The organism is Campylobacter sp. US25a (genome assembly GCF_004379075.1).
Lineage (GTDB): Bacteria > Campylobacterota > Campylobacteria > Campylobacterales > Campylobacteraceae > Campylobacter_D > Campylobacter_D jejuni.
The window spans coordinates 1-82,559 of the sequence record NZ_RYYM01000008.1; the positions used below are offsets into that span (position 1 = coordinate 1).

Sequence of the window (82,559 nt, forward strand, 5' to 3'; positions counted from 1 at the left end):
TTCCACTTAATGCCACTCCAAAAAATGAAATCAAACAATCAATCCCTTTAGGTAAGATGATTAAAACAGGAGCTTGAATAGGTTCATCATTTCCTAAAGTTTTTAAAATTTCACTGGCTAGTTTTTTAGAAAAAAGATCAAAGTTTTTATAAGTGATTTCTTTTCTTTCTTTAGCAAAAGGTTCTACAAAAGCAGTTTTTTCGCTAAATTTGATTAAACTTTTTTCTAAAAAATCGTAGATATGGGTTGTCATGATTTACCTTTTTAAAATTTAATAGTATTTATTCTAATAATTTAAAATATATAAATTGTAAATGAATGATTAAAAAATTAAAATTTATACTTCTTGAAGCATAAAACCACCACCTAAAATTATGAGGTTTTGGACATATTCCATACATTTTTTCTCCATAGTAATAAATAATCTTATGCTGAAAATTACCTTTTAATCTTTTTAATAAAATTATATCGTCTTCTGATACATTATAAGAATAATCAAGATAATTTATATTTTGATTAAATATTATATTAATAAAATCTTGATCATAATACTTAAAATTATTAGCATTTTTACAAATATAACTATATATCTTTAAAAATTTAATTCACTATTTCTAATATTATCCAAATTAAATAATAAAATTCCAGCATTAATATAAATTTTGGATTTAGTTTAATAGATTGGACGTAATCATACAATTTCTTAAAATCCTCATTCATTTCTTTATATTCTAACAACGATAATCTAACATGCTTACATCCAGCAATCATATAATTTACCATATTTGTCCTAAAAAACAATTCGCATAAATCAACTTCAACTATAGTATCCACATCTAATCAAATTATTTTCGTTTTATTTGTAAAAACAAATGTAAGAAATCTAATAAGAGAGCCTAAAGGAAAACGTATGGAATTTACAGTAGGCAATTTAATTTACAAAGAGTTGAATATTACATGATAATTACATATATATGTATTATTATCAATCATTTTAAACTCTTCGTTAAACTTTACTTTTGTATGATCAAGTTTACCATCTAGTAGAATATAAACTCTATATTTACTTTTAATATATTTATTTTTTATCAGTGATTGCAAGAATACAAAAGTCATCGGTAAATAATTATGATCAGCACAACAAACAATATCAATAAAATCAGCGTTTACGGTGTTAATTCTTTTAATATTATTTGAAAAATAAATATTTTTAAATTTTAATTCCATTGCATTACATTAAAAACCTTTCTTAAAATTATACAATCTTCAAATTTTGTCAAATCCTCTGTCGTGGCTTTTAATCTCATCTGACTTCTCCAGCCACTAGTTATAGCAATAAAATGTCTTGTTTCAAAATTATCATCTAACTCTAAATTTATAATTTTATTATCAACAAAATTATAAATATCGTGCACTCTCCACTGAATATTTTCTATTTGTCTTGGGATTGTACACCATTTTATCACGGCACGATCTTTGGAACCTAACTTATATAAATAGTGCATATCTTTATATGAATATTTATCTGACTTTAAATTATTAACAACCCATCTACCATCAAAAAAGACAGTTTTATTTAATTTTTCCGTATATTCAAATATTGATAAATTTTTATTACTTACAACGAGCTCATCAATGTCAACATGTAAAACAGATTTTGAATATGTTAAAAATCTATATCTTGCATGTTCATACATTAAATATAATGAATAATCACTATCCCAAGCAGAACCATCAATGGCAGTTGGACCAAATGGAACTGGCCATCTTACGATAATAATAGAAATGTCAACCTTATCTTTTAAATAGTTTAATAAAGATTTGGAAGCATATAGTTCACTACTATCATAAATTAAAATAGCATCAGCTTTATGAATTTTTTTATAATAATCACAAAAATCTTTAATCCAATGCATCTGATTATCTTTATTTTTAAGCAAAACAACACGCTTATTTCTCAAAATTTCACTCTCATTTTGGTTTATAATATTAAAATTTAAATTACCGTAATTATTAAACTGCAAAATCTTGGGTTTTAACATCATTTTATAATTTAATAAATAATGATTTGTTCTATCCATATATCTAATACTAATTTTTGGATAATCATAAGCAATATGCCTCAAAATGCAATTTTGATGAACATTTACGCTTCTTTTTAATAAAATATTGTTAAATTCTAAAATATCAGTCGTATTATACAATGGTGCACCTATACAATGAACAATGCTATCAATTGAATCAAAAAAAATATCAACAAAAATAATTCCAAAATCATAATTATCATTAAAATCACACTGTCTTAAATGCAATGGTCTAGGTGGATTTCTCCTATCTGTTAAATATGAATTAAAACAAACAGATGATACATCAAACAGCTTAAATTGCTTACTCATATAATTTTATCCTTTCAAAAAATTAAAATCTCTTCATTAGTTCCGAAGCAGTATCAATAGCTCTTTCTAAAGCTTGATCCATATTATAATATTTAAAATCAGCTAATCGTCCAACAGGGAACAAATTTTTAACTGCATAAGACTTTATTTTATATAATTCATATTTTGCTTTACTATCATTAGTTAATAATGGATAATAAGGTTCAAAACCTTCTTCTTTTTTATACTCTAAAGCATACTCTAAAGCATAAGTAGTTCCGGATATTTTTTGTGAAGTTATTTTTTTATATTCAGTAATTCTGGTAAAATTATCAAATGGATATGCAACAACTGGAAATATTTGTTTGCTATCAATATTCTCATATTTCCATTCAAATTTTAATGTTCTATAGGGTAATTTTCCAAAACAATAATTAAACAGTTCATCTAAAGCACCAGTATATACAATCGGAATAGTAGTTTTTACTCTATTTAGATAGATAGTATTATTTTTAATTTTAATTTCATCTAAAGCTTCCTTATTTAAAACTATCTCTATGTTTGTATGATTTAAAATATTTTTAAAAAAATCAAAATAACTAATTTTTGGAACTACTTGAAACTCATCATCAAAATAACCGATATTATATGATAATCTCAATGGTACACGTTGTAAAATACTTAAATCTATATCTTTTGGCTCACAACCCCATTGCTTTGAAGTATATGGTCTATAATCCTTTTCAAACAAAAACTTCGCATAACTGCTGATTATTGAAGTATTTGAATTTAAAGCATCTAGCACAGATATCGACTCTTTTCCATAAAATTCATTTAATAATGCTTTTTTTAAATTACAAGCTTCTTTAGAATTATACAATTTATCAATTGCACTAAAATTAAATGGAACTTCAAAAATATCTTTATCAATCAAAACTCCACATTGAATTTTATATTTATTCCATTGTGCATATTGAGAAATAAAATCAAATAAATACTTTTTACTAGTATGAAAAACATGAGGTCCATATTTATGTACTAATATTCCATAATTATCTATATAATCATACATATTTCCACCAATATGTTGACGTCTTTCCCATATAACAACTTTTTTGCCTATATCAGCTAAACTTCTAGCTATAACAGCGCCGGTAATACCACAACCTATTATCAGAACATCCATTTTACTCACCCTGGCTAAAAACTTCTCTTAAACCATCTTTTAAAGTTATACATGGATTCCATCCAGGCAATACATCCCCGCCTTCCCAAGGATATATAATTTCCAACTCTCTATTTAATCTCGCACCCCAATTAATATTAATTTTTTTATTTACTATAGTTTCAAACATACTAATTAAATCCTTTAAACTTTGCCTTTCATTTCCTTTAAGAGAAAATATTTTATCTCTATAAAATAAAGGATTCTTACTTAAATTTTTAATAATTAAATCAAAACCTGATACAACATCATAAACATGAATATAATCCACAATCTGCCTTCCATCACTCATATCTAATGATTTATTATTTTTTAAAGCATCAAGTAAAAGAGTAAATAATCTCGGTTTTTTATCATTGGGCCCATAAACATTAAAAATTAAAATATTAGTATAAACACATTTGCTTGTTAATGAATAATAATACATTATATCTTCGAAAGATTTTTTCATTGCAGCATATAAAGACGAAGGTCTATATTTTAGTGAATTACAATAACTACCAAATGTGCTAGCATTAATAAAAAACTTCATATCTATTTGTTTAGATAATTCTAACATATATGTTCCAAATAATATATTAGAATCCACTAAATTATCTATATCATTAAAAGAATGCTGAGATATCCAATTTGTAGCTAAATGCACTATACCATCTATTTTCTCTTGTTTTGAAAAAACAAGCAAATCTTTAATATTGCTATATACATAATATTGACAATAATTCTTTATTTTCTCAATATTACTATCATTTCTCACTAAAGCTACAATATCATACTTTTTATGTAATCTCAAAATAAAATTAGTTCCTATAAAACCTGTTGCTCCTGTGAGTAAAATCTTCATAATTTAATTCCTTTAAAAAGTAAATCTATTTTTGACAAATTTTGATCTTTAATTGAAATGCAACCGATTGGCATGTGCCATTTAATATTAATCTTTTCATCAAACGGATTTATACCGTTATCAGCACTCGAATTAAACTCTTTAGTTACAAGATATAAAATCTCAACCTCATCACTCAATGTCTGAAAACCATGGGCAAACCCTTGTGGTATATAAAGATATTTTGCATTTTCTTCATTTAATTCAACCCCTACATACTGTAAAAAAGTGGGAGAGTTTTCTCTTAAATCAACTGCCACATCAAAAATAGCACCTTTAAGGCATCTTACAATCTTTGTTTCACAAAATGGTGGAGTTTGATAATGCAACCCTCTAATAGATCCTTTACCTATAGTTTTTGAGTGATTAATTTGAACTATGGGCTTGTTTAAACCTATTTTTTTAAATTCTTCAACGCAAAAATATCTTTCAAAATAACCTCTTTCATCATAAATTGGTTTTGCTTCCACTATAAAGACACCATCTATATGTGTTTTAATAAAATTAAATCTACTCATAATTTCTCCATATAATCTTCTAATTGTTTATAAGTTAAAATATTTTTTCTTTCATAAAATTCTTTATACCATTTTATAGTCCATTCTACAGCCTGTGATGAATTTAATATAGGCTTCCAATCTAGCATTTTTCTAGCTTTTGATATGTCAAGCATAAGCAAATTTGCCTCATGGGGAGCATTTAGATCTACTTGGATTTGATAAGAAATCTTATTCCAAAATAATACAGCAAGATTTAAAACCTCTTTAACGCTTAAATCATCTTCATTATTAGGCCCAAAATTAAAACTAGTAGCAAATTCTTTTTTACCTTCTAAAAGTTTTTCTCCTAATATTAAATATCCACATAAAGGTTCTAATACATGTTGCCAAGGTCTTATAGCATTTGGATTGCGTATAATAGCCATTTTTTCTATCCCTTTAATGATATCAGGAATAAGTCTATCTTCACTCCAATCTCCTCCGCCTATAACATTCCCTGCTCTAACTGATGAAATTAAAACTTGATGAGTTTGTTCAAATTGCTCCACATTAAAAAAACTTCGTCTCATCGAGTTTGTAATAATTTCGGCGCAAGCCTTACTTGCACTATAAGGATCATATCCACCAAGCGGCTCATTTTCTCTATATCCCCATAGCCATTCTTTATTTTCATAAACTTTATCTGTAGTGATTACTACTATAGCTTTTAAATTTTTAAGTTTTCTAGCACAACTTAAAATATTAAGTGTTCCTATTGCATTAGTTTGAAAAGTTTCTAATGGATTATTATAGCTATATCTAACCAGTGGTTGTGCTGCAAGATGAAAAATGATATCTGGATTGCTTTCTATTAAAGATTTTTCAAGTGTATTATAATCATTAATATCAGCAAAATAACTTTTTGCAAAAAGATTGTTTAAAGATAAAATATCAAAATGATTAAGAATAGTATTTGGTTTAAGCGAATAACCATATATTTTTGCTCCTATGCGACTTAACCATAAGGATAACCAAGAACCTTTAAAACCAGTATGTCCAGTTATAAAAACTTTTTTGTTTTTATAAATATCAAATAACACATTTTTTCCTTATTTATTATTTTAATTAAGCCACAAAGCCCAAGGAGCTTTATTATTTATCCACATTTGAGTTAAATCGCTCTTATCTTTTAAAGTATCCATACATTTCCAAAAGCCATGATGTTTATAGCTATAAAGCTTACCATTTTGAGCTAAATTTCTCAACGGAGCTTGTTCAAAAATAGTTTCATCGCCTTCTTTTATGTACTCAAATATCTTAGGTTCACACACAAAAAAACCTCCATTAATCCAACCTGCATTATTCAAACTAGCATCGCCTTTAGGTTTTTCTGTAAAACTTTTTATACAATTTGTATCATTATCTATATCCAAGGCTCCAAATTTTCCTTCAGGCAAAACAGAAGTCATTGTAATATACCCACTATGACTTCTATGAAAATTTATCAACTCTTTGATATTCACATCGCTTACCCCATCACCATAAGTAAGCATAAAAGTTTCATTGCCCACATAAGGTTTTGCATGTAAAATTCTACCTCCTGTCATAGAGTCTTGTCCAGTATAAAGCATGGTAACCTTCCAAGGCTCATGTCTGGTGTTATGAATTTGAATAGAATTATTTGACATATCTACTGTTATATCGCTGTATTGTGTATAATAATTCATAAAATAGTCTTTTATAACATGACCTTTATACCCTGTTAATATAATAAAATCATTAAAACCATAGTAACTATAAATTTTCATTATATGCCAAAGAATAGGCTTTCCACCTATTTCAACCATAGGTTTTGGTTTTGAATCAGTTTCCTCTGAAAGCCTAGTACCAAGCCCGCCTGCTAAAATTAAAACTTTCATATCAATTTTTCCTTTCTTCATTGCTTTATTTTTTTATAATAATATCTTCAAAAAAATCAATTAATTTAATAGCAGTGTTTCCATTGCAATATTGCATATAAAAATTCCAATAATTCTCCATTTTATTCTCATTATATATACAATTAATATCTTTAAGAATATCATGCAATTGTTTCTCATTATATGCTATAATACCTGGTGCATACTCATTATACTCTAAATACATATTCCTTTGTCCCATGTAAATTGGATAATCATATGCATATAAAATAATTGGTCTTTTAAAATACAAAAAATTAAACATAATAGATGAATAGTCTGTAATTAAAATGCTTGTAGCGCTCAATACTAATGCTTCATCTTCATTGCTTAAATTAATCACATTTTCTGAGAGTTTAACATCTTTATAATTTGAATGCACCCTACAAGCAAAGATATATTCATCGCCAAATTGACTTGCCAATTTATCAAAATGAATCTTTGGAATAAATAAAGCATCGGCAACACCCATATTACTTTCACGAAAAGTCGGTGCATATACAACAAGTTTTTTATTTTTATTTAATCCCAACATTTCTAAAGCTTGCTTTTGATCCATAGCACTATTAATTATTCTATCAGAAATTATATTTCCAAATTTTAAAATCTGTTCTTCTTTTAAATTGAAAGCACTCATATAAGCTTTTGCAGCAATATCACTTGATGCCAAAGCATAAGTGTAAGAACTATGATGTTTTAACTGTTCAAAATATTCTTTACTATCTTTTTCGAACATATCTAAGCCAAATTTTTTTCCTAATCCAGCCGCATGCCAAACCTGAACAACTTCTTGGCATTTCCTTGGTTTTACACCTCTTAAATACCAATAATGCCCATCCAAAATAATTATTTTTGATCTTACCAAATGATAAACTATTCTAAAATCTTCAAATAAACCTATTTTTTTAGCAAGCAATGTTTTTACAGCAAATATATTTCTTTCAAGCGCTTCTTCTTTAATTTCCTTTATAAATTTTAATTTATCTTTTGGTCTTATTGCAAAAGTTATTTTGTTCTTTTTTATGGGCACAATAAAAGAAAGGAAATTGTATAAAAAAACTATAAAATGAATTCTATGTCCTTTTAGAATTTTTTTATATATTAAATCAAAAGAATAAATAAAAAATTTATTAAAACCACGATACAATATCCTAAATTGATTAACAATATTTTTTATAATTCTTTTTGAATTTATTTTTTTTAATGCAGTATATACTTCTTGTTGAGTCTTTGCTTTGGCTAATGATTTTAAAATATATTTATTTTTATATTTTTGCGGAATAGTATTTAAAATAGCTAAAATCTTAGAAGAATAATTATACATATTTTTAACGTTTAATTTAATTATGGGTTCAATTATAAACTTTTTAAATTCATAATTAAAAAATCTTTTATAATAATCATCTTGATTGTTTATATCAATAATGCTACAAAGTCTAGATTGAACCTTATAAATATCATCCAAATAAGAATCCTTCCAAGTATTTGTTGACTGATTAACATTATCTCTTCTGTATAAAAAAGTATATTTATTTAATAATAAAACCTTAGGTTTTTTGCTATAAACTAAACTTGTAAAATAATGATCCTCTGTCATCATACAACCTTCTAAAAAATGAATCTTATATTTTTTAATAAAACTCATTTTAAAAGCCTTTCCTGCTGGATTAATACATTTGCTTAAAACTTCACTTGCTTCAGAATCATTATAATTTAATATATGAGTATTTTGTATTATTTTTTCATAAGAATCTGTTTTCCATCGCTTTGTAGAAGAAAAATTTAACATTTTACCTTGTATCATATCGACATCATAATCTTGAAAATAATCATAATAAGTTTTTAATGTATCTAAAGGTAATAAATCATCACTATCTAGAAATAAAACTATATCTCCATTGACATATTTTAAGCCCTCGTTTCTGGCACTACACAAGCCACCATTTTCTTTATTTATAATTAAAACTTTATATTCAGAATAAATTTCCTTAAATTTTTCACATATTCTCAAAGTTAAATTATCCGTAGAACCATCATTAACAATGATGATTTCAAAATTATTATAAGTCTGAGTAATAATAGAATCTAATGTATAACCTATTGTAGCGGCAGAATTATACGCTGGAATAATAACAGAAAACAACATATCCATTCCTTTTTATCTTATACTATCCAATTCATCTAACTTCTTTTTATCCAATGAATAATTAGGAAAAATACTAGAAGTTCCCAAAACAAAATGGTTAGCTCCATAACCTGAAAATATTTTAATATTTTCAAAACTCATATTCCCATCAACCTCGAAAATAAAATCTTCCTTATTTAAAGTACCAATTATATTACCTATACTTTCTGCTTGTTTTTCTGCAATACCAACTTGCATTTGAGAAGCATAACCTGGAATCACCGTTAAATAATTAATACCATCAATTAAATCAAACACAAGCTCTATGCATTTGATTGGACTAAAAGGACTAATAGCCAATAAAACTTTTGCATCTATTTTTTTAATTTCTTTAACAACATCGGCAAAATCGAAAACAGATTCTATATGTATAGAAACCATATCTCCTGGTAATACAACATTTTTGGCAATGGTTTTATATGGATTATCAGTCATCAAATGAAAATCAAAAGGCAGCTTAGCAAATTTTCTAATTTCAATAATTTGATCATAGGATAAACCCAAATTTTGAACAAAATGATCGTCCATTATATCAATATGAAAGAAATCAACGCTATTATTAAGATTCTGTATACTCTCTCGTAATTCCACAAAAGAACTACATGCCATTGAAGCAGAAAATTTTTTATTCATTATTTACCCACATTATCTTTAATTTTAAGTTTTTTTTCTGATACTTTTGATCTATTGTTGATAACAACTCATTAAAATCTTGAACTATTTGTATCATCTCTCTCAAACAACTATAATTTAATAATTTCATTATTTTAACCACCTCTTGCCATTCACAAGGGAAATATGAATTCCATATACCAATAATATTAAGTTCCATTCTTAAAATTTTCCAATATACATCACGTTTTATTAGCATATCACTTTCTGGATTTCCCACTAAAACCAATGTTGATTTTGTTTTTAAAAATTTAATCGAATTTTCTAAAGATTCGTTTGATCCGACACATTCAAAAACAATATTAAAATCATTATTTTTATAAGAATAATCAATACTTTGAAAATTAAACAATCTCAAGATTTCATTTTTATTATGATTTCTAACCACATAATAAAAATTATTTATACCCATTTCTCTTAACAATAATCCTGTAAGGATACCAATTATACCTGAACCTAAAATTAAAATTTTATCATGATTTTCAATATTAACCTTTTTAATAGCATGCAATGCAACAGAAGCAGGTTCAATCAATGCCGCAATATCATAAGGAATATTGTCAATCGAAATAATATTCCATTCTGGTACAGCCAAAAATTCTTGCAATCCACCATCTTCCCTTGATCCATAATAACCATAACTAGAACATTGGGCATATAATTTTTGATGACAGTTATCACATTTAAAACAAGGTTTTAACGGAAAAACAGCAACTCTATCACCCTTTTTAATATTTTTAATATTTCTATAAATATCTTTAACTACCCCAGAAAATTCATGACCTAAAATCAATGGATATTTATAAGCTCCTTTTTCATAAATTCTAGAATAATCACTGCTACATATTCCACATGCTTTGATGTTAATCAAAACATTATTTACATCATCCAACTTTGGGATTTCACCAATTTGAATAGAAATTTTTTTTACATCTTCTAAAACTAACTTTTTCATTCTTGCCATTCTCTTTCAATAATTTTTGCAACAGCATAATCTGTTTTTGTAGTTATTTTTATATTGCGCTCATCTCCATCAAATACATATACGCTATAACCCTTTAAAAAACATATCTGCGCAGTTCCAGTAACAATACTCTTTTCCGCTTCACTTAATTCTTGAATAGACCTTTTTAAAATATTGAATTTGCAAGCATCTGGCGCTTGACCACTAATTAGAAAATCTCTTCTTGGTATACAATCAATCTCTTGATTATTTTTCGATTGATATACAGTATCTTTAATTGGAATTCCAGCAACAGCAACACCAAATTTTTTAGCAGATTCCAAAGCATCAAACATTAACTTTTTGGTTATAAAAGGTCTTACAGCATCAAAAACAACTATAGTAGAATCATTGCAAATATAATTTTTATCTAAAAAAGAAATTGCATTTTCAATACTATGAATCCTTTCTTTGCTACCAAAAATAATATCAATATTACTCATGTTAAAACTATAATTATTTAAAATTTGCAATACATATTCATGCCAATCAGAGTTTATAACCAAAATTATCTTGTCAAATAAATTAGCTCTTGAAATTCTTTCCATAGTTATTAACAAAATTGGTTTCATTGATAATGACAAAAATTGTTTTGGTAAAGTTGTATTTCCCATTCTTTTACCAAATCCAGCACCTAAAACTATAGCTATTGAGTTTAATTTCATCACAAATATTCCTAATTATATTTTATTCACAAAAATAATTAAAAATTTTTTCACATACTCTACCATCACATTCTTTCATAAATTTCGACCATAAATCCACATTATAATTTGCATTAGCTATGCAGGTTATTAGCTCTGTAATATTATTTGCAACCATATCTTTCCCTACAAGTTCATATGGACTATAATACAATTTTCTATCATTATTAACATAACTCTCTATATCTGGAATATAGAGAATAATTGGTTTTTTAAAAAAAGAATAATCAAAAATTATCGATGAATAATCAGTAATTAAAATATCAGTTATTAAAAATAACTCATATATATTATCATATGTTGAAACATCAATAACACCTCTTTCTAAACTTTTGTTATTTCTTGTAATACTTGGATGATCTCTATATAAAACAACTCCATTAATAAAAATCGATTTAAATGCTTCTCTAACATCATTAAGATATTCTAAATTGACATCTCTTAAACCTTCATTTATTCTAAAAGTTGGACAATATAATACTATCTTGGCACAATCATTTAAATGCATCTTTCTTTTAATATTATCTTTTATTTCTTGAAAATTTTCTTTTTCTTTAAAAAAAATATCTGTTCTTGCCAAACCAAATGATAAAATCTTATCTGGATTCACCATATATGCATTAGCCATAATAGTCTCTAATTTTTTATCAGAAATCACAATATAAGAATATTGTCCATGAATTCTTTTAATTCTATCCAATTCTTGCTTTTCTTCTACATTATTTCTTTTAGCATCAAAACCAAACATCTTATATGCACCACCAGCATGCCATAACTGCACAAGCTTAGTATCACTCGACAAGGAAATACGAGAAATGATATAATCAGCCTGATCAACAAAAATAACTTGAGATTTTGCAATTTTCCAAATTTTTATCAAAAAGTTAGCATTACTTTCAATCTTAATAACTTTTTTTTTCTTTTTAGAAATATAACTATATAAAACATTCAAATTTAAATAACTATAACTCGTCTTATTAAATATTAATGTTATAGAATTTTTAACAGCAAATAAGCAAAATAAATAATATAAACAATTAAAGCACAGGCTCAAAAAAAACAATCGATATTTCACTTACACACTCCCTATAGCATAAAGCTGGATAATCCCTACAACTTTTTCTTCTTTCCCTACTATAATTTCTTTGATTTTATGTTTTAACATGATCTCCTCTGCTTCACTTGCCATAGCATCAGCATCGACTACTTTAGGATTTGTACTCATGATTTCTTTAGCTTTAAAATCAAATCTTGGCTTATCACTTGCTTTTAAAGCACGACGCAAATCCCCATCAGTGATAATACCCACTAATTTTTCATTTTCAAGCACCACACAAAGCCCTAGCTTTCCACTAGTCATCACATCAACAAGATCGTTAAATTCGGTATCAGAATGCACTATAGGAAGGTTACTTGAAACCATAAGATCTTTTACCTTGGTTAAAAGCTTACGCCCCAAACTCCCCCCTGGATGAAAAAGAGCAAAATCATCAGGTTTAAAATTTCTTGCTTTCATCAAAGCAGCAGCTAAAGCATCCCCCATAACCAAAGTTGCTGTTGTCGAAGACATAGGAGCAAGCTGTAAAGGACAAGCTTCCTTTTCGACAGCTATATTTAAAAATATATCACCTTGCTTTACAAGGGTGGAATTTTTTTTACCACACATTACTATAAGTGGAATTTTGCGTTTTTTTATAGCAGGAATAATTTTTAAAATTTCTTCAGTTTCTCCTGAATTTGAAATAGCAATTAAAACATCTTCGGAAGTTAACATTCCAAGATCTCCATGCAAAGCCTCTCCTGGATGGATGAAAAAGCTTGGTGTTCCTGTGCTTGCTAAAGTAGCTGCTATCTTAGCACCTATATGACCTGATTTACCCATGCCACTGACTATACAGCGCCCTTTGGTATTTAGCATTAAATTTACAGCTTGGTTAAAATTTTCATCTAAATTTTTAGCCAAATCCAAAATAGCTTGCGCTTCTTTTTCAAAAACTTCTTTAGCTATTTGAAGAGTATTCATATTTAAACCTTAAAGATTAAGCACAACATTGGTTGCGATAGCAATCTGATAAAGAATTTGAGTTAACATTGAAAAAATTTGCAAATTCTCACTATCTACTTTTGGCAATACCAACACAGAATCGCCTGGTTTCATATATATACCACTATGATATTTTTCAGCTTTTCCATTGCTTCGTATCACCAAAACTTTTGAAGTATCCGCTCTTTCTCCATAACCTCCTGCAAGATTGATATAATATCTTAAATCTTTTCCCTTATCATACACAAAAGCCCCAGGTAAAGAAACCTCGCCTTGAACTATGATGAGATTATTCTTACTTGGTACATTAATAGTATCACCATCTTCTAAAATAACCGAATTATAAGACTTTGGATTATCGATGACAATTTGACCCTTAGGCTCTACTTGCTTAGCTCTTTGGATAAATTCTAAAATCGTTTTTGCTTGTTGAGCTCTTATAGCTGCACCTTGAGCTGTAACAGAACTGCTAGTTAAAGCTAGAGTTTCAAGCTCTTTAAGCTGAGCATTGATAAGTTCTTTTTGAGTTCTAGCTACACTTTTTCTAAATACTTGCAAAGCTTGCATGTTTGATTGCGGATTAGCCTTGATTAGTTTAGAAATATCTTCTAAAGTCGTTCCTTTACCCACAACTAAAGTTTTTAAACCATTATGCTCACCATTTACACTTATAGTTATATTTTCAGAAACATACTCAGGGTGAAATTCTACCTCATCTCCCGTTCTAAGTAAAACTTTTGAAAATTGCATTTTATTATAAGCACTGACATCAAGTTTATGATCTTCACCATAACTTTTTACGATAGCATTAGTTACGATAGGTTTAGCACCTGATACTCTAGCCAAGTCAGCTAAAGTTTTAATATCATTTGAAAGTTCAAAACGAAAAGGTCTTTGCACATCACCGTTAACAAAAGCGTAATTTTGAACATTTCCTACTAAAATAACATCTCCACCTCTAAAAGGAAAAAGATCCATTTGCCCCTTTAGTAAAAAATCATATAAATCGATATTTTTTATCACGCTGTTATTACGCAAAATTTGAATATCTCTAAAACTTCCATATTCTAAATTTATACCCCCTGCTTTATCAAGATACTGTATTACTGAATCCGAACTAAGTCCTTGATAAAGTCCTGGAGCATTAACGCTTCCTGTTACAAAAACACTGACATTTTGATAAGCATTCATATCTGCATAAACAAAAACATTGCTTTTATAGATTTTATTAACGCGCGCTTTTATAACACTTACAAGGGCACTATTTTTCACACCTAGTAAATTTACAGCTCCTACTTTAGGGATAAAAATATTTCCTTGAGAATCCACCACTAAAATTTGTGAAAACTCAACAGCTCCCCAAATTTTAAGACTGATTTGATCACCGACTGCGATCTTATAATCTGGGTTATAAACTCTTTGATTGTAATTTTTAAAATTTCCATTAAAAAGATGAGCACCAAATACTAAAATTTGATGAATTTTTGTAAGATTATTTTCTTTATTTGCTATATCATAATTTGAGCTTAAATTTTGATCTATACTAGTTGTAGTAGAACCTTGATCTTCCGCTGAAATGATTTGTGAAACATCCACGGCTCCAAAACATAAAATACAACTAAAAAATAAAATTAATATTTTTTTCATTTTAATACTTATGCTCCTCTATTATCATTTTAATAAATTTAACAATCCCAAAAATCAAAGATAATACAATAAATGCTGTTAAAATATCATAAATTCTTTCAGGATATTTTGCGCTTTCTGGAATATCTGGACTTTGGATGATGACAAGTTGTTTTATTTTTCTTAAAGCTTCTATTCTAGCGCTTTCATAAGCTTTTAAAGCTGCTTCATAAGCTTTTTGCGCAAAAGTAGCTTCTATAGTTAAATCCTGAAATTTAGCAGCCAAATCATTAAGCTTTTGAGAAGAATTGTTAGCTGAAATTTTAGATTTTTCCCTTAAAAGTTGTTTTTTGATTGCTTCAATTTCTGCTTTAAGTGCTACTACTTCAGGTGCTGCATCATTCATATAGCTTTGTAAAGTTAAAAGTTTAGCTTCTTTTTGAGCTAGATTAGCCTCAATTTGTGCAACCAAACTTGCTTTAGTTTCAGCTTGCTTTAAAGGATCGAAAACTCCGTATTTATTTTGAAAAGCAATCAGATCATTTTGTGCTTTTTGATAACGTTCTTTGTATTTTTGCACTTCATTCTCAGCGAAAGCCATTTGCTCTCTAGCTGCTTTATGAGAGATTTCATTGATAAATTTTTCGCTTTCTTGCATAATAGTTTGAGCAATCAAATGAGCTGATTTAGGTGTAAAACCTTCTACTTCTACCTGCAAAAGCTTAGTGGTTTCATCTACATAAAGTTTTACACGATTTTGATAATATTTCAAATAAGACTCTTTGGAACTTGAATCCCAAATTTTAAAAGGCAAATCTATATGTTGTTCTTGATAAAGACTTTTAAGTTTAATTTTCTCATCCAAAATTTTTAACATATCACTTGATTCTATATAACCTTTTAGATAATTTAAATCTTCGTTTGCTGTAGAAGTGCTACTAAGCAAAGACAAAATTCCGCTTGTTTGAGCACTTTCTCCACTTGTTGATCTAACATCTAAAATCATCGTGCTTACATATCTTGGTGCTGCAATCAATGTATAATAAATCACAACAAAAATCATTATAAACCAAACAATTTTAAAAGAATCAAATATGCTTAAATCTTTGATTTTTTCTAATAAAGTTTTATTTTCTTCCATTAAGCTTTTCCTTGATATACAGCTATTCCTTCATCTACATCATCATAAACCGCAATTTGTCCATTTTTCATATAAATTATTTTATCACACCATTCTTTAATTTCAGCTACATCATGAGATACCATAATCACTTTTGATTTGCTTAATCTTTCCCTATATAATTTTACGCTTTTTTCCCTAAAAGCAGGATCTCCAACAGCCCCTGCTTCATCAATTAAATAATAATCAAAATCAAAAGCCATGCTAAGTCCAAAAGCTATCCTAGCACTCATTCCCGAAGAATAAGTCTTCATAGGCTCATCAAAAAATTTCCCAAGCTCTGCAAAATCTTCTACGAATTTTACTTTTTCTTGAAGTTCTTTACCCTTATATCCATACACTCTAGCTACAAATTTAGCATTATCTCTAGCAGTTAAAGAACCTTGAAAAGCTCCGTTTAAACCCAAAGGCCAGGATAATTTTTTATTAGTAATTATCTTACCACTATCAGGAAGCTCTGCCCCGCTTAAAAGTCTCATGAGAGTGGACTTACCTGCTCCATTACCCCCCATCAATCCTATACTACAATTTTCAGGAAATTCAAAAGTAAAATTTTTAAAAACATAATGTCTTCCACCGCTAAATAAAGGATAGGATTTTGTTAGATTGATTAACTTTATCATTCTTTTTTTACCGCCGTTAAAGCTTGTCTGTTATAGTAATAAAGAAAAAGTCCTATAAATAAAACAAGTAAAATCCAAAATATAGCATAAAAATAACTATATTCATCTTGCAAAGGATAATTCTCAAAAAAATTAAATCTTAAAAGCTCCATTATGTGAAGCAAAGGATTATAATAAAATATATCAAGTAAAGGTCTTGGCATAAGCCAAGTAGGAAATATAATCCCAGAACTCCAATAAAACACTATGCTAAAATAAGCTAATAAAGTTCTTAAAGGTTCTACAAAGTGCCAAACAATAGCAAAACAAATCCCCAAAGCAAAAGCTGAGCACATAAGTAAAAAAATACAAAATAAAACTCCGAGTAAATGAACGGGGAATACATCAAATCTAAAAAACCATCCTGCAAAAAAAAGCACAGTGATAAAAATCACAAAATAAATGCAAAATTCAAGTAAAGTTCTAGCAATAAATACATGTATAGGCTTTACAGGTTTATAAGCAAAAAGAGCCAAATTTGCCTGAGTACCATTCATAAGCTGAGTTACTATACTTCTAAACATAAAATAAGGCATAATACCTGAAATTAAAAACATAAAAATAGAAATTCCTTCAGGCATAACTTGATGATGATATTCTCTTATAATGGTAACAATTACTGTAATAGCAAGTGTTATTGACATTGGTTCTCCAACTACCCAAAGATAACCCAAATGCCTATTAGCACCAAATCTAGTTTTTAACTCTCTAAAAAATAAAGCGTGAATTACATTTAACATTTATTTTCTATACCTAACAATTTACATAAACTATAATCATAACTCATTTTTTTAAACAAAATCATAAAAATTTATTTTTTACAAAACTCAAGTTTTTTACTAAGTCCTAAAGCATTGTTAGTAAATTTAAGCCAAAAAAGCTCTAAGGCATAAATTTTTGCACTTTTATCAAGTTTAGCAAAGGGGAATTTAGAAAAATAAATTTTCATTTGCTCCTTGTTTGCCATTTTAAACTCGGCCTTAGCTTGCACACCTTTTAAAAAGGCTATTTTGCTTTCTTTGGCTATATTAAGTGCTATACTTGAATTTTCACTGGCCAATCTTATATGTTTAGTGTCTTCATGAGAAGCAATAATAAAAGCTAAATTCTTTTCATCAAAAGCATAAAAAGCACTAGCCGTATAAACACCTTTTTCATCAATCATAGCCCAAGATAAAAGCTGCTCATTTTTTATAAATTCTAAAATTCTTTCATCCATATTATAAAAATTATACTAAAATATTTTTAAAAATAACCGATTTTTGATTTAAACTATAAATATAAGGGGAAGAAATGCAAATTGATGCTAGTAAAAACCAGAGTTTTTCGATGGATTATACAACAAAAAGTGGCAAACACTTAGCCTTATCTATGTATGACAATCAAAGCATAAGTTATGCAAATAATGAAGAAGGTAAAACTCTTAATCTTAAGCGTCAGTATGGTTTTAGCTTTACTTTTGAAGGCTCTAAACTCACACAAAATGATCTTGATGAGATTAAAAATGCTATGAAAGAAGTTGAACCTATGATCAAAGATTTTTTAGCAAATTCTAAAGTTGGAGAGTTAAAGCCAAAGGAAATTATCGAATCAGCTATGCAAATGGCAAATGTTCTACCAACTCCAAATGATGAAAACCATCAAAATGCTATTATAAATAATTTTACAAATAAACTCAGTGATTTACTAAAACAAAATCAAACAGATGATAAAGATATCAATGCTTCTATGCTTGAAGATAGCAAAAAACTTCTCGATGAAGTTTTAGAACAAATGAAAAAACAACTTGAAAAACAACAAGAAAAAGCTAAGGAAAATCAAGATAAGACAGATGATAGTTTAAATCTTTACGCTTAAATCATATAATATTAAAAATTATCAAGGAGTTTTTAAATGACAAATATCGAAATTTTAGAAAATATGCTCAAACTCCAACAAAAACTCAACGATGAAACCAATGGCTTAAATTGGGAAAATGGCTATACCAAAGAAGGAAAACTGATCAGTTGGAGACGCTGTATTTATATGGAATGTGCAGAACTTATAGACTCTTTTACATGGAAACATTGGAAAAACATTTCAAGTCCAACAAATTGGGAAAATGTACGCATAGAGATTGTCGATATTTGGCATTTTATCTTAAGCCTTTTACTTGAAGAATATCGCAATAAAAATGGAAATTATTTTAAAATTATAGCCAATGAAGTGATTTCAGTAAGTGTATTTCAGGATTTTTGCAAAGAAGAAGAGCATCCTAATGAGAGTGATATTTATGGTATTTTAAATGATATAGAGCTTATTATCCATAAATGCAGTGGCTTTGGATTTAATCTTGGAGAATTACTTTCAACCTATTTTACTCTAGCTATTAAATGTGGGCTAAATCTTGAAATTCTTTATAAAACCTACATAGGTAAAAATGTTTTAAATATCTTTAGACAAAACAATGGCTACAAAGATGGTAGCTATAAAAAAACTTGGAATGGCAAAGAAGACAATGAAGTTTTAGTTCAAATTTTAGAACAAGAGCTTGATTTTGATACTATTTATAAAAAACTAGAAGAATGCTATAAAAAGGCATAATTTGGATATTTTAAAACTTGCAATCAAAGATTTTTTAAGTCTTAAATTTTTAAAATTTGCTTTAATTCCTTTGATTTTTAGCCTTATATTTATGCTTTTTTTAGGAGTACTTGGCTTTTCGGCTTTGCTGGATTATTTCAATTCTTTATTTAGTGTTGGAGAAGATTCGTTTTGGGCGTGGTTTTATGCTATTCATTTTGTACAAATTTTAATCACCATTATAAGCTTTTTATTTTCAGGTTTTATTGTTGTTTTTGCTTCGGTTTTTTTAGCCCTTTTTATCACTTCTTTTCTTACTCCTTTTATCGCTAAAGAAATCAACCAAAAATATTACTGTTATGATAATATAAACGAAATTTCAACCCTAAAAACTATCTTTAAAATTTTTAAAATTTTTATAAAATTTATAGGGATTTTTTTACTTTGTACCTTGGCTTTATTTTTACCTTTTATCAATATTTTTGTATATTATCTTGCCTTTTATTATCTCTTTCACAAACTTTTAATGATTGATGTTACAAGCACGATTTTAGACAAAGAAAGTTTTAAAAATTTTCATTCTGATTTTTCGCCTTTAGAGTTTAAATTTAGCACTCTTTGTTTTTATCTGCTCTCATCAGTACCACTTTTAGGACTTTTTTTACAAGTATTTTTTGTGATTTTTCTCACACATCTAAGCTATCAAAAAATTTTAAAACTAAAAGCTAAGACTTGAAATATCGATTTTGTGATTATATAAATAAGCTCTTAAAAGCTTTGGAATTTTAGCTATTCTGCACTCTTCTTTAAAATTTTTAGGTAATTTTTGACAAGTTTCATACTCAAAAACAATGGCTTGTTCGTTTTTATATACAAGTGCTATTTTACCACTTAAGACACAATCACCCTTTAAATGCTGCTTTCTTTGCGCTGCACTTAAAAGCAAGCCTTTCATTTTTACCGCTCTAGCAATCAAACTTTCATTTTTAGGACAAATAAGAAGTCCTTGAACTTCTTTGATATTTTCAAAATCATAAAGTTTTTTCCTATCTTCATCAAGATAAGAAAAACTTCTTTTTAAACCCTGATAAAATTCACTCACAAAGGCATTAGAGAAATTTTTTCTTATATAATTTCTAAAATATTTTTCATTTTCATTACTTTCATCATGGAAATAAAAAATATCTTTTTCTTTTAAAAAAGATGAAATTTCATCTTTACTTATAAAGAGTAAAGGGCGTAAAAGTGTATAATTTGAGCGTTTTTCACACTCTTGCATACCTAAAATTTCAGCCAAACCTGCACCTCGTGAAAGTTGCATCAAAAACCATTCAAACTGATCGTTTAAATGATGGGCTAAGATAAGATGATCATAATCTTGCTCAAGACAAATTTTTTCAAAAAAATCATAGCGAAAATCTCTAGCTTTTTTTTCAAAATTACTTTGAAATTTAGGAGCGTGTTTTATGAAAATTTTTTTATGAAATTTCAAAGCAAGCTCTTTGGCTTTTAACTCTTCTAAATTACTATTTTTTCTAGTTTTGTAATTAATCATCACAAGATCAAAGTCGATCTTTTCTTGTATTAGAAGATAAAAAAGCGCACTAGAATCACTTCCATAAGAAAAAGCGAGTAAATTTTTACCTTTTTTTAAAAGGGCTAAAATTTCATCTTTAATTTGCATCTACTTTTCTTAAAGCCTTAGCAAGGATCTTTTTATCAAGGTTTTGTAAAATTTCACATTCATAAATTTGCCCCATTTCTAAATTTCCACATTCGCTTTCATTGATAAGAATTTCCCCATCAATCTCTCTATCCCATCTTAGATCTTTAGCTGCGATGAAAAACTCTCCCTCGCTACTTTCTCCTGTGCAAACTACCAAACGCTTTTGCCCTACTTCTTTTTCAAAACTTTTTTCTATGACTTCATCAACAATTTTTTCTATGATTTTAAGCCTTTTATTAATCACTTTAAAAGGCACTTGCTCCATATCAAAAGCAGCCGTATCTTCTTCCTTAGAATACGCAAAAACGCTTATCCTATCAAAACCAAAGTCTTTAACAAACTCACAAAGCTCTTCAAAATCCACCTCACTTTCACCTGGATGCCCTACGATAAAACCTGTGCGTAAAAAGCTATTTGGCGCACTTTTCATTAAATTTAGCATTTCTTTAAGTCTTGTACTATTTACCCCACGCTTCATGATTTTAAGCATATTATCACTTATGTGCTGCAAAGGCATATCAAAATAATTTACAAAAATTTCAGAAGCTATAATGCGTTTGATCAAATCTTCACTCGCACTCGTAGGATAAAGATATAAAATTCTAGCCGCTCTTATACCTTTGATTTTTTCCACCTCATCGATTAAGCGTATAAGCCCATCTTTTTCACCCTTATCGAACAAATAAGAACTCGTATCTTGTGCGATAAAAGAAAAGTCCTTATAACCTCTAGCTACCAAATCTTTAAGCTCAGTTATAATGCTATTTATTTCGCGAGATTTTAACTTGCCTTTAAAACTTGGGATGGCACAAAAAGAGCATTTTTGATTACAACCTTCGGCGATTTTTATAAAAGCATGGGAATTTGAACCTGTGATAATACGTTTGGAATTTTCACTCTGCAAATAAGTCGAATTTGAAAATAAATTTGTTTTTTTAAGTATCATTTCATCGACTCTTTCATAATCACCCACACCTGTGAAAAGATCAACCTCAGGAAGTTCTTTCATAAGTTCTTCGCGATAACGCTGCATCAAACAACCCGTAACCACCAAAAGAGAATCTTTTTTTCTTTGTTCGTGCAAATCCAAAATCGCATTAATGCTTTCTTTTTTTGCACTATCGATAAAACCACAGGTATTTACGATTAAAACATCAGCCTTACTTGGTTCATTACAAAGCTCATAAGCACTAAGGCGTCCTAGCATGATCTCACTATCGACTAAATTTTTATTACAACCTAAAGACATAAGATAAAGTTTTGACATTTTTTTCCTATATTAAAGTTTTCTTTTGATATAATTTTTGATTTTAAAAATATAATTATAGCAAAGAAATTTTATGGATAATTACGAATTTAGCGAACTTTTAAAAACTTTAAAAAACAAAGTCGGCAACATAGCCTCCATCATCAAGCCTGAAAATATCAAAACAAGGCTTAAAGAAATCGAAGAGCTTGAAAATTCTCCTTCTTTTTGGAGCGATGTAAAACAAGCAGGGATCATAGGCAAAGAAAAAACCAAAATCACCAATCTACTTAAAAACTATGAAAATGCTTTTAACGCCCTAAATGACGCAAGCGAACTTTTCGATCTAGCCAATAGCGAAAACGATACAGAAACACTTGAAGCTTTATTTAATGACGCGCCAAAACTTGAAGATACCATCACAAGTCTTGAAATTTCCATGCTTTTAAGTGGGGAAAATGATGGTAAAAATGCCATTGTTTCCATTCATCCAGGTGCGGGCGGAACAGAAAGTAATGACTGGGCAAGCATACTTTATAGAATGTATTTAAGATTTTGCGAAAGAGAAGGTTTTAAAGTCGAAACTCTAGACTTTCAAGAAGGCGAAGAAGCAGGGCTTAAAGATGTAAGTTTTTTAGTTAAGGGTGATAACGCTTATGGCTATTTAAAGGCTGAAAATGGTATCCATCGTTTGGTAAGAACTTCTCCTTTTGATAGTGCAGGACGCCGCCATACAAGCTTTTCAAGTGTTATGGTAAGCCCTGAACTTGACGATGATATAGAAATTGAAATCGAAGAAAAAGACATAAGAATAGATTATTACAGAGCAAGTGGTGCAGGCGGACAACATGTCAACAAAACAGAATCAGCTGTAAGAATCACACATTTTCCAACTGGTATAGTTGTACAATGCCAAAATGACAGAAGTCAGCACAAAAACAAAGCCACTGCTTTTAAAATGCTAAAATCTCGCCTTTATGAACTTGAACTCATGAAACAACAAGATAGTGCTAATGCTGGAGAAAAAAGCGAGATAGGCTGGGGGCATCAAATCCGCTCTTATGTGCTTTTCCCTTATCAGCAAGTCAAAGACAATCGCAGTGGAGAAGCTTTTTCTCAAGTGGATAATATCCTTGATGGAGATATCAAAAAAATGATAGAAGGCGTTTTGATTGCTTTAAAAGCGGAATGATAAAAGGATTAAAATGACTTTCAATCTTACCCATTTAAGACAACTTGAAAGTGAGTCTATTTTCATAATGCGTGAAGTAATATCTGAATTTGAAAAGCCAGCTATGCTTTATAGCATAGGTAAAGATAGTTCAGTGATGCTTCATCTTTTACAAAAAGCTTTTTATCCAGCTACTCCTCCTTTGCCTTTAGTGCATGTAGATACGACTTGGAAATTTAAAGAAATGATAGAATTTCGTAATAAAAGAGCTAAAGAACTCGGTATGGAACTTATCGTTTATACCAATCCAAAAGGCAAAGAAATAAATATATCCCCTTTTACACATGGCTCAAATATGCATACAGATATCATGAAAACTCAAGCTTTAAAGCAAATGCTTGATTTATACCAATTTGATGCTGTTTTTGGAGGAGCTAGACGCGATGAGGAAAAATCTCGAGCAAAAGAGAGAATTTATTCCTTCCGTGATGAAAATCATGCTTGGGATCCTAAAAACCAACGCCCAGAACTTTGGAATTTATATAATGGACGCCATAAAAAAGGAGAATCCATAAGAGTTTTTCCGCTGAGCAATTGGACTGAACTTGATATTTGGCAGTATATATACCTTGAAAATATTCCTATACCAAGTCTTTATCTTGCCAAAAAAAGACCTATAGTTGAATACATGGGAACAAAAATTTTAGTTGATGATGATAGAATGCCAAAAGATTTAGCAAAAAATACTAAAGAAGAAATGGTAAGATTTAGAACTTTGGGTTGCTATCCTCTAACTGGAGCCATAAATTCAAATGCCACAAGTGTTTTAGATATCATAGAAGAACTACTTCTAGCTACAACCAGTGAAAGACAGGGAAGACTTATAGATAGTGATGAAGAAGCTAGCATGGAAAAGAAAAAACAACAAGGATATTTTTAATGCAAAGTGTAGAAAATTATCTAAAAGAACATGAAAATAAAGAACTTTGTCGTTTTATCACTTGTGGTAGCGTTGATGATGGAAAATCCACTCTTATAGGAAGATTACTTTATGATACTAAAGCTCTTTTTAGTGATCAATTAAGCACCTTAGAAAAAGATAGTAAAAAAATGGGGAATGCCGGAGATAAACTTGATTTTGCACTTTTAGTAGATGGGCTTGCAAGCGAAAGAGAACAAGGCATTACCATAGATGTGGCTTATAGATTTTTTACCAGTAATAAACGCAAATTTATTATAGCTGATACCCCAGGGCATGAACAATACACTAGAAACATGGCAACAGGAGCAAGTACAGCAGATATTGCTATTATTTTAATTGATGCAAGAAAAGGGGTTTTAAAGCAGACTAAAAGGCATTCTTATATAGTGAGCTTACTTGGTATTAAAAATTTTATCATTGCCATTAACAAAATGGATCTAGTTTCTTACGAAGAAAAAATCTTTAATAATATTTGTAAAGATTATGAAAAAATCATCCCTTATTTGCAAGAAGATATCCAAACACACTTTATTCCCATTTGTGCTTTAAATGGTGAAAATATCACTCAAAAAAGTAGAAATTTATCTTGGTATAAAGGTGAAACTCTACTTGCACTTTTAGATGAAATTAAAATAAATAAAATCATTCAAAATGATTTTATCATGCCTGTGCAGTATGTTAATCGTCCGCATTTAAATTTTCGTAGTTTTTGTGGAAATATAGCAAGTGGTTATATAAAATTACAAGATGAAGTTATAGTCTTGCCTTCTATGCAAAAATCTAAAATTAAAAGTATCATTACAAGTGATATTAAAGATTTAAGAGCTTTAGATGAAAATGAAATCATTCCAAGTCAAAATGAAGCTTGTGTTAATATGGCCGTAAGTTTATGTTTAGAAGATGAAATCGATATTTCTAGAGGCGATATTTTGACATCTATCAACCATGATCTTAAAATGAGCAATGTTTTTGAAGCTATGATTATATGGATGAGTCAAAAACAATTAGATCTTAATGAAAATTATCTTATAAAAAGAGCTCATAATCTTTGCAATATTAAATTTGAAAATATTAACTATAAAAAAGATATCAATACTTTTAAAGAAGAAAATACCTCAAATTTAATACTTAATGATATCGCAAATTGTACTTTAAAACTAGATAAAAATTTAGCACTTAAAGAGTATAAAGATAATAAAACCTTAGGATCATTTATTATCATCGATAAATATAGCAATGAAACCTTGGCCGCAGGTATGATAATAAAAATTTTAAATTCACAGCAAAGCCAAAGAATTTACACTCAAGCTGAAATAGAATTTAACGCTTTTATAAGAAAAAACTATCCAGAATGGGGGTGTAGAAAAATATGAAAATCATAGTAGGTATTACGCTTTTAATTCTACTTATATTGCTCATACACAACAAAATAAAGCCTGCTGTTTTATTTGGAAGTTTGGCAGGATTTTACTATGCTTTAGGTTATCTTGATTTTAAAACTTGGATAAGTTCTTATACAAATGATTCTTTAATTTCACTCATGTTGCTACTTTTAGTTTCTATCGCTGTTGAAAAAACTATCATTATAGAATGGGCAAGTAAATTTATCATAGGAAAAAACTATAATCTTTCTCTTTTGAGATTAGGTGTAATTACTTGTGCGGTTTCAGCCTTTTTAAACAATACCGCAGTGGTAGCAAGCTTTATGGGTATAGTAAAAAACAATAAATTTCAAGCTCCTTCAAAGCTTTTAATCCCTCTTTCTTATTTTGCCATAGTAGGTGGTGTTATCACTCTTGTGGGAACTTCTACAAATTTAATCATCAATTCCTTTGTGGTACAAAATGGACTACCAAGTCTTAAAATGTTTGATTTTTTTTATATAGGTATAGCTTTAAGCATAGGAATGATTTTGGTTTTGATGATTTTTAGTAAATTATTGCCTCATTATGAAAATAAAGATAAAAATATAAAAGAACATTTAATCGCTTTAAAAGTTTTAGAAAATAGCTCTTTAATAGGTAAAAGCATAGAAGAGAACAAACTTAGAAATTTAGAGTTTTTATTTTTAGTAGAAATTCAAAGAAACAATCAAAGCATCACTCCCGTTTCACATAATGAAATCATAAATGCAAAAGATACACTTATATTTAGTGGAGATATTTCACAACTTGAAACTCTAAATAAATTTGATGGCTTAAAACTTGCAGATGGTTACGAGTTAAAAGAAAGTAAATTTATCGATGCAATCATTTCTCCAACTTCTAATTTAATTGGAAAAAGTGTAAAAGAAGCTAATTTTAGATCTAAAATTGACGCAGCTATTATTTCTTTACAAAGAGGAGATGTGCATATCAAAAAAATTGGCGAAAGTGTTTTGCAAGCTGGAGATAGAATGATTTTATCTGTGGGTAAAGATTTTATCCTAAGGGATAATTTGGCTAAAAATTTTTATTTACTTTCAAATATCAAACAAAACGAAAAACTTGATGCTAAAAAAAGCTTATTGACCATAATGGCTTTTTTAAGTGTTATTGTTTTTTCGGCTTTAAATTTTATCTCTTTTACCAAGGCCTTGCTTATTTGTTTAGGCTTTTTACTACTTTGCAAATTTATCAAGCTTGATGAAATAAAAAGGCGTTTTCCTTTTGATATTTTTATCATAGTAGGCTCTTCTTTAGCAATTACTAAAGTACTTGTAGATAGCGGACTTGCCAAAGATTTAGCCCAACTTATCACAGGTTTTTTTGGACATTATGGAGTTTATGGAAGTTTTATAGGGGTTTATCTTTTAACCCTACTTTTAACCGAATTTATTACCAATAACGCTGCTGCGGCCTTAGCTTTCCCTATAGGTTTTGCCACAGCTCAAGCCTTGGGAGCAAATCCTTTACCTTTCATCTTTGCTGTAGCTTATGGGGCTAGTGCTGGGTTTATGATACCACATGGATACCAAACTCATTTAATGGTTAGCTCGCTTTGTGATTACAAAATGACAGATTTTATAAAAATAGGTGCCATTGTTTCTATCGTGTATAGTGTTATAGTTCTTATAGGCATACCTTTAATCTTTAATTTTTAGGATATTTATGGATAAAAATCTTACCTGGCATAATACAAATATCACCAAAGAACAAAGATCAAAACTTAAAAATCAAAAACCTTGCGTACTTTGGCTAACAGGACTTAGCGCAAGTGGAAAATCAACCATTGCTAATGCCTTAGAACAGAAATTATACGAGCTTGGTTTTCATACGTATTTGCTTGATGGAGATAATATTCGCATGGGTTTAAATAAAGACTTAGGCTTTGATGAAAACTCAAGAGTGGAAAACATAAGACGCATAGCAGAACTTTGCAAACTTTTTGTTGACAGTGGTTTGATTATACTAAGCGCTTTTATCTCACCCTTTAAAAGTGATAGAGCTTTAGCAAGATCTTTGGTAAAAAAAGATGAATTTATAGAAATTTTTGTAGATACACCTTTAGAACTCTGTGAAAAAAGAGATCCTAAAGGACTTTACAAAAAGGCAAGAAATGGAGAAATAAAAAATTTCACAGGCATAGACAGTCCTTATGAAAAACCTCAAAATCCTGAAATTCATTTGCAAAATTCCAAAGCCAAACTTAATGAAAATGTAGATATAATCTTAGACTATCTTAAAGAAAATGGATATATTGATGCTTGAAAAAATTTATGTAGAAAATAAAAATATTTGAGTAAAAAATTTTTACATAATAAAATTTTAAAAATTCTTGTTTGATGGAGTTAAATATTGTTTAAAGATTATCACGATAAATATGGTTGTATCTTTATCCATGTGCCAAAAGTTGCTGGAACAAGTATAGAACGAGTTGTTTTTGAAACAGACAAATGGCTTGTTGGACATGTAAGAGCATTAGACTATATCAATCAAGATAAAAACAAATTTGAAAGTTATTTTTCCTTTGCTTTTGTAAGAAATCCTTTTGACAGAATGGTTTCTGCATTCCATTATCTTAAAAAAGGTGGTGGAAATGATTATGATAAAAATTGGGCAGATGAAAATTTAAAAAACTTTGATACTTTTGAACAATTTGTTTTGGCTTTAAAAAATAAAAATATCAAAGATAAAATTCTATCTTGGCAACATTTTACTCCGCAATATAAATTTATCTGTGATGAAAATAAAAATATTTTAGTTAATTTTATAGGTAAATTAGAAAATATAAATAATGATTTTAAAATAGTTAAAAACGAATTAAATTTTGATAGAAATTTAATTCATTCAAATTCCAGTAAACATGAAATTTTCTCAAATTATTATAATGAAAAAACATACAATATAATAGCAGAGCTTTATAAGGAAGATTTTGCATTATTTGATTATGATTTGGAGTATAAAGAATCTATTTATAAGAATTTGGATGCGCAATTCTTATTAAGTATGTACAAAGAAAAATTATTTTTAAAAAATAAAGAGATAGAAAAACTTAGACTATTGCAATTTAAAAAAAATAAAGAAATAAATTTCCAAAATAATATAATCTTACAACAAACTAATCAAATTTACAACTTGAATAAAACCTTAAAAAATAAAGAAAACCTATTAACTATAAAGGAAAATCAAATTCATAATTTAAATGAAATACTAAACTTCCAAAATCACTATGGAAAAGCCAAAGCTCGTATTCAAAACCAACTTTCTTATAAACTAGGACAAACTTTGATTTTAAATTCTAAAAGTGTATTAGGCTACTTATCTTTACCTTTTATAATATTAAGTATTGTTATTTCACATAAACAAGAACAAAAGGCTTATAAATTTAAAGTAAAGAAAAATCCAAATTTAGCCTTACCTCCTTTAGAAACTTATCCAGATTATAATGAAGCTTTAAAAGAAAAAGAATGTTTTACTTATAAATTAGGAGAAGCTTTTATTAAAGCTAGTAAGAATTGGTATAAGGGTGGGTATATTAAATTTTGGTTAATTAATATACAAAATTTAAAAAGGAAAAATTAATGAAACTAAAACAATGGCTATTATCACTAGTAAAAAAACTACAGACTAAAAAGAAATATAAGCATATTTTAGAATTACAATCTAGAATTACAGAACTAGAAAAAATAAATAATATTTTATTAAACAATATGACAACGGGGGGGGGTATAACAGAAAAAATTAAAAAAATTACTCCTAGACCTTTTTTACACGGTATTAGTTTTCATTTAGCAGAACACTGTAATTTAAATTGTTTTAGTTGCGATAATTTCTCTCAGATAGCTAAAAAAGGCTATTATGAATTAAATCAATTTGAAAAAGATGTGCAAAAAATATTTCACATTACCGAAGGAATGGTAGAACAGTTTTATTTAGCAGGAGGGGAACCTTTGATGAATAAAGATTGTAAAGAATATTTTTATATTTTAAGGAAACATTTTAAAAATAACTCAATTTGGTTAATTACTAATGGAATTTTGCTCCCGAAACAAGATAATTCTTTCTGGAAAGCTTTAGAAGAAAATAATATCATCCTAAGACCTACAAAATATCCCTTGAAAATTGACTGGGAAAATATTAAACAAAAATGCAAAGAATATAACATAACACTATCTTTTTTCAATGATGAAAACATAGAAAAAACCAGTTTTAAAACAGCTTTAAATTTAAAAGGCGATAGCGATCCATTTGATAATTTTACAATTTGTCACAGAGCTAATATAAGAATACAAATAAAGGATGGTATAGTATACCCATGTCCTATAGTAGCAAATATCAAATATTTTAATAGCTACTTTAAGCAAAATTTGCAAATTTCTAATAGGGATTATCTTGAACTTAAAAAAATTACAAGTTATAATGAAATATTAAACTTTATATCCAAACCTTTGCCATTCTGCAGATATTGCGCCATTTCAAAAATGGATCGTAGACCTTGGTGTCATAGTACAAAAAATATAACAGAATATGCAGTTAACTAAAGATTGTATTATGCAAAATTTCTTCTAAAACTACAGTGGCATAAGAGCCTTTTTGTAAGAAAAACTCTATACAAAAATGAGCTTTTTCTTCATCATAACGCCATTTTAATTCTTCTAAATATCCCAACATAAAGCGTCTTGAACCTTTCATTTTGGATTTAAACTCCAAAGCATCTTTAAAAATTTCATTTTCTAAATTTAAAGCCAAACCTTCTCCTGTTTCATAAGCCTTAGTACCGATTAAAAGTCCCATAGCGCTAATATCTCTTGCCTTAAAACGTTTAATCTCACTTTCTAAATCCTCACATAAAAAACACTTTCCAAAAGGATAATGCCCTAAAACTTCACCTTTTAAAAGCTTAAAAAATTGTTCTTGTTTTTTAAGTTCCTTAGCTTCTTCTTTGGAGATTTTATAAATTTGGATCAATTCTTTTTCACTAAAATCATTTGCAAAATGTGATAACTCCACTCTTTTACTCAAATAGCGATTAAAAAGCTCACTTTGAAAAGCTGAAATTAAAAACTCTTTCATTTTTATATTTTTCATCTTTTTGCCACGTAAAATTTCAAGCCCTTCTTTGTAATTATCCCCAAATTTTCCAAAACGCTGATAACCAAAATAATTCGCAAAACCTTGTTTATCCAAATTCATCAAAGCTTGTTCTAGTTTTAAAGCATCGCTTGGTAAAACTTTTTTTAAGCGTATGAAAAAAGAATTTCCTTTTAAATGCCCTATTCTTAGCTTATTTTCATGGATAAAAGTTTCTAAAATTTTAAGTTTAGGATAAGAAAAATTTGACAAAAAACTCTCAAATTTTTTAGGCATAGAAAGGTATTGAAAGGTTGATCCTTGCTTGTCTTTAAGCCCTGCATAACCAAAATCTCTTATTTTAACCCCGCTTGCTTCACTTAAAATTTTTAAAGCTTCATTTGTGGTTAAATCTTTTTTATTGATATACAAAATAAGATGTTCGCCCTTACCGCTAAATTCATACAAAGGTCTTTCACGCACTACAAAATCATCGCTGTTTTTACTAAAATACGCATCAATAGGACTGTGTTTTAAACTATACAAAGGCTTAAAAATGATGTTCTCTTCCGCTAAATTCATATTTTCCTTTCACTGCTTTTCCAAAGATATTTAATTTCACGCCGTGTTTTTTGGCTATTGTTTCTATATTTTGACGCTCTTTTTCATCAAAAGCAAATAAAATTTCATATTCTTCTCCGCTATAAAGCGTATAATCATCAAGTTTTTTAAACCAAGAAATACCGCATTTATTTAAAGCTAAAAGCCTTGATAAATCCTTACTTAAACCATCTGAAATATCCATAGCACAAGAAATTAAAGGTGCGATTTCATAAAAAAAACTAGCTCTTAATTTTGGCTTTATAAATATATGATTTGGTTTTAAAGTGCCCCCATTTTGTAAAATTTCAAGCCCTTTTAAACTTCGTCCTAATTTTCCTGTATAAGCAAGTAAATGTCCCTTTTTTAAACCTTTTCTAAAAACGGCTTTATTATTAATCCTTGAAATGATAGTAAGACTAATGTCTATTTTATCATTGCTTATAGTATCGCCGCCTATGATTTTTATATTAAATTTCTTAGCTGTTTTTAAGAAGCCTTTTTGTAAGGCTTTGATCTCATTTTCGCTTAAATTTTTTGGTAGGGCAAGTCCTAAAAGTGCGTATTTTGGTACAGCATTCATTGAAATAGCATCTGAGATATTAACAAGCATTGCTTTTGTAGCAATTTGCTCTAAGCTAAGCCACTCTCTTTTAAAATGCACATTTTCAAAAAACAAATCTTTGCTAAAACACCAATCATCAATAATAGCTCCATCATCGCCATTTTTTTCATTTAAAAAAGCTTTGATAATAAAATCTTCTTTGTTCATAATGCGTGATTTTATAAAATTTCCTTTTAAATTCTAGTGAATTTTAGAAAAATTTTATATAATATATAAATATTTAAGGAAAAACCATGAAAAAATTAGAATTAAGAATTTTTAGATTTGATAAAACCAAGGATTATGAGGCTTATTATAAACCTTATATTTATGATAATTATGAAAATTTTGCAAGTTTTTATGATTTGCTTTTGCAAGTTCAAGATGATGATATTTATTTTGATTTTGATAAAGATGAAGATACTTACATAGTTGTAAATAAGCAAATCATACCACTTTTTACGCCTTTAGAAAAAATAGCAAAAGAATTTGATTTTAATCTTTGCATCGAGCCTTTAAGCACAAAAAGAGCTATTAAAGATCTTATCGTCGATAAAAATGATTTTTTAGACAAATACAAATATCTTGAAAAATTTGGCGATAAAGAGGATAAAAAGCTTTATGCAAAATATGATTATTTATATTATGCGAATGAAATTTTAGACTATCTTCCTGAATATATGGGTGATGGAGTGTTTTATTTGGCCTCAAAAATGATAGAAAAATATCCTGAAAAAAAGATAGAAATTTTAAAAACTCTAGCAGATAAAGAAAAGGGTATTTTTTATCACCTTGAAAGCAAAAATGAAATTTTAGAAACAACGATCAAAAACCTACAGAATGAAATTTTAAATTTAGGGCTTTTTGATAAAAATATTTTACACTTTGATTTACCTAAAACCAATGCTTTTGATAATGAGATCAAGGAACTTAAGGAAATTAAACATAATTTTAAAGATTTCAATATAGCTTTTTATGGTTTTAATGCTTGTGATACTTTAAAATCAAGACTTGAGGCCAAATTTATTTCCTATGAAAACAGTATAAAAAATAATGGCTTTACTTTACTGAATTTAAATCCCACACTAAGCTATAAAATGGCTGCAGATATTGTTTTGGACGCTTATGATAGCGGAGCTGATTTTATGGTAGTAAAAGAAGAAAAGGATTTTTATCTTTTTGATACTTGCGCTAAAAAACTTATGCAAACAAGTGGAAGGGAATTTGAAGACTTTTATATTTTGAGCCGTTTTGAGTTTTTAGCCCTTATCGAAGGCATACAAGCTCCATCATTAAAAAATCACACTTTAAAGGTTAGTTTGATATGAAAATCTCTTTAGAATGCAAAGATCTCATTATAGAAAGAACTTTAGAACTTTTTTTAAAAGATCATTTGGTAATGAAAAAAGATTGTGATTTCATCATTAGCGATGAAAAAATTCATACCGCAAAACCCTTATTTATCATCTCTAAGAACTCTCCATTTTTAAGCGTGCCATTTAGCAAAGAAGCCTTGTTTGAGTCTTTAAATGAATTTGACAATGCTTTAAAAGCAGCAGCTTTACAACTTGCACTTGAACAAAAAAGACTGCTTGAAGAAAAAATTGACGCTATTGCTTTGGAATTTAAAAAAGATTATGAAAATAAAATCGATCTTGCCATAAAAGATCTTAAAAACAAACTCGTAAAAGCACTTAATGATGAATGATGAATTTATAAGCGTTAAAGACTTTTTTAATCACAATGAAAAAAGAAAAAAATTTCTTCAAAAACAAGAAATTAAACCTCCTAAAGAAAAAACAAAAAAAACTAAAGAAACAAAGCTTTATACAAATATAGAAAGTGGTAAATACAAAGGGAAAAAACTATTTTTACCTAGTCTTACAACAACAAGAAGTACTAAAAGCATAGTAAAAAGTTGTGTTTTTAATGTAATAAGAGAAGATTTAAGAGATAAAATTTTCATTGAAGCCTTTGGCGGAAGTGCTTTAATGGCGGCTGAAGCACTAAGCAATTATGCTTTAAAAGCTTATGCTATAGAACTTGATGCAAAAGCTTATAAAATTGCTTTAGAAAATGCTAAAAACATAGATCCAAATTTAGAAGTGATCCATGCAAATACTTTTGAAATTTTACCCAAACTCATAGAAAATTCAAAAAATGAAATCATCTTATATCTTGATCCACCTTTTGATATTAGGGAAGGTTTTAGCGATATTTATGAAAAAATTTATCATTTTTTAGAAAATTTAGATTTAAAGACTTTAAATTTAATCATTTTTGAACACCACTCAACCATAAAAACTCCCGAAAAAATCCAAAATTTTCAAAAAGTCAAAGAAAAGAAATTTGGATCAACAAGTTTAAGTTTTTACTCTTCTTAACTCACTTGGAACACTTCTTGCTTGATCTATCATCAACAATAGATTAAAGGAAGAATCCATGAGAGTTTTAACGATATTTTTACTCTTTATAACAAGCATTTTTGCAGTGCAAATCAAGGATGTAGCAAACACTGTAGGTGTAAGAGAGAATCAACTTATAGGTTATGGACTTGTTGTAGGGCTTAATGGAAGTGGTGATGGAACAAGCTCTAAATTTACACTACAATCCATCTCAAACCTTTTGCAAGGTATGAATATCAAAGTAGATCCTAACGATATCAAATCAAAAAATACCGCAGCTGTTATGGTTACAGCCAAACTTCCAGCCTTTGCAAAAAGCGGAGATAAACTTGATATTACCGTTTCATCTATGGGTGATGCAAAATCTTTACAAGGCGGAACACTTTTACTGACTGCACTTCGTGGGATTGATGGTGAAATTTATGCCATAGCACAAGGCTCTATCTCAACAGGAGGTTTAACACCTAGACCAGGAGGAGCAGGTTCTCACTCAACTACTGCAACTGTAATGGGTGGAGCTAATGTAGAAAGAGAAATTCCACAAAATTTTAGCCAAAATAATGATCTAACCTTAAGTTTAAAAGTAGCGGACTTTAAAACCGCAAACGATATAGAAAGAGTTTTAAATACTGTCTTTGGCGAAGAAGTAGCTAAAGCCATCGACTCTCGCACAGTAAAACTCAAAAAACCCGAAGATCTTTCAAATGTTGATTTTATGGCAAGAGTTTTAGAACAAGATATAGCCTATAAACCACAAAGCAAAGTTATCATCGATGAAAGAACAGGAACAGTGATTGCTGGAGTTGATGTAGAGGTAGAACCTGTTTTAATCACTCATAAAGATATCACTATAAAAATAGATCCAAACAATAACGCAGTAGCTAATCAAAATGAAATCGATATGAAAGATGGTGGTTTTGTAGATCCAAGTTCAAATACCTTAAGAATCAACAATGCAAAAAGCACAGTTGCAAATATAGCTAGAATGCTTAACAAACTTGGAGCAACCCCAAATGACATTATCGCTATTATGGAAAATTTAAAGCGCGCAGGTGCAATTAACGCGGATTTGGAGATCATCTAATGAAAGTGGATAATTTTTTAAATACTTATAGTATGAATAGCGCTTTACTTGATCGTGCAGCCAAAGCAAGAAGTTTAGAATCAAGCATCAAAATAAATGACAATGATATAGTTACAAAGAGCAAAGAAGATGAAGCCTTAAAAGAACAAACAGATGCTTTTGAGGCATTTTTTTTAAAGCAAGTTTTAGACGTATCTTTAAAAAGTCAAAATTCACTCTTTGGAAAAGATGCCAGCGATGAAATATACTCTTCCATGTATAACGATACTATGAGTAAAGCTTTAAGTGGAGGTATGGGTTTTTCAAAATTATTATACGATTTTTTAAAAGAAAGGGGTTAAGTTTTTTAAATTTGGGTCGATATGGTTTGTAGAGGATTATAACTAAGATCAAGGAGGCAGAAATGATCAATCCTATACAACAAAGTTATGTGGCAAACACCACATTAAATACAAATAGAATAGATAAAGAAACAAAAACAAACGATACTCAAAAAACGGAAAATGATAAAGCGAGTAAAATCGCAGAGCAGATTAAAAACGGTACTTATAAAATCGATACAAAAGCTACAGCTACTGCAATTGCTGACTCTTTAATCTAAATTTTCATTCTCCTTTTTTTGAGAGAGAAAAGGAGAAAATATGCTTAAACAAAGACTTGATGAAGTAAATGCTATCTTAGCAAAACTTATTGCTTTAACCGAAGAAGATATAGAAAATATTAAAGTGGCTAAACATGAGAGTGTAACGCCAAGTGTAGAAGAAAAAAACAAACTTATCGCCGAATTTATTACAGCTAAAAAACAACTTGATGTTGCCTTGGTTGAGCTAAATAATAGCTCTACAAAAGGGCTTAGTGAACTCTTAGATGATGAAGATAAACAAAAACTAGATCTACTTAAAAAAAATCTTCAAAACCTTCATAGTAAAAACAAAGAGTATGCTAAATTTGTTCTTATTGTCAAAGATTTTCTTGATAGCTTAGTAAATAAAATGTTTGATATCAATGATGGAACAAATAATGCTTATGGAGATAAAAAGACAAATCCAGAGTCAATTTTCAAGATCAATGTATAAGGATTTATAATGGGTATTTTTGGAACATTATACACAGGTGTTACAGGCTTAAAGGCAAGCGAAGTTCAAATCGCAACAACTGGAAACAATATCTCAAATGCTAATGCAACTTTTTATACACGCCAAAGAGTAGTGCAAACTACAAATGGGTATATTACCACAGGTGGAGTTCAAGTAGGCACAGGAACTGCTATAGAAAGTATAGTGCGTTTGCATGATGAGTATTCTTACTATAAATTAAAAGGTGCATCAAACCAACTAGAATACACTAAATATATGGCTTCAACCTTACAAGAAATCGCTCAGCGTTTTCCAGACTTACAAAATACTGGAATTTTGAAAGATTTAGAAAATTATAACAAAGCTTGGAATGATTTTGCATCCAACCCTAATGAAAATGCCACAAAAATAGCCCTTGTAAAAGCTTCTCAAACCTTAACAGAAAGCGTTAATAACACTTTTGCAACCTTGGATAAAATCCAAAAAAAAGTAAATGATGATATTAAAAATACGGTTGATGAGATTAATAGAATTGGTGAAGAAATTGCCGCTATAAATAAACAAATTTATGGACAAGAAGCCTTACCAACAGAACACGCAAATGAGCTTAGGGATAGAAGAGATGAACTTGAACTTACCCTTTCAAAGCTAGTTAGTGCAGTTGCAAGCAAAAATGAAATCAATCAAGACAATCGCCTTGATACAACCATCACTGATCCAGGACATCAATACAATCTAAGTATAGAAGGTTTTAGTATAGTAGATGGGATAAATTTTCATCCTTTAAAGCTTGATTATGATGATAAGAATAAATCTTATAGTATTTATTATGAAACTCCTGATGAAAAAGTTCGAGATCTTACTGCAAAGATTAGCGGTGGACAGCTTGGTGCTCAACTTGACTTACGCGGTAGAAACTATAGCAAAAGCGAAGGAAAATATGAAGATGGAATTATCCAAGGTTATATGGATTCTTTAGATACTTTTGCTAAGACCATGATCAATGAAACTAACAATCTTTATGCGAGTTCTGCGAAAAGTTCTGTTACTTCTGATTATCTATCTGGACTTAAAGGAGATATTCCTTTAGTTAATTACGACAGAACCATACAACCAGGAAGTTTTGATATAGTCATTTATGATGATAAAGGCGATAAAAAACTCACCAAAACCATCACCATAGATGTAAATACAACCATGAATGATATCATGCGTCAAATCAATGCTAATACAGATGATAATAACGATCACAATGCAAATAATGATGTTGATGATCATATCAATGCAAGTTTTAGCTACGATGCAAAAACTGGAGATGGTTTATTCCAAATCAATGCAAAATCAGGCTTTAAGGTAGCCATTGAAGATAAAGGCACAAATTTCGCAGGTGCGTTTAGCATAGGTGGTTTTTTCAGTGGAACTGATGCAAGTGACATGAAAGTAAAAGATTCTATCTTAAATGATCCAAGCACAGTAAGAGCAAGCTCAAATGGGGTTGATAGTGGCAATGACATGGCAAATAAAATCATCCAACTTCAATATGAAAAAGTTAATTTTTATAATGAAGATGGTACTATCGATAATCTTACTATGGAAGAATATTACCGCAAACTTACAGGTAAAATAGCCTCAGATGGTGAAAATAACAATGTTGTAAATTCAAGCAATGAAACTCTTTATAATTCTGTTTATAGCGAATACCAATCTAAAAGTGGTGTAAATACAAATGAAGAATTAGCCGCTCTTATACAATACCAATCAAGTTACGGTGCTGCAGCAAAAATCGTCTCAACTGTAGATCAAATGCTTGATACCTTACTAGGACTTAAATCTTAAGCTCTAGTAATATCAAGTGAAAAATTTTATCCATCTTAAAGCCAAGCTTGATTTTTTAGCCAATCAAAAAAACACCAATCATTCCCTTTTTGAAACTCCAGATCCTTTGCAAATTGCTAAAATTCACAATGATGAATTTACTGCCTTAATTTGTGCTTTATTTGCCTATGGAAATGCTAAAAATATAGTAAATTTTCTAAAAAAACTTGATTTTTCTTTATTAAACCTTCAAGAAAAACAAATAAAAAAAGAACTTAAAAATTTAAAATACCGCTTCCAAAATGAGAAAGATATACAAGAAATTTTTATCACTCTTTCAAGACTTAAAAATGAAATTTCACTCTACGAACTTTTTTATCAAGCCTATCAAAAAAGAGAAAATACCACAGATGCCATCTTAGCTTTTATGCAAAAAATCAAAACCATAAATTCATATTCAAGTTATGGGTATGATTTTTTCTTTGGAAAAATTTGGCAAAACACCCCTACTTCACCTCTTAAACGCTATAATATGTATCTAAGATGGATGGTTAGAAAAGATGAACTTGATCTTGGACTTTTTACCAAAATTCACACCAAAGATCTTTTAATTCCACTTGATACACATACACATAAAATTTCCTTGACTTTAGGACTTCTAAAGCGTAAAATATATGATTATAAAAGTGTTTTAGAACTCACGCAAAATTTAAAAAAATTAGATGCAAATGATCCCATAAAATATGACTTTGCACTCTATCGTTTAGGGCAAAGTAAGGAAATTGACAAATTTAAGGAGTGAAAAATGGGCTTTGAGCACTTAGATACAATTTATTATTTCATACTTTTTTTTGTAGCTCTTTTTGCTGGTTTTATAGATTCTATTGTAGGTGGAGGAGGGCTTATTACTCTACCAGCGCTCATAGCCTGTGGGATTCCTGCGCATTTATCTTTAGCAACAAACAAACTCCAAAGCGTCTTTGGTTCTTTTACGGCTACTTTAACTTATTTTAAATCCACCACTCTACCTCATCTTGTTTGGGGTGTTTTTTTTACAGCCTTAGGAGCAGCTATAGGAAGTTATAGTGTTCTTTTTGTAAAAGATGAGCAATTAAAGCTTATTATCTTAATCTTTTTAACTCTTACTTTCTTATATACAGCCTTACGTCCTAACTTAGGCAAACACGAAAGTGAACCTAAAATAAAAAATATCAAAATTTTTCATTTAATTTGTGGCTTAACTTTAGGATTTTATGATGGATTTTTAGGGCCTGGAACGGGTTCATTTTGGATTTTTGCTTGTGTGATGCTACTAGGTTTTAATATGAGAAAAGCAAGCATTAATACTAAAATTTTAAATTTCACTAGTAATATCATTGCTCTTGCTATATTTTTATGGCAATACGAACTTTTATGGGCTGTAGGCTTGCTTATGGGCGTAGGACAAGTTTTAGGAGCTTATTTAGGCTCAAAACTTGTATTAAAAACTAATGGAAAGTTTATAAAAACTTTATTTTTAATCGTTGTAGGAGCTACTATCATTAAAGTAGCTTGGGATTATTTTAGTTAAAATTGACCCCTGAGCTAAGCTCCCACATAGGTAAGAATATACCTAAAGCCAAAAACAAAACTAAAAGCGCTACAAATAAAGTCATCATAGGTTCTAAAAAAACCAAAAATCTATCCATCAAATTTTCGCTTTTTTGTTGATAATATTTGGCAATTTCTTCACTTAATACTTCAAGTCTTCCACTTTTCATCGCAACACTAAGCATAGAAAATACCAAAGAATCAAAAATATCAATCTTTTTAAAAACCTGACTTAACTCAAGACCAGAATCTATAAAACTAAAAAGTTTTTTATACTGAAAAATTAAAAATTTATTTTCAAGCCCTATAATAGCTAAATCAAAAGCTTTAGATATTGAAATTCCATTTTTTAAAAGTAAAGAAAAAACCATAAAAAAATAATAATTTTGATTATAAATAATCAAACGAGAAATCAAAGGTATTTTTAAAAATAAAAAATCACAAGAAAAAGCAAAAGAATGAAAATTTTTATAAGCTAAAATAAGCATAACAATAAAAATAACAAACAAAAATATGCAAAAAATTCCATAGTCATCTAAAAAATTATAAATTTCTAACATTACATGCGTGATAAAAGGCAAACTCGTGCCTAAATTTTCAAATAAATCTTTAAAATTAGGCACTACAAAAAGCATTAAAAATAAAAATGCTCCGATAATACTTAAAAAAACCAAAGTAGGATATCTAAAAGCCTTTTTTAATTGTTTTTGAGTCTCTAAGCTTTTTTCTCGAAGTTTAGAAATTTGACTAAATACTTCACTGATTTTTCCTGTCTTTTCAGCCGTTTTAATCAAAGCTAGCTCCGCACGATTTAATCCAAAATTAGCATTTTCAAAAGCTTGATTTAAATTTTGAGCTAAAATTAAATTGTCTAATATTTTTTTCATAATCTTGCAAGAATGCATAAGATATAATTCTCTAATCGCTTCTTGAACACTTAATCCAACTTCACACAACAAAGCCAGCTCTTTAAAAAAGAGTATGAAATTTTCTTCCTTTAATCTCTGAAAATTAGATTTTTGAATTTCTTTTATATCAATGATTTTCCAATTCTTTGATAAGGCTTTTGCTTGTGCTGTATTTAAATTTTCAGCTTTTATAGTTTTTGTATAATTTTGATTGTTTTTAAGAAATTCTACTTCATAAAATTTCATCTTACAACCCTTAAAAGCTCATCTATACTTGTAAGACCTTCTTTGGCTTTTTTTAAACCTTGTTCAAACATAGTTTGAAAGCCATATTTTTTTGCAAGCTCCATTAAAATCGTTTTATCTTGATTTTCCCTAATTGCACAAGCTAAATCTTCATTGATCTCTAAGCACTCAGCGATTAATTCTCTGCCAAAAAATCCACTATGATGACAACGCTCACATCCTTTTGGTTCAAAAAATTCACCTTCAAATTCAATATAATGTTTTTTGCTTTTTTGCTTACACCAAGGACAAAGTTTTCTAACCAAACGCTGTGCTATAACAAGACTCAAAGCCGATGCTATCAAGTAACTTTTTGCTTGCATATCCAAAAGCCTATCAATGGTACTAAGAGCATCATTAGTATGCAAGGTGCTTAAAAGCAAATGACCTGTTAAAGAAGCTTTAATTGCAATATCTAAACTTTCTTCATCGCGGATTTCTCCTATCATGATAATATCAGGATCTTGCCTTAAAATTGCTCTTAAAATACTATTAAACTCGACTCCAACTTTTGAATTAAGCAAAATTTGCTGCACTAAAGGAATTTTATACTCTATAGGATCTTCTGCTGAAATAATCTTTTTTTCAATACTTTTCAACTCATTTAAACACGCGTATAAAGTTGTACTTTTACCACTGCCAGTAGGGCCGGTTAATAAAATCATTCCATTGGGACGATGTAAAATCTTTTTTAAAATTTCTAAATTTTTATCTCCAAGATTTAGTTTATACAAATCCAAAATTTCTTTATCATGTTTTAAAATTCTTATAACAACACTTTCGCCATAAATCAAAGGCAAACATGAAACACGAAAATCATATCTTTCATTTTCAAAATCTAATTCAAAACTTCCATCTTGTGTTTTTCTTGATTCAGCTAAATTCAAACAAGCTAAAAATTTGACATGAAAAACCAAAGCTTCATAAACATCCTTCTCAAAAATAGCAAATTCACGCAAAATTCCATCAACCCTAAACCTAATCAAAGCATCATCATTCCTTGCTTCTATGTGAATATCACTCGCATGAAAAGATAAAATTTCATGTAATAAAAAATCAAAAATTTGACTGATGCAACTTTGATCATCTCTTTTTTGATTTTCTTGCCATTCAAGTCTAAGCTTAATGCTTAATCTTTTAATCTCCTCTTGAATGCGAATTTGATTTAAAATTTTAGCTATCTTTAATTCATCGGCAATTGCAGTGTCGATTTTTTCACAAATCATAAAAGTCTTAACTTGCTCTAAAAGCTCTAAAGAACAAGGTTTGGATCTAATAATCATAAAGCCGTCATTGTTTTTAATAAGCAGAAATTTAAATTTTAAAAGTAAAGAAAAAGGTATACCTTCATAAATAAAATCATTATCTTCATCTAAATCAACAAAATGTAAATTACAAAAATTTGCTAATTTTTTAAAAAAATCCCAAGAAGTGATATTAAATTTAGTGCAAATTTCATCAAGACTTATTTCATTATCAATATAAGCTTGAAAAATTTTATCCATTCTACTTTCCATCTAATTCCATTAAACCATAATAATTTATATAAGCATCTAAAGCACTTTGAGCTTCTTTTTCTTCACCTAAAGCTCTTTTAGCCTGAGCAAAAATCAGCCAAGAATCTTGTTTTTGCTTGTCAAGTTCATTGGCTTTTAAAGCCCAAAATATTGTCTTTTGATAAGCTTTAATATCAAAATACTTCTTAGCTAAATTTAAAGCCTTTTCATAGCTTGGATTTTGATAAAAAGATTTTTTTAAATCAGAAATATTTAAAATTTTAGAATCAATTTCTATCTTACTAATATGTGTATTTTCCTGCACCGCTTTAACTTCTTCTAGTTCTTTATATAACTTTTCCCTAGAAATCTTATTTTTTTCTTGTAAAATTTGTGCTTGAAGAATCTTTTGCTCTAAATGCTTTTTATGTTCAATAGCTTGCAAATAAATATTTTTTTGCTTATTATATTTTTGCATTAGCACAAAAAAACAAAATGCTATCACTAAGATTAAAACAATTAAAAATAAATATTTTAAATATTTTTTAAGTAAAAAATATTTATACCTAAGCTCAAGCTCTTTAATTCTTTCTTGCATACCTTACCTTAATAAGCCATTCTCTAAAGCACTAAGCTTTAAAATATACTCTTGACTTTTGTTTTTATCAAAAAAACTATTTATTTCATAAAAACTTTTTAAAGTTTTATCAATATATCTTAAATTTCCTTGAGAAATTTTTTGTAAAAACTTAAGACATTTATTTGAAAAATTCATTCCGAATTTCAATTTAATATAATCATCAAGCTCTAAAAGACTAATATTTTTCAATTCAAAACAAGCACTTAAACGACTTTTAAAATGCTCTTTTTTAAGTATATTTAACTTTTTATGAGAACTTAAAACAAAACTTATAGAATCACTATAAATCCTGATGCTTTCTAGCATTGCATAATCATACATTCCCACTTCATCAAGAATAATTAAACTCTGGCCTTGTGAAATCAAAAACTCAATTTTTTCTTTTAAGAAACTCTGATCTTTAAAATTTTCATTAATAAAATCAACATTATATTTTTTTGCCAATCTTTGCAACAATACACTTTTACCACTACCGCTTTTTCCCCATAAAAAAATAAAAGCTTTTTGGCTTTCTAAAATTTGATTGATTTGATGAAAAATTTCTTCTCTAAATGGAATAATTTTACTCATAATGCTTAAATCCTAGATCTTTAAGACTTGGAGCGTTTACACTATCTACTATACTTGGAGTGATAATAAAAACAATTTCAGTTGCTTTAGAATTTAAAACTTCTCCTTCAAACAAAGAACCTAGGATTGGAATTTTTGATAGAAAATTGATAGAATTTTTCTCATTAGATTTATCGTGAGAAATCAATCCACCTAAAATTAAAGTTTGATTATTCTCCACTTGCACAACACTAGAAAGCTTTTTTTGTATGGTATCAGGAGCAATAGTTCTTGGTTCTTTTTGTCGTTTATTATCTTCTGGATACTTAAAATCACTTAAGCTTGGATTAATTCTAAGCATTATTTTTCCATCATCAGAAATTTCAGGCAAGATATTGAGTAAAATGCCTATAAAAATAGAATAATTATTATAACTTTCACTAACAGTAGTCCCATTTTCAGTACCTTTAGAACTTTCTTTGACTTGATAATTTATAGTATCGCCTACAGAAATAATGGCTTGTTGGTTGTTTAAAGCCATAAGCTTTGGATTAGAAAGCACGCTAGTTTTTCCATTTTGAGAAAGAAAGTTAATAATAGAATCAAAATTTAAATTCGCCCTTAAACCCAAATTCTTAACAAAACCTTGCCCATTTTGAAACTGAATAAAAGAATTTTCATTATTTACTTGCGAATTTAAACCTATATTAAAATTTTGCCAATTAATCCCACTAGAATGGCTTTCATTTAAACTCACAGCAAGTATGCTAACATCGATAATAACTTGTTTTTTAAGACGATTTTCTAGTTTTTGCAAATAATTTTTCACACTTTTTAACTGAGAATTTGTTCCAGTTACTATAATAAGACCTGCATTGGGATTTATGATGGGAGTTTTAGCCTCATAATCTTCATGAGAATTTTTTAATAATATAATAATCTCTTTTTCTATATTTTGCCAAAAATCAAATTTTTCCATACTTTTAATCATATTGTCTTCTGCATCATCAAAACTACCGCTATATTCACTTTGCCTTGGTTTAGCGTCTACAGACGCTTTAGTTATGCTTTGTCCTTCTCTGATAGAAGTGATATAACTTATCTTAAAAATCTTCGTATTAATACCTGAAATTCTTAAAATTTTACCATCAAAATCATAGCTAAGATCATGCTCTTTGATAAAAAAATTAAAAATTTCGTCTAAACTCATTTGATGAATATTGACAGAGTTTTGCAATGTTTCTAATTTTTCTTTAGCAATTTTATCTTTAACAATAATACTAAAAGAACAATATTTTGCAAGCTCATCAAGACTTTCTTGTATGCTTAATTTTTCATTAATACTGATATCAAAAAGACGCTTTTGACAATCTAAAGCATAAAGATAATGGCAAAAAAGAATGTTAATTAATATTAATCTTATCATTTTTATTTATTTGGATTGCAATTTCTAAATTATCATATTGGAATTTAATCTCTTTAGTATTTATTTCATGTATTATAGCATCATCAATCATATCACCTTTTTTATACCATCGATCATAAATTTTTACTTTATCAAGCATAATTGCAGTAATTTTAATATGTCTTAATTTTTCAAAAGTAGGATTCACAAATGGGTTTTGAAGAGTATTAAAATTTATGCGATTTTCTTTATCTATAAGTTTAAAATACTCTTCAAAATTATCTTGTGCAAACAAAGTGCTAAAACACAATGTAGCACTAAAAATATATTTTATCAGCTTTCAACCTCATTACTATAATCAGCCATAGCGATACGCTTAAGCTGTCTATAGCGACGTTGAGCGTCTTTTTTATTGCGTTCAAAAAGCTCAGCAGCATGTTCAGGATTTGCTTTTTTAAGTGAATTATAACGCACTTCATTCATCAAAAATTGCTCATATAAATCCCAATCAGGCTCTTTTCCTGTTAGAGTTAAAGGATTTTTTCCTTGTTCTTCTAAACGAGGATCAAAGGTATAAAGTGGCCAATAGCCACACTTTGTAGCAAGCTCACCTTGCTCTCCTGAGTAGCCCAGCCCACCTTTAATACCATGAGCTATACAAGGAGAATAACAAATCACCAAAGATGGTCCATCATAGGCCTCAGCTGCAGTGATAGCTTTGATAAGATGAGTATAATTTGCCGTTGAATTTACTTGTGCTACAAAAATATAACCATAAGTCATAGCAATTTGACCTAGATCTTTTTTCTGTATAGGTTTGCCTGCTGCTGCAAACTGTGCTACAGCTCCTGTTCTAGAAGATTTTGAACTTTGACCGCCTGTATTAGAATAAACTTCTGTATCAAGCACTAAAATATTTACATTTTCTCCACTTGCTAAAACATGATCAAGTCCGCCATAGCCTATATCATAAGCCCAACCATCACCACCAAAAATCCAGTGAGATTTTTTACTTAAATACTGTTTAAGCTCTAATATATCTTGTACGGCTTTAATATTTTTATTTTGCTCTAAAATAGGGATCATTTTATCTTTAATTTCCACAGACATAGCACCATTGTCTTTATTTGCAATCCAATCTTTAAAAAGGGCTGATAAAGCATTTGGAACTTCTTGCATACTTTCATTCATGATATATTCAATGCGGTGTCTTGTATTTTCAGTTGCAATTTTCATACCCAAACCAAACTCAGCATTGTCTTCAAAAAGTGAATTTCCCCAAGCAGGACCGTGTCCATTTTTCACACTTTTTCTATAAGGAGTTGATGGAGCTGAACCCCCATAAATAGAACTACAACCTGTCGCATTAGCCACAATCATTCTTTCACCGAACAACCTTGTAATTAAAGTAATATAAGGAGTTTCTCCACATCCAGGACAAGCTCCATGGAATTCAAATAAAGGTTGGGCAAATTGTGCTCCTTTTGTAGTTTCTTTATTTAAAATATCATCTTTGTATGTGATTTCTTTAAATAAATAATCCGCATTTTCTTGCTCACCAAAATCCATCTCTTCTTGAAGTGGCACCATAACCAAAGATTTTTCTTTAGTAGGACACTCATGAACACAAAGCTCACAGCCTGTACAATCAAGTGGAGAAACTTGAATTTTAAAGCTTAATTTTTCTCCTTTGGTTCCTTTAGCTTCTAAAGCATGATCTTTTACACCGCGAGGTGCATTTGCCATTTCTTCATCATTAATCAAAAATGGCCTGATAACAGCATGCGGACAAACTGAAGCACATTGATTACATTGAATACAATTTGCCTCTATCCATCTTGGTACCATAACCCCAACACCGCGTTTTTCGTATTCGGTTGTGCCGTGTTCAAAACTTCCATCTTCATAACCTAAAAAGGCTGAAACAGGCAAATCATCACCCTTAGCCGCATTCATAGGTTTTACGATTTTTTCAACAAATTCAGTACCTTTATAGGCATTAGTTTGTTCTTTTTCTTTAAGCTCTAAATTTTTCCAATTTGGATCCACTTCAACTTTTACAAGTCCATCAGCACCCACATCAATAGCCTTGTAATTCATTTCTACAATAGCATCGCCTTTTTTACTATAAGATTTATACGCAAGCTCTTTCATGTATTTTTGTGCGTCTTCATAAGGAATGATTTTTGCAAGTTTGAAAAAGGCTGATTGCATAATGGTATTTGTACGATTTCCCAAACCTATATCACGAGCTAGTTTGGTTGCATTGATGATATAAAAATTTACTTCTTTTTCAGCTAAAGTTTTCTTTACTGCATCTGGAAGTTGTCTTATGGTTTCTTCAGCATTCCAAATACTATTTAAAAGGAAAGTTCCTCCTTTGCGAATTCCTGCTAAAACATCATAAATTTCCAAATAAGCCGCTACCGAACAAGCGATAAAATGCGGAGTTGAAACAAGATAAGTTGAACGGATAGGTTTTTTAGAAAATCTTAAATGGCTTCTTGTATAACCCCCTGATTTTTTAGAATCATAAGCAAAATAAGCTTGAGCGTAAAAATCCGTTTTATCCCCGATGATTTTAATCGAGTTTTTATTTGCGCCCACAGTTCCATCAGCACCAAGTCCGTAAAATAAACATTCGATCGTACTTTCATCTCCAAGTGAAATTTTCTCTCCAGTACTCAGTGAAGTATGAGTTACATCATCAACTATACCTACAGTAAAGCCATCTTTTGGATTATCAAGTTTAAGATTTTCAAATACTGCTATCATTTGAGCAGGATCAACATCCTTTGAAGAAAGTCCGTATCTTCCACCCACTATAACAGGAGCATTTTCTCTTCCATAGAAAGCTGATTTTACATCAAGATAAAGTGGCTCCCCAAGACTTCCTGGTTCTTTGGTTCTATCTAAAACTGCGATTTTTTTCACTGATTTTGGCATAACATCAAAGAAATATTTTAAGCTAAATGGGCGATAAAGATAAACTTTTAAAATCCCTACCTTTTCACCCTTAGCATTAAGATAGTCTACCACTTCTTCAAGTGCTTGAGTCACAGAACCCATAGCAACAATCACACGCTCTGGCTCTTTATGTCCATAATAAGTAAATGGTTTGTATTCTCTACCTGTGATTTTTGAAATTTCTTGCATATATTCATTAACAACATCAGGCAAAGCATCATAAAAACGGTTACTTACTTCTCTAGTTTGAAAATAAATATCATCATTTTGTGCTGTTCCGCGTGTTTTTGGATTTTCTGGATTTAAAGCATTATTTCTAAATTCAAGCAAAGCTTCTCTATCTAATAATCTATCAAAATGTGCATAATCCATTACTTCAACTTTTTGAATTTCATGGCTTGTTCTAAAACCATCAAAAAAATGCAAAAATGGCACTCTTCCCTTAATTGCAGCTAAATGTGCTATACCAGCTAAGTCCATGGTTTCTTGCACGGAATGCGAACAAAGCATAGCAAAACCAATTTGTCTTGCCGCATAAATATCTTGATGATCACCAAAGATAGACAAAGCTTGAGCAGCCAAAGAACGCGCTGCTACATGGATTACACAGGGGAGTAATTGACCTGCTATTTTATACATATTTGGAATTTTAAGGAGTAATCCTTGAGAAGCTGTATAAGTTGTAGTCAAAGCCCCAGCCTGTAAAGATCCATGCACACTACCTGCAGCACCTGCTTCACTTTGCATTTCTACGATTTTTACAGGAACTCCAAAAAGATTTTTTTTACCTGCAGCTGCCCACATATCGGTGTAATCAGCCATAGGAGAACTAGGTGTAATAGGATAAATTCCAGCAACTTCAGTAAAAGCATACGCAGCGTATGCAGCAGCCTCATTTCCGTCCATAGTTTTCATAATTTTACCCATTGAGACCTTCCTTTATATTGATAATTTTTATAATTTTTTAGCTATCAATTTACTATAAATTCTCTTAAAAGGCGTTTAACGAAAACTTGAAATTAGTTTAATCTAGCTATATAATTAACAGCCTCATATGCATTTAAAAATACCATAGAATGAGCTTTTAATTCATTTTCATTGCCATAGCCACAAGTTAAGGCCAAAGGAGTGATATTAGCAGAAATTGCAGCTTGAATATCTAGTATTGTATCGCCTATCATATAGGCATTTTCTTGAGTTTTATTGAGTCTTTTTAAAGCTAAAATTATAGGTTCAGAACTTGGCTTTGGATTCGTGACATCTTCAAGAGTAATTAAAGTTTTAAAGAATTTTTTAACTCCCAAATAATCAAGTAAAATCGGAGTAAATTTACCTCCTTTTGTTGTAACTATGGCAAGATCTGCAATTTTGCTTCCAAGTTCTAATGCTTCTTTTACTTTAGGCAAAAGAGTGGTTTGTTCTAAATAAATTTGTGCATAAATTTCACGATAAGCTAATACAAATTCTTTACTTAAATTTACTTTATCTGGATAAAGCATTCTAAACATTTGCTCTAAAGGATAACCTATGAGATTTTTGATTTCTTCATTATTTTTAGAAGTTAACCCAAGGGCTTTAAAAGCTCCTTGGAAAGAATTTAAAATAGCATCAGTAGAATCAATTAAAGTGCCATCTAAATCAAATAAAATAGTTTTATTCATTATCTTAAAATAAATTTAGCATCCACTCTTCTATTATCCGCTCTACCTTCTTTAGTATCATTGCTTGAGCGAGGATTATCTTGACCATAACCTACTGTTTTTATGCGACTTTTTTCTACACCATATTTTTCAAGTTCATTAGCAACACTTTTAGCACGTCTTTCTGAAAGCTTTTGATTATAAGCCCTTGAACCGATATTATCTGTATGTCCTTCAAGAATAGTATCATATCTTTCATTTTCATCTAAAACTTTTGCAATTTCTTTGATTTTTTCTTGAAAAGTTGGATTTATAGTAGTTTTATCAAAACCAAAATGACCTTCCAAAGAAATAGTTTTTTCGCAACCATTTTCATCTAACAAAGCACCTTCTCTTGGTTCTACAGGACATTTTGCTTGTGGAGCTGGACGAGTATCAGCAACTTCTTCTACAGCTTTTTCCTTTTTGCCACCAAAACCAAAACTAATACCTAAAGTTGAAACCCAATTATGGTTTGCATGATTAAAATTAATTTGATCTCTAGTGTCAAGTTTTAAAGCCAAAGAATCGCTAAGACGGAATTTTACACCCGCACCATAATGCCCAAATCCACCGCTTTTATTATCATAAGCAGCATTTGAAAAATCCTCATATCCTCCACCTGCTAAACCATAGAAATAAAATTTCTCACCTACATCAATACCTTTAATAGCACTCAAATAAGTTCTTGTAATATCTGTAGTTTTATTTGTATTTGTATATTTAACATCAGAATAATGCTCTAACCCAAATTCTAATTGATCAAGCCAAAAATCGTTAAAATGATAACCAAGTCTAATCCCTGGTGCATAACGATTATCCATATCTAAATTACCCTCAAAGTAATTATAGTTTAAAGTTGGAGTGATTTCAAATTTTACATTGTTATCAGCACCAAATAAAACACTTGCCAAACCTAAACATAAGAATATTTTTTTCATAGAAAAAACCTTTCATTGTGTTATAAAATAAAAATTTAAATTTCGCAATTATAACATAAATGATAGAAAAAAGGATGAGTTTTATAAAAAATTGTAGAAAGGTGGGAAAATCCCACCAAAAATATTAACGTTTAGAGAATTGTGGGCTTCTTCTTGCTTTGCGGCGTCCATATTTTTTACGCTCAACAGTTCTACTATCTCTAGTAAGAAGTCCTTTAGGTTTTAATAAGGCTCTAAAATCAGCATCCATAGCTGCTAAAGCTCTTGAAATTCCATGTCTTAAAGCTTCAGCTTGAGCACTATAGCCCCCGCCTAAAGTAGTTGCTTTAATATCCATTGAAGTTTCTTGTTTAGTCACAAGTAAAGGTTGAACCACTTTAAGCTTAATCGCCTCGTGTCCACCAAGCCAAGTGTTTAAATCAACACCATTAACACTAATTTTACCACTACCTGGTTTTACCCATACCTTTGCGATAGCAGTTTTTCTCTTACCTGTTGCGTATGTTGTTGCCATGATTATTTTCCTTCTTTAGCAATTTGCGCAGTGTGTGGGTGCTCACTACCCGCATAGATTTTTAATTTTTTAAGCATAGCTCTGCCCAAATTTGTTTTAGGAAGCATACCTCTAACTGCTAATTTATATAATTTTGCAGGATTTTTTTCAAGTAAATCACCAAATTTTTCGCTTTTTACACTTCCAAAATATCCTGAATGTCTATGATAAAGCTTATCTTCTGCTTTATTAGCACCTGTAAATACAGCTTTTGAAGCATTGATGATAATTACATAATCACCACAATCAACATTTGGAGTAAAGCAAGGCTTGTTTTTACCTCTCAAAATTGTTGCTACTTCAGTTAAAAGACGACCAAAGCGTTTGCCTTCTGCGTCTAAAACAATCCATTCTCGTTTTACTTCGTTTGGCTTTGTTATCTTTGTCATAATTTTTACCTTTGCCAAAAATTTAAAATGTGATTGTATAAAAAATAATATTAATTTTTACTTAATTTAAGTAAAAATAAAGTTTATATTTCCAAAATTTGAATTTCATTTTCCAAACAATAAACTATAAAAGCACGCACTTTATCTTTTTTCAAAATTTCACTAATGGCGATCTTATAAGTTCTTACCTGCTCTTTATGTTTATCTTGCATAGCAAGACCTGTTTTATAATCAATTATGAAAGCTTCTTCATCTTTTAAGGCAAGCAAGTCTAATTGTTTAATTTCTCCATTAAAACTCAAAGCTTGTTCTTTTAAAAGCTTTCCATCACCAATCAAATTTTGAAATTGAGTATTTTTAAGTAAAATTTCAATTCTTTTAAAAAGCTTTTCAAAATCACTCTCATCTAAAAAATGTCTAAATTTGCTCTTGCATCTTTGAGTAAGCATTTGAAAATTTTCACCCTTAGGAAGTTTTAAATTTTGCATAAAAAAGTGAAAAGCATTTCCAAAATATAGCTCTTTACTATCAAGCTTTTCTTCGCTTTGAACTTCTTGTGGGCTAATTTTTTCAAATTTTTGTAAAGCTTGAATACTTTCTTTTTTAACACTTAAAATTTGTTCTTTGCTTTCTAAAAAACCTCTCTCTTGAGAGTGTATATTTAAAAATCCCCCCTTAAAATAACTTGGATAATTTCCATTTACACTTTCTTCATTTCTTTTTATGATAATCAAACTTTCCTTAGCTCTTGTAAAAGCCACATAAAGTTTATTAATATCATCTTCATAATTTGCTCTTGTAATATTTTCTTTAAAAAGAGTATAAATAGGCTCTTTAGTAAGCTCTCGAATTTTATCTTTAATATAGAGTTGCCAACCTTGATTGATATCATATTCAAGCATGATATCTTCATTGTTTGAATTGTTTTTAGATAAACTATCAAGCAAAATCACATGATCAAATTCCAAACCCTTAGATTTATGCACACTCATAATACTAATACCCATATTTTGTTCGCTTACTATTTTCAAAGTACAAGGCTCAAATAAAAGCTTTAAAAAATTCTCCTTAGTTTTAGCATATTCGATAAATTGTATTAAAGCGATATCATTTAAATCAAGTTTTAATTCCTTTATTAAAAAAAGTACATTTTCCATAGCATTTTTTGAAAAATCAAGGGTGATTTTTCTCGGCTCAAAACCTAAAAGTTCTTTTAAAAATACCAAGTAAAATTCATCACCAAAAATACAATATTTAGCATATTCTAAAACAAGTCTTACGCTTGCTTTATTTTCAAGCAAAACATTGCTTTGAGTAAACGCAGGAATTTTTTGCTCTCTTAAAAAATCCAAAACCATATCTGCATCGCTATTTTTCCAACACAAAATACAAATATCATCATAAGAAATATTTTTAGATCTTAAAAAATTAATTTGCTCAAATAAAGTTTCTAAAGTCTTTTCCTTGATTTCTTGGGCTTGGTTTTTAACCTTTTGTTCTTTAGATTCCACAATACGCACAAAACCACCTTTTTTACTTTCTAAGGCAAATTGCTCTTTATAATCTTTGATTTTTTCTTTAAAAGTTTCATTAACAAAATCAACCAAAAGCTCTTTAGAACGATAATTAGTATTTAAACTATCACTTTTAATTTGACTAAATTCTTGTTTTAACAAATCAAATAATTCTTTTTTTCCTTTACGAAAGCGATAAATACTTTGTTTTTTATCTCCTACGTAAAAAAAAGTGCGATTTTTCTTAACTCCTTCTCCTGAAACAAGCTCAGCGATCAAAGGGCGTAAAATTTGATATTGAATCACGCTTGTATCTTGAAATTCATCAATAAGCAAATGCGAAATAAAACCATCTAAACGAAAATAAATCATATCCTTAAATTCACTGGTTATTAGCTCATAAACTTTTTTACTCACATCTTGAAAATTTAAGGTATTTTTATCTTTATGAAATATATTTTTAGCTTCACTATAATGATTTAAAAGATTCATTAAATTAGCAATTTTATAATTTTCAAGCTCTATGGCATAGGTATTTAAAGCATTTATAAGCTCGATTCTTTTTGTACTAAAATGCAAGTTAGTACTTTCTAAATCTTGTAAATATTTTGTACTTTCAAATTTTGTCATAAAACTTGATTGCATAAACACGGATAAATCTAAAACTTCACTTTTGAAATTGTCGCACAAATTTTTATAATTTTTTACATGAGTAAGACCCAAACAATAACTTCTTAACTCACTATAAGCTTTATTGATATAAGCTTTAGATGGATTTGGAATTTTAGGACGATTTTGAAAATAAGCATTCTCATAAAATTTTTCAAGCTCGTTAAAAAAATTTTCTTTCTCATCAACTAAATTAATATAATAAGCCAAATCTTTTAATTCATCTTTTTTAAGAAGTTTTAAAAAAATCTCTCTTACATCAAGCTTCTCTTCACTCATTGTAAAATCACTACTTAAGCCCAAATTTAAAGCAAAAACACGCAAAATTTTTCCGAAAAAAGCATCAAAAGTACTGATTTTTAACTCTGTTCTTAAAAATTCTTCTTTTTTAGCATCTCTTAAAGAAATAAGCTCTTCTTTATCTTTACCTAAAAGCTTGCAAAGTTCATTGCATTCACTGGTTTTATTTTCTTTTTCTAAATTTAAAAAAGTCTCAATAATTCTTTTTTGCATTTCATTAGCAGCTTTTTTGGTAAAAGTTAAAGCTAAAATTTCATTAATCCTAGCTCCTTTTAAAATAAGTGCTACAAAACGCACACTCAAGGCAAAGGTTTTTCCGCTTCCCGCACTCGCTTCTAATGCCAAAAAAGGCTCAAATTGACTCATTTTAATTCCTTTTTATAAATGAGTTTATAAGGACAGTACTCATCTTGTTCATTTTCAAACTCTATTTCTTCCTTGCTCATAAGAACTAAGTCTTTAAGTCTTTCTCTCAGCTCATCTAAACTTTTAGCTTTTTGGTGCAATATTTGCATACTATTTAAATCATAAAAACCTACGCTTGCATTTTCATCATATAAGGCTTGGTAAAAAGCAAGTTGATAAGAATTACTTGGTACTTTTCCACTTTTATAATCAATGACCAAATTACCTTCTTTTGAACTATCGATACGATCTATAGTGCCCTTAAGTTTTATACTATCTGCTCCAAGCTTTAAAATATTGTTTAACTCAAGCTCTGTATGTGCGACATAAAAGCCTTTTGAAAAATGCTCTTTTTCGTTTTTAGCAAATTGTATAAATTTTAATTTAAATACTTCAAGATCAAGTTCACTGATATTGTATTTTTGATATTCTTTATCCAATAAATTTGTAAAAACTTTTATATCAAAATCATTATTTGCATAATTTTTATAATAAATTTCAAGCATTTTATGGATGAAATTTCCTTGATTTTTCGCTTTGCTTTCCTCGCTTAAAACCCTAGGTTCTGCTAAATTTAAAATATAACGATAATAATAAGTTCTTTTTTGATTTTCCAATAAATTAAAACGACTAAAAGAAAGCGAAAACTCGAAAGGATTATGCTTTAAAATAGGAGCTTTTATAGGAGTTAGATTAGGTTTTATACCTTCATAGTCTAATTTTAAAGCATTAAGATAAGCTTTTTGGTGGATATGAGTTTCATAAAAAAAGTCAAAATCAAGTTCATCTAAAAAACGTGATTTGCTTTTTTCTTCATTTTCCACAAAGCAAATACTTACTTCTAAAGCATTCTTCATCAAGCTTTCATAATAAAATCTTTGTAAATTTTCTCTTCTATCATAGCTAATCAATCCTGCTTTTTTACGCACTTCATTGTTTAAAAAAAGTTCATTAACACTTCTTTTGGGAATAAATTCTTCATTAAAATCAACCAAAATCACCCCATCAAAACAAAGCCCACGACTTTCTAAAAGTCCCATTACCGTAACCTTACCTCCACCTACATCACTAAGGGAAAGTTGTGAAATTTGCATGAAAAAAAGATGAATCAACTCTTTAAGAGTTAAAGACTGATTTTTTAATAAATCTTTAATAAAATAAAGTTCTTTTCGTATCAAATAAATAAGTTCTTGCTTTTCATTTTCTAAAAATAAAGCAAGTAATTTTTCAAAATATTCAAAATCACATTTCTCATCAAAATACTTTTTAAACTCTATAAAATCAAGCTTTAAAGAATGTAAAAGTGTATTGTGATAATCAAAAATCATCTGCGTATCTTCAAAATAATCCTCTTGATTTTTATAAACAAAAGAAGCACTACTAGCACTTTCATAAAGTGCTTGAAATTTTTGATAAAATAAACTTTCTTTAATACTAATCCCACTTGCAAAATTAAGCATATTGTCTTTATCAAAAAGCCTTAAAAACTCACAAAAACTTTCATCTGGAGTTATAACTACAATATTTTCAGGCTTTAAACCTTTGCGTACAAAATGCGAAATTTCATCCATAACAAAGGCGCATTGTAAAGCCCTTAATTCAAAAGATTTGAGTTTAATTTTTGAATTTTTTGTTTTAAAAATTTCTTCTTTTAAGATCTCTTGTTTTGAAAGATTGATTTCATAATGAGTGTTTATTTTTAAATCAAATGTTTTTAAAAAATCAAGTTTTAAAAGATATTCGAGATTAAATTTACTTGTTTTAAAACTTAAAACCACTTCTTTAATCTGAGAAATTTCACTTAATAAATTTTCTTCAAATTTACTCAAAAAACCTTGCAAATCATAAACTATAGCTTCATACTCATCTAAAAAATCTTTATTAAGAGTGTAATTTTTAGGCAAAGAAAGATCATCATAAAAAGATTTCTTTTCAAGCAAAGCAAGATAATTCTTATATACCTCATCTAAAATTTCTAAATGTTCATTATAGGTGGCATAATAATCATTATTTTTAAGATCTTCTATGCTTTTTTTTTCTAAACTAAGTTCTTTGAAAAAGGAAAAAAGATATTCGTTGTTTTTCAAAAAAGCAAAAAATTCTACCGAAATTCCTAGTTTTTTTTCTAAATCCTTACTTTTTAGACAAGCTTCTTGCATTAAAAGCAAGCTTTCATAAGAACTTGCCTTATGAAAATTACTCAAACAAACTTTATCTAAAAATTCACCTATATGAGTAGCACTATCTAATAAAGCATTTTGCTGTTTTTTTTGGTTATAATACTCTCTAATTTGTCTTGAAGAACTAAAAATTCTTAATTTCATTGAGCATTTAATTCGTAGCTAAAAAAACCCACTGTTTCTTGATTTGCATAAAACTTTAGCTTAAGCTCCCATCTACCTTTATCTAATTTAGGCAAAGCGATACTTAAAATTCCATTTTTAACTTGTCCTTCTAACTTTTGATCAAAATTTTTAGTGAATGGTCTTGTAAGAAGAACTTGAACTTTTAAATCATCAGAATTTATATTTTGTAATGCAGAAATTTTAAAATTTGCAACATAGGAATTTTGATCCACTTCATAACTAGGAATTTTTCTTTTACCTATAAAAGTGATTTTATCATTTTGAAAATTTACTTTAAAAAATTTATCAAAATTTACTTGTTGTTTTTGTATTTGATTGTAATTATTTTCAACATTTTGATAAGAGTCAAAATAAAAATCATCCTCATATACAGGATGGTGACTTGCTATAAAAATCGTTACAATACAAGCAATAATTATAGCCAAAAGTGAAAGCAAAATACCATAAGGCCAAAAACTTCTTTTAGTTTCTAACATTTTTTTTCCTCTTTATTCTTCTTTGTGCATAGTATAACAATGCAAAGCAAATAAATCCATAGATAAGTATTCTTAAGATATTGATAGTATCACGATTTGCATTACCTATAGAATGTTCTAATTGTAATCCCAAGGATTTTGCCACACGATCTACAATATCTGCATAACCATTAAGTATAGCAGCATTATAAATATCACCTTTATTTGTAGCTAATATCGGCAAAATAGATCCTGTTCCAGGATAAGGACTAAGCACGGATTCTTTATCAATCAAAGCTAAAGCACCTTTTGAGCCCACTATATCAACTTTGTGAGAATTTTTTGACAAAAGAAGCAATATATAAGATTGAGGAAGTTCTTTTTGTTTATTTAATAAAGTTTCAATTTCAGTTTCATCACCAACCATAACGCCGATAAAAATATTACTTTTTTGGTAAAGCTCTTTTCCTATAAGATTAATTTCATTACTTACTTTTTGACTTAAAATATTTTCATTAAAAAGTACAGCATCAAGAGCAAAAACCCTAGAAGGCAATAAAACAAAGAAAAAGATGGCTAAAAAAAAGCCATCTTGTAATATTTTTTTCATCCTATATGAAGATGATTTACAGTTAAAACCGACCAAGCGGTGATTGCAGCAGCAACAACTAAACCAATAACAATTAAATATTCCAAAGCCTTACTCATTGTGCTTCCTTTATACTTCTATGATCTTGTTCTTTTGAACCAAACATCTTTACACTTTGTGCATTTTTAAGACTATATGGCTTTTGCATCACTTCTTGCTGAGCTTTAAGACCCCAAATAGTTAAAACTACTAAGATAGCAAGTAATAAAACCGTAGCAATTAACATACCTGTAACACCTGAAAGAGAAAACACGCATCTATTATTATTTTCCATCATTCACCCCTTGAAAGAGAAATTACATACTCGCCAACAGCTTCTTTTTGAATATCATTAAGTGTTGGAAAACTCGGCATTGTTCCTATAAAACCAGCCTTACCACTATGTAAAACATCTACTACAAAAGCTGTAGAACCGTATTTTGTAAGATCTGGGAACATTCCATCTTGACCTTTTCCATCTTCTCCATGGCATGCTGCACAAGTTGCATAAGCTTCTTTACCTTTTGCTACTAAATTTTCATTTGCAGTTTTCTTAATAGCTGAAAGATCTTTTGCTACATAAGCAGCAATAGCAGGGATATCTTCTTCTGCCACACCTAAATCAGCAGCACCAAGCATTTCTCCACCTGGAAAATTCATACCTTTTGAACCATGTTTAATTACATTGATTATACCTTCTTCGCTACCCCAAATATTTAAATTTTGAGCTTTACCATTGATACCATCGCCTGTAATTCCATGACAAGCTGAACACTGAACTAAAAAGATATTTTGACCCATTGCTATTTTATCTTCAGGAGATAAATTTTTAAATTTTTCTTCGAATTTTGTATTATGAGTTGCTACTTCTTCATTGTATTGACCTATACTTGAAAAAGAATTTAAAGGATATCCCCATAGAAAATACCAAATAGCCCAAACAATAGTCAGGAAAAATACCACAGCCCAACCAATAGGAACAGCATTTTTATACTCTCCTATTCCATCCCAACTATGTTCACTAAGCTCTGACTCGCCCTTTTTTTCTTTCATTTGCTTAAACATTCTACTCACAATAACTAGTGTGATTAAAATGATAAGAATAGCTCCAATTAAAGATAAGAGATTAACATTGTCTTCTAAATTTAACCATTGCATTAAGCACTCCTTTTACTTTCTAATACACTATCATCAATATCATCTTTTAAGGCAAGGTTTGCATAATTTTCATAATTTCTCTCACCTTTTTTTTCTGTTCTATATAAATGATACCAATACGCATATAATACTATTGACAAAAACATCACGAGTGCAAAAAAACCATAACCTTGAAAAATCTCCCACTCATGTTTTTGAACTGTTGCTAAATCAAATGTGATTAAATTTTTAATCACATCAAAAACTATTGATAAATGTTCCATCATCTTACTTTAAGCTATTTAAATAAGCGATCAAAGCAACTATTTCTTTGATTTCACCTTTAGCAAAAGCATCTTTTACTTCTTGATTTTTCATTTGATCAACTATAGCCTGAGCTTCAGCTTTTACTTCAGCTTGCGCATCCTCCCAAGAACCAAGTTTTGTTCCATTTTCTGTATCATAAGGAACATTGAAAACTTTTTTCACGGTTAAAGCCTCAGCATAAGCAGTTTCAATATCTGCATTATTTTTAAACATATGCTTATATGAAGGCATAATAGAATCTGGAACAACAGAAGTAGGATCCCACATATGATTTTCATGCCAATCAGCTGTTCTATAATTTCCTACACGAGCAAGATCAGGTCCTGTTCTTTTTGAACCCCAAAGAAAAGGTCTATCATAAGCAAATTCACCACTTACAGAATACATACCATAACGATCTGTTTCTGATTTAAATGGACGAATAAGCTGTGAATGACAAGCATTACAACTATCTTTAATATATACTGCACGCCCTGCAAGTTGTAAAACCGTATAAGGTTTTTTACCTTCAATTGGTCTTGCATTTTCTGCAAAATTTGGTAAAACTTCAACTATGCCTGCATAAGCAATCACTACAAAAACAGCTACAGCAAAAAAGAATGGATTTTTTTCTAACCAACTAAACATATTTTCTCCTTTTTATGCTGCCATAGGCGAAGCGCTTTTTGGTTCTTTATCAAGCACTCTTCCACAAGCAATTGTTTTGTAAATATTATAAGTAAACATAAAGAAACCGATAAGATACAACAATCCACCAATCGCTCTAATCCAATAATAAGGAATAATAGCCACAACAGTATCAATAAAGCTATAAAGCAAGTTACCATACTCATCTGTCGCTCTCCACATCATACCTTGAGTAATACCCGCAATCCACATTGAAGCAAAATAAAGAACTATACCTGTGGTTTGGATCCAAAATTGAGCTTCCATTAAAGATTTACTATAAAGCTCTCTTTTGAAAACTCTAGGAGTCATATGATAAAGAGCAGCCATAGTCATAAATCCTACCCAACCTAATGTTCCATCATGAACATGTCCTGGAATCCAATCTGTAAAGTGTGCTAAAGCATTAACAGACTTAATTGAAAGAATTGGCCCTTCAAGTGTTGAGAACATATAGAAAGTTGATGCCAGAATCATAAATTTAATCAATGGACTCTCGCGAAGCTGGCTCCACTCACCTTTCATAGTAAGTAAGATATTAATCGCTGAACCCCAAGAAGGTAAAATCAATACTATAGAGAAAACCGAACCCATAGTTTGCATCCAATCAGGTACAGTTGAATAAATCAAATGGTGACCACCTGCCCAAAGATAAACAAACATTAAGCCCCAAAATGCAAATAAAGAGAGTTTATAAGAGAAAATCGGCTGACCACTTTCTTTTGGCAAGAAGTAATAAATTTGGGCAATAATACCCACAGTAAATACAAATGCCACAGCATTATGTCCATACCACCATTGTACTAAAGCATCATTTGTTCCTGCATACATTGATACACTATGCCACCATTTACCCATTCCAGTAACAAAATAAGTTGGTACTTCCATGTTGTTAAAAAGATAAAGCATAGCTATACCTAAAAATGTAGCTATATAATACCATAAAGAAATATAAAGAGTTTTTTCACGGCGAATTCCAATAAGTCCAAAAATACTTACACCCCATAAAACCCAAACAAGAACAACAAGAATATCTAAAGGCCACTCAAGCTCTGCATATTCTTTAGATGTAGTCACACCCATAAACAAAGATATAACAGCTAAAACCATAGTAAGCACATAAAGCCAAAAATGAAGCTTACCAACAGCCATTAAAAATCTTGACTCAGCCATACTTACCTTAAGAACACGCTGACCTATATAATACCAAGTTGCCCAAATCCCTGAAAGCATAAAACCAAAAATCACACCTGAAGTATGAAGTGGTCTAAGTCTTGAAAAAGTAGCATATTCTCCTGCTAAATAATTTAAGTTAGGATATGCCATTTGAAAAGCTATAAGAGTTCCTATAGCCATACCAACAATGCCAAACAATACGGTTGTAAACATAAAATATCTTGCAACCGTATAGTCGTAATTTAATACATTACCTGGATGCATCGACTTTCTCCTTAAAATTTTTGATAATAAGAGAATATTATAGAATATTAATTATACATTTTTTCTTAAAAATGATAATTTTGTTAATCATTTGTTATGCTTTATATTTTAAGGCTAAATCAGTCTTATTTATTGATATTTATCTTATAACCTAAACTTGGCACATTTTTTATAAAATCTTCACCCACTTTATCTCTTACTCTTTTAATAAAAGTTCTAACAGCAGTATCACTCACATGTTCACCTATCCAAACATTTTTCTTTATATCTTCATGCAAAACCAAAGCCCCAGGTTGCTTTAAAAGCAAAGAAATAAAAGCTAATTCTTTTTTAGTTAAAACAATTTCTTCACCATTGTAAATCAAAGTTCTTTTAGTTTTGTTAAATTGATATTCTTCAGAAATTTTTACAAGCATATTTGCTTCAATTTTTTCGCCTATTAGATAATCTAAAACTTTAAACAACTCTTCTATATCAACAGGTTTGATCAAATATTTATCTATACCAATATCAATAGAACGCAAAAGTCTCTCTTTCTCTGAATACGCACTAAGAACAACAATTGGGACATCATCTGAAATTTCCTTAATCTCTCTTGCCATATCAAGCCCATCCATAATAGGCATAGCAATATCTGTGATAACTAAATCCGGCTTAAATTTTTTAAATTTTTTAAGCCCCTCATCTCCATTTTGAGCTCCGATTACTTTACTAAAGCGTTCGCTTAATACATTAATCAATGATTCTCTAGTCTTAATTTCATCTTCAACTACTAATATTATCAATTCTTTACATTCTTGTGACATTTCTACTCTACCCTCTCTTTTAGTTTTAAAAATACCTCAAAACAAGCCCCATCTTTTCCATTCTTAACTTTTATTTTTCCTTGGAAACTTTCAATAATTTGTCTACTTATATAAAGTCCTACTCCTATACCCTGACTGGGATGTTTTGTTGTAAAATAAGGTTGAAAAATTTTATCTAAATTTTCTTTATCAATCCCACCAGCATTATCTTTTATTGTAATTTTCAGATAGTTTTTTCCAAATTTTGAAAAATTTATTGTTATGATTTTCCTTTTTTTGTTTTTAAATGCCTCTATTGAATTTAAAATCAAATTAAGAAAAACTCTTATTAAACCATTCTCATACGCCAAAACTTCATAATCACTTTTCGAAACAATATTAATATTTACATGATTTTTTTCTATAGTTTCAAAAGCAATTTCTAAGGCTTTATTTAAAGTCTCTTTTATAAATACACACTGCTCTACTCCTTTGTTAAACAAAGTTCTAAACACATCAATTGTTTCTGACATATTTTTAATCATATCTTTTGATTGTGAATAAATTTCAGCAAATCCTTTTTCATCTTTAAGATTTTGCTTCATTTGAAACATGGCAATACCAAGCTCATTTAACGGTTGTCTCCATTGATGTGCTATATCACTAATCATTTGTTCTAATGAAGATTTCAAAATCTCTTCATATGCTATTTTAATATCTTTTTCATTTTTTTCCAAGGCAATTTTCATTTTTTTCTCAAATTTTTTACCTAACTGTATAAATTCTTGTTGGTGATTTTTAACTGTATTTTCAAGATTAATACTTAATTCTCTTAATTTAGCGTGATTTAGAGCAAGCTCTTCATTAAGCTTAAAAGAATTACTGACATCATGAGAAAGCGCTACTATTTCTATTAATTCATTATTTTTATCCAATATGGGGATTAACAAAGTTTCAAGATAGAAGGTTTTGCCTAATTTATCAATATTTTTAAAAATAACCTGATAAGGCTTTTTATATGAAAGATCTTTTAAAAGCTTCTCAACATAACATTCATCAACATCTGGATGTTTAAATATTGAATGTTTTTTTCCTATAAGCTCTTTTTTGCTATATCCACTTATTTGACAAAGCTTATCACTGACAAAAATTAAATTTCCTTGCACATCAGCTCTTGAAAAAATTGTATTTTTTTCCAGAGCTTTAAAAAACTGATCTTTAAAAAAATCTTTCATTGAAAAGCCTTAAAACCTATATAGGCAAGATTTATACCGTAACAAACAATAATGCCATACGATAAATAATTAAACAAATTTTTCAAAAAATCACTAAAAAATTGTGAAATTTTAGAAAAAAATAACATCGCAGGTAAAGTTGATATTCCAAAAATCATCATTACCAAAATACCTTCAAAAATATTTTGCTTACTTATTGCATTGGCTATAAAAAAATACACCAATCCACAAGGAACAAAACCATTTGAAAATCCTAAAAATATAGCTGATTTTAATCCTTTAAAATTTTTAGATTTTTTAATAATTTTCTTTACAAAACTATCAAAAAAAACATTATTTTCAATAAAAGATAACACATTGCCTCTAAAAATAAGAGCAAAACCCAAAATCATCATAAATATACCAAGAATAAAAAATGACAAACTTTGAACCTTAGCATTGATTGCCAAGATATTCCCAAAAGTCCCAAAAATTATCCCTAAAACAATATAAGCAAAAATTCTAAACAAATGATAAATAAAAGTTAATAAAAATAAATTATTGCTTTTTGAATTTAAATTTATAAAAAGTAAATTAAAACCACCACACATAGAATAGCAGTGTCCAAAACTAGATAAAAAAGCAACGCTGATAATAGCTAAAAAATCTATACTCACATCAAATTCATAAATTCTTTAAAAATGTACTTACTTTCATGAGGACCTGAAGAACTTTCCGGGTGATGTTGCACTGAAATAATAGGATAGTCTTTATATCTTACTCCTTCAACATTATCGCCAAATAAATTTCTATGAGTGATATGAGCCACTTGAGCTAATTCTTCTGGAACATTATAATTATGATTTTGTGCGGTAATTTCTACCGTTTTTGTATCAAGATTGATCACAGGATGATTTGCTCCATGTTGTCCAAATTTCATTTTATAAGTTTCATATCCAAAAGCATTGCTTAAAAGCTGGTGACCTAAGCAAATTCCAAGCATAGGAATTTTAGCTTCTGCAAGTTTTTTAATCTCTGCAATCTCTTGTTTTAAAATTCTTGGCTCACCTGGACCATTAGAAAGAAACACACCTTGAATTTCACCTTTTTTATACAGAGCAATCAACTCACTTGCTTTAATATTATATGGATAAACTTCTACTTCAAAACCTACTTCTACGAGTTCATTTAAGATATTTGTTTTAACACCATAGTCTATAACAGCAACTTTTTTCTCGCCTCTTTTAGCGTCATTAAATTTTTGAAAACTAGCATTCCAAACGCCTTGTTTGTGAGAATAATTTTTCTTAGTGCTAACTTCTTTTACAAAATTTACTTCATCAATTTTTGCTGATTTTTCTAAGGCGATTTTTAAATCTTCTTTATTTGAAATTTCAGTTGAAATTACAGCTCTTAAATTGCCATTATTTCTTATCATTTTTACTAGATATCTCGTATCAAGTTCATAAATTCCTATTTTTCCATGTTTTTCAAGATAATCTTGCAGACTTTCTTTAGCGCGAAAATTTGAAAAACTGGAACTTAATTCACGCATTAAAACACCACTTGCAAAAATTTCCTTACTTTCATTATCATTTTCATTGGTTCCCACTATACCAATTTCTGGCATGGAAAATACGATAAATTGCCCTGCATAAGAAGGATCTGAAATAATTTCTTGATACCCTGTTAAAGAAGTATTAAATACAAGCTCTCCAAAAAAAGTACCACTCTTCCCAAAAGCCTTAGCACTTAAAAAAATATCATTTTCTAAATAAATATAAGCCTTCATTAAAACATACCTTTTTTTCTAAGCTCTTCTTGATAGAGTTTTTCAAAGATAAGATCGTATTCTTCGCTACCTGGAATAGGTTTTGTTTTATAATTACTAATTTTCTCATAAACCTCATCTTCAAGTTTTTCATAAATTTTAAGATAAGACTCTATGCTTGAAAAGATTAAATTTTTAACTCTATTTTCACTCACTATAAAATTAATATAATCATTCTCTACAAGTTCTTCTAAAATTTGATGCGCTAGATGATTATGTCTATCTTCAGAATCTAAAATCACATTAAATTCAGGAGCTAACTTTTTCTTCACAAGCCAAAACATATTTTTACGATCTACTTGCATAAGCTCCATTTCATCTTCTTGTTGCTCTAAAAGCTCTTTGACTCTTTCATCTAATTTTCTTTCATTTAGAATATCTTTCTCTAAAACTTCTATTATACATACCTTAAGCTTTTCTAACTGATCTTTAATTTCTACAAAAGAAGAATTAGCTATATCTAACATCATTTTATTTGCGATATAAGGAATATGTGGTAATTTTATACGCATCTTAAAAACCTTTTATTTAATAATGTTTAAAATAATAGCTTATTTTTGGTAAAAGAATGTTAAAAATGAAAAATTTTCATTTTTTTTAATCACCTAATTACTAGCATTATTATCTAAATTTTTCAAAAGTAAAGTAAGCTCGCTGGCTTTTTTTGGATCCATTTTAGATAAAACACCTGAAATTTTACGCGATTCCAAAGAAAGCATTATTTTGCTTGCATCCTCTGCATCCATTTGACTTAAAACATCTGCAATGGCTGCATCTTTCATTTGGGAGTAAATTTCTTTAACTCTACCTTGAGTTTTATCATTGATTGAATTTAAAATCTTTTGTTGTTCTTCTACAAGCCTTGCGTTTTCAAGTTTTAATTCTTCAATTTTTGCCAAAGTCGCATTAACCTCAGCCTCTTTTTTTTCTAAATTTTCAAGCCTTTCTTTTTGCAAAGCTTCAAAAGAGGCTTTATAAGCTTCTAAAGATTGTCTTGCTTCATCAAATTCTCTAGTTTGCAATTCAATTTGAGCTTTTCTAGCTTCAAAATACTGCTCACAATCTTGTTCAGCTCCAAAAACTACACTTGAAATAAAAACTAACAATATAAATTTTTTAATCATCTTTTTCCCCTTTGAAAAAACGACTGATTGCAATTTCATCTAAAAATTTTTCTTCAGCCTTCGCAAGTTCTTTTTGTTTTTGTTTAATTTCTTCAGTTTCCAAAGCCTTCATTTTTTCATAATCTAAATGCGCTTTTTGATATAAAAACTGATAATGGTTCATTTCTTTTTTAGAAAGTTCTACTTTCTCCTTAGCTCTTGCCAAAGCCTCGCGTCCTACTTGCGCCATACTTAAATTTGATCTTAACTCTGCTATAGATCCTGATTTTGGCAATACGCCTAAACTTTCACACTCTTGGCGTGAAAGTTCATAAGCTTTTTCATGTTCAAGCTGTCTTTGTTTGGCTTGATTAAGATTTGATTCTGCTTTATCAAGTTGTTGTTTTCTTACTTTTACAACAGAATTATATTTACTTTTCATAAGATGATAGTATCATCTCTTTCAGGGCTAGTGGAAATATACTTTACTTTAACCCCTGCAAGCTCTTCAAGTCTTGCTATATATTTTTTAGCATTTTCTGGCAATAAATCATAATCTTTTATACCAAAAACTTTATCCCAACCATCCATTTCTTCATAAATAGGTTGAACATTTTCTAAATCACTTGGTATATAGTCGATTTCCATGCCCTTATATTCATAAGCACGACAAATTTTTATCTTTTCAAAACCATCTAAAACATCAAGCTTCATCAAAGATAAAGCATCAAGACCATTAAGCCTTGCTGTATATCTTACAGCAACTGCATCGAACCATCCACAGCGTCTTTTACGTCCTGTGCTTACGCCAATTTCTTTTCCAATTTGTGCAATTTTTTCTCCATCTTCGCCCTTATCCTCAGTAGGAAAAGCTCCATTTCCCACACGCGTTGCATAAGCTTTTACAATACCTATAATATTTCCCGCTTCTTTAGGATTTAACCCAAGTCCTGTTAAAGCGCCTGCTGAAATAGTACTTGAACTTGTAACATAAGGATAAGTTCCATGATCAATATCAAGCATAGAACCCTGAGCTCCTTCTAAAAGTACTCTTTTATCTTCATCTAAAGCCTTCCAAAGCATTCTTGTAGTATCTGTAATATAAGGAGTTAAAATTTCATTAAAGCGTTTTAAATCAGCAAGCAATTCTTCAGCACTTGGAATTTCAATTTCAAGCATTTCAAAAAAAGTTTTATTAGCTTCAAAATCTTTCATCAAAGCCTCACAAAGTCTTTGTGGTTCTAAAAGCTCTCCAACTCTATGTCCTGTACGATTAATCTTATCTGCATAAGAAGGTCCTATACCCTTACCTGTTGTTCCTATGGCATTTTTGCCTTTGAGTTTTTCTTTTGCAATGTCTATTAAAGAATGATGTTTTAAATTTAAATGAGCTCTATCACTGATATATAATCTACCTTTTAAATTTTCAAATTGAGCCATTTCAGCAATCAATACTTCAGGAGAAACCACAACTCCATTTCCGATAATATTAATACATCTTGGATGCAAAACTCCACTTGGCATAAGATGAAGCGCATATCTTACACCATTTACCCAAATCGTATGTCCTGCATTGTGTCCACCTGCACTTCTGCAAACAAAATCATAATTTTCACATAATTTATCAACTACCTTACCTTTTCCTTCATCGCCCCATTGAATGCCGACAATAATATCTGCTTTGCTCATAAAAATTTCCTTGATTTTACTTTAATATTGGCGAGAAGATGAGAGAATCGAACTCCCCAAAGAATAGTCAACTATCCTTTCATCTGATTTGAAGTCAGTGGCGATCACCAGATACGCTAATCTTCCAAAGCGATAATTATAGCGATTTTTAATGAAAAACAAAATAAATTTATCAATATTCTTTTTGACTTCATATTAAATTTAAGCTATAATCTCACTCTTTTTTAGCATCAAGTTTTGATGATTACATTTTTAGGATCTTTCTTTGAATTCTTTTAAACAAAAATATTTAATCAATTTTTGGGACAATTCCCGTTCTATGATTGCACTTGGAATTTTAAGTGCAGTGTATTTTGGGATTTTTGGTGGCGTTTGGGCTGTTACTGGAGAAATGACGCGTTGGGGCGGTGAATTTCTAGAACTTTTAGGTATGAATTTAGATGGATATTCTTATTACCAAAAGCAAAATTTAAATGGAACCCCTTTAACAAGAACTGATGGTATTATGCTCATAGGTATGTTTATAGGTTGTTTAGTAGCCGCACTTTTAGCTAACAAAGTCAAATTTCGTCTACCTGCTAGCAATATAAGAATTTTTCAAGCAATAGTAGGTGGAATTCTTTCAGGATATGGAGCAAGACTTGCGTTTGGATGTAATTTAGCTAATTTTTTTACAGGTTTACCTTATTTTTCTTTACACACTTGGCTTTTTACTGTTTTTATGGTTTTAGGAATTTATCTAGGAGTGAAAATTTGCAACACTTCCTTTTTTAAACCTAAAGCTAAATTAGAACGGGTAAATAAAGAAAATTTGCCGTTAAACAAGCAAAGTTTGCGTACAAAATTATATTTTAACTTAGGCATATTGCTTTTCATGGCCTTTTTAGTTTGGGTGTTTTATCTTGTTTTTACAAATGGCAATATCAGCACACAAAACAAACAAAGTCTTCTAGCTTTGGCACTGATTTTTGGTTTTGTTTTTGGCTTTATTATTTCTAGAGGGCAAATTTGTTTTACTTCTTGCTTTAGAGATTTGTTTTTATTTGGTAGAGATAATGCTATAAAAGGCGCATTAATCAGTATGATTATCGCCTCTTTAATCGCTTTTGCTTTTATCTTGCAAGGTCATACTAGCAAACTCATAGAACTTTCTCCTGCTGTAGCTGTAGGAGCATTTTTGTTTGGTTTTGGTATAGTTTTTGCCGGAGGTTGTGAGTGTGGTTGGGCTTATCGTGCCTTTGAAGGACAAAGTCATTTTATGATAGTAGGAATTGCAAATATAATAGGAACTATGATTTTAGCCTTAAGTTATGACTTTTTACCAAAAGCTTTTAAAGAAGGTATAAAAATCAATCTTTTAACTGAATTTGGCAATTTAAATGGATTTTTTATCAATCTTATTTTATTCATCTTAATGTTTGTTTTTGTAGTATTTTACAAAAAACACTTCTTTAAAAATCAACTTAAAGGATAAACAATGAAAATTACTTATAGTTTAAATTTGCAAGGTGAAGCTTGTCCTTATCCTGCTATAGCAACACTTGATGTCTTACCTAAGCTTCAAAGTGGAGAAATTTTAGAAGTACTTTGTGATTGTCCACAAAGTATCAATTCCATACCTCAAGATGCAAAAAACCGTGGTTTTAAAGTGCTTGAAATCGATCAAAGTGGACCCACGCTAAGATTTTTAATACAAAAGCCTTAAAAAAGGCTTTTGTTCTCAAAGCTCTTTTAACATCTTTTCATAAGCTGCTTTAGTTCCAGATCTTACATTTGTAAACAAACTTGCAATAATAATTACCACAGAAGCTGCTAAAAACCCTGGAACTATTTCATAAAGACCCGAATTTGCAAAATTCTTCCAAAGTACCACAGTAGCAGCTCCTGTTATCATACCTAAAATCGCTCCTACTCTTGTCATCCTACTCCAAAATAAAGAAAAAAGCATTACAGAACCAAAAGAAGCTCCAAATCCGGCCCATGCATAAGAAACTATACTCAAAACACTTGAGTTTTTATCAGTAGAAATCAAAAACGCTATTACAGCTACTAATAAAACACCTAATTTACCTAAATTTAATACAACATGACTTGGCGCATCTTCTCTAAAAATCTTTTTATAAAAATCTTCCGCTATAGTAGAACTTGAAACCAGCAATTGCGAACTTGCCGTACTCATAATAGCCGCTAAAATAGCACTGAGTAAAATACCTGCTATCCAAGGATTAAATAAAAGTTGCGACATCACAATGAAAATCTTTTCAGGATCTTGCAAACTTAATTCAAATTTATGCACATAAGCTATGCCCAAAATACCTATCATACAAGCACTTAAAAGACAAACCACCATCCAAGCAATACCTATAAAAGTGGCCATAGGAATATCTTTAGTAGAACGAATCGACATAAAACGCACTAAAATATGTGGTTGACCAAAATAACCCAAGCCCCAAGCAAGTGCAGATATAATGCTTATAACTCCTACTCCTTCGCCCATAGATAAAGCTTGTGGCTTTATTTCTCTTACTATATTCACCGCTTCACCAAAGCCACCTAAATGATAAAGCATAACCAAAGGTACAATAATTAAAGCCATCATCATTAAAAGCCCTTGTATCATATCCGTCCAACAAACTGCCTTATATCCACCTAAAAAAGTATAAGCAACAATAATAATCGTTCCAGTAGTTAAAGCATAATCATATCTGATACCAAAAGTACTTTCAAAAAGTTTTGCTCCACTTACAAGCCCTGATGAAACATAAAAGGTAAAAAATATCAAAATTACCACCGCACATACGATGCGTAGTATATGTTTATCATCATCAAAACGAGTTTCAAAATAATCAGGAATAGTCAAAGAATTTGCAATCACGCTGGTATAAATTCTAAGTCTTTTTGCCACAAAAATCCAATTTAAACTAGCTCCTATAGTAAGCCCAATCGCAATATAAGAATCTATAAAGCCACTTACATATAAAGCTCCTGGTAATCCCATTAAAAGCCAACCACTCATATCAGAAGCCCCTGCGCTAAGTGCAGATATCACAGGCCCCATAGTACGCCCGCCTAAAAAATAATCTTCTGAATTTTTATTTTGCTTATAAAAATAAAAACCTATATAAAGCATCAATAAGGCATAAACTACAAACATCACTGCTATTGGGGTATTAATTTGAACTACTTCCATCAATCTCTCCTTGATCATTAAGATATTGCTCTAATGCCTAAATTTCCATAGCGATGAAAAGATATACTTAAAGCTTTTTCATTAAAATAATTTAAAAGTTCAAAACGACCATTTAACAATGGCTTTTCTCTTATGATGATTTTAGCAAGCTTTGCAGCCTCTTTATAAATCTCATCATTTACATCTGGCTTTGCCAAATAACGCACTCTTTCATATTCTTTAATACTCTTGATAAAATTTTCTTTATTTTCTTTTAAAAATAGCACCTTTGCTCCTATACTTTGAACAATTTGCTCTATCATACTAATATCTTGTTCATCATAACTGATACTTAGATCAATATTTGCAATATTTGCACCTAAAACCACCCCTAAAACATCTTTTAAGCTTTCATTTCCACAAAGTCTTAAAACCATATTCTTTATTTTAGTATAAGAAAAAAGATTATCTTCTCCACGAATATTGACATAATCTTTTGAAACACTAAACTCATTTTTATAATGATAAGCATAAGATTGAGACATTTTAATTAAATCGTTCATAAAATCTTGTGATTCTTTTAAATCTATTTGTGCTAATTTTTTTGAAAATTTATCTTCAATTAAATGATCATCAAAATCTTCTTGCTTAATCTCTAAAAATTGAGTGATATAATTATAAATTCCTACTTTTCTACCCAAACCTATAGCTGATTTTTTAATTCCACCAAAAGGTTGGCGAAGCACTATAGCCCCTGTGGTTGGTTTGTTGATATAAATATTTCCTGCTTCTATATGAGTGTGAAAATACTCCCATTCTCTTTCATCTAAGCTTTCAAAACCTGCAGTTAAACCATAACCTGTGGAATTTACTATATCAATAGCTTCTTTTAAGTCTTTAGCCTTCATCACACTTAAAATCGGCACAAAAAGTTCATTCATATGGGTAAAATCACCCTTTTTAGTGCCGTATTTTATGCCTGGAGTCATTAAATAAGGATTATCCTCTAAAAACTTAGGTTTTAATGCCCATTCTTCATAAGGTTGTAATTCATCTAAGGCCTTTTGAACTTTAGAACTTGGCTTATCAGCTAAAGCACCTAATTTATTTTTAAATTCAAAAGGACTGCCCACCGCCATAGAACTTGCAGCATCTACTAAAGTCTTTTTAAATTCTTCATCATGATAAACCTCTTCTTCTAAGACTAGCAAAGAAGTAGCTGAACATTTTTGACCGCTATTGCTAAACGCAGAATGAATGATATTTTTAATCGCACTATCACGATCAGCAAATTTAGAAACTATAGTCGCATTCTTTCCTCCCGTTTCAGCACTTAAAAGCAAGGTTGGATTAGCTTTTAACATAGCATAAGCAGTATCCTCTCCTCCTGTAAGAATTGAAAATTTAATCGCTTCATCAACAAGTAAATATTTAGAAATATCGCTTCCTTTTGAAGGTAAGAAAATCAAAGCGTCTTTTGGAATACCTGCATCCCAAAAACACTTACAAAGCATATAACCTGTTAGGGTTGAAAGTGAAGAAGGTTTATAAATCACCACATTACCTGCAGCTAGTGGTGCAGCTATAGTACCTACTGAAATCCCTATAGGAAAATTCCAAGGAGCTATGGTAACCCCTATGCCTTTAGGTGTGAATGTAACTTTTGGATTTTGTTTTTTAAGCTCTTCTAAAGAGTGCGGATAAAATTCTATAAAATCAATAGCCTCACTTACTTCAGGATCGATCTCTAAAAAGGTTTTGCCCACTTCTAAAGCCGCCAAACCTATCAAATCCCCTCTTCTTTCTCTCATAAGTTTTGCACTTTTGGCTAAAATTTGATAAATTTCATCATGACTTTTTTGTATAAATTTGGAATTTTTAGCTACTTCTAAAGCTTGTTTGATTTCTTTTTCTCCGGCTAAATAAGCCTTTCCTATCACTCTATCTTCAATCTTATCTTTAACTTCTAAAACATTTAAATTTTCTGCTTTAAAATCAAGCTCACCTATGACAGGATAAACATCATAATCTTTTAAATTTTCATATTTAGCTTTAATTTCTTTAGCCCATGCTCTATTTTGCGCTAAAATAAAATCCGTATCACTTTCGTTGCTAAATTTTTTACTTTCATAAGAACTTGTGATATTTGATTCTTTATTTCTATCTTGCTTGCGATGCGTAGTGTTATCAAGAGTTTTTATGCCTTCTAAAGATTTTAAAAAAAGTTCTTTTTGGATATTCCAGTTTTTATCTCCTACTTTAAGATTGAAAAAATAACGCATAAAATTATCTTCACTTGTATTTTCATCAAGGCGTCTTACAAGATAAGCAATGGCATTGTTAAAATGTGCTTCATCACAAACTGGGGCATAAAGGATTAAATCATGCATTTTAGATAATTCATAAGAACATTGCAAACTCATACCTTCAAGCATTTCAAAAGTAAAAGAATCTAAAGCACCCGCTTCACTTATGCGTGTATAAGCATAAGCAATCTCAAAGATATTATGACTTGCAATTCCTATGTTGATGTATTTATAATTATCTCCTTCAAGAATAAAATCAAGCATTTTATTATAATTGCTATCAGTATCTATTTTTTTGTAAAAAGTAGGAAGCTCCCAGCCTTTTTGAGATGCAATAGTTTCTTCACTTTCCATATTAGCACCCTTAACAAAACGGATCTTAATAGGCTTCATACCTTTTAAAACCCTCTCTTTTGAAAAAGCAAAAAGTTTTTTAAGATACTCATAAGAATCAGGAATATAAGCTTGCAAAACAATCCCCGCTTTAATATCAAATTTAGCCACACTTTCCATAAAAGCTACAACGGTGAGTTCTAAATCTCTAAATTCCTCCATATCAAGATTGATAAATTTAGATACACCTTGTTTTTTCTCTTCTTCCAAGGCTAAAGCATAAAGATAATCTAGTCTTTTTACTACCTCTTCTTTGGAATAATCAAAATCTATAATATTAATTTGTGAAAAAATAGTAGTAATTTTTATGGAAATATAAGTGATATAACTTGATTTTAAAGCTTCTTCATATTTTTGTATGCGATATTTACTCTCAGCTTCACCTAAAACCTCTTCACCGATTAAATTCACATTTAAGGTAATTTTATCTTGCTCTTTTCTTTTCTTAATATGTGGTTCTAAAACACTAGGATTTGCATCTAGAACCATAGCTTTAGTATCTTCTCTTAAATGTTTGACAAAAAAAGGCACACTTAAATTAGGAGCAAATTTTCCAAAATTTAAAAAGCTAAAAAGTAGGAATTTTTCAAAAGTGCTAAAAAAATCCGCTATGCCATATTTACTCAAAGTATATTCTATAAGCTCAAAACTTGCATTTTTATCTTTACATCTAAAAGAACGATCTAAAAGTTCTATAAGCATAACTTTATTTTTGGGATTATTAAGAAGTTTTTGCATTTTTGAGTGAAATTCTTTTTCAGAATTTGAAATATTAGCTTCTATTTGTCCTTGCAATTCTTCAGCTAAGGCTAAAGCTTTTTGTATCATTTCGTATCTCCTAAGATAAAATAAATTTTAATAAATAATATATAAATAAGATAAAAAATGATATTTTAAATCATAGAAAATGTATAAAAAATGATAAAAGAAATTTTAATGGGTATATAAGTAACAAAAATTAAGAAATGATAATATCATTTTCTTGCTTATTTACAACCTTAGCAATAATTTTAGCTTGAATATTTTCATCTTCTAGTTTTTTTAAACATTCTAAGGAATCTTTTTCACTTATAGAAATTAAAAGTCCTCCTGAAGTTTGTGGATCGCAAAGTAATAATTTTTCTTCATTTAAATCAGGGGTAAGTTCTTTTATAAATTCTAAATTTTTATAAGCTCCAGCAGGAATTAAACCCATATTAAAATACTCTTTTACTCCATCTAAAAAAGGAAGTTCACTTTCAAAAATTTCAAAAGAAATATTTTTATTTAGCATTTCTTTTAAATGTCCTAAAAGTCCAAAACCTGTAACATCACTCATGGCACTTGGATGAAATTTAAGAGCAATTTGACTGGCTTTATAATTTAACTCCATCATGTTTTTAAGCATTATATCTAAATGTTTTTGATTTAACATTTGCGCCTTTAAAGCTGTACTTAAAATTCCTGTTCCTAAAGGCTTGGTTAAAATGATACAATCTCCGATTTTAGAAGTATTATTAGCAATAAATTTACTAGGATGTACTTTTCCTGTAACACTAAGTCCAAAAAAAAGCTCGGTGCTTTCTATAGTATGGCCACCCACAACTAAAGCATTGCATTCTTGAACCTTATCATTTGCACCTTCTAAAAGCTCTTTTAAGATATTTAAATCATGATTACAAGTATCAAAACCTACTATATTTAAGGCATTAATCGCCTCTGCACCCATAGCAAAAACATCGCTTAAAGCATTTGCTGCGGCAATAGCACCAAAATGATAGGCACTATCTACTATAGGAGTGATAAAATCAAGCGTTTGCACCAAAGCTAAATCGCGGCTAATTTGATATACGCTTGCATCTTCATTATTTCCGATATCACTAAGTAAGGCAGGAGTTTTTTGCATGAAATTTAAAATTGTTTTAAGACCACCCGGGCTTAATTTCGCTGCTCAACCTGCTGCTTTAACAAAATGGGTTAAATTTTGATTTTTATATTGCAGTGTTTTTCCTTTACAAAGTAATAATTTTTGCTTTACCAAAAAGCTCATTTAAAATTTCATAAGCATTGCCTATATTTCCTATTTTAAGCTCTTTGCTTTTATTAAAAAATTCCAGACAAGCTCCGCAACTTATGATCTCAATACCTAAATTTTCAAGTTCTTTCATAGCTAAATGTGCTTTATGATTTTCATCAACATTGATTAAAACACTTTCATTTACGCAAAGAATTTTACTTGGAGCATGATCTAAATTTTTTAAGGTACTTAAAAATCCTACAAGTAAATTTTGTCCCAATTCACCCTCACCCACTTTGTCGGTTTTTAAAAATAAAACATTATAATCGTGAACATTTATTTCACTAGAATTAAAATTCTTTTTTTGTACTTTGATGCAAAACTCTTGTGCATTTTCATCTATAATAGGATTTAAATTTAAAGAGTTAAGAAATTTTACAACATTATTTTTTGAAATAATAGAATTTAAAACAATTTCTAAAATTTCATTTTCTTGAAGTTTTTCAAGAGCGTTTTTTGTTTCAACTATAGGCTGAGGACAAGAAAGATTGCGACAATCAATTTTCATTATTTTTCCTTGATATTGGCTTTGAAAAATAATATTATTTTATTACTTGTTTTGTGTTTAAAAATTTTAAACAATATAGAAAAAATTCAAAAGCTCAAAATGAGCTTTTTTAAAATCTTTTTTTATTCACATCTTCAAGAATTGCCGCAGCAATTTGATTGACTTCATTTGTTATATTATTGGTAACATTTGCAACTTCGACATTTTCCTTAGTTACAGTTTCAAGTTGTGCTATAGCATCGTTAATCTGTGTGATTCCTGCTGTTTGTTCTTTTACAGATTCTGCTACTTCATTTACGCTTTGAACAAGTATATTAATATTTGCCTCGATTTCAGATAAGGATTTTCCTGTTCTTTCCGCAAGCTGTCTTACCTCATCTGCAACAACTGCAAAACCACGCCCATGTTCTCCAGCACGTGCAGCTTCAATAGCTGCATTTAAAGCAAGAAGATTCGTTTGCTCAGCGATATCTTTAATCACATTGACAATATTTTTTATATCATCAGCTTGCGAAGCAACCTCAACTGTTTTTCCACTTACATTTTGCATAGAAGAATTAATCTCCTCTACAGCTGCAGCCGATTGTTCTAAAGAACTCGCTTGTGCATTAGAGCCATCAGCAAGTTTTTGCATAGAATTTTTTAACTCTTCTGACTGATTGGCTAAATCTTTAGCAAAATTTGAAGAAGCTACAAGCATCTTTTTAATTTCTTTACCTAAAATATTAGTTGTAATCTCAACTTCGCCTTTAGCATCAAGCACCTCTGTGCTAAAATCAAGCGCTTTATAACTATCAAAAACTCTATTAATTTCATTCATATTAGAACCAATTTTACTTTGCAAAACATCAAGCATTCTATTAAGAACATTTTTAAGTTCTACTAATTGAGGGTTTATAGGATTTTTAGTAATTCTTGCAGTTAAATTACCTTTTTCGATTTCTTTAGCAGTTTGCACCGATTCATCTACAGCATTTTGATCTTGCTCTAAAGATATTTGAATCTTTTCAATATTTTCATTTATGATTCTTCCCATTGCCCCTAATTCATCATTGGCTCGAATTTTAATTAATTTAAGCTCAATTTTTTCATGATTTAAGAAACGGAAAAAAGATTCTAAAGAGTTAAGAATAATTGGTAATCTTGTTGCAACAATTTTTCTTACGCAATAATAAACCACTCCCAAAACAACAAAAATAAAAATAAAAGATGCGCTAATAATAATTAATTGTAATTTTTTCAAAGGTTCAAAAACTGAATATTTAGGGGCAGTTACCAAAACTGTCCAAGAGCTATCTTGCACTTTAAAACTATTAATCGCGGCATAAGAATCATCACCATCAAAAGCTATATAGTTAAAAACTCCATTTTTTCCTTCGCTCATAGCCTTATAAGTCTCTTGTGCGCCTTTGTTAGGATTGACATCTTTTAAATTTTTTAAAACCAAATTTTTATTAGGGTGAATTGCAACAAGACCATCTGAATTTAAAAGAACTCTTAATTCTCCATCATATTTTTGACTCTTGGGATCTAAAAGATAAGTAGCAATAGCCGAAAAATTCAAAGTCATACCGATAACACCTACAACTTGATTCTTTCGGTCAAATATAGGCATAGCAATATTTACAGCATCAAAATCTTGACCTTCTAAATTCATCCTAATAGGACGTCCTATATATACTTTATTTTCCCCATATTTTGCTTTTTTTAATATATCTTGCACAACTTGTAAATTAGCTATTTCATCACTAGCTTGTATTGCTTTTATCCCGCCTTTACTATCTTTTTCTTCATCAACATAAAGCATAACAAATTTTCCACTTTGAGTATTGAAAAATTTACTCTCCTCTTTAAAATATTCTGGCGGATCGATAAGATACAAATAAGTAAAATTAGAATAAGCACTATTATCAAAAGTATTGGTTATAATATTTGTTATACTGTCTATATCTAAATTTTCTTTTGAAGTTGATCTAAACATTTCTGTTAAAGTACCTGAAATACTTTTATTTAAAGCAATCATTTCCCCAAAAATTCCTTGAGTTTGGGTAGCATATTCTTTCGTGATAGAAGCTAGAATATCTTCTGTATTTTTGGTAATATTTTGACTTACTTGTTTTGTGATTAATGAAATTAAAATAATAAGCCCAATAACAACAACAGTTGCTACAGAAAAAATAAGTTTTAAACCTATATTTAAAGATTTAAACATCTTAATAACTCCTAAAATAAAATTTTGGATTTTATATTTTAACATATTTTTTAAAAAAATACTATTAATTAATTATAAAAATATTATGTATTAGTATTTTTTGATAGAAGATTTATTTTTTTCCTTTTAAGAACAATTCTTTAAAGCGTTTATTAGCGTATTCTTCTATGTCCTTTTGCAAAATAGAGTAATTTTCCATTAATTCCAAAGCTCTAGGAGTAAGTTTTGTTCCTGATTCTTTAGAGCGTCCTTGTCGTGTGCTAACTAAAATTTCTTGAGAATTTTTTTGCAAGGTTTGTAAATGCATCCAAGCTTTTTTATAATTAATCCCCATAAGTTTAGAAGCATGCAATAAACTACCCGTTTGTCCGATAAGTTCTAAAAGTTCTGTTTTTCCTCGTCCAAAAAGCAAATCTCCATCCGCATTTTCAATCCAAGTTTTTGTTCTTACTATAAATTGCTTACCTTTTTTTTCTTTAAAACAACCAAGTTGACAATACTTTACATCAACCTTATAAGCTTTTAAAGCTGAACGCATACTTTTAAGTCCACAACCTTCTTTAGCAATATCTCTTGCATCTTTACAAAAAATTCTACGCTTTTCATCTAAACTAGGTTCTATTTTTTTAAGCACTTCAATCTTTGCTTTTTCAAAATCTAAATATCCAAATTGCCCCAACTCGCAATTATCAATTCTCATGTGATTTTCATCGGCTAATTGTCCGATTTTTTCTATATTTACATTAAATTTCTTTGCAATTTTAAAAGCCGTACCACAATCTAATTTTTCATTACTATTTAACAATTCTCTCATGTATGAGATGATTTCTTTTTCTTGATTTTTATCCATGAATTCTAAATTCTCCACTATAAATATTAATCTTATTTTCTCTAGCAAAACCACAAAGCGTTAAATCAAATTTTCTTGCTATCATAACCCCTAAACAAGTAGGAGCTGTGCGTGAAACAAGCACTGGAATTTTATGCATAACTGCTTTAGCTACCATTTCAGAACTTAGCCTTCCACTAACCATTAAAAAACATTGACTTAAATCGACCTCAGCTAAACGCGCCTTTCCTAAAGCTTTATCTATGGTATTATGCTGGGCTATATCTTCACCTATAAAAAAAGTTTTCTCATTTACAAAAAGCTTAGCCGTATGCACACAGCCTGTTTTCTCATAAAGCTCACATTGAGTATAAAAAGTACTCATTTGTTTTAAAATTTCATCTTTGCTAAATTTTACATCAGAACTAATTTTACTCGCTTCAATGGCTTCTAAATCGATATTTGCAGTATGTGCTCTACCACAACCACTTATAACTACGCCTTCAGCATTAAGCTTTGCTAAATTTTCTTTATCAATCTTTGCTTTGATATGCACACTCATACCATCATCTTTTGTTTCTATGTTCTCAATATCGCTTACTTTTGCAATGATATTTTCGCTCATTAAATACCCTATTGCTAATGCCTGTTCATCTACAGGAGTTGCCATTAAAGCGCCTACTCTTTCATCATTAATAAAAATTTCAAGCTTAATTTCACGCACTAAAGTATCATCGCATGTAAAAGATTCATCACCTTTATATTTTAAAATTTGGGTTGTAAATAAGGGTTCCATAAGCTTTCTCTTTTCGCGTTATTTTAAAAATTTAATTATATCAAAAAAACATAATTAAAAGTAATACTGATAAAAAAATAGGGATTTAATTTATAATTTTTAAGAATTTTAAAACATTTTATATCAAAAAAACATAAATTTACTCTTTAAACTCTTCAAGTGAAAATATACTAACAATTTGAAATTTAAAAACAAAAATAAAATTTTCTCTTTATGAAATTACTTCTTAAGCTCTTTTTTATGGGGGGGGGTATAATGGTTTTTTTATTTTTTGTATAAGGAGAATTTATGAAGCTTTCGTTTTCGGCGAGTAAAGTTTTAGTGGGTTTTGGCTTAGGTGCTGCACTTTGTAGCAATGCAATGGCAGTAGATTTAAATTCTAAAAATACCTTAGTTAAAGCTCAGACAACACCAACTGAAATAGAACTAGGTGGGATTAGCGGAAAAAATCTGCAAGATTATTTTGAAGTTAAAGGGCAAGATGTAGTTTTAATAAATGGAGATAGTTTAAAAGGCAATGATTTAACCATAAAATCAAACATTCCTAGATTTGATGATGAAAGCTTTTTAAATCCAGATGATAAAGATATCGATACTGATGAATTTAAGTATGTCTTTGATTTGGGTGATAAAAATACTTTAAATATCGAAAATGATGGTATGGAAAGTTCTTACATTGCAAATCTTTATGTAAATGCTAAAGAAATCATACTTAAAGATATGAATTTATATGTCAATCAAAGCGGCTCGGTGTTCAATGGAGATTTAAGCCTTAGCGGAACTAATTTAGTAGAAGATGATACACAAAAAGGCTCAAGAGTATCTGTATATGGAAATAACCTTGTCGTAAATGGAAATTTAAATGCAGACAAAACCTTTTTTGAATTTGGCAATCCTTATGCAGTGCAAAATTATTCTATAAAAGTTGCTAATAATGCGAATATCACTAATTCTAAATTTAGCGTAAATGGTACATCTTTTAGAGATTTGTTTGCTAAAAACACACTTTTAATCCAAGCACAAGGATTTAATAAGGATATAAGCACATCAAATACAGCTGGAGCTTCATATGGCAAATTTGCAAGTGATTATATCCATATAGATAAAAATCAAGACACCTTTCAAAGTATAACACTTGATAAAAATTTGCTGAATATGGAATTAGTAGATTACAATTTAAAAGAAGTAAATTGCGGATCTAGCAAATGCTTGGTAGCAAATGGAACAGCAACTGAGCATTTAAAAAATACTCTAACTCAATTAAAAATTGACTTAAAAATGCTAGAAAAACTAATAAAACAATTTAATGATAATGAACATATAAAAAAACAGCTTGAAGACCAAAAAAATAAATTAAATGAAATAATACAAAAAGGCGAAAACAATCCAAACTTAGACAAAGAAGTAGTAAAATTATACAACCTTAAAGAAGGAAGTGCTGAATATAATGCTGTACTTAATCTTAGAGAAATCGCGGACAAACTTGTAGATCAAGGTTTAGGACTAGATTTAAAAAGTTTTAGCGGTGTAAAACTAGCCCTACAAATCAAAAAAGACACAGACAATACAGGTAAATCTGTATCTAATCTCAATTCAGCTTC

The 82,559-nt window shown here is 29.4% G+C and carries 79 protein-coding genes, 1 tRNA gene and 2 pseudogenes; 23 read left to right on the plus strand and 59 right to left on the minus strand.

Annotated elements, in window-relative coordinates; genetic code table 11:
- The 18 genes and pseudogenes from ELQ12_RS06565 to ELQ12_RS06650 all read right to left on the minus strand — a co-directional run.
- Positions 1-253, minus strand: a pseudogene (locus tag ELQ12_RS06565) (amino acid adenylation protein); the annotation flags it as partial.
- 964 nt (positions 254-1,217) lie between these two features.
- A complete protein-coding gene (locus ELQ12_RS06570) occupies positions 1,218-2,396 on the minus strand; it encodes a hypothetical protein (protein WP_134264635.1) in 1,179 nt (392 codons plus the stop codon).
- 22 nt (positions 2,397-2,418) lie between these two features.
- Positions 2,419-3,561, minus strand: coding sequence for a UDP-galactopyranose mutase (glf, locus tag ELQ12_RS06575; protein WP_134264636.1), 1,143 nt, complete (start codon positions 3,559-3,561; stop codon positions 2,419-2,421).
- A 1-nt stretch (position 3,562) separates the two neighbouring features.
- The gene (locus tag ELQ12_RS06580; RefSeq protein WP_134264637.1) at positions 3,563-4,444 is read right to left on the minus strand and encodes an NAD-dependent epimerase/dehydratase family protein; all 882 of its coding nucleotides are present in this window, start codon (positions 4,442-4,444) and stop codon (positions 3,563-3,565) included.
- Positions 4,441-5,001, minus strand: coding sequence for a dTDP-4-dehydrorhamnose 3,5-epimerase (gene rfbC, locus ELQ12_RS06585; RefSeq protein ID WP_134264638.1), 561 nt, complete (start codon positions 4,999-5,001; stop codon positions 4,441-4,443). The genes ELQ12_RS06580 and rfbC overlap by 4 nt, the downstream gene beginning before the upstream one ends.
- Complete coding sequence (gene rfbG / locus ELQ12_RS06590; RefSeq protein ID WP_134264639.1) at positions 4,998-6,062, minus strand: CDP-glucose 4,6-dehydratase; 1,065 nt, start codon at positions 6,060-6,062, stop codon at positions 4,998-5,000. Before rfbG ends, rfbC begins: the two co-directional genes overlap by 4 nt.
- Positions 6,063-6,083: 21 nt before the next feature.
- Entirely contained in the window at positions 6,084-6,881 is a 798-nt protein-coding gene (gene rfbF, locus ELQ12_RS06595) for a glucose-1-phosphate cytidylyltransferase (protein WP_134264640.1), read from the minus strand.
- Positions 6,882-6,906: 25 nt separating this feature from the next.
- Positions 6,907-9,066 (minus strand): CDP-glycerol glycerophosphotransferase family protein, encoded by a 2,160-nt coding sequence (locus ELQ12_RS06600; RefSeq protein ID WP_166739601.1) that lies wholly within the window; start codon positions 9,064-9,066, stop codon positions 6,907-6,909.
- 12 nt (positions 9,067-9,078) lie between these two features.
- Positions 9,079-9,738, minus strand: coding sequence for a hypothetical protein (locus ELQ12_RS06605; RefSeq protein WP_134264642.1), 660 nt, complete (start codon positions 9,736-9,738; stop codon positions 9,079-9,081).
- A complete protein-coding gene (locus tag ELQ12_RS06610; protein WP_161969332.1) occupies positions 9,731-10,732 on the minus strand; it encodes an alcohol dehydrogenase catalytic domain-containing protein in 1,002 nt (333 codons plus the stop codon). Before ELQ12_RS06610 ends, ELQ12_RS06605 begins: the two co-directional genes overlap by 8 nt.
- Positions 10,729-11,445 (minus strand): IspD/TarI family cytidylyltransferase, encoded by a 717-nt coding sequence (locus tag ELQ12_RS06615; protein ID WP_126232327.1) that lies wholly within the window; start codon positions 11,443-11,445, stop codon positions 10,729-10,731. Before ELQ12_RS06615 ends, ELQ12_RS06610 begins: the two co-directional genes overlap by 4 nt.
- A gap of 22 nt (positions 11,446-11,467) precedes the next feature.
- Complete coding sequence (locus tag ELQ12_RS06620; protein WP_126232328.1) at positions 11,468-12,559, minus strand: CDP-glycerol glycerophosphotransferase family protein; 1,092 nt, start codon at positions 12,557-12,559, stop codon at positions 11,468-11,470.
- The gene (locus tag ELQ12_RS06625) at positions 12,560-13,507 is read right to left on the minus strand and encodes a KpsF/GutQ family sugar-phosphate isomerase (RefSeq protein ID WP_134264643.1); all 948 of its coding nucleotides are present in this window, start codon (positions 13,505-13,507) and stop codon (positions 12,560-12,562) included. It lies immediately after the preceding gene.
- 9 nt (positions 13,508-13,516) lie between these two features.
- Positions 13,517-15,175, minus strand: a complete 1,659-nt coding sequence (locus tag ELQ12_RS06630) for a polysaccharide biosynthesis/export family protein (RefSeq protein WP_134264644.1) — start codon at positions 15,173-15,175, stop codon at positions 13,517-13,519.
- A 1-nt stretch (position 15,176) separates the two neighbouring features.
- Positions 15,177-16,295, minus strand: coding sequence for a capsule biosynthesis protein (locus ELQ12_RS06635; RefSeq protein ID WP_134264645.1), 1,119 nt, complete (start codon positions 16,293-16,295; stop codon positions 15,177-15,179).
- Positions 16,295-16,957: an ABC transporter ATP-binding protein gene (locus ELQ12_RS06640; RefSeq protein WP_126266933.1), complete on the minus strand. Its 663-nt coding sequence runs from the start codon at positions 16,955-16,957 to the stop codon at positions 16,295-16,297. The genes ELQ12_RS06635 and ELQ12_RS06640 overlap by 1 nt, the downstream gene beginning before the upstream one ends.
- Complete coding sequence (locus ELQ12_RS06645; RefSeq protein WP_134264646.1) at positions 16,954-17,736, minus strand: ABC transporter permease; 783 nt, start codon at positions 17,734-17,736, stop codon at positions 16,954-16,956. Before ELQ12_RS06645 ends, ELQ12_RS06640 begins: the two co-directional genes overlap by 4 nt.
- 71 nt (positions 17,737-17,807) lie before the next feature.
- Positions 17,808-18,215, minus strand: a complete 408-nt coding sequence (locus tag ELQ12_RS06650; protein ID WP_134264647.1) for a hypothetical protein — start codon at positions 18,213-18,215, stop codon at positions 17,808-17,810.
- A gap of 74 nt (positions 18,216-18,289) precedes the next feature.
- Between ELQ12_RS06650 and ciaI the strand changes: the two genes are divergently transcribed.
- From ciaI to ELQ12_RS06665, 3 genes are read left to right on the plus strand one after another with little or no spacing between them, the layout of a single operon-like run.
- On the plus strand, positions 18,290-18,853 hold the full coding sequence (gene ciaI, locus ELQ12_RS06655) for an intracellular survival protein CiaI (RefSeq protein WP_134264648.1): 564 nt from the start codon (positions 18,290-18,292) through the stop codon (positions 18,851-18,853).
- A 36-nt stretch (positions 18,854-18,889) separates the two neighbouring features.
- Positions 18,890-19,579, plus strand: coding sequence for a dUTPase (gene dut, locus ELQ12_RS06660; RefSeq protein ID WP_134264649.1), 690 nt, complete (start codon positions 18,890-18,892; stop codon positions 19,577-19,579).
- 1 nt (position 19,580) lies between these two features.
- The gene (locus ELQ12_RS06665) at positions 19,581-20,294 is read left to right on the plus strand and encodes an EI24 domain-containing protein (RefSeq protein WP_134264650.1); all 714 of its coding nucleotides are present in this window, start codon (positions 19,581-19,583) and stop codon (positions 20,292-20,294) included.
- Here ELQ12_RS06665 and tilS read toward each other — a convergent pair.
- Both tilS and rimO read right to left on the minus strand, forming a co-directional pair.
- Positions 20,277-21,242, minus strand: a complete 966-nt coding sequence (tilS, locus tag ELQ12_RS06670; protein WP_134264651.1) for a tRNA lysidine(34) synthetase TilS — start codon at positions 21,240-21,242, stop codon at positions 20,277-20,279. The two genes, ELQ12_RS06665 and tilS, sit on opposite strands and share 18 nt — an antisense overlap.
- Positions 21,232-22,551: a 30S ribosomal protein S12 methylthiotransferase RimO gene (rimO, locus tag ELQ12_RS06675; protein WP_134264652.1), complete on the minus strand. Its 1,320-nt coding sequence runs from the start codon at positions 22,549-22,551 to the stop codon at positions 21,232-21,234. Before rimO ends, tilS begins: the two co-directional genes overlap by 11 nt.
- A gap of 73 nt (positions 22,552-22,624) precedes the next feature.
- On the opposite strand from rimO, the gene prfB reads away from it, so the two are divergent.
- The 7 genes from prfB to ELQ12_RS06710 all read left to right on the plus strand — a co-directional run bounded on the left by prfB (position 22,625) and on the right by ELQ12_RS06710 (position 30,645).
- Positions 22,625-23,722 carry a peptide chain release factor 2 gene (gene prfB / locus ELQ12_RS06680; RefSeq protein WP_126224870.1) on the plus strand — a complete coding sequence of 366 codons (1,098 nt, stop codon included), beginning with the start codon at positions 22,625-22,627 and terminating at the stop codon, positions 23,720-23,722.
- A 13-nt stretch (positions 23,723-23,735) separates the two neighbouring features.
- Entirely contained in the window at positions 23,736-24,641 is a 906-nt protein-coding gene (gene cysD / locus ELQ12_RS06685; RefSeq protein WP_134264653.1) for a sulfate adenylyltransferase subunit CysD, read from the plus strand.
- On the plus strand, positions 24,641-26,056 hold the full coding sequence (cysN, locus tag ELQ12_RS06690) for a sulfate adenylyltransferase subunit CysN (protein ID WP_134264654.1): 1,416 nt from the start codon (positions 24,641-24,643) through the stop codon (positions 26,054-26,056). Before cysD ends, cysN begins: the two co-directional genes overlap by 1 nt.
- Complete coding sequence (locus ELQ12_RS06695) at positions 26,053-27,765, plus strand: SLC13 family permease (protein WP_134264655.1); 1,713 nt, start codon at positions 26,053-26,055, stop codon at positions 27,763-27,765. Before cysN ends, ELQ12_RS06695 begins: the two co-directional genes overlap by 4 nt.
- 7 nt (positions 27,766-27,772) lie before the next feature.
- Positions 27,773-28,372, plus strand: coding sequence for an adenylyl-sulfate kinase (gene cysC / locus ELQ12_RS06700; RefSeq protein WP_134264656.1), 600 nt, complete (start codon positions 27,773-27,775; stop codon positions 28,370-28,372).
- 87 nt (positions 28,373-28,459) lie between these two features.
- The gene (locus tag ELQ12_RS06705; protein WP_134264657.1) at positions 28,460-29,686 is read left to right on the plus strand and encodes a sulfotransferase family 2 domain-containing protein; all 1,227 of its coding nucleotides are present in this window, start codon (positions 28,460-28,462) and stop codon (positions 29,684-29,686) included.
- A complete protein-coding gene (locus tag ELQ12_RS06710; protein ID WP_134264658.1) occupies positions 29,686-30,645 on the plus strand; it encodes a radical SAM protein in 960 nt (319 codons plus the stop codon). The genes ELQ12_RS06705 and ELQ12_RS06710 overlap by 1 nt, the downstream gene beginning before the upstream one ends.
- Here ELQ12_RS06710 and truD read toward each other — a convergent pair.
- Positions 30,638-31,756 carry a tRNA pseudouridine(13) synthase TruD gene (truD, locus tag ELQ12_RS06715; protein ID WP_134264659.1) on the minus strand — a complete coding sequence of 373 codons (1,119 nt, stop codon included), beginning with the start codon at positions 31,754-31,756 and terminating at the stop codon, positions 30,638-30,640. The genes ELQ12_RS06710 and truD overlap by 8 nt on opposite strands.
- Positions 31,725-32,546 carry a thiamine-phosphate kinase gene (locus ELQ12_RS06720; protein WP_134264660.1) on the minus strand — a complete coding sequence of 274 codons (822 nt, stop codon included), beginning with the start codon at positions 32,544-32,546 and terminating at the stop codon, positions 31,725-31,727. The genes truD and ELQ12_RS06720 overlap by 32 nt, the downstream gene beginning before the upstream one ends.
- 86 nt (positions 32,547-32,632) lie before the next feature.
- Here ELQ12_RS06720 and ELQ12_RS06725 point away from each other — a divergent pair, with 86 nt between their 5' ends.
- The 10 genes from ELQ12_RS06725 (at position 32,633) to ELQ12_RS06770 (ending at position 40,328) form a co-directional block, all read left to right on the plus strand.
- Positions 32,633-33,706 (plus strand): DUF5644 domain-containing protein, encoded by a 1,074-nt coding sequence (locus ELQ12_RS06725; RefSeq protein WP_134264661.1) that lies wholly within the window; start codon positions 32,633-32,635, stop codon positions 33,704-33,706.
- The gene (locus ELQ12_RS06730; RefSeq protein WP_134264662.1) at positions 33,703-34,086 is read left to right on the plus strand and encodes an ornithine carbamoyltransferase; all 384 of its coding nucleotides are present in this window, start codon (positions 33,703-33,705) and stop codon (positions 34,084-34,086) included. Before ELQ12_RS06725 ends, ELQ12_RS06730 begins: the two co-directional genes overlap by 4 nt.
- Positions 34,079-34,762 (plus strand): 16S rRNA (guanine(966)-N(2))-methyltransferase RsmD, encoded by a 684-nt coding sequence (gene rsmD, locus ELQ12_RS06735; protein ID WP_134264668.1) that lies wholly within the window; start codon positions 34,079-34,081, stop codon positions 34,760-34,762. Before ELQ12_RS06730 ends, rsmD begins: the two co-directional genes overlap by 8 nt.
- A 58-nt stretch (positions 34,763-34,820) precedes the next feature.
- Complete coding sequence (locus ELQ12_RS06740) at positions 34,821-35,867, plus strand: flagellar basal body P-ring protein FlgI (RefSeq protein ID WP_134264663.1); 1,047 nt, start codon at positions 34,821-34,823, stop codon at positions 35,865-35,867.
- Positions 35,867-36,208, plus strand: a complete 342-nt coding sequence (locus ELQ12_RS06745; RefSeq protein ID WP_002784057.1) for a hypothetical protein — start codon at positions 35,867-35,869, stop codon at positions 36,206-36,208. Before ELQ12_RS06740 ends, ELQ12_RS06745 begins: the two co-directional genes overlap by 1 nt.
- 62 nt (positions 36,209-36,270) lie before the next feature.
- The gene (flgM, locus tag ELQ12_RS06750; protein WP_070277332.1) at positions 36,271-36,468 is read left to right on the plus strand and encodes a flagellar biosynthesis anti-sigma factor FlgM; all 198 of its coding nucleotides are present in this window, start codon (positions 36,271-36,273) and stop codon (positions 36,466-36,468) included.
- Between the two features lie 40 nt (positions 36,469-36,508).
- Positions 36,509-36,943 (plus strand): flagellar protein FlgN, encoded by a 435-nt coding sequence (locus ELQ12_RS06755; RefSeq protein ID WP_002856482.1) that lies wholly within the window; start codon positions 36,509-36,511, stop codon positions 36,941-36,943.
- Positions 36,944-36,952: 9 nt separating this feature from the next.
- Positions 36,953-38,779, plus strand: a complete 1,827-nt coding sequence (gene flgK, locus ELQ12_RS06760; protein ID WP_134264664.1) for a flagellar hook-associated protein FlgK — start codon at positions 36,953-36,955, stop codon at positions 38,777-38,779.
- A 16-nt stretch (positions 38,780-38,795) separates the two neighbouring features.
- Entirely contained in the window at positions 38,796-39,560 is a 765-nt protein-coding gene (locus ELQ12_RS06765) for a TIGR02757 family protein (protein WP_002921261.1), read from the plus strand.
- A 3-nt stretch (positions 39,561-39,563) separates the two neighbouring features.
- Positions 39,564-40,328: a TSUP family transporter gene (locus ELQ12_RS06770; RefSeq protein ID WP_134264665.1), complete on the plus strand. Its 765-nt coding sequence runs from the start codon at positions 39,564-39,566 to the stop codon at positions 40,326-40,328.
- Here ELQ12_RS06770 and ELQ12_RS06775 read toward each other — a convergent pair.
- The 30 genes from ELQ12_RS06775 to ELQ12_RS06920 form a co-directional block, all read right to left on the minus strand.
- Positions 40,321-41,502 (minus strand): type II secretion system F family protein, encoded by a 1,182-nt coding sequence (locus ELQ12_RS06775; RefSeq protein ID WP_134264666.1) that lies wholly within the window; start codon positions 41,500-41,502, stop codon positions 40,321-40,323. The two genes, ELQ12_RS06770 and ELQ12_RS06775, sit on opposite strands and share 8 nt — an antisense overlap.
- Positions 41,499-43,058 (minus strand): GspE/PulE family protein, encoded by a 1,560-nt coding sequence (locus tag ELQ12_RS06780; protein ID WP_070243185.1) that lies wholly within the window; start codon positions 43,056-43,058, stop codon positions 41,499-41,501. The genes ELQ12_RS06775 and ELQ12_RS06780 overlap by 4 nt, the downstream gene beginning before the upstream one ends.
- Positions 43,048-43,635: a transformation system protein gene (locus ELQ12_RS06785; RefSeq protein ID WP_052858355.1), complete on the minus strand. Its 588-nt coding sequence runs from the start codon at positions 43,633-43,635 to the stop codon at positions 43,048-43,050. The genes ELQ12_RS06780 and ELQ12_RS06785 overlap by 11 nt, the downstream gene beginning before the upstream one ends.
- Positions 43,636-43,638: 3 nt before the next feature.
- The gene (locus ELQ12_RS06790; protein ID WP_002862129.1) at positions 43,639-44,247 is read right to left on the minus strand and encodes an ATP-binding protein; all 609 of its coding nucleotides are present in this window, start codon (positions 44,245-44,247) and stop codon (positions 43,639-43,641) included.
- Positions 44,240-45,652 (minus strand): pilus (MSHA type) biogenesis protein MshL, encoded by a 1,413-nt coding sequence (gene mshL / locus ELQ12_RS06795; RefSeq protein WP_070261680.1) that lies wholly within the window; start codon positions 45,650-45,652, stop codon positions 44,240-44,242. Before mshL ends, ELQ12_RS06790 begins: the two co-directional genes overlap by 8 nt.
- Positions 45,630-45,941, minus strand: a complete 312-nt coding sequence (locus tag ELQ12_RS06800; protein ID WP_002862131.1) for a hypothetical protein — start codon at positions 45,939-45,941, stop codon at positions 45,630-45,632. The genes mshL and ELQ12_RS06800 overlap by 23 nt, the downstream gene beginning before the upstream one ends.
- Positions 45,942-45,964: 23 nt before the next feature.
- Positions 45,965-49,525 (minus strand): pyruvate:ferredoxin (flavodoxin) oxidoreductase, encoded by a 3,561-nt coding sequence (gene nifJ / locus ELQ12_RS06805; RefSeq protein WP_002862132.1) that lies wholly within the window; start codon positions 49,523-49,525, stop codon positions 45,965-45,967.
- Positions 49,526-49,617: 92 nt separating this feature from the next.
- The gene (locus tag ELQ12_RS06810) at positions 49,618-50,259 is read right to left on the minus strand and encodes an HAD family hydrolase (RefSeq protein ID WP_070261679.1); all 642 of its coding nucleotides are present in this window, start codon (positions 50,257-50,259) and stop codon (positions 49,618-49,620) included.
- Positions 50,259-51,218 carry a fibronectin-binding outer membrane protein CadF gene (gene cadF / locus ELQ12_RS06815; protein WP_070261678.1) on the minus strand — a complete coding sequence of 320 codons (960 nt, stop codon included), beginning with the start codon at positions 51,216-51,218 and terminating at the stop codon, positions 50,259-50,261. The genes ELQ12_RS06810 and cadF overlap by 1 nt, the downstream gene beginning before the upstream one ends.
- 124 nt (positions 51,219-51,342) lie before the next feature.
- On the minus strand, positions 51,343-51,732 hold the full coding sequence (rpsI, locus tag ELQ12_RS06820) for a 30S ribosomal protein S9 (RefSeq protein ID WP_002851459.1): 390 nt from the start codon (positions 51,730-51,732) through the stop codon (positions 51,343-51,345).
- Between the two features lie 2 nt (positions 51,733-51,734).
- Positions 51,735-52,160 carry a 50S ribosomal protein L13 gene (gene rplM, locus ELQ12_RS06825; RefSeq protein ID WP_002779321.1) on the minus strand — a complete coding sequence of 142 codons (426 nt, stop codon included), beginning with the start codon at positions 52,158-52,160 and terminating at the stop codon, positions 51,735-51,737.
- 83 nt (positions 52,161-52,243) lie between these two features.
- The gene (locus ELQ12_RS06830) at positions 52,244-55,009 is read right to left on the minus strand and encodes a RecB-like helicase (RefSeq protein WP_070261677.1); all 2,766 of its coding nucleotides are present in this window, start codon (positions 55,007-55,009) and stop codon (positions 52,244-52,246) included.
- Complete coding sequence (locus ELQ12_RS06835) at positions 55,006-57,372, minus strand: PD-(D/E)XK nuclease family protein (RefSeq protein ID WP_070261676.1); 2,367 nt, start codon at positions 57,370-57,372, stop codon at positions 55,006-55,008. The genes ELQ12_RS06830 and ELQ12_RS06835 overlap by 4 nt, the downstream gene beginning before the upstream one ends.
- Positions 57,369-57,890 carry a FixH family protein gene (locus tag ELQ12_RS06840; RefSeq protein ID WP_002862138.1) on the minus strand — a complete coding sequence of 174 codons (522 nt, stop codon included), beginning with the start codon at positions 57,888-57,890 and terminating at the stop codon, positions 57,369-57,371. The genes ELQ12_RS06835 and ELQ12_RS06840 overlap by 4 nt, the downstream gene beginning before the upstream one ends.
- Positions 57,877-58,479 carry a hypothetical protein gene (locus ELQ12_RS06845; RefSeq protein ID WP_002870878.1) on the minus strand — a complete coding sequence of 201 codons (603 nt, stop codon included), beginning with the start codon at positions 58,477-58,479 and terminating at the stop codon, positions 57,877-57,879. Before ELQ12_RS06845 ends, ELQ12_RS06840 begins: the two co-directional genes overlap by 14 nt.
- Positions 58,476-58,577: a hypothetical protein gene (locus ELQ12_RS06850; protein ID WP_002858872.1), complete on the minus strand. Its 102-nt coding sequence runs from the start codon at positions 58,575-58,577 to the stop codon at positions 58,476-58,478. Before ELQ12_RS06850 ends, ELQ12_RS06845 begins: the two co-directional genes overlap by 4 nt.
- Entirely contained in the window at positions 58,574-58,795 is a 222-nt protein-coding gene (locus ELQ12_RS06855; protein ID WP_079860551.1) for a DUF4006 family protein, read from the minus strand. Before ELQ12_RS06855 ends, ELQ12_RS06850 begins: the two co-directional genes overlap by 4 nt.
- The gene (locus tag ELQ12_RS06860) at positions 58,792-59,655 is read right to left on the minus strand and encodes a cbb3-type cytochrome c oxidase N-terminal domain-containing protein (RefSeq protein WP_070261675.1); all 864 of its coding nucleotides are present in this window, start codon (positions 59,653-59,655) and stop codon (positions 58,792-58,794) included. The genes ELQ12_RS06855 and ELQ12_RS06860 overlap by 4 nt, the downstream gene beginning before the upstream one ends.
- Positions 59,655-59,918: a cytochrome c oxidase, cbb3-type, CcoQ subunit gene (locus tag ELQ12_RS06865; RefSeq protein ID WP_002851307.1), complete on the minus strand. Its 264-nt coding sequence runs from the start codon at positions 59,916-59,918 to the stop codon at positions 59,655-59,657. Before ELQ12_RS06865 ends, ELQ12_RS06860 begins: the two co-directional genes overlap by 1 nt.
- Before the next feature lie 4 nt (positions 59,919-59,922).
- Complete coding sequence (gene ccoO, locus ELQ12_RS06870) at positions 59,923-60,588, minus strand: cytochrome-c oxidase, cbb3-type subunit II (protein ID WP_002855439.1); 666 nt, start codon at positions 60,586-60,588, stop codon at positions 59,923-59,925.
- Between the two features lie 12 nt (positions 60,589-60,600).
- Entirely contained in the window at positions 60,601-62,067 is a 1,467-nt protein-coding gene (gene ccoN, locus ELQ12_RS06875) for a cytochrome-c oxidase, cbb3-type subunit I (RefSeq protein WP_070261674.1), read from the minus strand.
- Between the two features lie 125 nt (positions 62,068-62,192).
- Entirely contained in the window at positions 62,193-62,873 is a 681-nt protein-coding gene (bumR, locus tag ELQ12_RS06880; protein ID WP_002862143.1) for a butyrate response regulator transcription factor BumR, read from the minus strand.
- Between the two features lie 2 nt (positions 62,874-62,875).
- The gene (gene bumS / locus ELQ12_RS06885) at positions 62,876-64,087 is read right to left on the minus strand and encodes a butyrate sensor histidiine kinase-like phosphatase BumS (protein ID WP_002862144.1); all 1,212 of its coding nucleotides are present in this window, start codon (positions 64,085-64,087) and stop codon (positions 62,876-62,878) included.
- Positions 64,084-64,743, minus strand: a complete 660-nt coding sequence (locus tag ELQ12_RS06890) for a sulfite exporter TauE/SafE family protein (RefSeq protein ID WP_070261673.1) — start codon at positions 64,741-64,743, stop codon at positions 64,084-64,086. Before ELQ12_RS06890 ends, bumS begins: the two co-directional genes overlap by 4 nt.
- On the minus strand, positions 64,740-65,858 hold the full coding sequence (gene carA / locus ELQ12_RS06895; protein WP_134264667.1) for a glutamine-hydrolyzing carbamoyl-phosphate synthase small subunit: 1,119 nt from the start codon (positions 65,856-65,858) through the stop codon (positions 64,740-64,742). Before carA ends, ELQ12_RS06890 begins: the two co-directional genes overlap by 4 nt.
- The gene (locus tag ELQ12_RS06900) at positions 65,858-66,409 is read right to left on the minus strand and encodes a DUF507 family protein (RefSeq protein ID WP_002851269.1); all 552 of its coding nucleotides are present in this window, start codon (positions 66,407-66,409) and stop codon (positions 65,858-65,860) included. The genes carA and ELQ12_RS06900 overlap by 1 nt, the downstream gene beginning before the upstream one ends.
- Positions 66,410-66,502: 93 nt before the next feature.
- Entirely contained in the window at positions 66,503-67,021 is a 519-nt protein-coding gene (locus ELQ12_RS06905) for a MotE family protein (RefSeq protein ID WP_002851265.1), read from the minus strand.
- A complete protein-coding gene (locus ELQ12_RS06910) occupies positions 67,014-67,442 on the minus strand; it encodes a flagellar export protein FliJ (protein WP_002880459.1) in 429 nt (142 codons plus the stop codon). The genes ELQ12_RS06905 and ELQ12_RS06910 overlap by 8 nt, the downstream gene beginning before the upstream one ends.
- Positions 67,439-68,689 (minus strand): adenylosuccinate synthase, encoded by a 1,251-nt coding sequence (locus tag ELQ12_RS06915; protein ID WP_002862151.1) that lies wholly within the window; start codon positions 68,687-68,689, stop codon positions 67,439-67,441. The genes ELQ12_RS06910 and ELQ12_RS06915 overlap by 4 nt, the downstream gene beginning before the upstream one ends.
- Positions 68,690-68,717: 28 nt before the next feature.
- Positions 68,718-68,815: transfer RNA gene (locus ELQ12_RS06920), tRNA-Sec, on the minus strand.
- 139 nt (positions 68,816-68,954) lie between these two features.
- Between ELQ12_RS06920 and yedE the strand changes: the two genes are divergently transcribed.
- Together yedE and yedF (ELQ12_RS06930) are read left to right on the plus strand one after the other, a co-directional pair.
- The gene (gene yedE / locus ELQ12_RS06925) at positions 68,955-70,163 is read left to right on the plus strand and encodes a selenium metabolism membrane protein YedE/FdhT (protein ID WP_044779981.1); all 1,209 of its coding nucleotides are present in this window, start codon (positions 68,955-68,957) and stop codon (positions 70,161-70,163) included.
- Between the two features lie 3 nt (positions 70,164-70,166).
- A complete protein-coding gene (yedF, locus tag ELQ12_RS06930; RefSeq protein WP_002867050.1) occupies positions 70,167-70,394 on the plus strand; it encodes a sulfurtransferase-like selenium metabolism protein YedF in 228 nt (75 codons plus the stop codon).
- Between the two features lie 15 nt (positions 70,395-70,409).
- Here the strand turns inward: yedF (ELQ12_RS06930) and putP are convergent, their stop codons facing one another.
- The 7 genes from putP to fdhD form a co-directional block, all read right to left on the minus strand.
- A complete protein-coding gene (gene putP / locus ELQ12_RS06935; RefSeq protein ID WP_070299874.1) occupies positions 70,410-71,879 on the minus strand; it encodes a sodium/proline symporter PutP in 1,470 nt (489 codons plus the stop codon).
- 17 nt (positions 71,880-71,896) lie between these two features.
- On the minus strand, positions 71,897-75,385 hold the full coding sequence (locus ELQ12_RS06940; protein ID WP_070261671.1) for a proline dehydrogenase family protein: 3,489 nt from the start codon (positions 75,383-75,385) through the stop codon (positions 71,897-71,899).
- Positions 75,386-75,515: 130 nt separating this feature from the next.
- Entirely contained in the window at positions 75,516-76,538 is a 1,023-nt protein-coding gene (gene selD / locus ELQ12_RS06945) for a selenide, water dikinase SelD (protein ID WP_134264669.1), read from the minus strand.
- 10 nt (positions 76,539-76,548) lie between these two features.
- On the minus strand, positions 76,549-77,121 hold the full coding sequence (gene yedF / locus ELQ12_RS06950; protein WP_002862157.1) for a sulfurtransferase-like selenium metabolism protein YedF: 573 nt from the start codon (positions 77,119-77,121) through the stop codon (positions 76,549-76,551).
- 109 nt (positions 77,122-77,230) lie between these two features.
- A complete protein-coding gene (gene ccaA, locus ELQ12_RS06955; RefSeq protein ID WP_002862158.1) occupies positions 77,231-79,333 on the minus strand; it encodes an aspartate chemotaxis receptor CcaA in 2,103 nt (700 codons plus the stop codon).
- A 112-nt stretch (positions 79,334-79,445) separates the two neighbouring features.
- Positions 79,446-80,183 (minus strand): winged helix-turn-helix domain-containing protein, encoded by a 738-nt coding sequence (locus ELQ12_RS06960; protein WP_002870865.1) that lies wholly within the window; start codon positions 80,181-80,183, stop codon positions 79,446-79,448.
- The gene (gene fdhD / locus ELQ12_RS06965; protein ID WP_070261669.1) at positions 80,176-80,958 is read right to left on the minus strand and encodes a formate dehydrogenase accessory sulfurtransferase FdhD; all 783 of its coding nucleotides are present in this window, start codon (positions 80,956-80,958) and stop codon (positions 80,176-80,178) included. The genes ELQ12_RS06960 and fdhD overlap by 8 nt, the downstream gene beginning before the upstream one ends.
- A 288-nt stretch (positions 80,959-81,246) precedes the next feature.
- On the opposite strand from fdhD, the pseudogene ELQ12_RS10220 reads away from it, so the two are divergent.
- A pseudogene (locus ELQ12_RS10220) lies at positions 81,247-82,559 on the plus strand (hypothetical protein); the annotation flags it as partial.

What these genes read in the sequence shown, in the direction of transcription:
- cysN (WP_134264654.1), top strand. Translation starts at nt 24,641, where the DNA reads ATGCAAAGTGTAGAAAATTATCTAAAAGAACATGAAAATAAAGAACTT.
- ELQ12_RS06910 (WP_002880459.1), bottom strand. Translation starts at nt 67,442, where the DNA reads ATGAAAAGTAAATATAATTCTGTTGTAAAAGTAAGAAAACAACAACTT.
- glf (WP_134264636.1), bottom strand. Translation starts at nt 3,561, where the DNA reads ATGGATGTTCTGATAATAGGTTGTGGTATTACCGGCGCTGTTATAGCT.
- rplM (WP_002779321.1), bottom strand. Translation starts at nt 52,160, where the DNA reads ATGACAAAGATAACAAAGCCAAACGAAGTAAAACGAGAATGGATTGTT.
- ELQ12_RS06720 (WP_134264660.1), bottom strand. Translation starts at nt 32,546, where the DNA reads ATGAACAAAGAAGATTTTATTATCAAAGCTTTTTTAAATGAAAAAAAT.
- ELQ12_RS06755 (WP_002856482.1), top strand. Translation starts at nt 36,509, where the DNA reads ATGCTTAAACAAAGACTTGATGAAGTAAATGCTATCTTAGCAAAACTT.
- ccoN (WP_070261674.1), bottom strand. Translation starts at nt 62,067, where the DNA reads ATGCATCCAGGTAATGTATTAAATTACGACTATACGGTTGCAAGATAT.
- ELQ12_RS06905 (WP_002851265.1), bottom strand. Translation starts at nt 67,021, where the DNA reads ATGATTAAAAAATTTATATTGTTAGTTTTTATTTCAAGTGTAGTTTTT.
- truD (WP_134264659.1), bottom strand. Translation starts at nt 31,756, where the DNA reads ATGAATTTAGCGGAAGAGAACATCATTTTTAAGCCTTTGTATAGTTTA.
- ELQ12_RS06860 (WP_070261675.1), bottom strand. Translation starts at nt 59,655, where the DNA reads ATGCAATGGTTAAATTTAGAAGACAATGTTAATCTCTTATCTTTAATT.
- rimO (WP_134264652.1), bottom strand. Translation starts at nt 22,551, where the DNA reads ATGTCAAAACTTTATCTTATGTCTTTAGGTTGTAATAAAAATTTAGTC.
- yedF (WP_002867050.1), top strand. Translation starts at nt 70,167, where the DNA reads ATGAAAATTACTTATAGTTTAAATTTGCAAGGTGAAGCTTGTCCTTAT.
- flgK (WP_134264664.1), top strand. Translation starts at nt 36,953, where the DNA reads ATGGGTATTTTTGGAACATTATACACAGGTGTTACAGGCTTAAAGGCA.
- carA (WP_134264667.1), bottom strand. Translation starts at nt 65,858, where the DNA reads ATGAAGGCTTATATTTATTTAGAAAATGATATTTTTTTAAGTGCTAAG.
- ELQ12_RS06845 (WP_002870878.1), bottom strand. Translation starts at nt 58,479, where the DNA reads ATGAAAAAAATATTACAAGATGGCTTTTTTTTAGCCATCTTTTTCTTT.
- ELQ12_RS06850 (WP_002858872.1), bottom strand. Translation starts at nt 58,577, where the DNA reads ATGAGTAAGGCTTTGGAATATTTAATTGTTATTGGTTTAGTTGTTGCT.
- mshL (WP_070261680.1), bottom strand. Translation starts at nt 45,652, where the DNA reads ATGATAAGATTAATATTAATTAACATTCTTTTTTGCCATTATCTTTAT.
- ELQ12_RS06865 (WP_002851307.1), bottom strand. Translation starts at nt 59,918, where the DNA reads ATGGAACATTTATCAATAGTTTTTGATGTGATTAAAAATTTAATCACA.
- ELQ12_RS06835 (WP_070261676.1), bottom strand. Translation starts at nt 57,372, where the DNA reads ATGAAATTAAGAATTTTTAGTTCTTCAAGACAAATTAGAGAGTATTAT.
- ELQ12_RS06745 (WP_002784057.1), top strand. Translation starts at nt 35,867, where the DNA reads ATGAAAGTGGATAATTTTTTAAATACTTATAGTATGAATAGCGCTTTA.
- bumR (WP_002862143.1), bottom strand. Translation starts at nt 62,873, where the DNA reads ATGTCACAAGAATGTAAAGAATTGATAATATTAGTAGTTGAAGATGAA.
- cysC (WP_134264656.1), top strand. Translation starts at nt 27,773, where the DNA reads ATGGATAAAAATCTTACCTGGCATAATACAAATATCACCAAAGAACAA.
- ELQ12_RS06615 (WP_126232327.1), bottom strand. Translation starts at nt 11,445, where the DNA reads ATGAAATTAAACTCAATAGCTATAGTTTTAGGTGCTGGATTTGGTAAA.
- ELQ12_RS06740 (WP_134264663.1), top strand. Translation starts at nt 34,821, where the DNA reads ATGAGAGTTTTAACGATATTTTTACTCTTTATAACAAGCATTTTTGCA.
- rfbF (WP_134264640.1), bottom strand. Translation starts at nt 6,881, where the DNA reads ATGAAAGTTTTAATTTTAGCAGGCGGGCTTGGTACTAGGCTTTCAGAG.
- ELQ12_RS06915 (WP_002862151.1), bottom strand. Translation starts at nt 68,689, where the DNA reads ATGAGCAAAGCAGATATTATTGTCGGCATTCAATGGGGCGATGAAGGA.
- nifJ (WP_002862132.1), bottom strand. Translation starts at nt 49,525, where the DNA reads ATGGGTAAAATTATGAAAACTATGGACGGAAATGAGGCTGCTGCATAC.
- rsmD (WP_134264668.1), top strand. Translation starts at nt 34,079, where the DNA reads ATGAATGATGAATTTATAAGCGTTAAAGACTTTTTTAATCACAATGAA.
- ELQ12_RS06770 (WP_134264665.1), top strand. Translation starts at nt 39,564, where the DNA reads ATGGGCTTTGAGCACTTAGATACAATTTATTATTTCATACTTTTTTTT.
- ELQ12_RS06830 (WP_070261677.1), bottom strand. Translation starts at nt 55,009, where the DNA reads ATGAGTCAATTTGAGCCTTTTTTGGCATTAGAAGCGAGTGCGGGAAGC.
- ELQ12_RS06610 (WP_161969332.1), bottom strand. Translation starts at nt 10,732, where the DNA reads ATGAAAAAGTTAGTTTTAGAAGATGTAAAAAAAATTTCTATTCAAATT.
- bumS (WP_002862144.1), bottom strand. Translation starts at nt 64,087, where the DNA reads ATGAAAGATTTTTTTAAAGATCAGTTTTTTAAAGCTCTGGAAAAAAAT.
- ELQ12_RS06710 (WP_134264658.1), top strand. Translation starts at nt 29,686, where the DNA reads ATGAAACTAAAACAATGGCTATTATCACTAGTAAAAAAACTACAGACT.
- ELQ12_RS06855 (WP_079860551.1), bottom strand. Translation starts at nt 58,795, where the DNA reads ATGATGGAAAATAATAATAGATGCGTGTTTTCTCTTTCAGGTGTTACA.
- ELQ12_RS06780 (WP_070243185.1), bottom strand. Translation starts at nt 43,058, where the DNA reads ATGGAAAGTAGAATGGATAAAATTTTTCAAGCTTATATTGATAATGAA.
- ELQ12_RS06940 (WP_070261671.1), bottom strand. Translation starts at nt 75,385, where the DNA reads ATGATACAAAAAGCTTTAGCCTTAGCTGAAGAATTGCAAGGACAAATA.
- ELQ12_RS06645 (WP_134264646.1), bottom strand. Translation starts at nt 17,736, where the DNA reads ATGTTAAATGTAATTCACGCTTTATTTTTTAGAGAGTTAAAAACTAGA.
- ELQ12_RS06640 (WP_126266933.1), bottom strand. Translation starts at nt 16,957, where the DNA reads ATGATAAAGTTAATCAATCTAACAAAATCCTATCCTTTATTTAGCGGT.
- ELQ12_RS06600 (WP_166739601.1), bottom strand. Translation starts at nt 9,066, where the DNA reads ATGTTGTTTTCTGTTATTATTCCAGCGTATAATTCTGCCGCTACAATA.
- ELQ12_RS06810 (WP_070261679.1), bottom strand. Translation starts at nt 50,259, where the DNA reads ATGAATAAAACTATTTTATTTGATTTAGATGGCACTTTAATTGATTCT.
- rfbC (WP_134264638.1), bottom strand. Translation starts at nt 5,001, where the DNA reads ATGAGTAGATTTAATTTTATTAAAACACATATAGATGGTGTCTTTATA.
- rpsI (WP_002851459.1), bottom strand. Translation starts at nt 51,732, where the DNA reads ATGGCAACAACATACGCAACAGGTAAGAGAAAAACTGCTATCGCAAAG.
- ELQ12_RS06625 (WP_134264643.1), bottom strand. Translation starts at nt 13,507, where the DNA reads ATGAATACTCTTCAAATAGCTAAAGAAGTTTTTGAAAAAGAAGCGCAA.
- tilS (WP_134264651.1), bottom strand. Translation starts at nt 21,242, where the DNA reads ATGCAAATTAAAGATGAAATTTTAGCCCTTTTAAAAAAAGGTAAAAAT.
- ELQ12_RS06695 (WP_134264655.1), top strand. Translation starts at nt 26,053, where the DNA reads ATGAAAATCATAGTAGGTATTACGCTTTTAATTCTACTTATATTGCTC.
- ccaA (WP_002862158.1), bottom strand. Translation starts at nt 79,333, where the DNA reads ATGTTTAAATCTTTAAATATAGGTTTAAAACTTATTTTTTCTGTAGCA.
- ELQ12_RS06635 (WP_134264645.1), bottom strand. Translation starts at nt 16,295, where the DNA reads ATGGAAGAAAATAAAACTTTATTAGAAAAAATCAAAGATTTAAGCATA.
- ELQ12_RS06785 (WP_052858355.1), bottom strand. Translation starts at nt 43,635, where the DNA reads ATGCAAGAAAGAATTAAAGAGCTTGAGCTTAGGTATAAATATTTTTTA.
- ccoO (WP_002855439.1), bottom strand. Translation starts at nt 60,588, where the DNA reads ATGTTTAGTTGGTTAGAAAAAAATCCATTCTTTTTTGCTGTAGCTGTT.
- cysD (WP_134264653.1), top strand. Translation starts at nt 23,736, where the DNA reads ATGACTTTCAATCTTACCCATTTAAGACAACTTGAAAGTGAGTCTATT.
- prfB (WP_126224870.1), top strand. Translation starts at nt 22,625, where the DNA reads ATGGATAATTACGAATTTAGCGAACTTTTAAAAACTTTAAAAAACAAA.
- ELQ12_RS06725 (WP_134264661.1), top strand. Translation starts at nt 32,633, where the DNA reads ATGAAAAAATTAGAATTAAGAATTTTTAGATTTGATAAAACCAAGGAT.
- ELQ12_RS06790 (WP_002862129.1), bottom strand. Translation starts at nt 44,247, where the DNA reads ATGAGTAAAATTATTCCATTTAGAGAAGAAATTTTTCATCAAATCAAT.
- cadF (WP_070261678.1), bottom strand. Translation starts at nt 51,218, where the DNA reads ATGAAAAAAATATTCTTATGTTTAGGTTTGGCAAGTGTTTTATTTGGT.
- ELQ12_RS06775 (WP_134264666.1), bottom strand. Translation starts at nt 41,502, where the DNA reads ATGAAATTTTATGAAGTAGAATTTCTTAAAAACAATCAAAATTATACA.
- ELQ12_RS06900 (WP_002851269.1), bottom strand. Translation starts at nt 66,409, where the DNA reads ATGCGTATAAAATTACCACATATTCCTTATATCGCAAATAAAATGATG.
- ELQ12_RS06840 (WP_002862138.1), bottom strand. Translation starts at nt 57,890, where the DNA reads ATGTTAGAAACTAAAAGAAGTTTTTGGCCTTATGGTATTTTGCTTTCA.
- yedF (WP_002862157.1), bottom strand. Translation starts at nt 77,121, where the DNA reads ATGAAAATTGATTGTCGCAATCTTTCTTGTCCTCAGCCTATAGTTGAA.
- ciaI (WP_134264648.1), top strand. Translation starts at nt 18,290, where the DNA reads ATGCAAATTGATGCTAGTAAAAACCAGAGTTTTTCGATGGATTATACA.
- ELQ12_RS06570 (WP_134264635.1), bottom strand. Translation starts at nt 2,396, where the DNA reads ATGAGTAAGCAATTTAAGCTGTTTGATGTATCATCTGTTTGTTTTAAT.
- ELQ12_RS06730 (WP_134264662.1), top strand. Translation starts at nt 33,703, where the DNA reads ATGAAAATCTCTTTAGAATGCAAAGATCTCATTATAGAAAGAACTTTA.
- dut (WP_134264649.1), top strand. Translation starts at nt 18,890, where the DNA reads ATGACAAATATCGAAATTTTAGAAAATATGCTCAAACTCCAACAAAAA.
- ELQ12_RS06960 (WP_002870865.1), bottom strand. Translation starts at nt 80,183, where the DNA reads ATGGATAAAAATCAAGAAAAAGAAATCATCTCATACATGAGAGAATTG.
- ELQ12_RS06605 (WP_134264642.1), bottom strand. Translation starts at nt 9,738, where the DNA reads ATGAATAAAAAATTTTCTGCTTCAATGGCATGTAGTTCTTTTGTGGAA.
- ELQ12_RS06630 (WP_134264644.1), bottom strand. Translation starts at nt 15,175, where the DNA reads ATGAAAAAAATATTAATTTTATTTTTTAGTTGTATTTTATGTTTTGGA.
- ELQ12_RS06580 (WP_134264637.1), bottom strand. Translation starts at nt 4,444, where the DNA reads ATGAAGATTTTACTCACAGGAGCAACAGGTTTTATAGGAACTAATTTT.
- fdhD (WP_070261669.1), bottom strand. Translation starts at nt 80,958, where the DNA reads ATGGAACCCTTATTTACAACCCAAATTTTAAAATATAAAGGTGATGAA.
- putP (WP_070299874.1), bottom strand. Translation starts at nt 71,879, where the DNA reads ATGGAAGTAGTTCAAATTAATACCCCAATAGCAGTGATGTTTGTAGTT.
- flgM (WP_070277332.1), top strand. Translation starts at nt 36,271, where the DNA reads ATGATCAATCCTATACAACAAAGTTATGTGGCAAACACCACATTAAAT.
- ELQ12_RS06650 (WP_134264647.1), bottom strand. Translation starts at nt 18,215, where the DNA reads ATGGATGAAAGAATTTTAGAATTTATAAAAAATGAGCAGCTTTTATCT.